A 115,343-nucleotide genomic window follows, 5' to 3' on the forward strand; every position below is an offset into this window, starting at 1 on the left:
CGAGCGCGCACCGGCTTGGCCAGCCGCCGGCGCACTGCTTTCTGTATGCTAAAGTCGCGCACCGACCGGCGAGCCGCCGGCATCCCCTAACCCGTGCGCACCTTGGTGCGGAGGACAGTATGAGCAATATACAGCTTGATATCGAATGGACCGAAGCAGCATCGCGCAAGATCGAAAAACTGATGCCGCGTGGCGGTCAGGAAGCGTACCTCGCGCTGCCGCCCGTCGAATGCCTGCCGATGGAAGGCGACGTGCTGTTTCTCGGCCCGGCTGGCAAGCAGCAGCCGTTCATCGTCGCGGAGCGCCAGTATCACCATGAAGGCGACGCCGACTGGACCATCATCCTGATTCTCGATGTCCCGCAAGCAACCCACTGATCGCTGACGGCGCGCCGGCGGCCTCAGGGCCGCCTCACCTGTCCAGCGTGTCCGCGCGCCGCTGACGCCCACGCCCGAATTCAGGCGATCTTCGACACCACGCGAATCTCCGCGTGCTCGATCCAATCCGCAGCCGCCTTCTTATAAGCCTGGATATGCGCGGATTTCGCATGCGCCGCGAGCGCATCCTGGCTTTCCCACCGCTCGATGAACACGAACCGGCGCGGCTCCTGCACGTCGCGGTGCAAGTCGTACAGCAGCACACCCGCTTCTTTGCGCGTCGGTCCGACGATGCCTTCGAGGGCCTCCCTCAACCGCTCCTCATGTCCCGCTTTCGCCACCGAAATTGCGACAACCGCGATTTCCGCCATGCCCGATCTCCTATTTTCGAAAATCAGCAGCATACCCGCCGATCGCTGAACCTGCCGGCGAGGGCGCCGGCCAGCATAGCGACGCACGAATCTCGCCTCTGCCCGCCATGCCGCACCGCCGTCACGTCGCGCCAGAATCCGCCCGGCAGAGCAGTGACAAGCCCGCCGCCCGAATGGCCACATCAGCGCCTACAGCGGCACTAGCATGTGAGCACCGTGGGCGCCTGGAGTTTGGCGGGCGACCACTGGGCGCCCTGCTACCCTCGGCGTGGTAGGGCAACTGATTGCGATTGAGAATCGGTTTCGCGCGCGGCAGGCGCGGGACGCTCCGGCGCATTACCGCAACGGATTCCCGCAGGCCGTAGGCAGCCGTTTCGCAGACAATTTTCGCGCCCATGCATTTGTGATAACCCGCACATTGTCGCGCGCTGCAAACTGCTAGACTCAATCTGACCAATTCGCCGGAGTCCAGCGTGGCTGGTACCGCCCTCCGTGTTCGCGGGACGCATTCGTTTCGTTCCGGCGGCGCTTCGGGTGTGCGAGCGCTGCGCGCCGAATGGGTTTGCGTGCCCCTTCATTCCCTTGCCGCAACGATCCCATGTCAGCTCTCGTGCCCGCTTCTATGCCATCCGTCAGCGAATTGACCGTGAGCGGCCTGCTCCCGCACCTGGTCCGCGGCGAGTCGGGCTGGACCGCGACCTGGCGCGCGTTGACATTGCACAGCGTGTTCCAGCCGGTGCTGTCGGTCACGCATCAGTGCGTGGTCGGGTACGAGGGGCTGTTGCGCTCGTTCGATCCCGTCGGTCTGCCCGTCTCGCCCGAAGTATTGTTCTCCCGCACGCGCTCGGCCGCCGAAGCGCGCGAACTCGATCGCATCGCGCGCTGCCTGCATGTGGCGAACTTCATGGAGCAAGGCATCAGCACCGGGTGGCTATTTCTGAACACGCGCCCGCAGGTGTTCGAAACCGGCTGGCCGCAGCGCGCTTTCATCGACGAGTTGTCCGCGCATTTCGGGCTGCCGCAGGAGCGCATCGTGATCGAAGTGCTCGAGCAGCCCGCCGACGATGAATCCGCCGTCGCCAGCATGCTCGCCGCCTCGCAGCCGCGCGATTTTCTGATCGCGATCGACGACTTCGGCACCGGCTTCTCGAACTTCGATCGCGTGTGGCGCTTCCGCCCCGACATCGTCAAACTCGACCGCTCGCTCGTCGCGCGCGCAGGCAAGCGCGAGGGCGACGAATCGATGATCAGCCATCTGATCGCGATGCTGCATCAGTCGGGCACGCTCGTGCTCGCCGAAGGCGTCGAAACCGATGAAGAGCTGATGATCCTGATGCAGGCCGACGTCGATTTCGTGCAGGGGTTCTGGTTCGGTCAGCCAAAGAGCAGCGTGCTGGCCGCCTGCACGAAGGTGCCTGCGCTCGTCGCGTCGATCTGGAGCAAGTTCGCCGAGTACGAGCGTGCGCACGCCGGCCACCAGCGGCTCGGGTTCGAGGGCTTCGCGGAAGCGGTGCTGGCCGCCGTCGACACCTACAAGGCGACCGGTGACCTCGAACAGGCCGCGCAAAAGATCTGGCATCTGCCCGAAGCGCGCCGCGTGTTCCTCACCGACGGCCTGGGCGAGCAGACCCAGCCTTCGGTGACGGCGGCGTCGGTCCCGCCGCCTCCGAAGCGGCTCGCGCCGCTCTATACGGAGACGCGCAGCAACTGGTCGCGTCGCGCGTATTTCCGGCACGCGCTCGCGGCGCCGGGCCGTGTCGCGATGATGGGGCCGCATTATTCGCTCGCCGATGGTCAGGACTGCTACACCGCGGCGATCGCGTTCGAGCGCGACGGCACGCACGTGCTGTGCGTCGACTTCGTGCCGGAGGCGTCGCCGCCGGATGTGCGCACCGGCAGACGCGGCGCCAGGCGTTAGCGACCCGCGCCGCTACTCCTCCACGCGGCCGCGCCCCGACTTGACCTCGCCGCGCCTGGCCTTGCTGTCGAGTCGCCGCAGGTTCGACGCGCGGGTCGGCCGCGTCGCGACCCGATGCTTGCGGGTCACGCTGACGCTTTCGATCAGTTCATCGAGCCGCGCGAGCGCCGCCGCGCGGTTCATCTCCTGGGTCCGATGCTCCTGCGCCTTGATGATCACGACGCCGTCGCGCGTGAGCCGGTGGTCGGACAGCGCGAGCAGACGCATCTTCAGCACTTCCGGCAACGACGAGGCACGCACGTCGAAACGCAGATGGATCGCGCTCGATACCTTGTTGACGTTCTGACCACCCGCCCCCTGCGCGCGCACGGCGGTCAATTCGATTTCGTTGGGCGGGATCGGATAGCGGAATGTCATTGGTGGTAGGGAAGGAAGATGCGTCAGTGTACAAGCGCTCGACGCGAGATGCCCGAGGTGGCCAGACCCGCGCCTGCGCGCCCGGTGCAGTGCCCGGCGGCAGCGGCTTGCGAACGCTACAAAAAACCATTTGCGTCGGCCCGACCGGTTCATCGATACTGGCTCTTTCGCTTACGGCGTAAATTCATATGAAAATCCGTCCCGGTTTCGTGCTCGAATTGGCCGTCAACTTTCTGCTGCCGTGGCTTGCTTACCGGCTCGCGTTGCCGCGGGTCGGCGAGACCGGCGCGCTAATCGCGTCCGCCGTGCCGCCGCTCGTGTGGAGCGTGATCGAGCTCGCGCGCTTCAGGCGCGTCGATGCGCTCAGCGTGATGGTAGTGGCGGGCATCGTGCTGTCGGTCGCGGCCATGGCGCTCGGGGGCAGTCCGCGCATGCTGCTGTTGCGCGAGTCGCTGGTGTCCGGCGCGGTCGGCGTCGTTTTCCTGCTGTCGCTGCCGATGCGTCGTCCGCTGATCTTCTACCTCGCGCGCGCGACAGTCGCGCGCGAAATGGAAGGCGGCGCCGCGCATTTCGAGGCGCTATGGCGCGAGCGCCCCGGTCTCCCCACCGCGATGCGAACCATGACGCTCGTGTGGGGCATTGGGCTGACCGCCGAAACCGCGCTACGCGCGTGGATGGCGCTGACGTGGCCGATCGAACGCTTCCTCGTAGTGTCGCCCTTTATCGGCTACGGCATCTACGCGGGACTCGCGCTGTGGACACTGTGGTATCGCAGGACGATGCGCAGCCGCGTCGAGGCCATCGAGCGGGCGAGCGGGGTTGCCGGTTGAGCGCCGCTCGCACCACAAGTCCGCCACTTCGCTTTTTCTGCCTCCCGTCGCGCGATCAACGCGATGCTTCGGCAACCCGCGCGGCCAGCCCCGAATCACGCTGCGTCGGCGTCGCGATCGCCTGCGCGAGCACGGCCCGCGCGCCGATCACCTCGACGCGTTCGCGCGCGCGAGTAATCGCCGTATACACGAGCTCACGCGACAACACCCGGCTGAACGCCGACGGCAGCACCAGCACCGCGTGCTCGAACTCCGAACCTTGCGACTTGTGGACCGTCAGCGCGAACGCGGTGTCGTGCGGCGGCAGCGCGGCCGGCGACACCGCGCGCACACCGCCGTCGCTGGTGCGGAAGTACACGCGCAACGCGCCACCCGCGCCCGGCAGCGCAATGCCAATGTCGCCATTGAACAGACCCAGCGCGTAATCGTTGCGCGTCACCATCACCGGACGTCCGGCAAACCACTGCGCGCCGACCGCAAGCGCGACGCCCGCGGCGCGGCGCACCTCAGCCGCCATCGCCGCGTTGACCTGATCGACGCCGCGAGGTCCGAGCCGCGTCGCACAGAGGATGCGGAAGCGGTTGAGCGCGTCGAAGAGCGGCACCGGATCGGGCGTATCGACGGCGAGCGCCTTGGCAAGCGCGTCGGCGTACGGCGCGAAGCCACCGGCAAGTCTTGCGGTGGTGCGCCCGGCCAGCGTCGTGTGAGCGTCCTCGTGCAGCGCCGCGGCGCAGACCTCGGTCGGGTCGATCTGCAATACGTCGAGCGCCGCGCTCGGTGAGCCGTTGCGAATCGCGACGGACAAACGGCCGATCGGCGACTCGAGGCCGAACCGGTAGTTGCGCTCGAGCCAGACGACGCAGTCCGCGAGCGGGTCGCGTTGGTTCGCCGATCGCATATCGCGGTCCGCCTGCTCGCCCGTCGCCGAGGTCACGTTGTCACCGAACAGATCGCCCGACGTGGGTAGCTCGAAGGTCTGCAGTGCCTCGGGTGGCACAAAGAAATCGTCCAACGGTGCTTCATCGGCCTCACTCGACGCCCGCGGCAAAGCCCGCGCGAGCCGCGCCTCGTCGATGTCGAGCGCCTGCGCGACCCGTCGCAATCCGCCCGCGCTCAACGCCGGCCGCGCGCTGAGTTCGGCGAACACCGCGCCGGCTTCGACCGCGGCGAGCTGGTCCTTGTCACCGAGCATCACGAGCCGCGTTTGCGGTGCGATCGCGTCGAGCAGAAGCGTTGCCATCGCGACGTCGATCATCGACGCCTCGTCGATCACGACCACGTCATATGGCAACGGATTATCGCGATGATGCCGGAAGCGCCCGCCCGGCCCCGACCCCAGCAGTCGATGCAGCGTGTACGACGTCTGCGGCAAACGCGCGGCGAGTTCGGGCGGAAGGTCGCCCGCGCGCGCAAGCAACGCTTCCTGCATCCGTTGCGCCGCCTTGCCGGTCGGCGCCGCCAGCGCGATGCGCAAATCGGCGCGCGCATCGAGCAGACACGCGAGCACGCCGACCACGGTCGTGGTCTTGCCGGTTCCCGGGCCGCCGCTGACGATCGTCAGCCGCCCCGACAGCGCCATCACGGCCGCGACGCGCTGCCAGTCGACGTCGTCGTCGTTCGGCGGGCCAAAGTAGCGCAGCAGGCGTTCGCGCAAAGTGGCGGGGGCGGGGGCGGTGTCGGCGCCGGCGTTCGCGGCGTTCGCCTCGCCCGTCGCATGCGCGACCAGGGCGTGGGCCAGGCGCCGCTCGTAGTCGTAGTAGCGCGCCAGATAAAGACGCCCCTGAGCGTCGATCACGAGCGGCCGCAACGTCGCCGCGTCCGTTCCGTCCGGTGCGTCCGCCGCGCCATCGCTTGCCATGCCGCTCGCGAGCAGCGCTGCGCGCACTTCGGCGCTCGACGCGTCGAAGCGGCGCGCGAGCGTCGCGAGCGGCACGCACACGTGCCCTTCGGCGGTCGCGCGGCTCGCGGCGAACGCGGCGCGAGCGGCCCACCTCACCACCTCGGTCGATGCGCCACCGCGCCGCGCGAGCATGCCGATACGGCGCGCGAACCCTTCGGCGAGCGCGATGCTGAAATCGGCCGGCGCGGGCAGGTTGACGCCGATGTCTTCGAGCCCGAGCGGCGCGGCCGTGCGCTCATCCAGCGTGCCGGGCGTGCTCATGCGCCACCTCCGATCATCGCCGCGTCGAGCAGCGCCACCAGTTCGAACGGCGCACGCCGCCTGTGCACACCGGCGGCGCCGTCGACATCGCGCCAGTCGGGCCGCACGCCGCGCACGAACAGATACAGGTAGCCGCCGATATGCGTGTCGTATGCATAGTCGCGCACGCGCGTCTTCAGATAGCGATGCAGCGCGACCGTATAAAGCAGCGCCTGCAGGTGGTACGCGTGACTCGTCATCGCCGCTTCGAGCGGCGCGGCCGCGTAGTCGGCGGCGGTGTCGCCGAGATGGTTCGACTTCCAGTCGACGATCCAGAAGCGGCCGTCGTGCTCGACGATCATGTCGATAAATCCTTTGACGAACCCTCGCAGCACGCCGGGCTCCAGCGCGACGTCGGGATAGTCGTATTCGATCAGCAGCTCGCGCAGCGCCGGAAAATCCAGCGACGGGGCCGCGAACAGAAACTCGAGTTCGTTCAGGCGCCGACGCGGATCGAGCCGCGCGAGCGTCATGCCCGGCACGAGTTCGGTAGAGACGACGTCGGCGATCAGCCGATGCATCATCGCGGGCAAGCGCACGGCGAGCTCGGGCGCGGCCGGCGCCGGACGCTCGCGCAGCGCGCCGCGGATCGCGTCGGGCCAGGTGCGCGCCTCGGTGAAATCGGCGAGTTCGAACATGCGATGCAGGCAATCGCCGGCCGCCGCGCCGCGCGGGAACGCGAGGATGTCGTCGTCGGCATGCGGCGGGGCGCTCGCCGCGGCGAGCGGCGTGAGCAGCGGCGCGGAGGGTAGCGCATCGGCGATTTCATCGTGGTCGGGCCGCACGTCTTCCTGCGGCACGTGCGCGTGCGCATCCCCGCTCCTGCCGCCGGCCGCGATCAGGCCGCTGAAACTCGCCATGCGCCACTGATCGCGCAACGGCCGCCGATTCGCGCGCGCGTGCAGATGCGCGCCCTGATCCCGCAGACTTTCGAGCGGCACGCGGCGCGTCACTTCGGGCAGCGCGCCTAACGTGACCGGTCCGCCCGCGAGCGCCTGCCAGCTAGCCGCGAGCGCGGCTTCGTCGGGCGGCTCGGCGAGCCATGCGTCGAACGTGTGACCGCTGCCGCCGACGAGCCAGTTCAGCACGCTGCGCCGCGACTCCTTCGTCGAGCGCGACGACAGATACGTGCCCGCGACGAGATAGCAGCGATACACCGCGCGCGTGAGCGCCACATAGACGAGCCGCGCGCGTTCCGCCGCCTGCTCGCGCACCGCGGAACGCGAGGCGCGCTCGGCTTCCTCTTCGTCGCAGCCGTAGTGCAGCACCGCGTCGCCGCTGTCGTCGTGATACTCGCGCGCGTCGGGCAAGCCCGACGATGGCGGCTCGCGCAAGCCGCCATCGTTCAGAAACGGACAGAACACGACCGCGTATTCGAGTCCCTTCGATTTATGGACCGTGACGATCTGCACGAGATTGCGATCCGACTCGAGCCGCAGTTGCGCCTCGTCACCGCCGCCCTGCTCGCGCTGCGCGGCGAGCCAGCGCAAGGTAGGCGCGATGCCGGGCTGGGTGGCCGCGCGCGCCTGTACGAGCTCGGCGAGATGGTTCAGGTTGGTCAGCCGGCGCTCGCCGTCGACACCCGCGACGAGCCGCTGCGCGACGCGCAGCTCGCGCATCAGCGTGCGCCACATCACCGCGAAGCCGCGTTCGTGCCACAGCATCCGGTAGCGCGAAAAACGCTCGACCCAGCCCATCGCGTCGGCGGAATCAAGCGCTGGCGCGGGTTCGTCAACGGCCTCGGCCGCGGGCGCATCGGCGACCTGCGTGAGACGCCACAGCGCGGCGCCATCGAGCCCGAGCCAGTCGGTGGCGAGCGCGGCGCGCAGGCGACGCAGATCGCCGGGCGTGTCGATGGCGGCCAGCACGCGCTCGATCTGCTCGGCGTCGAGCGTCGCGAACACCGACGCCTGCGCAAGCTCCACGCTGCCGACGCCCCACGCCGCGAGCACGCGTTTGACGAGGCTGCCCTGCTTGTGCGTCTGCACGAGCACGGCGATATCGCCCGGTGCGAGCGGCTTGTCGCCGATCGTCACGACACCTTGGCGCGCCCCTCGCAAAAGCCGTACGATCTCGGCCGCGCACGCTTCGCTCGCGGCGCGCTGCGCGCTGCGTTTGTCCAGCGGGGTTTCGCCGCGCGGCAACGTCCAGATGCGGAAATCGCCGCCGCTCGCGTCGGGATCGGTAAACGGCGCGCGGCGCCGCTCGCCCGCACGCACTGGCTGATAGTCGAGCCCGTCGAGCACGAACGCCTGGCGGTTCGCTTCGAAGATCCGGTTGCACGCCTCGACGATCGGTGCGGTCGAACGCTGGTTGACCGCGAGCGTGTAGCACGCGGACGCCGACTCGCGCGCCGCGAGATACGTATGCAGATCCGCCGCGCGAAAACTGTAGATCGCCTGCTTCGGATCGCCGACGAGGAACAGCGGTCCCGCCGGCGCGAAGATGCGGCTGAAGATCGCGAATTGCAGCGGATCGGTGTCCTGGAACTCGTCGATCAGCGCGGCCGGATAGCGGCTACGCAATGCATCGGCGAGCCAGGCATGCGCGGCCAGTGCGCGATACAGATTCGCGAGCAGATCGTCGAACGATACAACGCGGCGCGTGCGCTTGCGCGCAACCAACTCGGCCGGCGCGTAGTCGAGCCATGTCTGCACCAGCGCGAGCCAGCGCGCGCGCTGCGCGGCCTCGGCGGCGACCACGGCCGCGGCCAGCGCGTCGGCATGCTCGAAGAACGGATGTGCGGGCGGCTCGAACTTGACCTTGGTTGCCTTCTTCAACGCCGACGCCGTTAGCTTCAGCGCGGCGCGCGGCGGCGGCGCATGGCAGTCGCCCTGCGCGAAGTAGTCGGTCCACGCGGCGATCGCGGCGCTCACGTGATCGGGCTTGTGCGTGGTCTTGCTCAGGCGCTCCTGTGCCTCTGCCAGTAGCGCGACGATCGCGTCGCGTTCGGCCCGCCAGATCGCGCACGCGACATCGAAGCCGGCCTGCGGATCGGCGCTTGCGCCGGCCGCGTCGACGCTGCCCCAGCGCAATTGCGCGAGCGGCTTTTTCAGGCGCCGGGCCAGCTGCTCGCCGAGCGACGCGGGACCGGCGCGCCTGGCCACCAGCCACGCGGCGAACGCCGGATGCGCATGCGCGACCGGCTCGACCTGCTCGCGCCAGAAATCTGCGGCGAGTTCGAAACGCAGCGCCGCGTCGTCGGCTTCCATCTCGAACGCGAATGGCATCGCGGCCGCGAACGGCGCTTCCTGCAAGGCGCGCTGACAGAACGCGTGGATCGTGTGGATCGCAGCCTGATCGAACGTGCGCAGCGCGCGGCGCACGACCTTCAACGCGGCCTCGCGCTCGATACCGCGCTCCGGCGCGAGCGTCGTTTCGAACAGCCGGCGGATGAACGGATCGTCACCGTCGTCGTCCATCTCGATCGCGCGATGCAGTTCCGCGAGACGGCCGCGTATGCGCTCGTGCAGCTCCGCGGTCGCCGCCTTCGTGAACGTGACGACGAGAATCTGATCCGCGTTCAGGTTCTTTTCCAGCAGCAGCCGCACGTACAGCGCGCAGATGTTCCACGTCTTGCCGGTGCCCGCCGACGCTTCGATCTGGTTCACGCCGTCGAGCGGACATGCGAACACGTCGAGTTCGTCGGCGGCGAGGCTTTGATGGCGCAGCGCGTCGCTCATGAGGCGCTCCGCAAATGCTGGATCAGTGGCTTGAAGACGATCGCGGCGAGGCTGCCGAACGGTTCGTCGAGCGTGAGCGGTGTGCCGCGCAGCGCGATGCGCAACGCGGGGTCGTCGGATTCGCCGCGCACGCGGTCGTTGACCCATACGCCTTGCGCCGCCGATTCGCTTTCGCTGAGCCGCGCCCATGCGCTTTTCGGGAAAAAGCGCAGCGGCAGCCGGCGGCCGGCATGGAAGAGCGCAGCCAACGGCGCGAGTTCGTCGAGCGGAGCCGCGACGGGCGCGAGCTCGAAGCTCTCGCCGCTGCCGTGCCATACGGTGCGGCGCGGGCCGTCCGGCTGCGCCGCGCAATAGACCAGATGCGCGAGCCACGCGGACAGATAGTCGCGCGCACTGGCTTTGGCATAACGAAAGATCACTTGTCCCGTTCCGGTCAGCAGGTTCAACGTGCCGCGCAAATGCAGCGGCGTTTCGGCGGACTCGAGCAACAGCGCGTCGTAGTCGCCAAACAGGGAGACGGCTCTCTCGGTGCCATCGCCGCCTTGCGGCCAGCGCGGCGAGACGTCGAGCACGAACGGCAAACGCTCGACGCCCGCGGCCACTTCGCGCCGCACGCTTTGCGCCAACTGCCGCAGCGCGGACAATTCGCGCGCGCGCCACACCGCGCCGGTCGCGCCGCCGGGCAACTCGGGGCTCGCCTCGGCGATGCGCTGCACGCGGCTATACATCACCTCGTCGTCGGTGCCGGCGTCTAGCAGCACCGGCAGCACGCGCTCGGCGAGTGCGTCGCGGCCCGCATAGTCGAGATCGAACGGCTCGGTGTCGAGCAACTCGCCCTGCGCATCCGACAACGCGATTCCGAGCCGGTCGCGCAGCAGTGCGCGTGCCGGATGACGCCAGAAGCGCACGAAGTCGTCGAACTCCACCTCGTGCATATCTTCCGGCGGCAGCGGTTGATCGAAGAACGGCGTGGCGGCGGCATGCTGCGGTTCGGCAAGCAGCGTGGCCAGTTCGGCGCGACTGGCGTCGTAGGTGAACAGGTCGGGCTTCGCCGCGAAGTAGTCCGACGCGAACGCCTGCAATGGATGCTCGACGATGAACTCGCGCCGCGCGCTGTCGATCTCGGCCGGACTCGCGTCCTCGCCCGCCGACACCTGCGCGAGATGATCGAGCAGTTCGTCGACGAGCGCGGCCGGCGGCAGCGGCGCGTTATCGCGAATGCTGCGGCCGGTGTAGGCGATGAAGAGCCGCTCGCGCGCGGCGAGCAGCAGATCGAGGAACAGATTGCGCTCGTCGTCGCGGCGCTGACGGTCGCCGGCCTTGCCAAACGCGGCCATCAGATCGAATTCGTCGGCGCGTGCGAGCGACGGCAACACACCGTCGTCCATGCCGAGCAGGCAGACCACGCGGAACGGCAAACCGCGCAAGCTCGTCAGCGAAGAAAACGTCACGCTGCCCCACGGCACGCCGCCGCGTGCGGGGTCGTCGAGCGCTTCGGTGAGCGCGGTGCGCACCACCGACGCCGGCAGCAACACAACATGCGCGCCGGCCTGCATCGCGGCGCTCATCGCATCGAGCGCGTCGCGCACGGCCGCGAGCGAATCGGCGAACTCGACGCCGCCGTCGAAGCACTGCCCGAGCGTTTCGAGCAGCAGTTGCGACCAGTCGGACGGCGTGCGCTCGATCGCGCAGCTCGCCGCGAAGCTGTCGATGTCGTCGACGAAACGCGACAGACGGCCCAGCAGTTCAGCATCCGAACCGCCCGCGCCTTCGACCGGCAGCCACGCATCGACCGGCTCGCCGCCTGCCGGCATCGCGTAGCCGAGGTACAGGCGCGTCAGCGCATCGGCGAACGTATGACGCGCGACCGGCACGTGCTCGCCGACCGGTTCGAGCGGCGCGAGCCCGCGCCGCGCGCCGGCGGCCGCGAGCCATTCCTGCGCGGCTTCGAGCGAATTCGCATCGATGCCGTAGCGCACCGCGACCGCATCGACGCGCAGCCATTCGATCAGATCCGGCGCGCCGACGCTGCGCTCGGGCAGCGCGAGCCAGTCGAGCAATAGACGCGCGGCGGGATTGGCCTGCGACGGCGGCAAGCCGGTAATGCGGTACGGAATGCGGCGCGTATCGCCGGCGGGCGTGGTGCCGAACACCGCATCGATCAGCGGACCGGCCGCCGCGAGATCGGACACGGCGACCAGCACGTCGGACGGCTGCAGATCGTCGAATTCGTCGAACCAGCCGAGCAGGCGATCGTGCAGCACTTCGAGCTGCCGGGACAGGCTATGACAGACGTGCACCTCGATACCGCGCTCGATAGGCAACTCGTCGGCATCGGCTTCATTGCGCAAAGCGAGGATGCCGTTCTGCACGGCGGCGAGCCAGCTCGGCTCCGGGTTTTCGGTGAAGTCGCCGGTCTCGGCCGATGCGGCGCTTTCGGTCAGCTCGTGCAGCATATGCAGCTGCGCCTGAGTCTGGCGGCCCCATTCGGCGAGCAGCGGATGTCCGACTTCCTGATAGTCGAGTTGCCCCGCCGCGTCGAGTGCCTGCACGCGCCCTTCGCTGACCACGTCGAACCAGAACTCGCGGCACGGGTTCATCACGTACAGACGCACGTCGATCCAGCGCGACAGCGCGCGCAGCAACGCGATATGCAGCGGCGGCATGGTCGGCAGCGCGAACACGCTGACCGCCTCGGGCCATTGCGCGTTCGAGATCGCCTCGAGATCGAGCGCGGCGATTTCATCGAGAAACCGATACGCGGGCGGCAGCGCGGCCGCGGATGTTTGCGCATGACCGCCGGCTTGCGCGAGCTCGGCGAGCACCGCGCGCCACAGCGCCGCCTGCCAGCGCTCGTCCTCGCGCGCCGCGTCGCTCGCGCCGGTCAGACGCGGACCGGTGTCGTCAGCCGCGCCGCTCGCGAAGATCGAGCCGCCCTTATGCCATTGCAGCAGCCATTCGGGGCGATAGGTCAGATAGTGATCGAGCACGGTCGCGACGCGCCGCGCGAGTTCGTAGCGCATCGACGCGTCGGCCGCATCGAGATAGGTGCGCAGGCGCGGCGAGGCGTTCCACGGCAGCGCTTCGTCTGAGTCGTCGAGCAGCCGGTAGCAGCGCCACACGAGCCGGTCCGGCGCGAACGGCGAATGCTTCGGTACCTCGATCACGCCGCCGATCTGCGCCCACAGCCATTGCGCGAGATAACCAAAATTAACGTTCGCGCAGATGCCCTGGCGCGCGGCGATATCGAGCTCGAGCCGCCGGCGCACGGCCGCGCTCGGCACGATCACGGGCCGCGCGGTCCACGGGTCGGACGGCGCTTGCGCGAGGTCGCCGAGCAGCGCGCCCACCAGCGTTTCGTAGCGGTTCGAGTAGAAGAGCTGAAGCATGTATTCCAGATCACATTTGGCACGCTGATGGCCCGCGAACGATGCGCGCGAGCCACGGCGGACATTGAAGCGACAGCATAACAAACCCATCCCCAGGGCATCACCTGGCCGAATGGACGAGGTCAGAACGCGCGCAAAATCAGTTAGACTCGACGGCAGTTTCGCGCTGTCTTTCCAACTGCGGTTTTCTCGGTGAATGGATTCAGGTAGTCGATGCGCTATTCGGTCGAAATAAGAAAATTCCTTTATAGCCAGTATTTTTATGGCGGCCTGCGCATCGCGGTCGGCGTGTCGTTACCGGCCATCCTGTGCCTGATCGTGTTCCACGATCGCGAGCTCGGCTTCACGATCGCGACCGGCGCGCTCGGCGCCTGCGTCGTCGACATGCCGGGCCCGCTCAAGTACAAGCACAACGAGATGCTGGCCTGCTCGGTGATCGGCTTTCTGTCCGCGCTCGCCACCGGCCTCGCCACCGTCAATCCAATCGCGCTGTGGTGCACGGTCGTGCCGCTCACGTTCGTGCTGTCGCTAATCGTCGTTTACGGCAATCGCTGGCCGCAGATCAGCTTCGCGACGCTGTTCATGATGATCATGACGCTGGAGGAGCACTTCACGCCCTTGCAGGCGCTCGTCAACGCGTCGTGGATCCTGCTCGGCGGCCTCTGGTACACGTACTGGTCGACCTTCGTGAGCCGCTGGATGATGCATCGGATCGAGCAGCAGGCGCTCGCCGAAAGCGTGTTCGCGTGCGCGGACTATCTGCTCGCGCGCGCCGCCTTCTACGATCTCGACAGCGATCTCGACGAGTGCTATCGCAACCTCGTCGACAAGCAGATCTCCGCAGTCGATCGCCAGGACGCCGCGCGCGACATCGTGCTGCGCAATCTGCCCAAGTTGAAGCGCGGCAAGCTCGAACCACGCCGCGCCATGCTGTACAACCTGTTCATCAATACCGTCGATTTGCACGAGCTGTTCGTCGGCGCGCAAACCGATTACACGCTCGTGCGCAGCACGTTCGGCGGCTCCGATCTGCTGATGTTCTATCGCGATCTGATCCGCAAGGCGGCCGAAGATCTCGAGGAGATCGGCCTCGCGGTGCTGCAGAATCAGGCGCCGCGAAAGCGCGTGAACGTGAAGGCGGAATTGCGCGCGATCGAGTATGAAATCGAACTGATGCGCAAGCAGGAGCTGCCGACGCAGAACCCGGAGGCGTATTCGGCCGTGTCGTCGAATTTCCGCCGCATCTGGAGCGCCACGCGGCTGATCGACAAGATGCGCCGAAGCCTCGCCACCGAGCCGAGCCCGACCGAAACCGAACTGCGCATCGACCAGGCGCTGGGCCGCTTCGTGTCGAGCCGGCGCGTGCCATTCGGGCAGATCCTGTCGAATCTGACGATGGCCTCGCCGAGCTTTCGCCACGCGTTGCGCGTGACGATCGCGGTCGCCGTGGGCTTCTGGCTCGGCCGCCTGCTGCCGCTCACGAACGCGTACTGGATCGTGATGACCACCGTGATCATTCTGAAGCCCGGCTACTCGCTGACCAAGCAGCGCAACGGGCAGCGGATCATCGGCACGCTGATCGGCTGCGCGGCGAGCATCGCGCTGATCATCTTCGTGAAGGAGCCGCACATCCTGATGGTCGTGATGTTCGCGTCGATGGTGATGAGCTACAGCCTGCTGCTGTTCAACTACGCGGCCAGCGTCGTGTTCACGTCATCGTATGTGCTGCTGCTGTTCCATCTGCTCGCGCCGGGCAGCATGCGCATCATCGGCGAGCGCGCGATCGACACCGTAGTCGGCTGCGCGATCGCGATCGCGGCGAGCCACCTGTTCCCGTACTGGGAGTACCGCTTGATGGGCAAGCTCGTCAACAACATGATCAGCGCGACGCGGCAGTATCTCGAAGCGAGCTGGTGGTGGAGCGGCAAACCGGCCGCGGCGGTGGTCGCGGTCGTGACCGAAGCGGGCGCGCGCGCGCCGGCGGCGGCGATGGCGGATCCGGCGACTGGCTTTGGCGGCCCGGCGCTCGCCGTCGCCGGAGCCGGAGCCGGAGCCGAAGTGGCGAGTGGCGTCCGTGCGCGCGGCGCTGGGCGCGCCAGCTTGGCACGGCCGGTCGCCGACGCCGATGCCGAGGCGAACGCGGGCGAGGCCGGTCATGACACCACCACGATCCGCAACGCGACCGCGCGCCCGGCAAGCGGTGCATCGGCCGCCGCTGCCGCCGCGGCGACCGCGCTCGACCGCGATTACCGCTATCGGCTCGCGCGCAAGAACGTTCACATTGCGTTCGCGAATCTCGGTCAGGCGTTCCAGCGGATGATGCTCGAACCGAAGTCCGCGCAGAAGTTCGTGCCGGAGTTGAACGGTCTGCTGGTGCGCAGCCATGTGCTCGCGTCGCAGATCACGGCCGCCGCGCCGCTGTTGCGCACTTCCGCGCAACAGCAGCAACGGGTCGAGGATATCTCGCTACAGCCGCTGCAGCGCGCTTTGAGCCTCGTGCGCGACAACCTGAGCGCCGCCGAAGCCGGCACCGCGTTGCCCGCCGAGCAGGGCGAGCAGATCAAACTGATGACTCGCGAGCTCGATGCGATGGTCGTCGAAACGGAGAAATCGCCGGACTATACGGCCGATGCCGTGCATGACACGAAGCTGCTCGCGCATCAATGCAAGCAGATGCTCGCGGCGTCCGCGCAGATTCGCAAGGACGCGAGCATGATCCGGCTGCCGGAGGAGTGAAGCAGGAAGCGCGCGGGCGTTATTGCGCGGCGCCGCTCGCCGGTTTCATCGCGGCGGCCGCCGCGGCAGCCTCCGAAGCCACCGGCGGCACCTGCGTGGGCTGGCTGTCGAACTCGTGCTTTTCGCGGATCGCGTTATAGAACAGCGTGGCGATCACCAGCAGGATCGCCGCCACGATAAAGACGGAGATGCCAAAGGTCGGATTCTTCTTGCGCGGCGGTCGGGTCATGAAGCGGGCTCGGTTCGCGAAGCAGTCGCGGATGGGTCGGAGAAGGCGGCATTCTACGCCCAGTGGGCTTGCACGCGGCTTGCACCCGAGGGGAGCGGTATGGATGCGTTGTGGCGCGTTTACTGTCGAGGCAGCAAGCGGCGCTCCTGGCGGCACCCGGTCTGCCTCGGGTTGCTGCTGGTGATTTGGTCTGTGCTCTCCCGCCGCCTTAAATGCATCGACCACGTCGCCATCGTAGCGAAGCGTGTTCCGTTCGTTCGTCACCGCCCCATCACATGCCGCGCGTTAGCCGTTATTTGTGACAGTCACAAACGGCCGCACCGGCAACGCCGTCGAATACTTGATCTGCTCCATCGCAAAGCTGGAACTCACGTCGTACAGCGGCACGGCCGTGATCAACTGCTTGTAGATCCGGTCGTAGTCGTCGATATCGGAGACCACCACGCGCAGCAGATAGTCGGTCTCGCCGCTCATCCGGTAGACCTCGACCACTTCTGGAATATCGCGCACCGCTTGCGTAAATGCGGCGGCCCATGTCTCCGTGTGCTGATTCGTCCGCACCGCCACGAACACGGTGGTCCCGACACCGAGCTTGCGCGCGTCGCACAGCGCCACCTGCGCGCGAATCACGCCCGCCTCCTTCAGGCGCTGCAGCCGCTTCCAGCAAGGCGTCTGTGACAGGTTCACGCGCTGCGCGAGTTCGGCGATCGGCATTGTCGCGTCTGCCTGCAGCAATTCGAGCAGCTTCCGATCGATGATATCCATACTCATACCACCACCTCTAATAGGAAATTATTCTACTTTTCTGACGGTCGAGGAAATTATATGGAAACTCTTTCTCCGGGCAAACCGGTATAAATATCGATACCGAAAATTGCCGAACAGCAGCGCCCGCGCTGCAATAAAACCATGAGCGACGACCTTCGCGCCACCGCTTTCGAGCACCTTCCCGACTACCTGAAGTCGCTGCCGGACCCGGCCCGACTCGACGCGGCCGCGTTACCGCTACAAACGCTGGGCGAGATCGGGCGCACACCGCTCGAGCGCCTGTGCGACACGCTCGACGCGATGTTCGAAGCCTGCGCGAAATTTCCGGAACCGTCGCATTCGACGTTCTTCGCGCGCACCATGCGGCTCGCGCTCGCCGAGGCGGCCGCCGACCCGGCGCTGCTCGCACCGATGCAACGCGAAGGTTCCGCCCACACCTATCGGCGCCATCTGCTCATCGCCGATCCGCAAGGCCGCTATGCGATTGCCGCGCTGGTCTGGCAGCCCGGCCAGGCGAGCCCCGTGCACGCGCATCACACTTGGTGCGGTTACGCGGTGGTCGAGGGCAAGCTGAGCGAAACGGTCTTCGAATGGCACGACGCGCATCAATGCGCGAGCGCGCTGCGCGCTCAGACGCGCAAACGCGGCGCGGTGTCGTTCGTGCGCGGCGGCCGTGCTGCGATTCATCGGCTTGGCAACAGCAGTGATGCGCCGGCGGTGTCGCTGCATATCTATGGCGTCGAAGGCGCGCGGATCGGCACGCACGTGAACGACATCGTCCGCATGGCCGACACGGCGGAACTGGTTTGACGGTTGCACGGCCCCCAAACACACCCCCGCCTCAATTCTTCCCACCCACATCACCCGCCGTCGGAATCTGCGGCGGAATCGGCGCGGTCTGTCCGGTCGTCGGCGGCGCAGGACGCGGTTCGTGCGACACGTCACGCGCGGGCGCAAGCGGCACCTGTGTCGACGCGCGCGCCGACGGGCCAACGACGCCCACTTCATACTCCGCTTCGCGCGGATATTCGTACGCCGCTTGGCGGTCTCTTTCGCGAGTGGGTTCATGCGCCCTTTGATGGGTTGTGCCGCGCTCGCCGTCCCGCGCCCGCTGCTGCGCCTCGCCATGCGCATGCCGGCTGTCATCGGCACCGGCATTCACAGGCGCGACGAACCCGGTCATCTCATCGTCGCGCAGCGGCTCGCCCTCGCTATCCTTCGACGACGTGTACACCCGCATCTGCGCGACCGGAATCTCGATGCCCGCCTCGTCCATCTTGCGCTTGAGCCGCAAATTGAACGCGCGCGCGACGCTCCATTGCTGCAGCGGCCGCGTCTTGATCTGCCCTTTGACGACCATCCAGTTCGGATCGAAGCGGTCGAGGCCCCACACCTCGATCGGCCCGAGCATCTCGCGCCGGTAGCGGAAGTCGGCCATCAGCTCCGCGCCGACTTCGCGAATCAGCTGCGTGATCTCGTCGACATCGGTCGAGAACGACATGCGCACCTCGAACACCGCGTACGCGAAATCGCGCGACAGGTTCTTCACGATCTTGATCTGCGAGAACGGAATCGCGTGGATCGCGCCCTGCCCGTCGCGCAGCCGCACGGTGCGGATCGACAGATGCTCGACCGTGCCCGCATGCCCGCCATCGACGTCGATCCAGTCGCCGACCGAGATCGTGTCCTCGATGATGATGAAGAGCCCGGTGATCAGGTCGGTCACCAGCGACTGCGCGCCGAAACCGATCGCCAGACCGATCACGCCCGCGCCCGCGAGCAGCGGCGTCACGTTGATGCCGAGGTTCGCGGCGGTGACGATCCCACCGATCGTCATGATCGTGACGAGCAACACGTTGCGCACCAGCGGCAACATCGTGCGGGCGCGCATGCTCGGGCTGCGCGCCTTGTTGCGCGGGCTGCCCGGATTGAGCGTCTCGGTGATCGCGGTGTCGACCAGAATCCACAGCAGCCACGCGATGAACACGGTGGCGACGATCGCCGTCATCGCATGCGCGACGCCGCGCGCCGCCACGTTCCTCTCGATCACCGCGGCCAGCGACACCCCCCACAGACGCGCCGCGAATTCGAAGAAAAACAGCCAGATGAACAATGTCAGCAACGTGCCGCAAAAGCGCAGCAGCCGCGTCAGATACGGCGAGCGGCGCCGCGCGCGGGCGCTGCGCGGCCGCGTCATGCGCAGCACGATCGCCGACAGGAAGAACGCCAGCACCAGCAGCAGCGCGGTGACGATCGAGATCTGCAGCACGTTTTCGCTGGAGCCGGAGCCGCCGAGCGTCGCGACCACCGACGCGGCCGAGAGCAGCAGCACCGGCACGTGCCACAGCGCGGCGAGCACCTCGAACGCATCGGTCGCGGCCTTGTGGTCGTTGCGCTGTTCGTACGGCCGGTTGCGGATCAGATGCGCGACCGGCCGGCGAAACGCGAGCGCGAAATAGCCGGTCAGCACGGCGGCCGTCATGTTGGCCGCGGTCGAAATCAGCGCGGCGAGGTTGGTGCCGAGCTGATGCTCGACGTCGTAATTGACGGCTGCGTCGCCGAGCGCGCCGCACACGCCGATCACGAACAGCACGCGGCGCGCGTGATCGATCAGCAGGCGCACCGCGACGCGCCGGTGGCCCGAGCCGAACAGCGAAAACATGATCAGACAGATCGCGGAAAACACCGCGCCCGCGACGATCGCATACGCGACCACCATGCCGAGCGTGCGGCCGAGCGCATCGGGCATCGCGCGCATGAACAGCAGCGCGGCGATGAACGCGATGATCCACGGACCGACGCGGCGCAACGCGAAGATCAGCAGCTCGCGTGTGGTGGGATTGGGCCGCAGCACCAGCTCCACACCGAAGCGCCGGTGCAGCCGTTGCTGCAGGTAGATCAGCGCGCCGGCACAGGCGCCCCAGCCGGCCAGCATCCCCAGCATCGCCAACAGGATCGTGCCGACACCCTCGCGTCCCTGGCCCGAGACGATCGTGTACAGCTCGTTGCCGGCCGCGGTTACGCGCCCGCTCCAGTAGCGCACCGGCGTGCGGCCCTGATGCACGTCGGATTCGAACGACGCGATGCCCGAGGCGATCGCGCCGAGCAGGCCCGGGCTAGGTTGCGCGGACGCGGGCGCAGGTGGCCCGACGGTTTGCGCGGCGCTTTGCGATACGTCGCGCAGCTTTTTCAGCTGGGCAACGAGCGCGCTGCGCTGGCGGTCGTTGTCGAGCGTGGCGATCACGCTGTCGAGCGAGCGGGCCAGTTCCGCCTGGCTCGCGGGCGACGGCGCCGACGCCGCCTCGGGCACCGACGCCCCCGATGCCGCGGACGCAGGCATCGCGTTCACCGTCGCGCTGTTGATCAGGCTCTGCAATGCCGGGATCACCGGCGTGCCGCCGCCGACCGCGGGGCCCGCGGCTTGCGCCATGCGAGGCAGCGCGCCGAGGCACAGAATCAGCGCGGCGCACAGCAGCGCGGCAAACCAACCGCCGGCATCTGTGCTCGCGCGCGGGCGGGCGTCGCCGCTGGCAGTGCCGCGAGCGGTGTGAGCGGAGGAGAGATGGGGGGCGCTGAGAATCGCCGGCTGCTGCCCGCCGCCAGACGGCGCAGCCTCGGACTCACGCCGCGAGGGGCATGGCTGCATGGCAATCCGTGAGAAAACGGCAGACGCCAGTGTAGCCGCAGTTTCGCCCGGCGCGGCCGAACATGCGTAACCGAATGTTAGTACGCTTGCGCGGCCGGCGAATTCGAACCGCCGGTCGTCAGTACGCGACCGTCGCGATCTGGCGGATGAAGCGACCCTGCTCCACTTCGTCGACGAACGCGATCGCGTAGTCTTCGGCCGAAATGCGGCTGTTGCCGTCCGCGTCCGCAATCAGCGTGTTTGCGCCCGTGCGGAACTTGCCGGTGCGCTCGCCCGGCGCGATCAGCGCGGCGGGCGCGAAGAACGTCCAGTCGAGATCGGTCACGCCGCGGTAGTACTCGAAGGCGTCGCGGTGCGCAAGTGCAATGTCCTTGTACGCATCCGGAAAGCCGTCGGTATCGACCAGTTGTTTGCCCGGTGCGACTTCGAGCGAGCCCGCGCCGCCTACCACGACGACGCGCTTCAGCCCCGCCGCGCGCGCACCCTCGACCAGCGCGCGTGTCGCTTGCGTCAGCGTGGCGAGATCGCCCTGCGGCGGCGCATACGCGCTTGCGACCACGTCCTGACCGCGCACCGCCGCGCCGACGCTCGCGGCGTCGAGCAGATCGGCTTGCGCCGCATGCAGATTCGCGACGCCGGTCGGCACCCGCGCCGGATCGCGCACCAGCGCCGTCACCTGATGCCCGCGACGCGCGGCTTCCGCGGCAATCCGCGAACCGATCATGCCAGTCGCGCCAAACAGGGCGATCTTCAGTTGCTTGCTCATATCAGCGTACTCCTCAGGTTGTCTTATATGTAACTTTTATAGTTACATATAACGTGAAAAAAAGCGGGGCGCTCACCCCGTTCCCTGGTTTGGCATGCATGCCGGAATAGTTCGACCCGCGCCCTACGACACTGCGCTTCTATCGTTCACCGCCGACGCGTCTTGCGCGCGAAGGCACGCTCAAGCACGGCGCTTGCGCTCGCGCTGCTTCTCCGAGCGGACCACGTCGGCGGTCGCGTCGGCGAGCGTGCGCGCGGCCAGCGTCGCTTCCATTGCCTGCTGCGCTTCGTCGATGATCCCGCTCAACACGCTCTGGATATTGCGTCCCACCATGCACGCTGGATTTGGCTCCTCGCGATGCAACGCGAACAACTGCGCGTCTTCCACCGCGCGATAGACGTCGAGCAACGTGATCCGTTCCGGCCGCCGCGCAAGCAACGCGCCGCCACCGGCGCCCATCTGCGAGGTGGTGAGGCCGGCGTCGGAGAGCATGATCAGAAGCCGGCGAATGAGCGCGGGATTGGTATTCACGCTTCCCGCGATCATCTCCGACGACAACGGCACGCCGCCCTGTAACGACAACAGCGCGAGCACATGCACGGCAAAGGCAAACCGGCTACTCGTGTTCACGGCAGATCCGTCCCGAAACGACAATGTGTAACCATCGTAATTACATATAACGCTAAAGTCAAACGGCGGAACCGGATCGAACGGCGCGGGTCATTTATCCATCTGCTTCTGCGCGTCGGCGGAATCGGTCGATGCAGTCGACGAAGCCGACGCGCCCGCATTCTGCGCCGACCACGCCTGCAGCTTGCGCCCCGCCGTTTCGAGGCCCTGGCCCGTGATCGACGCGGCCTTGCCGAGCTGCGCGTTGGCCGCGCTCGCCGCGTTCTGCACGTTGGCCTGCGCGCTCGACGCGAGCGCGGCCGGGTCGATCTTGAGCGACGGCGCGGAGGCCGAGTCGAGGTTCTGTTGCGCGGCATCCTTGGTCGCGTTGACCTGTTGACCGACGTAGCTCGCGGCCTGATCGAGCTTCTGACCGGCAAGCTGCGCGGCGTCGTTCAGCTTGCCCGCGACCTGGCCGGCCGACGCGTCGTTCTTCTGGCACGCGGCCAGCGCGCCGAACACGAGGACCACGACCGCCGCGCGGCGCAATAACGATGAGGAAAGAGATGAAATCATGATCTGGAAGGAGCCGCGTCGGGCGGCTCGCACATGCGAAGACGTGCCCATGATACCGCCGTTGCGCCGCGCGGCCGCTTCGGATCGCCCCGGCGAGTTCGTCGCGGTTCTGTCGAACCTGATGGAACTGGAGTCGGCTGCGTTGCTGCCGGTGGAGCTGGACGTGACCAACGAGGCCCAGACAAAGGTGGCGGTGCAGGCCGCGATTGAAAAATTCGGCCGCGTCGACGTGTTGGTCAACAACGCCGGGTTCGGTCTCCTTGGTCCCACAATTCAGAAACTTCCGACAGTTGCAGGCGAAACACCTCCCTATAGTCGCGGCTGCTTTTGGGGAGTGCTGTTTCGATGAAACTGATCGACTGGATCGTCACCCTCGTCATCGTGCTGATGGCGATCGTTTTTCTCTGCGCGCGCCGGCTGCCCACCTGGTCGCACGACACCCGCGCTCGGCATATGAAAGGGACCCGTTTGCTGATGCAGGCCGCGTGTGCACTGTGGGCGGCGCTGCTCGGTGTCGCGCACGGCCTGTTTGCCGTCGAGGGTCTTGCCGGCATTCGGCCAACACCGGCCGAAACGTTCGCCGTCATCGCGGTGCTGCTGGCATGCGGTTGCCACTGGTCGGTGCGCGGCAGAAGACTGCTGAAGCCGCGGCGGATTTTCGCCGGTTAATGCACGGGCGAGCGCCATCCGCACCGCACGATCGAGCGCCCCCTACCGCGCGCTGATTCCTCGCACCGCGTCGATCGAACGCGCGGACGACCCGCTGCCTGCGCCCAAGCCTGGCCCCGCAGCGCCCGGCACGCTCTCACGCGCACCGCGCGCCGCCGGAGCCGGCTCCGCCGCGGCGAGCACAGCCGCGCCAGCGGCGGCCGGTTTCGCGCCTGCGGCACCCGCCTCTGGCAGCGACAGATAGAACGTCGTGCCCACCCCCTCCTTCGATTCCGCCCACACGCGGCCGCCATGTCGCTCGACCATCCGCCGCACGAACGCGAGGCCGATGCCCTCGCCTGCCGTGGCATTGCCGTGCAGGCGCTGGAACGCGGCGAACAGGCGCGGCAATGCGATCGCCGGGATACCGAGGCCGTTGTCGCGCACGTAGAAGATCCGCAGCGAATGCACGCCCGGCGGCGCAGGCGTCGTGCCGATTTCGACGCGGCCCTCGCGCGCCGGGTCCAGATAGTTGACCGCGTTGCCAATCAGGTTTGCAAAGATCTGTTCGAGCGCGGTCGGATCGCCCCATACCGCTGGCAGTTCGCCGACAGTCACGCGCGCGCGCCGCGCACGGATCGAGCCCTGCATCGCATCGACGACACGTTGCACGATGTCGCGCACATCGACATTCTGGCGCCGGTACTCGACACGCCCGACGCGCGACAGCCGCAGCAGCGCGTCGATGATGTGCGACGCGCGCAGCACCGCGGTCTGCAGATAATGCAGCGCCTCGCCGATGTCCTCGTCGACGAGGCGCTCGATCCGTTCGCGCGTGCCGATCGCGAGCGACGAACCGCGCACCGCGTCGCGCAACTCGTCGCTTGCGCGAATCAGCTCCCGGGAAAATCCCTGCAGGTTCACGAGCGGCGCGCGCAGGTCGTGCGACACGCTGTGGATGAACGTTTCGTTTTCCTGGGTCTGCTGGCGCAGCGTCTCGTTGCTGCGCGCGAGCTCGGCGGCGCGCCGCTCGAGGTCCGCGCGAAAACGAGCTTCGATGCGCTCGGCTTCGAGCAGTCGGCGGCTCGTCTCGTGCAAGGTCAGATCGAGCCGCGCGATTTCATCGCTACCCGCGCCGAGCGGCGCGAGCGGCTCGTTGCCGGCGAGCCGGCCTGCGTTGTCGGACAGCAGCGCGAGCCGGCCGCGCACACCGCGCGTGAACATCCAGACGGCGAGCGCGACGAACAGCAGCGAGCCCAATGCGGCCGCGACGATCAGCGTCTGTTCCCGTTCGCGCACGGCGGCGACGGCATTCGAGCGCGAGCTATCGAGACGGCGCTCCTCGGCCTGGAACGCGGTCACCTCCAAACGGAAATGATCGAGCACGTCCGCCTGGGCGAGATCGTGGAAGCGCGCGAGAATCTCGCCGGTCCGCCCGGCGTGCAGCATGTCCTGGATCCGGTCGGACCACTGGCGGTACGCCTGCACCGCCTGGCGCACGTCGACCACGCGCGCGACCTGCGCCGGATTGTCCGCGACGAGTTCGGCGAGCTCGTCGATGCGCCGGTCGACATCTATCCATACGGCGATCGGGGTGGTGAAATGCGCGTCGTTGGCGAGCACCGCGCCCCGCAGCGCGACCGATTCGGACAGCACCGGATCGAGAATCTCCGTGGTCTGGCGCAACACCGCTTCGCTATGCATCGCCGAGCGTTCCGCCATCGTCGCATCGGCCTGCGCCTTCACGACACCGGTGAGCAGCGCGAGTTCGAAAACGGCCGGGATCGCGATCAGAAGCAGGCCTTTAGTGGTCAGTCTCATGCGTGCCCATGGGAGGGGGTTGGCCGTCGGATCGTGCACGTAGTCGGCACATTATGTCGGGGTTTGCGCGGGAAAAGAAACAGGGGCACGTACGCGTCGACGGCAGCTTCTGCGGTTCGCGCACAGTGCGCCAGAAATGGGCATCGATGCGCCCGGCCGGCATCTCGCTCCGTCGGGATTCCGAATGAAAATGTAATTTAAATCGAGTATTCCGCCCTCGTCTGGGTCAATCTGTGCAAGGGCGTCGCTTTATGCACTTTATTTGTGCCTTTCTTCTCTATTCAGGTGCATGGTGCGCTCAGGCGACCCATGGCTCAAAATCCATCAGATGCCCATCCCGGTGCCAGTTCGCACCGTGTCGACGCGATAAGCACAACTTTGGCCCGCTTCTTGCTCACATAGCGCACTTTTTTGGCATAAGCGGGACATATCGATGGAAAGTCTGAAATACGGCGCCGATACCGAGTTTCTTTTGATCGGCGCCGCGATGGTACTGGCAATGCACGCGGGATTCGCCTTCCTCGAACTTGGCACCGTGCGCAAGAAGAATCAGGTGAATGCGCTGGTCAAGATTCTGGTGGACTTCGCGGTCTCGACGATCGCGTACTTCTTCATCGGCTACACGATCGCGTACGGCGTGCAGTTTTTCGACAGCGCGGCGACGCTCGCCCAGCACAACGGCTATGCGCTCGTGCGCTTTTTCTTCCTGCTGACGTTTGCCGCCGCGATTCCTGCGATCGTGTCAGGTGGCATCGCCGAACGCTCCAAGTTCAATCCGCAGCTGTTCGCGACGTTCGTGCTGGTCGGGTTCATCTATCCGTTCTTCGAAGGCATCGCGTGGAATGACCGCTTCGGCATACAGGACTGGCTCACGCAGACTTTCGGCGCGCCGTTCCATGACTTCGCGGGCTCGGTGGTGGTGCACGCGTTCGGCGGCTGGGTCGCGCTGCCGGCCGTGCTGCTGCTCGGCGCGCGCCACGGTCGCTATCACCGCGACGGCGGTATCGCCGCGCATCCGCCGTCGAACATTCCGTTTCTCGCGCTCGGCGCATGGGTGCTGACGGTCGGCTGGTTCGGCTTCAACGTGATGAGCTCGCAGACGCTCGACAAGATCAGCGGCCTCGTCGCGGTCAATTCGCTGATGGCGATGGTCGGCGGCACGCTGAGCGCGTGGTTCGCGGGCCGCAACGACCCGGGCTTCACGTACAACGGCCCGCTCGCCGGGCTCGTCGCGGTGTGCGCGGGCTCGGACATCATGCATCCGCTCGGCGCGCTGGTCACGGGCGGTATCGCCGGCGGGCTGTTCGTCTATATGTTCACTTGCGTGCAGAACCGCTGGCGCATCGACGACGTGCTCGGCGTGTGGCCGCTGCACGGTCTGTGCGGCGCATGGGGCGGCATCGCGGCCGGGATCTTCGGCATCCATTCGCTCGGCGGGCTGGGCGGCGTGTCGTTCGCCTCGCAGGTCATCGGCACGCTCGGCGGAATCGTCGTGTCGGGGCTCGGCGGCACGGTCGTGTACGGCGTGATCCGCAAGACGGTCGGTCTGCGCCTCGACCAGGAAGAGGAATACAACGGCGCCGATCTGTCGATTCACAAGATTTCGGCAACGCCGGAGTGAGCGAAGGCGGCGCTCACAGGAAACGGGAGAGGCGCCAATCACGCGCCTGTCCCCAAATGCGCGCGCCGATGCTAGACTTCGCGGCTGGAGATGGCATTCTCCATTAACCGCCCTTGGGGCTGATGATGCCTGCTACGCCCGGTTATGCGGACGCGGCATCAACTCGCCCGCATCAACCGGTCTGTCGACATTCCGGTTTCGATCCTCTTCCATGTATTGGTCTCTTCTCGCTGTCGCGATTGGCGGCGCACTCGGCTCGCTGTTTCGCTGGTTCCTCGGCTTTCGACTTAACCCGGTCTTTAGCGACCTGCCGCTCGGCACGCTCGCCGCCAACGTGATCGCCGGCTACATCATCGGCGTGGCGGTCGCGGGCTTCGCGCGTGTGCCCCATCTCACACCGGAATGGCGGCTATTCGTCATCACCGGTCTGATGGGCGGGCTGTCGACGTTCTCGACGTTCTCCGTGGAGGTCGTGCAGCGTCTGCAGGACGGCCGGTTCGGCTGGGCGGCGGGAGAAGTGGCGATTCACGTGAGCACTTCGCTGATCATGACGATTCTCGGCATCGCGACGGTTTCGTTGCTGGCGCGCTGAGGCGCACACGTAGACGAGGATGATGGGCGCGGGCTCGAGCCGTCGGCAATCGGGCTCGCGACCGTTTGCATCTGAGCTCGGTGCGAGCCAGCTCGACGATCTCGTCGCCGCATCCGTTCAATATCGCACGCAGCATATAAAGGCCGAATCCCTTTGCATGGGATAGTTCGACCTTCGGAGGCATCGCAAGCTCATGCTTCGATGTGACCACATCGACGAGTGCGGGACCGGGATGCGCAAACGCATGCAGCTGGCCGGCAGCGCGTCTCACCGTGTCCTCGGCATCGGCGTCGCAGGCAGCGGCGCGGACCGCGCTGCGTCCCAGCGACCCTTCAGCACGCGGCGCAGCCTGGTCCTGAGCGGCAACACGACCCGCTCCTGAAACAGCACCGACGCCACCAGCACCAGGATCAGATAGACCGGATAGGCGGAAAAATGCACGGGCACCTGGCTTGCCGCCTCCCGGCAAACATGCGGTCGATGCACGCATGACAACAGCGAATACGGAATGCCAAGCAGCTTCTGCACTTTAAGAAAGCCGATAAATAGCGGGTATTGCAGCGCGAAGATCGACAACGAAGCGTTGCCGAGCCGTCTCGTCCAGGCGGCCACGCGCGGCGACGCGTTTTGCAGTGCGCTCGCGCAAACAAAAATCACCGCGACTTGCGCGGGCAAGAGCGCGCCGTTGTGAAGAAGTACTTCCCACGAACGCATTCCCGCCGTAAACAGAAAAGTGGCGCCTATGAAAAGTGCCCCTAGAGCAGCGAATATGATCCACCGGCAACCCGCGATCATGCCGGTAACGCTTTCGACGTTCGCCTCGAATATCCCGTAAGCGAGAATGCCCGCCAGAAACTCCGGGAGCCGCACCAGCGGATTGGTATGCAGCACACCGATCGGCCACACCTGATACCAGCCGCCTGCAACGACGATCACGGCCGGCAACAGGCTGGCGCCCCACATCGCCATCAGCATCGCGGACTTCAAGCGCATCGACAGCAGGCGTGGCGCGAGCGCAGGAAACAATAAATAGAAGAAAAACAGCGTCGACAACGACCACGACGGAATGTTGAATGACAGATAAAATGGATTCCAAGCCTGCAATAACAGGATCTGTAAAACCGCATTGACCGCCACTTCTACACCGCTCATGGTGTGCGCAATCGGCGGTGCTGAATCGAGGTTGCTCAGTTCGGTGTCGAAGGGATGGGAATTCACAGCCATTAATGCAATGCTCAGCGCCAACGTAATAATGTGAATCGGATAAATATTGCTAAAGCGGTTGATAAAAAACTTCGATGCCGAAACCTTCATCGTTTCGCTAGTTTCCTTTTCCACCGAAACGTGCGATAGAATGAATCCTGACAGAATAAAGAAGATACTCGTCGCGCAGCCGCCGAATTTGAAGAAGTCGGCCATTGGCATCGCCCTCGCCTCGGGGTAAATGAGAGCGTGTGGAAGACGACCAAATAGCAGGCCAGCAGGAACCGCAGGATGTCCAGCCCCGGGAGCACCGCCTTCATTTTGCCTTCCATCTTTTTACGTGCGAATATCGCTTCATTGCGCTTCCTTTCATTTTTATATTCTTTAGTTTTTAAATTGAAAGAATTTACGCGACTCAATATGCGGAGCATGATTCATGGAGGTGCGGCAACTGGTATGTGCGCTTGCGCACGTATTGCGGCTGCAAAAAACCACTGTGTGCGAAGATCGCCTGAAACCAGCGCGCGCGTTTCTCCGCCCGCCATCCCGGTAATGAGAAAACAGTGACCAAATAAATGCGCCGAATTGCGATGTAAAAAACGCAATCAATAAGCGACCAGCAGTTCTCGCGTGACGTCTTTTGCGCCGAGGTGGCGGTTTCTTAAAGGTTTTACCTGGGCGCTGCTTAATGCTTCAGATTTTCTTTCGGGCGCCGCGCTTCTGAAACTTCACGGACTTATCCGTGTGGAGATTTGCCGTCACGTCCACCGGATCTATGCGTGTTCTGATAGTGTCGTTCGAATGAATCCGGGCGGATACGAACAAATGGCTGTGTGAGAACGACTATGGGTAGACATCAAAGTTTGCAGGGAAAAGCAGCTCCAAGGCCGTGGCCACCGTTGCTGTCAACGTTCCAACAAATTACAAACTCTGCCCGAACCCTCGGCAGGCATGGGTTACGCGTCGAGTTGCGCATACACAAAGTTTGCGGCAAACGCAGCACACGGGCGCGCCAGCGGGACAAAATAAAAGTGCACGATCCGAGAGTGTGTGCACTGCACAATCACATGTCTCTCGTCAAATCCTTGCCGCTGGGGACTGAACTTTAGAGGCGCTAATCGCGATTCTGGCCGAACCGTGGCATCGAATAAATCGGCGAACCGGGTAATTCAAGGGAGGTCTGTTTTGCTGACAGATCGAACAGTTTCGCTGGCGCAAAAAACCGCCCTCACCCCAGATTCCCCGCAAGCAAGGGCTGTGAATCCTGTTGCACCGGTATTGCGTGTCCGCGCGAAAAGGTGCGGGCAATTGTTATCTTGAACTGCCTGCGATCCAGTTGCCGATGCGGGCCCTTTGTGCCGCGGTCAATCGCTTTAAAGCCAATCCCGAGCAAGCCGAAAACTGCGATATGCTCGCAACGCGCTCCCCGGTCAGAGTTTCAAACCAGTAACCGATCAGTCGGTCAACGAACATGCTTCGCCCCTCGACCAATGCCGACATGTGTTGCTTTGCTGCAACATTGAGTAAGCCAAGCGATCGGCCGTTCAGTCCGGCTCGCCCCACTGCAGCCAGCGCCTTTCTCGTAATTCGCTCAGGCGGAACTCTTGCACCAATACCGACCTAAGGTCCTGCTCCATAGAACCGGCAATCAGTTGATCTCGGGACCGACCGACGAAGAACTGTTCACGCGCTACGATGCCTGTGAGGATCTCGCCGGACAACTCGCAACCTACGTCCGCCGGGAACGGACCAAGAACCCGTCGCAGTCACTGTACGATACGCTTCGCAAGGTCGAAATCGACGTAGTCAAGAAAGTATCGCTGGGCCAGTGGGTTATATCCTCGGCCGAGATCGCCTGGATCATGAAGCGCGTTCGCGAGCTGTTCGCTGAACAACGCGAGGATGACACCCCTGACCGAAATAGCCAAGGAAGTGTGTAATCAAATGAGGCAACCATGATCCGAGCCCGTGACCAACAGGCTAGGCGCGTCCCTACTACAGATCCTGTAACCAGCTTACGCCTGCCTGACGGCACTGATCCGGCGATCGTATCGTCCCTGAAACGAGGCTTGGAGGAGCTGTTGGCCACCGTTTTGACAAAAACGCCTTTCGAGGAATTGGTTATAAAGCGGGCGGACGAGCTTGCCGCCGCGATCACGGGGCTCTCGGCGCCGGTCGCGCCGCTGATCGACGAGCGCATCCGGCGTCAGGAGACCATGCGCGCGGTCTTTGCGCGAGGTGACTGGCTCACAGCCGAACAGATCAATGCTCTTCAGATCGCACCACCCGCCAACAGGGCGCAGCCGGCCAGTGACTGGAAGCGCCGTGGTCGTATCTTCGGCGTGCCCTTCGGCGGCAAGGAATACTTTGCGGGGTACCAATTCGATGCCATGTGCCAACCGCTACCGGTCATCAAGGAAATTCTGGATGCACTCGGACCGATAGCCGACTCCTGGAAAATCGCCGCTTGGTTCCATTTCCAGAATGGATGGATCCCGGGCAGCGGGGAGCGTGAGGGCCAGCCCCTCGCTCCGATGGATGCACTCGACCGACGTGAGACCTTAATTGACGCGGCCAGTCATATGCACGGAACGTATATCGCCTAATTGGGACCGAACTCTCCTTAGTGAAGAAAAATGGATTCTGGACGTCTGGGGGACTGTTGACAAGATAAGGCGCGGGTTATCACCGCTACGCGCGGGCAACTCCGGCGGCGTCTCCCCCGTGCTGACTCGGATGGTTCGGATGGGACTCCCGTTTGGAAAACATCCGCACCTATGCCAAGCATTCCTACAAGAAAAACCGATGGCAATTTCTTTTATGTCTACATGAACGCCCCCGTTTGCGCCAGATGTTCGAGCTCTTGACGAATAGAATGGGCTGCAGCTCTACATCCGGCCTCTTTGCAGCTTCCGCTTCGCTGCCGGCCCCTATGAGATCCGCTGACTCACGCCTCATTCAAATCGCGAGCTTGTGAAGCTCAGACATAAAAGCAGGTTTGGTGAATCCCGGGTCCCGCCCGATTTGTCATTACACTCGACTGCCGCCGCAACTTTTGACGTTCCATCCGTTGAAACAAGAAACTTTCCTGCAGACCGATGAAATCAGGCTAACCTCGTACTGACGTAATCCTTCCGATAGGGCTGTTGATGCGCCAGCACCGCCCAGATTATTCGCGCAAGCTTGTTGGCCATTGCGACGATGACGACATTCAACGGGCGCCGCTGTTTCAGCTGTTCGACCCAGAGACCTGGCTCTTTCGCGCGATAGATGATGCTCCGCGCGCCGTGAACCAGCAGAGTTCGGAGATACGTGTCACCTCGCTTACTAATTCCCTGTAACTTGATGGTACCGCCGGAACCCGTCTGTCCCGGCACAAGTCCTAGCCAGGCCGCAAACTCACGCCCAGACTTGAAGGCTTTGGCATGTCCCATCGTTGCCACGGCAGCTGTTGCGGTAATCAGTCCCACGCCGGGGATCGCCGCGATTGCCTTGGCCGCCTGATCATTTTTCATCCACTCCTGCATCCGTCGCTCGATCTGGCGGATCTGGCGGTCCACCTCATCCAGCCCTTTCCATTGCTCTCGCAGCGTATCGATCAGTATGGCAGGCAAGCGTCCTGACAATCTTTCCAGAACTCCGACCGTTGCCTTGTCCAGCGCCGCCCTCCCTACTCCCATTACCTCGCCGTATTCGCTGAGCAATCCGCGAAAACTATTGGTTTGCATCGTGCGAAACTTCACCAGTTGTTGACGCATACGATGCAGTGCAAGGATGGCCTGCTGCGCTTCGCTTTTTACGGCAACTTCCTTGCAATCCATCTGGGTGGCCATCTAGATTGCCCGCGCGTCGGCCGCATCATTCTTATTGCGGATGTTGAACGCCTTGACGAACTTCGCCGGCATCAGCTTTACCCGATGCCCCATTTCGATCAACCGTCGGGCCCAATGCTGTGATCCGCTGCACGACTCCATGCCGACAAGGCAGGGTTTGCGATTGGCAAAGTATTCGAGAAATGCCGCTCGCTTAACGGGCCGGTTCACGATTTCGCCGCTCTCGGGATCCACCCAGTGAACCTGCATTACATTCTTTGCGATGTCCACACCCGCGATCGTATATGCCATGACGGATCCCCTCGGTTCGGCCGCTACATCGACGTGTGGGAGTATCCGGACGGGCGCCTTGAGATCCGCGCGGACGGCGTCGTGCTGCCCTGTGTGCCGTACGATAAGCTCGCGGAGATTGATCAGGGTGCCGTGATCGAGCACAAGCGCCTCGGTCATGCGCTGCAGGTCGCGCAAGCCGTGCAGGCGCAGCGCGACAACCGCCGGATCTCGGGCTCGCCATCACGTACGATTCGTGGTGCGGCGGTACGCAAGCCCAAACCCTCACCCGGCACGAAGAAGCAACGCGCATTCACCCGAGCCGACCTGAACCAGGCAATCGTGCAGATCGCACAGCAGTCGAAGACGCCTTCAACACCTAGCCAACGGTCTGCACGCACTCGCTGAACGGACTGACACGCCCTGCCCGTTCAAGGCTGTCCTTCGACACTACGTGGATTCAAACCGTTAAAGACAGACTCAAACCCGACATCAAGACTACGACATCTGTATTTAGCCAGCCCTGCGACATTTCAATCTGGCCTCGACAAACACTAGCAACAAGTTGAAAGCCGAGTAAAGGCTCAATACATATCCGGGCGCCGGTCCCGCAATACGTGATTGAACGCGTTCAATTGCCGGTGCCGGCGCGCGTCAGTCAGATTCACCGTCGCCAGCAGAATCTCTTCGTCGGTTGCACTGGCCGGACCGGCCACCGGCCATCCTTGCGAGTCGACAATCAGGCTGCGTCCAAGAAACGGCTGGTTGCGTTCGACGCCGACCCGGTCCGCCGCCGCCACGAACAGTCCGTTCGAATGCGCGCCGCCCATCGCCAGCAGATTCGCCATCGCGGGCAGTTCGGCCGGCTGCGCAGGCATAGGCACCCAGTTGGTCGGCACGCACAGGATGTCGGCACCCCGGGCAGCCGCCATCCGGAAAACTTCCGGAAACCAGATGTCGTAGCAGATCGCGCAAGCCACCCGGCCAAATGGCGTATGAAACACCGGCATGCCGACGTTGCCCGGTTCGAAAAAGAGCTGCTCGTCACCCCACAAATGCATCTTTCGATAACCGCCCAGCACACCTCCCGGACCGATCACGGCCGCCGAGTTGTAAAGCGCATCGCCGTTGCGTTCGGCGTACCCGACCACCAGCGTGACGCGCAGACGCGCTGCGAGCGCACTCCACTGCCCAATCGTCTCGCCATCCACCAAGGCTTCGGACAGCGCGAACGCTTCTTCACGCGACTCGAATACATAACCCGAATTGCATAACTCCGGCAGCACGATCAGATTCGCGCCGCGCGCATACGCCTGCTTGATCAGCTCGATCGAGTGCGCCACGTTGCGCGCCTTGGCGCCCACTTCCGGGCACATCTGCACGCACGCGACGGTCACCTTGCTCTCGTTGCCTGGCATCATGGCTGCACACTCCTCGCAATTGGCGAGCGCATCGCGTTCCAGTGGTACACGCTCTCATAGGACGCGGCTACGCGCAGAATCGTAGCTTCGTCGAACGGTTTGCCGGCGATCTGCAGACCGATTGGCAAGCCGCCCGAATCGAAGCCGCATGGCACGGACAGGGCCGGCAATCCAGTCAGGTTGAATGGGTAGGTGAGACGCCATGACGCCGCGAGCGGGCTCTCTTCCATGCCCCCAGTCACCACCGTTGCCTGTCCGCGCTGCCATGCGGTAACTGGGGACGCAGGCGTCACCACGACATCGACGCGCTCGAATACCGCGTTGAAATCAGCGATCAGACACGCGCGCAACTGCTCTGCCTTCAGGTAGTCCGACGCCGACACCATGCGGCCGATCTCGACGAGCGTGCGGACGTCGTCAGCCATCGCGGCGGTCGCACCGCGCTGCAGGCCGCGATCGTGATATGCGCTCGACGACGCGAGTTCGATTGCGAAGATCGCGCCCAGGCCGTATTTCAGGTTGGGTACTTCGAAGTCGATCACCTGCGCGCCGAGCGCGGCGAGCGTCGCAATGGCGCGCTCGACTTGCGCCTCGACTTGCGCCTCGTTGGCGCCAAAGAAGTGATTGCGGCACACGCCGATGCGCATGCCCGCGATGCCGCCGTCCAGCGACGCGATGTAATCCGGCACCGGTACGTCGGCGCTGCCGGGGTCCCGCGTATCGTGGCCGGCGAGCACGTTGAGCAGCAGCGCCGCGTCGCGCACCGACAGCGTCAACGGGCCCGCGTGATCGAGCGACCAGCTATGCGGCACGATCCCCGCCCGGCTGACGCGACCGAACGTCGGCTTCAAGCCCACTACGCCACACAGACTCGCCGGAATGCGAATCGAGCCGCCCGTGTCCGATCCGAGCGCGCCGTAGGCCATGCGCGCGGCCAGCGCCGCGCCCGAGCCGCCGCTCGATCCGCCGGGAATGCGCGAGAGATCCCAGGGATTGCGAGTGGGCGGCGTCTCCGTGCCCCAAGCAAACTCGTGCGTGCGGGTCTTGCCGATCACGATCGCGCCGGCCGCCCGCAGGCGCGCCACCGCAGCTGCGTCTTCGTTTGCGAACGTATAACCCGGCGCGCGGCTGCCTGCCGTGGTCGGCATACCGGCCGTCAGATAGTTGTCCTTGATCGCAATCGGCACGCCATGCAGCGGCCCGCGCCGCATGCCGCGCTTCAGTTCCTCCGTGCATTGCCCGGCTTCGGCGCGCGCGGCCGGATTAAGACATTCATACGCCAGCACTTGCGGGTCGAGCGCGGCGATGCGCGTGAGCAGCGCGTCCATGAGATCGGTGGGCGTTACCTCGCCCGATGCAATGTCCGCGGCGATGGCGGTGAGATCGTCGTTCATGCTCCACCCTTGGTGGAAGGTCCGGTATAAGCACGCGCCAGATCGAACACGACCACCGGGTGCACGTCTGACAGATCGAGTTCGCGTAACTTGCTGATCTCCGCGAGGATCGATACGTAGGCGGCCAGGTTGTGCGCCACGCGCTCGGCGTCGAACTCGACGCCGAGCCACCTGCCTAGCACCCGCATATCGGCGTTCAACGGGTCGGTTGCGCCCGGCCTCGATTGCGACGGCGTCAACAGCAACTCAGTCACGGCGGCCGGCGGCGCACGGCCGGGATAGCTGCGGGTGGGCATCCCTTCGACGAACGGGACGAACTGCCGCTGTGCCACTTCGAACACACGCCGCAATTCGGCAACCGGTTCATGGTGTTCGTCGACCCGCAAATCGAGGTGGGCATATGCCTCGTTGCGCACCACCTTCAGCGCCGCCGATTGGCGGCCGCGCTTGTCGCCGCCGGCGGCTTGTCCCGCTTCGAGCGCGCGCATCAGGCGCTCCTCCAGCGCGAGTTCAGCGCTCGCCTCATACGCGGCGAGCATCGCATCGAGCGTCCCGGCGCCGGTCAGCATGTTGCCCTGAATCGTGCAGGACGTGCCGCAGCGCTGCCCCGCCCAACCCGTACATTGCGGGCCGGTCCAGCACGCGCTTTGACCGTTGCGATCGACAATGCCGAGCTGCCGCAGATCCGCGGCGGCATCGTCATGCAGTACCCTCGCGAGCGCCTGTTCGGCGCTCAGGCCCTGATCGAGCAGGTCGAGCGCATCGAGCGCGAGATACGGATTGACCCACGATTGCGTCGACACCGCCCCCACGCCGGTGCGCAGATACACGCACATCGCGCCGACGGCCGGCACCGCCGTGCTGACCGCCACGCCCAACGCACCGGTCCGTGCACAGCGCGCGACGATGGAAAACGTCATGGCAAACTTTCTCCCTAGCGTTACAGCGACAGGAAACGCGAAACCGTAGCTTGCGCCGACGTATCCGCCGTATCACCGGCCGCCGGAATTTCACCGAGTTCGAGCACCGCGTAGCGATTCGCGACAGCAAAAGCGAACTGCACGTGCTGCTCGACCAGCAGCATCGTCGTGCCGGCACTGTCACGCTCGCGGCTGAGAACGCCGACCAGCCGTTCGATCACCGACGGCTGCATGCCCTCGGTGATTTCGTCGACGAGGATCAGCTTTGGCTGGCGAATCAACGCCCGCGCGACCAACAGCATCTTCTGCTCGCCGCCGGACAGCGTACCGGCTTTCTGTCTGAGGCGGTCCTTGAGAAACGGGAAAAGGTCCTCGATACGCTCGAAAAGCGGTTTGAAATCGCGATCGCGCATGAGGGCGAGCTTCAGGTTCTCTTCGACGGACAGGTCCTGAAACAAGGCCTTTTCCTGTGGGATGTAAGCGACGTCGCGTCGCGCGATGCGGTTCGGCGGCACGCCCGTGGTCCGTGCGCCGAACAGCGCGATGTCGCCGCTCTTCGGGCGGATGAAACCCATCAGCGTTTTCAGCAAGGTCGACTTACCCATGCCGTTCTTGCCGAGAATCGCCACCACTTCACCGCGCGCGAGCGTGAGGTTCAGGCCCTTGAGCACCATCGCCTCGCCGTAGCCGCTATGCAGTGCGTCGACCTGAACAATCGATGTTGCATTCATGCGTCCGCCTCCGGCTGGCTGGCGGCTGGATGCGCACCGCCCGCATATACCGCGGCCACGATTTCCGAGTGCACGACTTCTTCTACACCGCCGTCCATCGCAATGCGCCCCTGGTGCAGAACGACGATGCGTGAGCTGATCTGCTGCACGAAATCGAGGTCATGCTCGACCAGCAGCAGACACATCCGATAGCGCGAGGACAGTTCGACGAAAATCTCGCCGATCTGCGTACGCTCCTGTTTCGTCAGGCCCGCCGTGGGTTCGTCCAGCAGCACCGTGCGCGGTTCGAGCGCAAGCACCATCGCCAGTTCAAGTGCCTGCTTCTGGCCGTGCGAAAGAAAGCGGCACTCGCGATCGAGAATCCGGTCGAGTCCTGTGAGCCGCAGCACGTCGAGGGTCGGCTGCGGCAGCGTGAGAACCGGGTCGCGCTGCCATTTCGACGGCGGCGCCACCCGATAGCGCGCAACGCGCAACGCCTCGCCGACGCTGAGCGATTCGAATACCGTCGCGGTCTGGAATTTCCGGCCGACGCCAAGCGCCACGCAGTCGTATGGCGCAAGCGAGCGGATGTCCGCGCCGCCGATCTCGACTGTGCCGCCCGAGCGTTCCGCGCCGTCCGCAATGCAGCGCATCAGCGTGCTCTTGCCCGCGCCGTTCGGGCCGATCAGACTGAGCAGTTCTCCGGCGTGCGCGTCGAAGCTGATGTCGTCGAGCACCTTGAGGCTGCCGAAATGCTTTCGCACGTGCTTGATCGAAAGCGCCGCTCGCGCGTCGTCCACCATGTCGCCGCCGCGCGGTGGCACGGCGACGAGCGTCACCGGCGCGGGTGCCGCACGGCGGCGGCGCGGCAATGCCTGGCGCGCCGCGCCGGACACGAGCGGTGCAAGCCCGCGCGGCATCGCCACAATTACGACGACGAACGCCACGCCCACCAGCAGCGTCCAGACATAAGGCAGATTGCCGCTGAGATAGGCGCTGCCGACGTCGATCAGCATCGCGCCGACAATGGGCCCGATAAGCGATCCCCGGCCGCCGAGCGCGACCCAAATGACCAGTTCGGTGCCGAACACAAAACCGGCGTATTCCGGCGCCACCACCATCTGCACGCAGGCAAACAGAAAACCAGCGAACGCGGCGATGACCGCGCATACGTCCATCAGCCGCGACTTGTAGCGCGACACGTCGATGCCGAGATACTCGCAACGTGCCTCGTTTTCACGGATGGCCACCAGCAGTTGGCCCGCGTCGCTGCGCACGAACATCCACGCCACCACGGCCAGGACAATCAGCAATGCGCCCGCGATGACGAACCAGGCTTCGAGTGGAATATCGAAACTGTCGAAGCCGGACAGACCGCTGCTCGATCCGGTGAACTCACCGCCCGAATAGATGCACTGAACCAGCACGATCGGCAAGACAAGGGTGACGACCGAAGCGTAAAGCGGTGATGCCCCGTGATAAAACGCCAGCCAGCCAATCGCGCGCGACACGATCCAGGCGGCGGCGATGCCGGCAGCGAGCGCTGCCGCGGCAAGCGGGACCGAAAAACCGGCATGGGTAAAAACCAGACCAGCCGCGTAAGCGCCGATGCCAAAAAATGCCGACTGTCCGAATGTGAGGATGCCGGTATAGCCCCACAGCAGATCGACGGTCAACGCGACCGCCGCATACAGGAAAGCGCGAATCAGGTTGTTGACGAGGAAGGTCGGCAGCGTGACGCTGCACACGGCGAGAACGACGAGCGCAGCAACACCGATCGCGGCCGGTCTCTTCCACGGCGAAGCGATCGCGGTGCGAAACGACAAGGTGGAAGCGGGATCAGCCACGTGCGAAGCCCTCCGGTCGAACGCGCAGTAACAAGGCCGCCAGTACCGCGATTGTCAGACCGCCGAGCACGGGATTGACGAAGGTGCTAACCAGCACCTGCGCGCCGCCGAGCACCACGCTGGCCACCGCAAGACTGACCAGCGACGAACCGGACACCAGCACCAGCATGAACGCGCCGACGATCCAGGGAACGCCCATGTTCGGATCGACGCTCGCAAGCGGCGTAATCAGACAGCCCGCAGCCGACGCGAGCGCCGCGCCGGTGCAGAAGGTCATGAAACGCACTCGCGAACTGCTGATGCCGAGCCCGCGTGCGAGCGCTTCGTTCATTATCACCGCCCGCGTCTGCAAGCCGAGCCGCGTGCCGTTGAGCAGCCAGCCGAGCGCGAGCGCAACCAGCATGGCCACCCCGACCAGAATCAGCCGGTAGGCCGAGTACTGAATACCGGCGAACGAGATCGCACCGTTCACCGGACTGGCGACCATCTGCACGCCGCGGCCGAACGCCAGCGTGATCAGTTGCCCGACGATGATGCCCAGACCCCAGGTCGCCAGAATCGCGTCGAGCGGGCGCGCGTACAAGGGACGAACGATGAACCGCTCGACCGCCATCCCCGCCACGAAGCCGACCGCGAGCGCGCACGGCACACTCCACCACCAGTTCAGACCGGCGTGCCCGACGAGCACGCTCGCATAGCCGCCCGCCGTCAGAAACGCTCCATGCGAGAAGTTGATGATCTTCATCACACCGAAGACCATCAGCAACCCCGCCGAAACGATGAACAGGATGGCCGCCGTAGTGACGACATCAAGCCCGAGGTTCAGCATGACCAGCACTCCATAGTGCGTTTTACTTCAAGGCAGGACACTGCGCGCCCGGATCGACGTTGCGGAACGATTCGATCACCTTCACCGAGCCGTCCGCCTGCACCTGGCCCAGATACATCGTGAGCGGCGTATGACGTTGTTTGTCCATCTGGATATGGCCACGCGGGCCGTCGAACGAAACCTGAGCGAGCGCCGGAATCACCTTCGCCGTGTCGACCGAACCGGCTTTCTCCACGGCGGCCTTGTACAGGTAGATCGCCTCGTACTCCGGCACCGATAGATCGTTCGGCGTCTTCAGATCCGCACCGAAGCGTTTTTGCATCGCGGCGAGAAACGCGTGGTTCGCCGGGGTATCGATGTTGGTCACATACGAACCGGAGATGTAGATGCCCTGTGCATCCGCGCCCATGCTCTTAGCGGTGCCCTCGTCGACGGCGAGGTTGCCGTAGGGAACCCTCACGCCCGCCGCGCGCAGTTGCTTGGTCAGAGTGACGTTCGGCGCGCCGCCGGCTGTCGACGTGATGATCGCGTCAGGCTTGGCCGCCTGCAGCTTGCTGATGATGGAAGTCCAGTCAGAACCGTCCATCGGCAGATACTCATTGCCGACCACCTTGCCGCCGTGCTTCTCGATGTAGGTCTTCGTGAAGTCGAGCATGCCGCGGCCGAACGCGTAGTCGCTGCCAATCAGGAAGAACGTTTTCGCCTTTTGCTGCTTCATGAAGTAATCGACGATCGGCGCAACCTGCTGGTCAGGCACCCACGCATCGACGTACATATAACGGTTGCAGGAGCGCCCTTCATAAAACGACGTGTAAATGAACGGGACTTTGCCGCGCGTGACGATCGGCAAGCCTGCGTTGCGCGCGGCACTCGTTTCCATCGAGATGAGCGCGTTGACCTTCTTTTCGAAGATCAGCGAATCGAACGCCTTTTGCGCACCCGCTGCGCCGCTACCGTCATCGGCCACTTCGAGGGCGACCTGACGCCCCAGAATGCCGCCTTTCGCATTGATCTCGTCAACAGCCAGTTGCGCCGCCTGAACCACCGACGGGGCAACCACGCTATTCGCGCCGCTCAGACCCACGGGCACGCCGATCCTGATCGGATCGGCAGCGATGGCGGCATGGCTTGCCATCGCGAGAGAAACCAGCAGAACGGATGCCAGGCAGCGTGAGCGGCCGGCAGTCAGAAGGGAAGAGATTCTTTTCATTATCGGCAAGGCTCCTTGGTGTTTTATCGAATCGACTTACGTGACGCAGCGTCTCGGCAGTTAGAGCTGCACCCCGCGCGTGAGCGCGCCATCCACTACGAGATTCGCCCCGCTCACGAAGCTCGCTGCGGGACTCGCGACGAACGCGACCGCATTCGCGATCTCCTGTGGGCGGGCCATGCGTCCGCTCGGATTCAACGCGAGTGCTTCCGCGAACAGCTTCGGATCGTTGTGTTCGATGTGATCCCACACACCGCCTTCGAAATAGACGTTGCCAGGCGACACGGCGTTTGCCCGGATGCCCTTCGGCGCGAGCTGGTAAGCGAGGCCCTGCATGTAGTGGATCAGCGCCGCCTTGAAGGTCCCGTAAGGGCCGGCGGCAAAGTCGATCTCACGACCGGACACGCTCGATATCGCGATGATCGAGGCGGACTTGCTGGTTTCGAGAAACGGCAGCGCGGCGTCGACCAGGTTGACCGTACCCATCAAGTCGGTTTCGAACTCCTTGCGCCACGATTCACGATCGTTGCCGATCGACAGCGCGCTCACATTGGCGACCACGATGTCGATGCCGCCCAGTTGCGCGGCGGCGTCGCGTGTCCAGGCTTGTAACGCTGGACCATTCGAAACGTCGACGGGCGCGCCCCATACCTTGACCGCGCCACCCGTGGCCTGCACGATGTCGGCCACCGTTTGCTCGACGGTGACACGATCACGCGCGCACAGTGCGACGTCCGCGCCTTCGGCTGCCAGCGTGTGCGCGATGGCGCGGCCGATACCCTTGGTGCCGCCGGTTACAAGTGCCTTCAAACCCTTGAGTTTCAAATCCATGATGGCGTCTCCTCAGGCAGCCGGTGCGAGATATTTCTTGCTGATCGCCGCGCCGACCGAATACTTGGGATCGACGAAATTGCCGAGCCGCACCTTGCCGCACTGGCTGAGCATCATGTAGGCATCCCAGCGGTCGAAGCCGTATTCTTTTTCCATCCACAGCACCAGTTCGTGGTATGCGATACGCGTTGCGTCCTCAAGCGGGCGCGCACTGCCGATCGCCATCAGCAGCTCATCGGTTTCGAGGCGCGGCCATTCGATATGCCAGCCCTTGATCAGATCGACGTGAATCGTGGTCGTGCTGGAGAATTCGACGGCGGTGCCGCACACTTCGCCGTCGCCCTGGCAGGCGTGCGCGTCGCCGATAAAGAGCCGCGCACCGGTGGAGCGCACCGGCAGATAGGTGATGCTGCCCGGCCCCATGTCGGGCACGTCCATATTGCCGCCGTGGTTGTCCGGCGTGAGCGAATTGATCGAGTCGATTTCTGGCGACAGGCTCAGCGTGCCAATATGCGGCTTGTACGGCAGCGTAACGCGCTTGCTCCAGTAGACGCCTTCTTCGTCCACATCGATCTTGCGGGTAATCTCGGGCAGCGGCTCATTAAGCGTTGCGGTGTATTCCGTACCGGTCAGCGCGCCGAAGCGCGGAATCAGGCAGCAGGTGCCGCGGGGATTGTCGCCGCGCGGCAGCATCGACTCGATATACACCGCAACCACGTCGCCCTTCTCCGCGCCTTCGATCATGATCGGGCCGCTTTGCGGATTCAGGAATGGCACCCGCAGCTTCTGGCTGGGCAGATCCTGTTCCGTGAGGATCTTGCCGTCAAAGGCATCGCGCGTCTGAACCACCACCCGGTCGCCCGGCGCAATGCTCATCACTGGCGCAGAGTACGGTCCGATGGTGTAGTGAAATGTGCCTTGACGGGATTCACTGAGTTCGTGCGTTTCGCGAACCTGGCCGCGTGCGACGCCGCGCGTATGCATGATCGATTGTTCTAGCCATTTCATCATGGGGTTCCTGCTCAAATGTGGGTTGTCGACGTGAACCGGCGCCTGACTGGGCGCCGCATCACACTGAAACTAGCGCTCTGACGTTATTGGCTTCCATCTGGTCTCCAGGCCCTGCCGACACGACCTGGCCTCGCACCAGCACGACATAGTCGTCGGCTACCGCCTGCGCGAAATCGAAAAATTGCTCTACCAGCAGGATCGACAGCGATCCTTTCAGCGAACGGATCACCGCCTCGATCTCCATCACGATCGACGGCTGGATGCCCTCGGTCGGCTCGTCGAGAATCAGCAGCTTCGGATTCGTCAGAAGCGCCCGGCCAATCGCAAGCTGTTGCTGCTGTCCGCCGGACAGATTTCCTGCGATGCGCCGGCGCATCGTCCTCAGCACAGGAAAGGTGTGAAAGACATCGTCGAAAGAAAATTGCTTGCCCTTGGCGGTCTGATTGCGTTCGCCCGCGTAGGCACCGATACGCAGGTTTTCTTCGACGCTGAGCTGCGGAAAAATCTCGCGTCCTTGCGGTACGTAGCCGAGACCCGCCAGCGCGCGCCGGTGCGACGGCGTGCGCGCGAGCGGCTGACCCGCCAGTTCGATTTCGCCGCCTTTGACCGGCAGCAACCCGACGAGACACTTCAGCAGGGTCGTCTTGCCCACGCCATTCCGGCCGAGTACGACGGTGCAGGCACCGTCGGCCACATTCAGCGACACATCGCGCAACGTGTGGCTGCTGCCGTAAAACTGGTTGAGTGCGGAAATCTTGAGCATGTCTACCGTCCCAGATAAACCTGAATCACGCGTGGATCATTGCGCACGCTCTCCATCGATCCCTCGCCCAGCAGCTTTCCTTCATGCAACACGCTGACGAGGTCCGCGATCTCGCCGACAAAATCCATGTCGTGTTCGATCACCACCACCGCCCGATCGGGCGACCTGAGCCGCGCGATCAGTTCGGCGGTGCGTGCGGTTTCGTGGTCGGTCATGCCGGCAACCGGTTCGTCGAGCAGGATCACCTGCGGATCGGCGACAAGCAGCATGCCGATTTCGAGCCACTGCTTCTGGCCGTGCGACAGCGTGCCGGCCAACCGGGGCCCTTCATGCTCGAGACCGATCGTCTCGAGCACTTCGTCGATGCGCCGGTTCTGCTGGGCGCCGAGGCGCGAGCGAACCATCGCCGCATAGCCGCGACCGTTGCGAATCGCCAGTTCGAGGTTTTCGCGAACCCGCAGCGCTTCAAACACGCTTGGCTTCTGGAACTTGCGGCCAATGCCCAGGCGCGCGATGGACGCTTCGTCGAGCGTCGCGAGATTCGTGACCTTGTTGAGAAAAACTTCACCGGATGCCGGCCGGGTCTTTCCCGTGATGACGTCCATCAAGGTCGTCTTGCCCGCACCGTTCGGGCCGATGATGGCACGAATCTCGCCGTATCGAAATTCCATCGACAGATTCGTGATGGCCGCGAATCCGGAGAACGTGACAGACAGGCCGCTGATGTAGACGGCGGTGGCCCGTTGTGGCAGGTTCATTGCCGGCCCCCCTTACTTTCGGGGCCGGCAGCCTTCAGCGCCCCCCACAGACCATTGCTGAGGTACACGACAATCACCAGCGTCACGCCGGCAAGAATGAACGGCCACAGCGCCGGCAGTTGCGCCGTCAGCCAGAACTTGAGTCCGTTGACCACGATAGCGCCGACGATCGCGCCGATCAGCGTGCCGCGCCCACCGATGGCCACCCACACGGCGATCTCGACGGACAGTTGCGGCGACACGATAGTCGGGTTGACGATGCCGACCTGCGGCACATACAGCATCCCGGCAAACGCCGCGAGCACCGCCGAGAGACACCACGCGAAGAGCTTCAGCGTATGCGTGCGGTAACCGAGAAAGCGCATCCTCGCTTCGTCGTCGCGCACCGCGATTAGCGCCCTGCCGAAACTGGAGCGGGCGAGAAAGCGCACGCCGACATAGGCCGCCACCAGCAGCAGGCATGAACACACAGCGAGGCCGATCTGCGTGGAGGTATCGGCAAGCTTATGGCCCGCGAGGCTCGTGAAACCGGTCATGCCGTTGTTACCGCCGAGGCCCACGTCGTTGATGAACAACAGCAGCATCAGCGCATAAGTGAGCGCCTGAGTGATGATCGACAAATACACGCCATTGATGCGCGAGCGAAACGTGACGAAGCCGAACGCGCCCCCGACCAGCACGGTGACGATGATCGTGACGATGATCGTCACATCGAGCCGCGAGAGGATCTTCCATACCGGAGGAAAGTCGCTCGCCCCCATGTATTGCAGGAAGTCCGGCAATACGTTCGTATCGGCATAGGCGCCGTTCAGCAGATAGATGGACATCATATAGCCGCCTATTCCGAAGAAGATGCCGTGCCCGAGGCTCAGGATGCCCGCATAACCCCATACCAGATCGAGCGCCAGCGCGAGCAGCGCGAAGCACATGACCTGTCCGATCAGGTTGATGCCGAACAGCGACAGATGCAGCGCGTTTGACTCCGGAATCACAAAATAGGCAAAGGGCAGATAGAGCGCCAGCAGGACCAGCACCGGCACGATGCCGACCTCCACTGACTGGCCCATCCATTTCGTTGCGAACGCCGACAAGGTCAATCTCCTGCTGGTACGCGGATCGGAAAACGTATTCATACGCGGGTCTTCAATGCAAAGAGTCCTTGCGGGCGCTTCTGGATAATCAGCACGATGAGCAGAAGCACGGCCACCTTGGCGGCAACCGCTCCGTAAAATGGTTCGATGAACTGGTTAATTTCGCCGAGCGCGAGCGACGACACGACTGTCCCCGCGAGACTGCCCGCGCCGCCGAGCACCACCACCATGAACGAGTCGACGACGAAACCCGTACCCATTGACGGATTGACGCTCGCAATCTGCGTCAACACCACTCCGGCCAGCCCCGCGAGACCGGCGCCCAGCCCGAACGCAATACGGTCGACGCGCTCGGCGGGCACGCCCAGGCAGCGCGCCATGTCCCGCAGCTGCGTAGTGGCGCGCATCAGCAAACCAAGTTTCGTGAAGCGAACCACGGCGAAGGTCGCGCCGAAGATCAACACGGCGAGCACGATGGCAAACACGCGGTTGTAGGTCACGAAAAAGCCCGGCGCAACCTGCATGCCGCCGTTGAGAAAGCCGGGTGTGATGAACTCGACGTTCTGCGAGCCGAACAGCACCTGAATCAGCTTGATCAACGCGATACTGACCGCCCAGGTAGCGAGCAGCGTCTCGAGCGGCCGGCGATACAGAAAGCGGATGACGAAGAATTCGAGCAACATGCCGCACGCGGCGCAGATCACGAATGCCGCGGGAATCGCAATGAAGATGTACGCATCGAACCAGCCGGGCAGATGCGCCTGCATGAAACGCTCGACCAGATACGTTGCGTAAGCGCCGATCATGATGAATTCACCATGCGCGAGATTGATCACGCCCATCAGGCCGAACACGATCGACAGGCCGAGCGCCGTCAGCAACAACACGCCGGCATAGCTCAAGCCGCTAAACAGAATCGACAAGCCCTTGCCGAGCGACAGCCACGTGTCCATGTGGCGAATCGCGCCCTCCACCGCGGCAAGCACGTCCGGATCCGAGCGCACGGAATCCTCCGCTGCGAAGTTCGCCAGCGCGGTCCGCGCGGTTTCGCTCGGCACCTCGGCCACAGCCTTGATCGCCGCCAGGCGGTCGGCCTTCACATTGCTGTTCAGACCGCGTTTAGCCAACGCCAGCGTGAGAGTGGCCGCGATATCCGGATCATGCTGCGCCTTGACCGCGCGGGCAACGACAGCGGGATCGAGCAAGGCAAAGAACTTGTCGACTTGCCGCGCAGCCGTCGCGCGGGTGTCCTGCTGCGACGAGAACAGGTCCATTTCCGCCGATGCCACCGCGAGCTTGCGCATCATCACGATGCTCGGCACATAGGGCGAATCCGCTGACGCGTTAGCGCGCGGCTGGAGGGTCGCGGCGTCGAGTAAAGGGTGTCCCTGCAGCGTCACCTGACCGTCTGCACCGCACACCAGCGCACCGTTACGAATCGCATCAACGATCTGACGTGCCCACGCACGCTCGTGCGTATCATCCGACACGCCGGTCCCGACAAGTTGCTCCAGTGCAGCGGCCTTATCGCCGTTCGTCGCGCAGAACGACGCGAGCATCGCCGCGCGGCCCGGCGCGGCGCTCGCGGTAGCGGTCCAAACAAGCGCCAGACAAGCGATCGCGTAAAAGATCTGCCTGAAATTGATCATGGGTGTTTCCATTCGATCCTGCTAGGAGGACCGGCATGCTTGCGTATGCCGATCCCGCAACTGCCAAACTGTGCGACAGGGACTGTCAAGCCTTGCCGATGAACGGGCTGAACGGCACCGGCTTCTCGATGTCTTTCGACTTCCACAAAATGTCGAAGCCCTGTTTGGCGTTGATCGAGCCGATCATGTCGCCACGCCACAGATACTGCGTGGATGCATCCATCTTCACCGTGTAACCCGCCGGATCGACCATCGACTGGCCCGCGAGCGCTTTGCGCACCGCATCCGTGCTGGTGGAGTGCGCTTTCGTGACGGCCTGCGCCCACAGATTGATGCCGAGGTAGGTCGACACCATCGGGTCGATCACCATGTCCGGTCGATGCTTCAGGTCGTGCGCGCCGACATAGTTCTTCCAGTCGCTCTTGAACTGGCGGTTCTGCGGCGTATCGACGTTCTGGAAGTAGCACCAGCAACTGAGGTGGCCAACCAGCGGCTTCGTATCGAGACCTTCCAGATCGCTGTCCACCACGTCCAGGCCGAGGATCGGAATATCGGTCGCGCGCACGCCCTGATTGATCGCTTCCTTGAACATCGCCGGAATCGAATCGCCCACCACGGTCATCACAACGATGGCCTGGCCGCCCGGTTGCGCGGCGAAGTCCTTGATATCGCGCACGATGGTCTGGAAATTGGACTGCCCGAATGGAACGTAATGTTCGCGCCATGCCGAATCCGGAATGTTCTTCGTCTTCAGATAGCCCTTGAGCATCTTGTTGATCGTGCGCGGCCACACGTAGTCGCTGCCGATCATGTAGAAGCGCTTGGCACCGCCGCCCTGCTCGCTCATCAGGTAATCGACCGCCGGGAGCACCGAGCTGCTCGGCGGCGAGTTCAGATAGACAACGTTCTTCGACTGCTCTTCGCCTTCGAAGTGAAGCGGATAAAACAGCAGACTGTCCTGCGACTCGACCACCGGCAATACCGACTTGCGCGACACCGACGTCCAGCAGCCGAACAGCGCCGCGCATTGGTCGCGCAGGATCAGTTGCTTGGAGAGCTGTGCATACATGGGCCAATCCGACGCCGGATCGACAACGACGCCCTGCAGCTTGCGCCCGAGCACGCCACCCTTAGCGTTGACCTGATCGATCGTCATCAGTGCCGTATCTTTTAATAGCGACTCGCCGTTGGCCATCGTGCCCGACTGCGAGAACAGCAAGCCGAGCTTGATCGGATCGCTGGCACCCGCGGCAAACGCAGCCTTAGGTAGCGCAGTGCCTGCAGCGCTCACCAATCCGGAGCCGACTGCCGACAGGAAAGTACGTCTTTTCATTTGCTTCACTCCGACATGGATTAAAAATCGCAAACGCAAAAAGCCCGAGACCAGACAAGCTGGTTTCGGGCTTTTTTGGCCGGTGCCGTTCAAGACGCCTTTGTCTCCAACAGCGAAATGAATGCTGTAAGTCCCCGTTATGCACGTCGGGTCAGCATGCTTCTATAAGCAACGACTATGCCAGGATTTACTGCCTGTGGGGAGGTTTACCGCAAATCCCTTTTGTGCAGCGGACTCGAATTGATCAGTTGCATTGTGGACAAACCGGAAGGCATCATAAATAAGGCGGTTTGCGCGGCTGACCCGCTCAGCGCCGCACTACGACAGTGCTGTGGGCACCAGCCGCGTGCTACACGCACAAACAGCGTACTTCCCGAACGTAGCGACCATCGGTTTTGACGAATGACCCATCTTGATGCCGGCCTTACCTCGGAGCCAATCAGAATTGGCGTCCTGTATTCACGCTCAGGTGTAACCTCAGCCGCGGAGCTCACGCAACTGCAAGCCACCACGCTTGCGGTGGAGGAGATCAATCTCGCAGGCGGCGTGTCAGGACGCGAGATCGAACTCGTCTGTCTGGATCCGCGATGCCAACCTCGCCGTTATGCCGAGCTCGCCGAACAACTCATTCTCGAACATCGGGTCCGGGTGATCGTCGGCTGCTATATGTCCAGCACGCGCAAGGCGGTCATTCCGATTGTCGAGCGGCACAATGCGCTGCTCCTCTATGCGACGCCTTATGAAGGCTTCGAATACAGCCGCAATGTGATTTACACTGGCGCGGCGCCCAATCAGAACACCCTGCCGCTTGCCGGTTTCATGCTCACGCAGTTCGGCTCACGCGTGAGCATGATCGGTTCGGACTACGTGTGCCCCTACGAGTCGAATCGCGTGATGAGCGATCTGATCCTCGAACGCGGCGGCGAAAAGGTGGATGAAACCTATCTGTCGCTCGACGCGCCGTGGGAGAGTTATCTGGATGCCGCCAAGCGGATCAAGCAACTCGCACCCGACTTTATTTTCTCCACGGTTGTGGGCGAAGGCATTTCGCATCTGTACCGTGCGTTTGCGCAGGTTGGGCTCGACCCGTACCGCACGCCTATCGCCAGCCACATGACCAGTGAAGCCGACATTGCGATAATGGGAAACGACCTCGCACAAGGACACATCACCTCCGCCGCGTACTTCCAGAGTGTGGATACAGCCGCGAACCTCGGCGCCGTTGCCCGCTATCAGGCCCGCTTCGGCGACGATCAGCCGACCAACATGTGCTGGGAAGCCTCCTATTTCCAGATGCATCTGCTCGCGGATGCGATCCGCCGCGTCGGCTCCGACGACCCGACGTTGTTGCTGCGCGTGTTGCCCGGACTCGAATTCGACGCACCGCAAGGCCGCGTGCGTATTGACGAGCATAATAACCACACCTACCTGCATCCGCTGATCGGCCGGGTCGACGCGCGTGGCCGCTTCGATATCATCGGGCGCGCCCCTGAACGCGTGAAGGCGGATCCTTACGTCGTGTCTCACAGCACGCCAGCGTGGACCACGCACGCGCATCCTGAACTCGCACGCACGGGAGCGGATCGATGAAGCGGACCGCGCAGACGCCGGCGATCCTGCGCGACCTGCGTTCGCTAAAAGTCGTGGTGATTCATCCGCGGGATCAGGATTGCGAAGAATTGCTCGCCCAGCTTCAGCGCATCGGCTGCGACGTGGAAGTATGCTGGCCGCGCCTCGACAGCCTGCCGTGCAACACCGGCCTCGTCCTCATGGCGATTCGTCCTGAGGCGCTCTCGGTCGACTATCCGTGGCTCGGAACCAGCACGTCCCCGCCGGTGATTCCGGTCGTGACCTACGAAAATCCGATCACCATCGAAGCGGTGCTGCGCTTGAATGCGTTCGCAACGATTCCCTCGCCGGTCCGCTCGTTCGGGTTGTTGACCGCCATTGCCGTTGCGCTCACGCAATTTAAGGCATCCCGCGCACGTGAGCGATACATCGAACGGCTCGAGCAGAAGCAGGCAAAGGTTCTGGTGATCCGACAGGCAACGCGGATCGTCATGGACTCGCGCGGCATGTCCGAGGAGGATGCGTATCAGCTGCTGCGCTCACAGGCCATGCTCAAACGCGAACAGATCGAGACGGTGGCTGGCGACATCGTGAAGGCATACGAGACCCTCAGTTTCTAATACTCGCCGTGCCTGCATTGTGTTGAGAAATGATGGCTGAACGCGGGACTTTGACCGATCATTTTGATTGTAGCCCTATGCGGACCGAGATCGGTCCACCGCTTGCCTTAGCCTTTGGATCGGCGTTGTCACGTTCGCGCGCTGGTCAGCTAAGATGACGTGATATGGAAGACGAAATCGCTGTACCATGGCCATCGATTTCCGGCGTCAGTCATCAGCCGCGCGGTTCGGTGGTATTTCCGCTTTCAACTCAGCCTTCGACATTGAGGAGCTATTGTTCGAGCGCGGCATGGTGGTCAGCCATGAATCGATCCGGCGGTGGACGGACAAGTTCGGGGCCACTTTTGCGCATCAATTCGCTGACGGCGTCACGAAAGACGCTGTCGTTCCCGTAACCGGCGTCCGCCAGCACAAACCGTCAGGCGCGCCGCTTTCGCGCGCCTGACGCAGCTGTGCTGCCGCCATTTGCGGTTTGGTCGAGAACGCTACCTCATCGGGTACGCCAGCGCGCTGACATCGTGCCGTGTCTTCGCTCCATTCGCGGGGCAAATAGAGTTGATATGCGACGGGCAAACTGGCGTCCTCGGTGGCAACCGACAAGCTCACGGCGACCTGACAGTTGTCCTGCTTGCCTAACTGCCCGCAGTATTGCCGCGCCACACCCACCGAATGTTTCCCCTGCTTCGGAAAGCCCTTGTCGTCGACGATCCAGAACAGTCCGTTGGCAGGATTCATATGCGGCAGCACCCAGCGCCTTACCCGCTCGAGCAAGGCTGCATCTGACCATTCTGACTTCGAAACGAAGTGATGCGTGCCCGTGCCCCAACTCTTGCGAAACAGCCAGGCCTGACTGTCCGTGCTGGATTCATGCGTGTCGTTGCTGCGCTTCTCGGCATGCCAATTCTCCTGAGAGCCGGCATCGCCGTCAGGGGACGAGTCGTCATCCGACTTCGTCCTTGGCACAAAGCTCTTGTGCCCGGCCCACGCCTGAATGAGCGTGCCGTCGACGCTGAAATCTCACCCGACAGGTGGCCACGCACGCGTGCCGTCTCGACCGTTTCATTGAACACACTGACCATGACATCATGGACCATCAGTCGGTCGCGGTTCTTACTGAAAGTGGAGTGGTCCCAAACCACATCGTCCATCGCCTGCGCACCCGCGCGAGCGGCGTACAGCCGAGCGCATCGAGCACGCTGTGCTTTAGACGGACCAAGGTCCTTTTGGCAGATCGGCGAAGCGGATCCGTTGAACGAACGCCGCTATCTGTTCCACGGTCGAGCGCTGCTGTGCGATTTCGGCCATGGCGGCGACGCTGCCGTTCATGGAGCGGTCGCGATCATGGTCGTGACGCGCACCGGAATCGACTTCGCGCCCGGCACCTTGCTCTCCTTCGCGTAGTGCCACTGCGGCAGTAACGGATTGCATTCCGGGTAATAGCTGCCTATGCAGCCTTCGGGCACGTTGAAGGGCAGCACGCTGAATCCGTCGAGACGACGCTCCACGCCATCGTCCGCAATGGTCTCGAGGCCGATCCGGTCACCTTGCGCGAGCCCGCGCTTTACCATGTCGGCGGGATTCATCAGCACGACCATTCGCGAGCCTTTCACGCCTCGGAAGCGGTCGTCGAGGCCATAGATGGTCGTGTTGAACTGGCTGTCCCTGCGCAGCGTCATCAGCCGGAGCGAATCCGGCTCGCGCTGGGGCATGTCAGGGTCTTCGCCGATCGCCTCGGGCACCATGAACTCGGCCTTGCCGCTTTTGGTTTTCCACGTGCGTTCTCGCGCAGGCAGCGGCCACACCACACCGCCCGGCGTCCACATACGCTTCTCGAAGTCGTCGAACATCTTCGGCCAGGTCTTCGCCATTTCGACGCGCACGCGCGCATAGTCGTCGCGCCATGCGTCCCAATCGACGGTCGAGCGTTCGCCGAGCGTCGCTTTGGCAATCCCCGCGACGATGAAAGGCTCCGAGCGGATGGTCGGCGCGGCCGGCTCGACCACCCCGTGCGAGCCATGAAAGCATGCGGTGCTGTCTTCCATCGACACCGCCTGCTCGCCGCTCGCCTGCCGGTCGATCTCGATGGGGCTCAGGCACGGCAGCACATAAGAGCGTTTGCCGGGCAGCAGATGGCTACGGTTGAGCTTGGTCGCGACGTTGACGGTCAGCGGCAACGCCGACCATGCCGGCTCGATGCGGAAGCGGTCAGGCACCGAGCGCACGAGGTTGCCGCCAAGGTTGATCATCGCCTTGACCTTGCCTTCGAGCAGCGCCTCGAAGGCTTCGATCGTGTTCATCCCCTTTTCGCGCGGCGGCTCGAACGAGAACTGTTTGGCGAGCTGATCGAGCGGCGCGAGTTCGGGCTTTTCGGTGATGCCCACGGTGCGCTGCCCCTGCACGTTCGAATGTCCACGGATCGGCGACGGGCCCGCGCCGGGCTTGCCGACGTTGCCTCGCAGCAGCAGCATATTGACCAGCATGCGCACGTTCTGCACGCCCATCCGATGCTGCGTAAGCCCCATCCCGTAGTGCGCGATGACCGCTTTGGCCGCCATGTATTCGTTGGCGGCCGCTTCCAGCGCGTCTCGCGGCAAGCCGCTGACCCGCTCGATGTCGTCCCAGTTCGCGTCGCGCGCGAACTGCGCGAACGTCTCATAACCGTTCGTATGCTCGCGGATGAAATCGATGTCGACGACACGCGGCTTGTCAAATTCTAGATGGAAATCGACGACGCATCGCGTTCCTAGACCGCCATGAAGCCACGCCCGCCTCTGACGCCTTTCCCGTAGTATCCGAATCGATTGCTGCTCGTGCGGTGAATGGCCCGCGCCTGTAAAGCGTCGACTCTCACCTGAGCCTCCGACTGAACCCATCGTAGCGACCGGCGTCGCGTGGGCGCGGCAAAGTGAGCGGCTCGAGGATCAAGGAGAACCGACCAAGAAGCCCACCTCGCGGGAGCCGATGCGATGATCTCGGGCGAAGGGGAATTGACAGAATTACTGCGCACTAATGCGAATTGACAACTTTGCTTCGCAGCGTAACGAAGCAAAGTCGTCAATTCAAGGGCGCACGCCCTGTCCTGGCGGGCATTGGCCAGTGACGACATTACTTCGCTCTACGAGTGTCGACGTTGCGGTATTACGCGCAACGTCTTCGTCAGAATGGACTTGCCGTTGTGCACCGTGTCTCTGGTCTGCTCAATGCGCGATGCAGACTGACTTCACTTCCGTGCAACTCTCGACCGCGTGGCGCCCAAACTCGCGACCGACGCCGGACTGCTTGTGCCCGCCGAACGGCAGGTTCGGGTCGAGCGGCACATGGCTGTTGACCCAGACAGTGCCCGCCTGAATCTGCGGGACGAGGTTCATCACTGCACCCAGATTGTTGCTCCATAGACTCGCGGCAAGACCATAAGGGCTGTCGTTCGCGAGACGGATCGCGTCGTCGGTATCATCGAACGGAATCGCCACGAGCACTGGGCCGAATATTTCCTCGCGCACCACCGTGCTCGCTTGATCGACGCCGATTAGCACAGTCGGCTTCACAAAGTAGCCGGGCAAATCGGGCGCGCCGCCGCCTGCGAGTACCGTCGCGCCTTCGGCCCGTCCGATGTCAATGAACCGGCACACCGATTGCTGCTGGCGTGCCGATACGAGCGGGTTAATCTGCGCGGCCGGGTCCATTCCCGGCCCGATACTCATGCTGTTCGCCACTGCAGCGACACCTTCGACGATCTGCTTGAAGCGGTCGCGGTGAATATAGAGCCGCGACGCGGCTGCGCATACCTGCCCCTGGTTCAGCAAGCCACCCATCAGTACGCCCTGGATCGCCTTGTCAACGTCGGTGTCCGCCAGCACGATCATTGGATTCTTGCCGCCCAGTTCCAGCGTGAAACGCGTCATGTTGTCGACGGCCGCGTGCCCCACCATCTTGCCGACTGCGGTCGAACCGGTAAACGTTACCTTGCTGACCAGCGGATGACTGGCAAGCGCCTGTCCGGCGCTTGAGCCGCGTCCCGTCACCACGTTGACGACGCCCGGCGGAACACCCGCCGCCAATGCCAGCTCGCCAAGGCGCAACGCCGTCAACGACGTCTCGGTGGCCGGCTTGAGCACGATCGTGCAACCTGCCGCGAGCGCGGGAATCAACTTCCAGACCGCGATCATCAGCGGGAAATTCCATGGCACGATGCCGGCCACCACGCCGATCGGCTCACGCCGCGTATAGGCGGTGTAACGCGTGCCCGACGGCACTGGAATCGACACATCGAGTGTTTCGCCCGTGATCTTCGTCGCCCAACCGGCCATGTAGCGCGCGTACTCGACAGAAGCACCGACCTCGATCGCGCGCGACAGATGGATCGACTTGCCTTGATTCAAAGTTTCGAGCTGGGCCAACTCCTCCCCGTGTGCTTCCAACGTATCGGCAAGTCTGAGCAAGATACGTTCACGTTCAGCCGGACGAAGACCCGACCAGATACGCGATTCGAACGCGCTGTGCGCGCTGCGGACTGCGGTGTCCACGTCTTCAGCATCGCCATCGGCGACGCTGGCGATGACTTCCCGGTTCGCCGGGTTGTGGACGTCGAGGCGTGCACCACCACGCGCTGGCACCGTCTTGCCGTCAATGAGGAGTCCATGTTCGCGATTCAGGAACGTCTGAACTTCGGGCAGCACTTCGATCAGGTTGTCAGTCATATTAGCTGTCCAATAGAGTAGTCATGCTTCGAGAATGAATTCGGCGCAACGCTCGGCGATCATCACCGTTGGCGCATTGGTGTTACCGGAGACGATAGTCGGCATGATCGACGCGTCGCAGATGCGCAACCCGTCCACGCCGTTCACCTGCAGTCGCGGATTGACCACGGCGCGCGTATCGCCGCCCATGCGGCACGTGCCGACCGGGTGATAAACCGTCTTGGCCTGCCGGCGCACATAGTCCTGCAATTGCGCGTCGCCGATTTCGCTGGCGCCCGACGGCTCGAGCTCCTCGCTGATGAGCTTGCGCAACGAAGGCGCGCGCAAGATAGTGCGCGCAAGCTTTACGCCGCGCACCAGCACGTCGACATCAGCTTGTTCAGCCAACGCGCCGCTGTCGAAAAGAATCGGCTCAGCCGGATCGGCACCACGCAGGCGTACGGACCCGCGCGAAGCGGGACGCAACACACACGGATTGATCGAAATGCCATGCCCCCGCAACGGCTCGCGGCCGACGTCGCCGACCAGCACTGGCAACACGTGGAACTGGATGTCGGGCCGCCCGCCACCGACCGTGTCGACGAAGCCGCCTGACTCGACCACGTTCGATGTAAGAAGGCCGGTACGGAATAACTTCCATTGCAGGCCGTGCCTGAGTGCAGTCAGCCCTTTATCGTTACCGAGCAGGCTGATCGGTTCCCGCGTACGTCCATAGATCGATACTTCCAGATGGTCCTGATAGTTCAGGCCGACTTCGGGCGCATCGTGCACCACGTCGATCCCGTGCGATCGCAGTTCCGCGCCGGGCCCGATGCCGGACAGCATCAGGAGCTTCGGCGTGGTTAGCGCACCGGCCGCGAGGATGACTTCGGCTCTGGCATGAGCCGTCCTGACGTGTCCGTCCTGGGTACGCCATTCAACCCCAATCGTGCGCCTCCCGTCGAACAGCAGGCGCGTGACTGCGCTGCCGGTACGCACCTCGAGGCTGCGCTTGCCGAGTACTCCCGCGAGATAGGTCGCTGCGGTGCTGCCGCGCTGACCGTCGAACGTCGTCGTGTGATAGAAGCCGACTCCGTGCTGCTGCTCACCATTGAAATCGTCGTTGTAGCGCAGGCCGGCTTCCTGCGCTGCCTTCACGAAAGCGAGGCTCAACGGATGGCGAAAACGCGTATCGCTGACTTTCAACGGTCCGTCTGTGCCGTGCCACGGCTCGGACAGGCGCATGTGGGATTCGGCCTTCTTGAACGCGCGCAGCACATTCTGCCAATCCCAACCGGTGCAGCCGCGCGCCGACCAGTCTTCATAGTCCTGCCCACTGCCGCGGATATAGACCATAGCATTGACGGAACTGCCGCCGCCCAGCGTCCGTCCCTGCGGCACGTAGGTCACGCGGCCGGCCGCGCCGGGCTGAGGCTCACTCTTGAAGATGAAAGTGCGCTCGGTACCAATTACCCGGATAAACGTGGCTGGCATGTGAATATAAGGGCTGTCATCCTTCGGACCTTCTTCAAGCAGAAGCACGTTCTTGCCCGCCGTAACCAGGCGGTGGGTGATCGCGCACCCGCCGGAACCTCCTCCCACGACAATGTAGTCGTAAGTGTCCATACCGCATCTCCTCGCTGTTTTTTTGCAGCGAAAGGATTTCGCTGCAGCGGATAACGAGGATAGCGACGGATGATGCTTGCTTTTGACTGTGCAAGTCTTCGCTATTGACCAACCAGGACGTTGGTTCGAGGTGCCGCGATCTGGTAGGCGGGACTTCAGTCGAGCATGCCGCGCGTTGCGGTGGGCGTCTCGCCGAAGCGGCTCCTGTAGCTGCGGCTGAAATGCGCGCTATCGTTGAAGCCCCAACGGAACGCGATTTCACTGATGGCCGTATGCCGCAGGTTACGATCCAACAGGTCAGCTCTGCAGCGTTCCAGACGTTGCGCCCAGATATAACGAGTGATCGAAATCCCGTCGATTTCAAATGCACGGGCCAGTTGCCGCGCGGACAGGCCAACCGCGCGGCTGATCGACTCGCAATCGAGCGCGTCGTCTGTGAGATTGCGCTCGATATGCAGCTTAGCGCGCCACAGGCTGCTCAGGGTCGACCTGGTGGTCGACAGGTCGCCGTCATTGATTCTCAGCAGCGCACGAAGCAACTCTAGGACCTGGCTTGCAACCTGCTGACGGGGGCGGGCGTCCGCCCCCGGCATTCCGGCCAGGAGCCGATGGATCGACTGCGCACCCCAGCCGGCAGTGCCTGCACCGTTATCGAGCTTGATCAAGTCGCGGTAATGCCACGGACCGACATGCTGTTCAAAGACGGCGCGAGGCACATCGAGCACCGTCATTTCCATGTCGCCGGGGAATCCATGACCGTACGGCCTTGCTGTATCGTAGAGGACCAAGTCTCCGGGAACGTGCATCACGCAGTCGACGCCCTGGAACGTGAACCCGCGGCCCTTTTTCATCAGGCAGACGAACACGGAATCGCGGCCGTCGTCGCGGATGCTTTGTGCCGTACGGACGACCGCGTGCTGATTCGCCGCTATCTCCGAGGCTCGGAACAGCGCGAAGTCCTTGTGCACGAGTGTCGCGTCAATTCCTTCGATCGGCTTGCTGCTGCATTCGACGCGAATCAGCAACTGGCTGACTTGCTCAAGCCAAAAGTCCACTCGTTCGCTACCGCCGACCATCTTCGTCGAAATCGAAATATCGGTGCTCCCTGCCAGTCCCATGATCATCGGCTCCGCTCGGCTGCCCTCGCCCCACCATAGCCGGCGCTGCTGAGCGTCTCTGCGGACAGCGTTCGGAAGAAATCGCGGCTGGCACACGAGCGAAAACCGGTGCGGTCATATACAAGACGTCGAACGCTCAATTGGTTGGACATGGTGGTCTCCTCCATGGGCAATTGACGAAATATTTCTCAGTGCGCTCTTGGCGGCGCATCCGCTTACCGACCTCAGAACCGCGATCGACTCGGGTGACGAACCCGAGAGTCGCATCATTGGCAACGGATGGGTATCGCGACGGAACAACGAAGGTTGAACTGAACTACCATTCTTCGTCGAAAGAAATTAATGCGGCAATGCGAACAAGCACCCATTGACTTTGATCATGCGGAATCCAATCGTCTCTTCCGCGTCTAGAGCCAAATATTCGCCCCCAATCCGACACAGCGTGGCGGTACGGTCAGGCCTAGACGCCCGGCGTCGAGCCGGCTTTTTCAACTTGTCGAAGTTGAGCGGCAAGACGGTAGGAAAGTGAGGTTCCCTCGGTTTTTCGCCTTCCAGAGGCCCGGGGTTATGCGGCCGTTTCCTTCGTTCTCTGAGCCGCAAGCGCCCACCCGCCAGCACCCGCATCGCTCGTGCGTCAACTGGTTCGGCATGTCGCCGCCGAATCAGTTGAGCTCAGCCGCGAACTGGTCCAGCTCTGCGGCGGTCACGGCTATGTCGAAGGACTCCCGCCGGCTGCACGCTTCCAAACGAGCCACTGGTTTGCATTGCTGCTGACACGAATCGACGCAGCGCTCGGGCAGTTCACGGCATCCCGGCAGTCTGGGACACCGGCTGGAGTGTCAGTATGAACGATCGTGTCTCCATCTGCGACACCCTTTCAGGCACGACAACTTCTGTCAGCGCAGATGACTTTTCCTACTTGGATCACAAGCTGCCTTGTGAACATAATGAAACGTTCAGAGGTGGCCGCGCAAATTCGGACAGTCGGATAATCTTACTGTGTCACATAAATCGTTCTCGCTGAAAGTTATGTCGCGTAGCGTGGAACACCGCCCTGCAGAAAGATGAAGTCCGAGAAGAATACGCAATGTGGTAATGGAATCAGTGACGTGGCGCTGCGCGCGTTGGACTGCCGCGAGGGATGTAATCCGCGGGAATGGCAGGCATCGCGCGTTGAATGAGGTTTTTTTTAACTTCATCGACTGAACCCATGCTGAGTCGCTGGGCCATCAGAAATCCGTACGCTGCGATACTCAGTGTGGCGTGGTGGTGAAAGCCGCGCCACCCCCGGCCTTCATAATGACCGAGGCCAAATTCCTGCTTGAGGTCCTGGTAGTCGCGCTCGATGCGCCAGCGCATCTTGGTCACGAAGACCAGTTGTTCGATGGTGGCGTCCGCGGGGGCCGTGCTCAGGAAATATTTGAGCGGCTCGGCCTCCTTTTTGGGCCATTCGATGAGCAGCCATTCTTCCGGACGTTGTTCACTGCTCCAATAGTCGCGGTGCGCCGGGCGAACCCGCACGGCCGCGAAACGAGACTGCAGCGCTGCGTTGCTTCCTTCTCGCCACGTGACATTCTGATAAGCATCGTCGGTTTTGATAATCATATAGCCGACCTCCCTCCGTTCGAATCGAACGGCCGGCGTACAGTCAGGGTGCGAACACCGACGTGACGCACAGGAGGCCAGCATGAATAAGTTTAGTGGAATCGACCTGCACTCGAACAACAGTGTGGTCGTCGTTAGCGATGACGCTGACCGGGTTGTCTACCAGCGACGGTTGCCGAACGATCCGGTGCAGATCCGGGCGGCGCTGGCGCCGCACCGCGAAGATCTGGTGGGCGTGGTCATCGAAGCGACGTATAACTGGTACTGGCTGGTGGATCAGTTGATGAACGATGGCTACCGGGTGCATCTGGCCAACCCCGCGGCAATCAGGCAGTACGAGGGACTGAAATACAGTGGTGACTTCACCGATGCCGCCCATCTCGCACAACTGCTGCGTCTTGGACTATTGCCTGAAGGCTACATTTATCCAGCAGAAGAACGTCCGGTGCGTGACCTCTCTCGCAAGCGGATCCAACTGGTGCAGTGTCGTACGGCCCAGATCCTCGCGATTGAGAATCTGTTCTCACGCCATACTGGTGGGCAGATGCAAGGTGAGCGGGTTAAGCGTCTGGATGAGATGCAGGTGAATGGATTCGGTTTTGCATCTGACGTGACGCTCGCGATGCAAGCCAATCTCGCGGTCATGCAAACCTTGCAGGAGGAAATCGGGATCATCGAGAAGCGACTCATGGAGCGGGTGAAACTGCGCCCGGATTACGCGTTGCTGAACACGGTGCCGGGCATTGGCCCGGTTCTCGCAACCACGATCATGTTGGAAACCGGGACCATCTCCCGTTTCACCAAGGTTGGCAATTTCAGTTCGTACTGCCGCTGCGTAGACAGCCGGCGTGAAAGCAACAGCAGGAAGAAAGGCGAAGGTAATACGAAGAACGGCAACAAATATCTGGCGTGGGCGTTTGTCGAGGCGGCCAACTTCGCGATCCGCTCGTGCCCGGAAGCCAGACGCTTTTACGAGCGCAAGAAACGCTCGCGAAACGGGATTGTGGCGATCAAGGCGCTGGCGCACAAACTGGCGCGCGCCTGCTATCACATGCTTCGGGAGCACAAGTCATTTGAGGTAACCCGCTGCTTTGGCTAAAAGGTGGTGCAAGGGGAACGAGCCCAGTAATGCGACTGGTGGAAAGCCATGGTTTTGATTGGGCCTTTCCTTTGCCCCACCGACTGCTTGCGGATGACCGGGTCGCCCAGGCGATGAGCCACCATTGACTGGCGTTGCGCAGGCAACAGCCACGGTTCTGCGAAACCCATTGGACCTCGTCTGGCACCAACGTTTCTCTGGGGCGGCAATGGCCGCCAGGGCAGCCGTGAGTGACATCACGGCATGCTTGATCCCGATGGGTGTCTGGTGCGATCCGGTTCGCAACCAGTTTGGAGAAAACGGATGCGGCTACGATCGGCAGACAGCATGGCAGGTAACAGAAAGAATTCCGCCCGATTGCAGTGGCGATAAAAATACCATCGCCACTGCAATCGGGCGGTGAGTAAATTTGTGCCTTGACTTTGGTCGGCTGATGGGTGTCGCAATAGCGATGCTGCGGTAAAGTGCAGGTTGCCAAAACTTTGCTTGTGCCCACGATGAAGAAGACCGCAACACCACGAATGGCCCTTGCTGCTGGCGTTGCCAAGGTGCTGCTGCGGTTGTACTATCCGCTGGACGTGATGTTGTTGTGCGTGCGGTGGTATGTGGCCTATTCGCTAAGTCTTCGGAATCTTGAGGAGATGATGGCTGAGCGCGCAATTGGCGTGGATCATTCAACAGTGCATCGTTGGGTCATCAAGTTGGTGCCTTTGTTCGAAAAGACATTTCGCAAGCACAAGCGCCCGGTGGGCAGGACTTGGCGCATGGATGAAAGTTATATCAAGGTCAAAGGCTCGTGGAAATATCTTTATCGCGCCGTGGACAAGGCGGGCAACACCATCAACTTTCTGTTTAGAGCCAAGTGGGACAAGGCTGCTGCCCGGCGGTTTTTTGAAAAGCCAATCGGTCAGAACGGCTCGCCCGAGACAGTGACCATCGACAAGAGCGGTTCCAATCTGGCAGCGCTTCATGCGGTGAATGCCGAGCGCGAGACGCCCATCAAGATTCGTCAAGTCAAGTATTGGAACAACGTGGTCGAACAGGCCCATCGGGCCATCAAACGCATCACTCGGCCGATGCAGGGGTTCAAGGACTTTGACTGCGCTCGCGTTATTCTCAGTGGCATTGAGACCATGCACATGATCAAGAAAGGGCAGATGAAATGCCGGGGTAAAATCCCGCTGTCCGCTGCGCAGCAGTTCTACTCGCTCGTTTCATAAGGCATCCTTTGGATATCGCATTTTCTCGTCCCTCCCGTCTTGCTGCGACACAACCCTTATAGATGGGTGTCTGGCGCGATCCGTCGCAGCCAGAAATGAAGAAACGGACGCGGTTGGCTGCTGCATGCGGGTGCTGGAACTGGATAACGGCTGCTCGTGCAGCCGGGGATGTGGATTGTTCACTTGACGCGGGCCCGCTAATGGGTGTCTTCCCACGCGAACACCCGCTCGATTGTCCTGAACCGTTCTTTAAAGATGGCCGGATCGAACAGCGGCTTGCGACCTCGCTTCGCGCGTTTCCTGCCGCGCGGGTTCGGACTGATCTTGGGCACCATCGTGCGGTTGAATATCGCCTTGCGGTTGGCGCGACAATCGTAGACGCCGGCCAGGCTGACCACGCTGTCACGCAGGTCCAGGTTTGCTTCACGGGCAATCTGTATCACCCGCGGCAGCGCGTCACGTAGCAGTGGCGATTCGTTGCGATTGCCTGGTGCCGACACGAACGGGGCAATCACATTGCAATTCCGGTCGCAGAAGGCAACGACCTTGTCACCCTTCATGTGCTTGTGGCCGCTGAAGCCAATGTTGTCGCCGCCTTTTTTCGCCGCCGTCGTGGTACCGTCGCCATGGATGATGCTGGTGTCCAGCAACTGGTCGTGGCTAAGCCGCACGACCGACGCGAGGAAGACAGCGTCAAAACATTCGCATGCCTGCCAGCGGCGAAAGGCCCGATAGATGCTCGTGTAGTGGATCTCCGGCCTGCCGTGCCGATCCATTGCAATCGGCAGCGCCCTTCCATTGGCAACCCAGGTAAAGCAGTTTCAGGATGTAGTTGAAGATCGCGTGCGCGGTCAGTTTGGATGCCGGTCCCCGGCTTCCTGCCGTGAGGTGCGGCAAGACAAATTGTTCGAACTGCCCGAGGCTCAATTCCGTTGGAATCCGTTGCCATTGCTGGCTTTGCGCCATTATCGACCGCCAAAGATCGGGAATTCTAGCGGATCCTGCAGAGCTCGGCGAAAGTCATACCCACAAAGGACTTCAGACAAATTCAGCAGCCTTGAGAAACCCGCAATCAGTTGATAGCCTCGACCCTTTAGCAACTGGCGAGGCGCTCCGCCGTCCGCATCGATATCGGCGAAACACGCAGGTTCTTGTGTAGAATACTCGGCGCCAACGCGGCTTCCCGACGACATAAGAAAAAAGAGGGCCGCTACCGAATCTTCGATGCAAGTATTCAGGAGACAACTATGTGGTTTGTCGGAAAAAGCGAGTTGCTGTCGCTAGTCGAAGGCCATTGCCTCGATGAGGTCATGCCCGCCTTCAGCGATCACCGGAATCTGCGCAAGAACACCGTCATCTATAAGCCCCAAGATTTGAGCGAACACGTCTACTTGCTGAAAACCGGGAGCGTGCGTCTCTACAAGCTGACCGAGGATGGTCAGGAAATCACGCTATCGTTCATCAAAGCCGGCATGATCTTCGGCGACGGCGACGTGCTCAACGAAGCGAAATACTCACATCACGCGCAAACGATGGCGCCCTGCATGATCTGCTACATCCGCAAAGCGGATTTCAAGCAGCTGCTGCTGCGATATGACGTGATCAATCAGTTCGTCCTGACAAGCCACTATCGGCGCTGGAAGGAAGCGCAGCAACTCATCGAGAACCTTTCGCTGCATGACGTGCGCAAGCGGCTCACGAACATTCTGGTCATGTTCGCGGGCCAGATCGGTTGCCAGTTCACATACGGCGAAAAGGAAGACGCCGTGCTGATCGACCTGTCGATTCCTCAGGACAAGCTCGCAGAATTCATCGGCACGTCGCGAGAGTCGGTCAACCGCCACTTCAGTGACCTCAAGGCCGAGGGCCTTGCCGACATGCACGAGAGGAAGATCGTGCTGACGCCTGCCTTTGTTGCGCAGTTTTTGCCGGCGTGGGATGCAACGTCCACAGGGAAGCCGTCTGCGCTGGCCCCCTTGCGGATGAGAAGCATCGATGCGCTCAATGCTGAGCCAAAGCACGCCTGACCGCCTCCACGCCGCTGCGCGGACTCGATAGCACGGGCACGCGCAGTTCGCCAAGCGCAGGTACGAGACGGGCCATCGAGACCTGCGCGAGCACCACGACATCGACTTCGGCAGCCAGTTCGACGATGGTGCGTCGGAGGATGTCGTCGTGCCGCGCGGCGTTACCGGCCAGCAGCGCATCGAAAGCGCCCTCTGCAATGCGCTCCACGACGTCGGCCTGCCTGCCGTGCTCGAGTGCTTTCTTCCTGATGAGCCGCACCGTGGGTTCAAGTGTGGTCAATACAGTGGCCACCACGCCGATGCGCGGACCTATGGCACTTGCCTGTTCGGCCATTGATTCGTCGACCTTGACGATCGGCGTGCGGATCATGCCGCGCAGCACATCGGTCGCTTCGCCGACAGAAGAACAGGCATTGAGAATAATGTCGGCACCCATCGACTGCGCGTTCTGCATATAGCTGTAAATCCGGCTCGTCACCTCAGGCGTCAGATGACCCGCGGTTCTGACGTCGTTGAGCAGACTGTCATCGACGATGTTGATCACACGTGCATCGGGCAATAACTGCTGAAACTGCTCCTTGATGGGTTGAACCGTCACCGGCCCGGTGTGAACTACGACTATGGTGGTCATGGGGTTGAGACTCCGTTGCGGGTAAGGTGTTGTTCAAGCAGTAGCGGCCGCGATCACGCGCTCCGCGGTTGCTTCTTCGCGACTCAGTTCGCCGTTTAGGCGTCCCTCGCGCACCACGAGGATCCGGTCGCTGACCGCCAGGACTTCGAGCAGATCCGACGAGATCACAATGATGCCGATGCCCCTTGCGGCCAGCCGTGTCAGCAGCGCATGCACTTCCGCCTTCGCGCCGATATCGATCCCGCGTGTGGGTTCGTCGACGATCAGGACTTTCGGATTGAGCGCCACCCATTTCGCAATGACGATCTTCTGCTGATTGCCGCCGCTGAGATTCACGACTTTCTGTTCGATGGTCGTCGTCTTGACGCCAAGTGTGCGAACGAATTGCCGACAACTTTCGTCTTCCTTTGCCCGCTGCAAAAACTGGAACGGCGAATAGCGGGCGAGGTGCGTGAGGCTAAAGTTCTCGCGCACGCTCATGCCGAGCACCAGGCCTTGCGCTTTACGGTCCTCGGTCACGAAGCCGATGCCGTGCTCGATTGCATCGTGCGGATTGCGGATGGAGACAGGCTTGCCGTCGACGGCGATCTGGCCAGTACACGGGCGCATTCCGAAGATCATCTCCATGATCTCGGTGCGCCCCGAGCCCACCAGGCCGGCGATTCCCAGCACCTCGCCGCGATGCAAGGTGAAGCTGACGTCGCGGATCCGGGCGTCGGCCGACCTGGTAGCGCGCAGCGTGAGGTTGCGGACTTGCAGCACAGGTTCGGTGGTTGCATGCGATATCGGCGGAGCGTAGAGCTCGCTCAGTTCTCGGTCGACCATCTTGCGGACCAGCGATTCGCGGGTGACGCTTGCAGCCGGTGACGTATCCACGGTGCTCCCGTCGCGCAACACGGTGATGCGATCGGCGAGTTCGAACACCTCTTCCAGACGGTGTGAAATATAGATGATCGAAATGCCTTTCTGGCGCAGCTTCTTGATGAGTTCCATCAGCGTGCGCGTTTCGTGATGGCTAAGCGAAGCTGTCGGTTCATCCATGATGATGACCTGTGACTGGTCGGAAATCGCCTTTGCAATCTCGATCATCTGCTGTTGCCCGACGCTCAATTCGCTCACGCGGGTCGCGGGGTCGAGGTCTAGGTCGATGGTCTTCAGGATCTCGCGCGCACCGTTGTGCATGCGGGCGCGATCGATCAAACCCAAGCCGTCCGAGCGGCTCTTTCGCAAGAAAGATATTCTCTGCGACGCTCAGATTTTCTACGACGGACAGTTCCTGATAGATGATCCCGATGCCGAGCGCGCGCGCGTGGTTGTTATCGCGCAGCGCGGTCTCCTTGCCGTGGATCAGGATGCTGCCGCCCGGATCGGGCGCATACACGCCCGTCAGGATCTTCATCAGAGTGCTCTTGCCCGCGCCGTTTTCTCCGGCGAGCGCGAGTACCTCGCCTCGCCGGACTTCGAGGTTCACGCGATCCAGCGCCTTGACGCCGGGAAACGTCTTGGAAATGTTGCACACCTCTAGAAATGGCGTCATGGACCTCCTCCCTGGCAGCATGCGAAGGCTACTTCGTGTAACTGCCGATGTTGTCTTTCGTCACAACCGTCACGCCGGTATCGATGTCTTTCGGCTGCGCATCCTTGCCATCGATCTGTGCGACGAGGTGTTCGACGGCGAGCTTACCCATCGTGACCGGGCGCTGAACCATGATGCCCTGAATGGCACCATCGCGAAGACCCTTCAGGGTGTCGGGAAGATCGTCGAATGCGAGCACCTCGAGCTTGCCCTTCATCGCGCCGAACTCCTTCGTGTTGAGCACTTTGGCTGTGGCGGGGCCGCCCACCTGACTCACGCCGAAGATGCCGTTCAACTGGGGATGCGCCCGCAACGTCGTCTCGACCACTAAGACGCCCTTCGCGAGGTCGTCATCCGTGCCTTGCGTCTCGACGATCTTGATTCCCGGATAGCGTGCGAGCCCTTTCTTGATGCCGCTGATTCGTTCATTCAGGTTCACTGCGCCCAGTTGCCCAGTCACGATCGCCACTTCACCGTTACCGCCAAGCGCCTTTGCCATGGTTTCGGCCATCGTCGCACCGGCGGATTCATTGTTGGTGCCGATATACATCGTGCGCCCGCTCTTAGGCGAATCCGAGTCGTACGTGAGCACCTTGATGCCGCTTTGCGCTGCGCGCTTCATCACGCTTTCGACCGACTTGGGCTCGTTGACCGAAATTGCAATGCCGTCGACGTGCTTTGAAATCAGATTCTCGATAATCTGCACCTGCGTCGCGCCCTGGGTGTTTTGCGGCACAACCCATTGATATTTGACGCCCAGTTTGTCGGCTGCTCCCTTTGCGCCGTTGTTGCAGTCGTCGAAGAAAGGCACAGCTACTTTGGGAACCACTGCGACGGAAATGTCCCTCGCGTCCTTGGCGTATGCGAGCGTCATCGACATTGCCACAATGCCGCCCGCCAGTGCGAGGTTCGATTTTTTCAACATGTTGTCTCCTTGAATGAATGATTTGTAGTTGGTGAAATGGAGCGGCCTAGCGGCCTTTGCCGCGAACGCGCCAGATGTCGATGCTGACCGCGATCAGGATCACGCAGCCAGTGATGGTCTGTTGCGCGTAGGTGTCGATGTTGAGGAGCACCACGCCATTGGTGATGATGCCGGCGAGCGCGGCCCCGATGATCGCGCCTTCGACACTGCCCGCGCCTCCCGACAGGCTAGCTCCGCCGATCGCTGCCGCGGCGATTACGTCGAGCTCAGCACCGAAGCCGGATGCGGGCTCGGCCGACACAAAGCGGGAGAAGCTAATGACGCCTGCTATCGAGGCGATCAGCCCTGACAGGGCATACACAGAAAACTTCACACGATTGGTTCGCACACCGCTCAGCCGTGCCGCCATTTCGTTGCCGCCCGTTGCGTAGACGTGCCGTCCGAAACGCGTGCCGCGCATGAGCACGGAAAAGCAGCTCGTCAGAAGCAGCATGATGATCACGGGGGACGGAGCGAAGCCAATATAGCCCTGGCCAATGAACGTGAAGCTGTCCGGCACTTCCGGCGTGACAGGGACGCCTTTCGTGATGATGTACATCAGGCCGCGTCCGATGCTCAGTGTCCCGAGCGTGGCGATGAACGGCGGCAACTGAATCCGCGTGATCAGAAAGCCGTTGAAGCTTCCGACGACGAGTCCCACGCCCAGGCCGGCGAGAATCGCAGCCCACGCGCCGAAGCCATGCTGGAAAGCCAGGGCGGTAACCAGGGACGAAAGGCCCATCACCGAACCCACCGACAGGTCGATGCCGCCCGTGATGATCACGAGCATCATCCCGATCGACATGATGGCGATCAACGAGAACGACCGGAACACGCCCATCAGATTGTTGGTGGTCAGGAAATACGGCGAAAAAATGCTGATCAGGATCCCGACCAGAAGCAGTACGGACAGGATGTTAAGTTCACGAATTTTCAGCCACGCACGGACCGTGCGCAGAGGCCGTACTTTACCTTGCTGTGGTTCTCGTTTGGACAGAAAGGCGGTCACGGATGTCTCCCGGTGTCGTTTTCGCTCAGAGCCAATCATAGATTTAGCGAGAGCGTAAAATCTGTGACGGAAGTCATAGAAACGTATAGGGGATATCACGGGGACGAGTGTGAAGCCGACTATGACGCGCGTCACAGAAACCGTTAGGCGAAGGGCAGTAGGATGTATCCGCAACTGGAAACCTAATCCCTCATCTGGAGTAACACGCATGACGAAGCGAGTGATAGTGACGGGCGGCAGCGGGCTGGCCGGCAAGTGGGTCGTCGAGGAATTGGTGCAGCATGGCTATGAAGTGCTCAACCTCGACCGGGTGCCGATGGCGAAGCCCGTTGCCCGCACGCTGATTACGGATCTGACCGACGCCGGCCAGGTATTCAATGCGTTGGCGTCGACCACTACGCCCAAGGAATTCGACGCCGATCTGGAGCCGAAGCCCATCGATGCAATCGTGCACTTTGCAGCCATCCCGCGCATTCTCGTCACGACCGACAACGAAGTGTTCCGCATCAACGTGATGGCGACGTACAACGTGCTCGATGCTGCGTCGAAGCTAGGTATCAAGAAGGTGATCGTGGCGTCGAGCGAGACGACGTATGGTGTGGTGTTCGCGCATCGTCACCGAAACCCTGAGTATTTCCCGCTCGACGAGGTGTATCCGGTCGATCCGATGGATAGCTACGCGATGTCGAAGGTCATCAACGAGGTGACGGCAAAGGCGTTCCACGCGCGCACGAATGCGGACATCTACTGTTTCCGCATCGGCAATGTGCTGGATCCCGTTGACTACGAGAAATTCCCGGCCTACTTCAAGGATCCGGGGCTGCGCAAACGGATTGCGTGGAGCTACATCGATGGACGCGATCTCGCCGTTGCGTGCCGACTGGGCATCGAAAAGGACGGCTTGGGCTTTGAAGTGATGAACGTGGCGGCCGACGACGTTTCATCGAATCTGCCGACGGCGGAGCTGCTGCAACGCTTTTATCCGGAAGTGCCCGTCAGAAAACAGTTGGGTGAGTTCGAGACCTTGCTGAGCAATGAGAAGCTGAAGCGTCTGCTCGGCTGGCAGCAGCAATATCGATGGAGGGACCAGGTTCCGAAGTAAAGGGCTCGGCGCAGGGCGCAGCATGCGTGCCGCGAGCGGCGGCTGCGTGTTGTCGCGCGCCAATTCGGGCGCGTCGGTGGCGCCAGAAACCGGGCACCGCACCGGGCCAGGAATTAGCCACTCGTCGGTAAGCGAACCTTTGGCGCCGCGCTCGTACTCTAACGGCGCATCCGGGTTGATTCATCTGCGTATGTCGCTGATCTTCATCGGCGTGGGCCTTTCTTCGACTGGAGCGGTTGATTTCTCTCCATGGAACTGAAGTGGTTTGAAGATTTCCTGACGCTGGCGGCCACGCGCAATTTCTCGCGCACTGCTGAGCTACGTTTTATGACGCAGCCGGCGTTCCGTCGGTGCGTCAAGATGCTGGAAGAGTGGGTCGGTGTCACGTTGCTCGATCGCAATGCGCAACCGATTGCGCTGACGCCTGCGGGTGAGCGGTTCCGTGATATAGCCGAGGCGGTGGGCCGGCAGCTCTACCAGGGGCTCGACGAGTTGCGGGCGGCAGCGGAGGGGCTCGCCAGTACGGTCAAGTTTGTTGCGACACACAGCCTCTCGTTGACATTTTCCCTCGCTGGATAAGTGCTTCAGAAAAGGCGGGGAAGTGCTTAAGTTTCGGCTCGATACCGGCCATGCGAACGCGTGCGTGCAGATGATGCTGCAGGGCACCAGCCACTTCATGCTGTGCCACACGCATCCTTCAGTCGATATTGGCCTCGACCGAAACAGTTTCGGATCTATCGCGTTGGCTTTGATTGCTTGCTGCCGTTGTCGCGCCCCGGGGCCGACAGTGGGCCGCTCGATTCGCTGGACGGCGCGGCGCCGCATCGCTGCCGGTATCTGGCGTACGCCGAAACGTCCGCCATTGGTCGCGCGGTCGAAAACGTGCTGCGTACCTCGCCGGTAGCCGATCGGCTCGAGCGCGTATTCGTTTCGCCGCTTGCGGGCGTGTTGAACTCGATGGTGCGCGATGGGCGCGGGCTTGCGTGGCTGCCGCAGAGTCAGGTCGGTCGGGAACTCGAGTCCGGCGAATTGGTGCGCGCGGGCTCGGTCGAAATGGGATATCGACGTTGACATCACGCTGTTCCGTACGCGCGCTCGCTTGCCCAGCAGCGCCGAAGCATTCTGGGAAACGCTGACGACCAATTCCGCAACGAATATAGTTCAGCCGGCTGCTGCCTGAGTCGCTGAAAGCGCGAGCCCGCAATTTCACCACTACCGCACACGGTTCGCGATGAGCTAGAAGCGATCAAAGAAATGGTACTTTGCATCCGTTCGCTCGATCCTGCTCGACGCGTCGATATACACGTCGACGCGGCTATAAGGCGGCCTGATATCCACACCGTCACGACTCGCGAAAGGCATGCCGACCTCGATCCACCGGTCTCGCCCAGGGAACATGGGCGTATAGAATCGCTGTGTCTCGCCGGGCAACAACCGGCCGCGCGTTACCTGATCGTTCTCGTTGAGGAAATACGCGACCGGCCTCCGGCGTCCGCCGAGGAATGCAGCACGATCACCTATCCTGCTCGTTCAGAGTGCCGTTGGATAGACGTCGATAATGGACCGCTTACGTTCGAAGGGCGGGCCCCACCTGGCGGATATACCGAGCCGTTGTTGCACAGGTTCCGGCTCGGCGCGAAATCGTAGGTGCAGATCGTAATCGAAACGGCCCTGGTGCGGCCGCGCGATGCATCTGGCTCGTTATCGCGACAGAGCCTTTCGACGTACCAAAATAGCCCGCTGAAATCGCGTCGGTAGGCGCGCCGTGCGTGAACCTCCCGAAAGCCCGAACATCGCCTCCCTCCAGAATTTCGCCGCCGAGGCCGGTGAGACTACCCCATGCGTCCAGTTCCAAAAGTGCGATGCCACGCTCGATTGCTGTGAGACTCATAACTCTGAACTCCATTGAAATTGATGTGACTGCGGTGGATGTGTTGATCTCAGCGGCGACCGTGCCAGTAACCCCACGTCTGATGCATGCCCTTGCCTAGCGTGACAAGCAGCGCGCGGTATTTGTCCTTGCCCGCGATGCTCGCGCGCGGGATCGAACTCACGAGCCGGTACCGCTCGGAGCCGCCCAGAATGCCTTCCGCGAGAATCTTGCAGATGATCTGGCTAGGCGCGACGCCGAAGCCCGAATAGCCTTGGACGAAGAAGACGTTGGGCCGATCCTGCAACGTGCCGATCTGCGGGAAAAGATTGCGCGTGGACGCCATCGGGCCGCCCCATGCCAGATCGATCTGCACGTCCTTCAGATATGGAAACACTTCGAGCATCAGCTTGCGGTTCCATTCCTTCAGGTCCGAGGGAATATGCTCGACGAGCGCCGTCGACGAGCCGAACAGCAAGCGGTTCTCGTTGGTCACACGGTAGTAGTTGATGACGGGACGAATGTCGCTATAGGCGCCGTGGATCGGGCTGATCTGCCGGATCATGTCCGCGCTCAGCGGCTCTGTCATCGAGTTGTAAGCATAGACGTTGATCGTGCTTCGATGCAGTTCCGGCTCGATGCCGTTGTTGAAGCCGTCGCAGGCCCAGACCAGCTTTCTGACTGTCACGGTGCCCTTGGCGGTGCGCACGCGAACGCGATCGCCATACGTGATTTCAAGCGCAGGGCTGTATTCGAAAATGCGCGTGCCGTAGATTTCGGACGCCGCCTTCGCCTCGCCGAGCAGCAGGTTCAGCGAATGCACGTGACCGCCGCCCATGTGAAGCAATCCGGCCTGATACACGTCGGAGCCTATAATTTTCCGCACGTCGGTGCCTTCGACGTATTGGATCTCGTAGTGCGAACCCAGCGACCTGAAGTCCTTCTCCCAACCGCGCAGGGTTTTGGCCTGACGCGCGTTGTAGGCCATATAGCCATAGCCACTCCGAAAATCCGCGTCGATGTTGTACTTCAGGATGCGCTCGCGCATGATCTGCGGGCCGAGATCGCTGAGCGCGAGAATCGCTTTTACGCCGTCATCGCCTACGTCGTGACGGATCGCATCGAGGTCGTGACCGATGCCGGCCATCACCTGTCCGCCATTGCGGCCTGTGCCGCCATAGCCGAGATATCGCGCTTCGAGTACGACGACATCCGTCACGCCCTGTTCCGCGAGTTCGAGCGCAGTATGAATCCCTGAAAAGCCGCCGCCGATAATGACGACCTCGGCCTGAACGTCGTCTTCGAGAGACGGAAAGCTTAGCTGATACTTCTTCGTGGCCGTGTAGTAGGTGGCCGTTTCGTCTACGTGCATCGTGAAGTCCCTTTGACGTCGCATCCCGTGCTTTGCAAAGCATCGCCACGGCCAGTAGCGGGTGCGGCGTCGCCCTGTTTGCGGAAAACTGATTCTCCTGGCGCACATTTTTGACGGTGAGCACAAATTGGCAATGCGATGAGTCACCGGCGTAAAGCAGGGTTTCCGCGGATTCCACTAACACTCAGCCGAGCAGCGTCTCGACCAATCTGCGCTTCGTACCGCCCGGTTCCATAGGATTACGACCGGATGCGTCAAGCCGCGATTGCCGATTTCGGTCTCGACCAACTCGACATTCGTCCGTCATGTGCACGCGAACGCGTCGGAAGAAACGCCCGGCCATATCCCTCAGTCAGCGCGTAACGCAGCATTTCCAGTTCATTCGCGATCTGCAGCGTGTCCGAGATGTGCAGACGCGCGGCGAGCGCCGCCGACTCACCCGTGAGCAGCATGAGCTGCGGATACTCAGCCAGCAACCGGAGGACGCCGCTTACTCCAATGAAAAGAAAGCCGGCGCGGCAGAGAGTTCCGATGGAACCAACGCCCGCCACTTCAGATCGGAGCCGACACTGCGGTTCACCGTCTGACAGAACGCGAAATCGGCGCGACGCATGCAATGCCACTTCCGCTTCCTCGGGCGCCGCATCGCTCGGCCGTCGTTTATCAACGCATGCACGGAACCAAAGCCGCCATGATTCGCTTGTGACGGCGCGACCGGGTGTTGCCGCAGGCGTTTGCGCGACGGTCGCCGCCCCCTGCCGGACTCGCAACGCGTAGACCCGGCAGGTCTGCCGTCGATCGGCCAAGTCTGCAGAAAATGGCCGGCCTGTGTGTCAGAACCGCGTACTGAACCCGATCCGCGCGATCGACTGCAGCGCGCCGCTCGATGCGCCATTCGGGTCCGTCACGCCGTTGATCTGCGCATAGCTGCCCCGGCTCGCGCGCTGGTGGACGCCCTCGACGTACACCATCGTGCGCTTGGACAGCGAGTACTGGACGGCGGCCACGAGCTGGTGCGCGTGCGCATTGTCCAGCGCGTCGTTACCCTTCATGTACATGTAGACCGCGCCGATTACCCAAGCGGGCGACGGTTGCCACGACGCGCCGGCTTCCGCCGACCAGACGCCCGCCCCGTTCTGCGCATTGCGCACGGTCGTCACTATCGCTCTCCCCGTGACCGCGCCGACCTTGTAGTGTAGGCCCGCGCCCCAGTTGCTGATGCTGGTGGCGGGGCTGCCGTTCGCGGAGCCATATTTCTGGTTGGTATACGCCGCGCCCGCACCGAATGGCCCATTCTCGTAGCTCGCGCCGACGCTGACCGTGTTGTTCGCGCCGACCGAGCCTGCGACATTCCCGAAACCGTAAAGCGCGCCGACGGTCAGGCCCGACAGCAACGAGCTCGCGTACTTGATGGAATTGGCGACGCGGTTGCTGCCCGCGACGCGATCCCAGTCGAATGCGCCGGTCGGGTTGTTCGGCAGCGCGAGCTTGCCAAACGGGCCGTTGCGGAAACCGTACAGGCCGGCGACGTCCTGTGCGATTTCGTTGCCGCTCGCGGCCAGCGCGTCGACCATGAACTCGTACTGGTTGCCGAGCGTCAGCGTGCCGTACCGGTCGTTCTGCAGCCCGACGTAAGCCGTGCGCGCGAACAGGCCGCCGCCCATAATGGAGCCGTTAGCGAGCGAATACTGGTTCACGAGCCTGAAGATCGCCCGCGTGCCACCGCCAAGATCTTCCTTGCCTTCAAAGCCGAGAAGATTCGGAAAAAAGACGTTGTCGTCGAACTTGGCGTTGCCGTGGCCGCCTTGATTGCTCACATAACTCAGCCCGACGTCCATTAGCCCGAACATCGTCACGCTGCTCTGGGCGAACGATGCGACCGGGATCGCGTACACCGCAATTGCCAGAAAGGTCTTTTTCGTCATCTCTAATGTGCTCCTCACATGTTTCCGATCGGATCGGATATTTTGATTGGACTACTGATTTTCTTTATTGAAATCCGGATGAGCCTGTTTCGATCCAGCCCAAACCGATGAAAGTCGCGGGCGCGCCGGGGCATCCGCGTACCGCATATCCGCCGACACTGAGACCCCTCGACCCTCTCCCGCCTGGGTGCCAGACCGTCGAATGTGTGCCGTCCGCCGGCACGACTGCCCTGCCCGGCCATGACCGAAGCGCCGTTCAGCAGCCGCCCGTGCGCTGCACCGGAGCTGCGTGCGATCGAGGATCTGCCGCGACGCCTGCGCGTCGGCCATCAGGCCGCTGCTGAACGGCGTGTCGATCGAGCAGGCCGCGACGGTGCTCACGCAGACGCCGGGGTCGGCCTACGTATGCGCGAGCTAGCGCGCGAACTGCGCGATCTTGCCGTTACTCGCGCCGCACGCGGGCCGGTCCCTGCTGCCGATGCACGTCGACGCCACATTGACGATACGGCTGCCTTGTGGGCCGACGCCGATTTCGTTGACCAGGATGTCGAGCTTCGTCGGCGGGGCCATCGCGCGCTTCAGTGTGTCGCTGCCGGCAAACGTCGAGCCTCAGCGCGACGACCGATGCACCCGCTTTCCGCCAAGCGCGGGTCGGGCGCGCGCAGATGCCAGACGCGCCGCGTCACGACGACCGTTCTTCCTTCAGACGTCCACCGACGACTCATGCTTGATACTCGCGCTGATCTGTGCGCGATGGACAGTCAGGTGCGCGGGGGAAATCAGAATCTTGATCTGCGTGCGATCCGCGAGCAGTGCGTCGAAACCGTCGGCCACCGCAGCCTCGAGCGACACGATGCGTGTGACGATCGACGTGAGATCGAGCGCGCCCGACGCGACGATGCGCAGCAGGTCTTCGTACGCGTGCCGATAACCGACGCTTGCCGTCAAGGTCAGCTCATCGTTGACCGCGCGGAATGCGTCGAAGCCGGCGTGCGGCATGAGACCGACCATCACGAGGCGACCGCCCTTGCGCAGCGCCTGCATGGCCGCTTCGAACGTGGCCGGCAGGCCAGCCGCTTCGAAACTCGCATCGACGCCGAGCCCCCCTGTAGCGGCGCGAATCGCGGCGCGCAGTGCTGGCCCGTCGAGCGTGCGTGTATCGAAGGTGTGCGTCGCGCCGAAGCGCGCGGCCGCGGCGAGCCGCTCAGGCGACACGTCGATCGCCACGATCGTCGTCGCGCCCTGCAGCTTCGCGAGCATGATCAGCAACAAGCCGATCGGCCCGAGCCCGAACACCGCGCAGGTCTCGCCGAGCCGGAGTTCACCGCGCCGCAGCGCATGCAGCGCTACAGCGGCCGGCTCGGTCACTGCTGCCTGTTCGAGACTCACGCCGTCGGGCAGGCGGTGCAACATGTACGCTGGCACGACCGCGAAGTCGGCCATCCCGCCGTCGCCCATCAGCCCGGCGAACCCCATCGACACGCACAGGTTGTACGATCCGGAGCGGCAGTACGCGCACTGGCGACAGCGATACTCCGGCTCGACCGCGACGCGGTCGCCCGTGGTCAGCGTCGTGACGCCCGCGCCAACCTCAACGACGGTGCCGCAGAACTCGTGACCGAGCGTCAGCGGCGCGTTGCGGCCGGACAGGGGATGCGGCGTGTCTACGGGAATCGCATGCGGGCCGTCCGCATATTCGTGCAGGTCGCTGCCGCAGATCCCGCAATAGGCGACCGCGATGCGAACGTCACCCGGGCCGACGAGCGGCGTGTCGATTTGCACGAGACGGACATCGCGCGGGCCGTGCCATTGAAGTGCACGCATGTCATCGTCCTCCGACTTTCTGCGTATTGAGATGGCTCGCGGCGGCGCCGACGAGCGCGCGCTTGCGCAGCACAGCGGGCGCGGTTTCGACGACACCGAACGACAGTACGCACGCGAGGATCGCGCCGGCCGCCGATGTCCACATCGCGAACTGCAGGCCGTACTGGTCGGCCGCGAAGCCCGCGACGGTCGGTGCGACGAAGCCGCCGATCAGTTCGCCTGCGCCCATGATCAGCCCGAGCGCGCTGGCGATCGCGCGAGGCGGGACGGTCTCGGCCGGGATCGTGGCCATGAACAGCGTGAAGCAGCCGAGGCCCGTGTACGTGGCGAACACCAGCGCGCCGAGCGCCCACACCGAATCGACATGGATCATCACGATCGGACAGACGGCGGCGATCAGCGCGAACACGATCATCGTCGGTTTGCGGCCAATGCGGTCGGAGATCGCCGGCACCGCAAAGCCCCAGAACACCCACGCGGCACCGAGGCAGGTCATCACAAAGCCCATGTCGGACGCGGACAGATGGCGGTTGCTGACCAGGAAGGTCGGCGCGAACGAGATGACCACGACGAACCACGTTAGGAAGCAGCAGCTGATCAGCATGCAGAGCAGGATGTTGCGTTCCTTCAGCAGCGCCCAGCGGCTGATGGCCGCGCCGCCTGCCGGATGCTCCGTAGCGCCGTCGGCGTGCGCGTGCCGCACGCCGACGGTCGGTACTTCGCGCACCCAGCGCCAGAGGCAGAACGCGATCAGGAAGCCCGGGATGCACGATACATAGAACGCCTCGCGCCAGCCGTACGCGGTCGCGATGCCGATCACGACCGGCGGGCCGATCATCGCGCCGAGCAGGCCGGCGGCCGAGCCTTGCAGCAGCCCCATGTTCAGCCCGCGGCGAGTCGGCGTCGAACTCTCGACCATCAGCGATTGTGACAGCGGCAGCACCGGGCCTTCGGCGATGCCCATCAGCGCACGAAACGCGATCAGGCTCGCGAATCCGCCGACGAGCCCCGACAGCGCCGAGCATACGGAAAAACCGAGCACGGCCGCGATCAGCAGCGGTTTGCGCGTGCCGCGCGCGTCGGACCACGCGCCTGCCGCGGCGCCCGACAGCGCCCACGTGAGCGCGAGCGCGGACGACACCATGCCGAGCTGCGTGTTCGTCAGGTGCAGTTCGGCCGACATGAACGGGAACAGGAACGACAGCGCGAGGCGGTCGAAGAAGACAAAGCCGAACGTCATGAACAGGATCAGCAGCAGCCTGTTCTCGTACGACCATGCGTGTTTGGGGGAAGAGTGGGATGTCATGGCCGGCCTCCTCGCGCGTCAGCGGAACAGCTTCTCGATCGCTTGCGCGCCGAGGCCGACCTTCTCGTAATGCGCCTTGCACATCGCGATGTACGAATGCACGTCGAAGTAGCCGTCGGGGTTGCCTTCGTCGTCGAGCCAGATCAGCGGCCCCGTGACGATGAAGAACGCGCGCATCGGTTCCGGGTGGTCGAACGCAACGAGCGTGTGGCCTTCGCCCGGCGTCTCGTACACGAAATCGCCGCGCGTCGCCGTCCATTCGTGCTCCAGGTAGCCCCATTTGCCGGACAGCGTGTATGCGAACACCTCGTGCGGGTGATAGTGCCGGTTCACGAGCCCGGCCTCCTTCGCCACCAGAATGTCGCACCACTTGTTCTGGGACGGCGAGATCCACAGCGGACGCGACGAAACCGTTTCGGTAAACGGAACGTAATAGCGCTCGTCTTCGGTGGCTGCGTTCTGGATGTAGGCTTCCGGCAGTGCATCGGGCTTGAACGGATTGGCAATCGCCGGGATGTTTTGCCAGAATTCGGATATGGCTTTGTCGACCACGGTATGTCTCCTTATAGATTGGTGTCGTGGGGTCGACTTTATCCAGGTCGTGCTCGCCGCTCTTGACCGCGATGGACGAATTGCTTGCTCGAGCGAGACATTGCGGCGCACAAATCGCTGCGTGAACCATTCCTAAATCATGCCGCTCGGTGCGACAGGCGCCAGCAGGAGGCAACATGGTCAGTTCCACCGTTTTTTTGTGTACGCAAGGCTCGACGTCCGACGTACCGGCGTGCGAGCGGATGGCGTACTGGGAGGCACTATGCTCAACGACACTGGTCGGCCTGCGCTGCTCCTCTTTGTCGCCTGGCGGTTTAGAGGTCGAAAAGACCGGCATCGCAATGCCGGGCCTCGGCATCGCCGATATCAGGGGACAGGACCACGTGATCGAGCGCAACCCGGCGCTGGTGCGCCAGATGCCGAAGGAATCGGTGTTTGCTTGCCAGCTTCTTCAGGGTCGCGCGTATTTCATCCAGCGCGACCGGTGCCTGCTCGCGGAGGCTGGCGACATCGTCGTCTACGACACGCGTATTCCGTACCTGTTCGGATTCCTAACGCCAATGCGGCAGTTGCTGATCGACGTGCCAATCGCGACGCTCGACAACCGGTTGGAGTCGGGCCTGGACCAACTGCCGCTGAAGATCGCACCGCGTGCTGGCAGCGGCGCGATGCTCGGCAAGACACTGCATGCAACCGTCGAGCGTTTTATGGGTAATCCGGTGGACTCCGAAGTCGCGCGGTTCTGCCAGTACGCGCGCACACTGCTCGCATCAATCATCGAAGTGGAACTGCATGGCGCGAGTACGTCGCGCGCCTCACTGTCGTACCTGCTGACGGCAAAGCAGTACATCGCGACCCGTCTGGCTGAACCCGGGCTCACACCGCAGGCCGTGGCCGATGCGGTCGGATTGTCGCTGCGGCATCTGGGCCGGCTCTTCGCTGCCGACGGGGAATCGATCATGCAGCATATCTGGGAGGAGCGCGTTTCGCGGGCGTACCGGGAGCTCGTGGACCCACGCCTGAGCAAGGCAACCGTCGGCGAAATCGCGTTCCGCTGGGGGTTTTCGAGCCAGGCGCATTTCAGCCGCGCGATCCGCGAACGATACGGCGCGGCGCCGGTCGTGCTGCGTGAGGCGGCACGCTTCTGACCATCGGTCGCCGTACTGCACCGACTCGTCAAGTGTTCAGAGTGGTACGTCAGCGCTTCGCAATCCAGCTGAACTCGTACTTAGACCAAGGCGCGCAACGAACAGCGACGGCCCTCGCCCGCGACCGGTGAAGCAGGTAACAGGCGGTCGACGCGCAGTTCGCGCGGCTAAAGGAAACGCGCTCCGGATATGTCCAGCGTTGTCATCCTTCCGGTTGATACCGCCGTGAGGCGACGCTCGATATTGTCTTCGAATGGCCGCATCGGAGCGCGCAACGCAAGGATGCATTCGTTAGACGATAAGAGGAGTTCATTTGATGTCTTCCCAACCTCCGTTCATTCAGGTGGGCGCGCTTGCCGAGGGTTTCGCGCCCAACAGTCACAGCCTTGCCCCACGGGCGGACCTCGAAGGCCGTACGCTGGCTCTGGGGTTCGACGACGGCACCTACGAAACGCTGATTTTCGATGCGGACGGCCGTGTCCGCTCGAGATCCGGTGCGCACGCTTGCCGCGTGACTTCGCTGCGCGACGGCATCTTTCTGATTGACTACGTTGGGGGCGGGGACGGCGGGTGCCCTTCGACGACTAGCGTCGTCGCCGATCTGCGACTGGGGCTTTGCACCGTCGTCACCGGGCGTCTGCCCGACGAAGACCAAACGCGCGTCGCTGCATTCACGCGCGTCGAACGAGGCTTGCCGCTCACCGGCGTGGATGTGCGGATTCGACACGGCCGAATCGAGGTCAAAGGCGCGAACCGGGACGCACCGCTGCATCGGCCGACCGTTGAACTCGTCGGCATGCGTAACCTGTACACGTACAGCAAGACCGAGCGCTACGAGCATATCTATCTGAACGCGGATTTCTATGCATGGCACTGCCTGTCCGGAGCGGAGTCCGGTCTGGCGGATGTCGATCGCTGCCATACGGTCGGCATAGCCGACAAGCTATATCTGTTCGTCTGGTGCGAAAAAATCATTCCAACACTCGGCGTTCTGCTGATCGATCTGGAACAGATGAAGACCGACGGCAAGGTCTTTGGTTACGAGAGCGGTCATTTCGATTCCCTGTCGAATTTTCCCGTCGGTGCATTCGCCCAGGTGCTCAACGTAACGACGCATCCTGAATAAGCGGGGCCGCGCGATCGCAAAGCGTCGCGTCCCGACATCTTTCCCGCTCGCCATACGTTCGACCAGCCGCCGCATTGCCGATCCGTGCTAACGCGTTTCTGCTCGCGCCGCTAGGATTGTCGGCGGAGCACGAACTGGGGGGGCCGGCATGTCGACCATACTTCGCGATGTCACAGGTAGCGCTGGAAATCCCGCGGGCGCAGACGTAGGAACCGCGCCTGCCGCCTTCGTGCATGCGCTGGAGGCGAGCGTCACGGCGCTCGCGCGCCTGAGTCGGCCAACCGCGACGGCTTTCTACTGGATCGGCGCGGACCAGGAGCCGTCAGGGTTCGAACTGTTTGGCGTGGCAGAGTCGATGCACCGGACCTACCTGCAGCGCTACAGCCGGCTCGATCCGCTGCATCCTTCGCGTATCGCGGCTGAGCCATGCAACGTAGTGTCGCTCGCCAGCGAGCTGCCGCTGCCATTGCGCGAGCGCTCGGTCTATTGGCAGCGCTTCCTGAATCCGCACAGGGTGGTCGACGTGATCGAGGTGCTGGTGCGCGACGGCAGCCAGCCCGTGGCCGCGTTTTCGTTGCTGCGCATGATGCCCGCCGGTCCTTTCTCCAATGAGGAATTCACCCGCGTGCAGGCCGTCCAGCCCCTGCTCGAAGTTGGATTGTTGCCGTCGGTGAAAGACCGACGACCGTTGCGCGCGCGTGCCGCCGATGGCGCTGGACTCACACATCGGGAACAGCAGATCGCCCGACTCGTCCGGGATGGCCTGTCGAACAAGGCGATAGCACGCACCCTCGCGCTGGGCCAGCCGACTGTTAAAACGCATCTGTTACGCATGTTCCGCAAGCTCGACGTGTCGAGCCGGACGGAGCTCGTTGGCGCGCTGTTCTTTTAATGAGAAAGCTGAATGTAATTTCGAACCGCCATCATTGAGACGACAGTCCGAGTTCGCCAGGTCAGTCAGAACGCGTCGGGTTTCGCAGGAGAGGACAATGGAATTTCGCAGCACCACCCTTGCCGATGCCCACGACTTGTCGCACGCGGTCCCCGGTTGGGAGCAGGCTTACCGCCAGATCACCCCCGGTCGCTTCGAGGGCACGCTATTTCAGGCGAATGGTCCCGGCTTCCAGTTCTACTGCGAGGCCACCAACCGGCGCGTCGCGCAGACGGGCGTCTCGCCGACGGGCCTCTGGTCGATAGGCGTTCCGCTCTATGCGCCGATGCACGGCACGTTTCAGGGACAGGCAGTCGACGGCTATGCGATCATGGCGCTCGGCGAGAGGGAGGAGTTTCAGCTCTATACTCCGGAGTCGATGCATTACGTCGTCGTCAGCCTGCCGGCCGGGATCATGGAGGAACTCGTCGGCATCACGGCTGGCGACGCGGCCGTGCGCCAGCTCAGGAAGCATGTGCTGCCGGTGTCGGGTGAAAGCGTGGCCGTTCTGCGCGCGGGCCTCGCGCGCTATTTCGAAGCCGGCGAGAGCAACCCGGCCGGCCTCGTCGAACCATCGGTGACGCAGTTCTTTCAGGACGAAGTCGTGAGCCTGATGCTGGGCCTTCTCGACTCTGCGGCGGACGCGACGCGCGATTTCACGCATAGCACTTACAGCGACATCGTGCGGCGCTGCGAGCGGCTCGTGCACGACCAGGCCGACCGGCCGCTCACGGTGCTAGACCTGTGCCGTCGCCTGCGCTGCTGCCGCCGCACGCTCCAGACGAGCTTCCATCGGGTCGCAAACGTCACCCCCGTCGAGTACTTACGGTCGATCCGCCTCAACGCGGTACGACAACTTCTGCGCTCGACCGCTTCAGCTGAACTGCTGATCGGTGACGCGGCCGCCCGCTGGGGATTTACGCACCTGAGCTATTTCGCACGCGAATACCGAGAACTCTTCGGCGAGTTGCCGTCGCAAACGCCCAGGAAATGCTGAAGCGAGGGCGCCGCGCATGCCGGTGACGCAAGCGCATTTGTTGCAGTTCGTAGTTGACGCACATGCTGTTCATAGAATCGCTAGCGTCCCCATTAACTCTGCTAACGCAGGCGCGTCGATGGAAAAGCCGTGAGAACCGAGCGGCGGCAGACCATCGGGCGCATCTCAGCAAAGCAGGCGGAGTTCGGAGGTATAGGTTGCGACGTGGCATAGGTGGATGCTTGTCCCCAACGTCGAAAACTGCGTTTTGTCCTGAAAACAGGGCTAAGGTTTGACTAGTCCAGCACAGCGAAAGGATCCCCCGCCGCGTGCACAACATATGTTGGAGATCGCTAATTCTGCTAGCGGTGCCCGTCAGGGCGCTAATGCTGTGCGTTAATTATGCTAGCGTGGCTCTCTGATCGAAGGCGGACACTCCGCCCGGAACGACTAACTGGGCGCAGCATGACACTTCGGTTGTCGAGGTCCACATACCACCTTGGTTAGGTATCCGATGTAAATCACAAAGTCCAACACATGACGGCGTTTTCGTTCGCCTCAGTAGATCGGCATTCCCTAGCATCGAAATACATTACCTTCCGTAGTCTCGTTGCTGTCGCCTGTAACTCGCGTATCTGTCGCCTCGATCGGCAGCCACATTAGCCGAATTAGAGGACACTCTGGTCAACGGCTATGCGTCCATCTTGCCGGCGGGTATCGCGACGTTGGCCAAGGCGCCGAAGCAGCAACTGATGGTCGCGCATGACGCGATAGACGCGCTTGGCGTTCACGCACGGATCACCAGTCATTTCGTGACTACGTCGCAGCAGTGTCCAGACTTTCCGATACCCATACGTCAGCAACACTGCCACATGCTCGTGGATTGCAGCGACCGTTCCGAATCGTCGGTATGCCGGGCGCGGCACCCATCCTGCCAGTCCGGAGAGCGCGTTTTTTTGACTGCGAGAGCAGAGCGCGCCACGCCGAGAACATCACAGACCGTTTTCATTGGTCGTCCCCCGGCCAGTCGTCTCATCTTCACCCCGGTTTCCTTTTGATACATCAGAAAAAACGGTGATGTTCGCTGGTGCTCGGACCGCTTTGAATTCTGTCGTGGATGACGGCTCGCCGTTGTGCGTGACGTTTGCGCTGGACTGCCACGACCGGGAAGCCATCAGCTGAGCAGCGACTACTGGCGGCCATAGCGGCGATGTCGTGCGTGATGTGATGCTCGCAGCGGTGGAGCAACGCTTCGGCACGACCGGGACAGGTGCGCGCATCGAATTACTCTCGGACAACGGCTCCGCTTACATCGACCACGCACGCGCAGCTTTGCTCGTGAGCTGGGTCTGGAGCGTTGACTACACCCGTTCGATCGCTGCAGAGTAACGGCATGGTCGAGTCGTTCGTGAAGACCATCAAGCACGATTACATTGTTCATGCACAAGCCTGATGTGCCAACAGCGCTCTCGAATCTGGCATCTGGAAAGAGGCATTCCGTTTTCCATCGAGAAGCCGTGCGGAACTTCTAGCGACGACGTACGGCGCGTCGCGGCAGCAGCGCGCAGCGCAAGTGCATTCGTATAGGGCTTTTCACTTTAGGCTCAATTGCATGCGCGTATCACTCGAAGCGCTAACTGCGCTGCCACTGTCGGATTTTGAAAGTGTTCAGTTTCGCATCATCGCGGGAAGCCCGCTCCGATTCCTCGATTCGTCACCTTGGCTGATCGACCCTGTCGCAGCTGGCGGAGGCTGCATGATGAACCTAGCACATCATGCGATTGATTTTGTCCTCAGCATTAACGGGTCCGCTGTTGTCGAAGTCGAGGCGGCCGTGTCGAATGCGGCACTAAGTCTTTTGGTCGAAGATACCGCAACGCTGAACTTGCGAACGGAGGACGGTTCGCTCAGCGTGATTGAAACGGGATACACCCGTCCGGCCGAGGCGGATTTTCGTAAATGTTTCCGTGTTGGAGACCGTGCGCCGCGCCCGTGATGCCGAAGGATCGTGTCGCATATCTGCGCGACAGCCACGAATCAATCCTCTTACCAAGACCAACGGCGTCACCGGTTCTGGACTTTTACTTACCTTAACGCTGTCGAACGGCGTTGAACCCAAGGCGCGGCTAAGATTCCTGTTAGTCGCAACGGACAACGACCGAAATCAGTTCTTCACTATCGATCAGTTGCAGATTGATCGCCCGCACCGGTCTGCCCCATCGACCAACCAGGAACTTCTAGATGCCTCTCTCGCCTGAACAGACAGACCCTGTCGCCATCGCCAACGAGTTGGAGCGACGGAAGAGGCTTGCCTTGTCCACAAGGCTTCAGATTGTCGGGAAGATGTCCGCCGTGCTGGCGATATCGTCGTTGCTCCTGTCCGCCTGCGTGCCGCTTGCACCTTTCCCGCCGCCTCCGCCCCCGCCTCCACCGGTCGTGCCTCTCCTGGTCCCCTTGGCGCCGGGGCCCGGTCCTGCGCACTTCTGAGTCAATGGCCAGCGAGCGTCGACGCTAGGTGGTCTGCGCCGCATAACGAGGTGGCGTGTGCATAACCTGCCCGTGTCGTTGACGCAGACCTGCGACGTGTGCATTTGTCACCGGCACATGACCTTCGGCCGGACGAGGACAGCAGAGGGAATGGATGGAAGGTACTGACGACGTACATCTTTCGCACGCGCTACGTCGGTCGGCCTTCGCCCGCCGGTAGAGAATTCGCCCTGTTCCGGGGCAGTCGTGCGGCATCAGCGATCATACTGTTTCATGTGCATCGGCTACGTCCACAGGCAGGGCGCCGGACTGCGGAATGTTGATTTCCACGGAATGCTGACCCAAGGGTGGTGCTGCGACGGTCCGCACGACCGCCAGGGAGCCGATGCGCGAGAGAAAGTCGACGATGAAATTCCAGCGGTTGTGGCCTCGCTCTTTTATCGCGACGCAGGCTTGCTTGGCGCCGCCATGCTCGGCAAACGTGCTATCACAAGGAGACCACCACCCGGTCGCGGCGTGGCTCGGATATCGCCACCGTGCAGCGCTAGTGCTCGCCGGGCGATGGCCAGCCCCAGACCGGTGCCGGGCACTGACCGCATCGCAGCATCGCGCGGGTACGACTCGAGGCGCCGGAACGGTTCAAAGATCTCTTCGCACGATTCCACAGGTACGCCCGGGCCTCTGTCGCCCACGCTGATTTCGAGCCACCCGGCTCCGTCGCCTGCCCCTTGAGACGATTTAAATGTGCGCGCGCGAACCTCCACGGTTGTATGAGGGGCGGTGTACTTGATGGCATTGCGCACGACGTTCTCGAAAGCGCGGTAAAGCGGTTCTCCGACGACCTCCGCCACAAAAGTGTCTGGCGCGTCAAATTTCACCGCGCAGCTGCGCGCCTGCGCCTCGAACGCTGCGTCCTGCACGATGTCGGCCAGCAGTTCGATGATATCCAAGCGTTCGCGCGCCGGGTTCATGGCGCCCGCCTCCAGTTTATGCAGAGTCAGAAGCTCTTCAATGCACTGGTCCAGCAGCTCCGCTTCCCGCGCAATGCGCTCGCCCATCGCCGCTGCTGATTCGGGGTCTTGTTGCATGAGCCCGATCGCAGCCTGGATGCGCGCTAACGGTGACCGTAGCTCGTGCGACACGTCATGAAAGAGCTGACGCTGCTGCATCGCGGCCTGCTGGAGACGCGCGGCCATGTCGTCAAACTCGCGTGCCAGATCGGCGAACTCATCGCGGCGGGAGCCGAGTGCGGGCGAGACACGGACTTCGAAGCGCGCCCCCGCCGCGTCGCGCAGCGCCAGGCTCAGATGACGCAACGGTTTGGACAGATACCAGGCGAGCGCGAAGGCCACTGGCAGCGCCACCGCGGCCCCCGACAGCACGGGGATGCGCAGATCCAAGGGCATCGCACTGGGCGGGGGCAGGTTATGTCCAGTCGCGTACAGATAGAAACCGGCGCACGCGAATGCCGCCGCCATGGCGAGCCAAAGCAGGAAGAAACATCTCCAGAATAGGCGTCCGAGCGGCAGTTGCATGGTTCAATCCGTCAGAAGCTGGTAGCCCATGCCGCGCACGCTGACGATCCACGGCTGCCCGTCGGGGCGTTGGCCCAGCTTCTGGCGGATGCTGCTGAGGTGTACGTCGATGCGCCGGTCGAAGCGTGCCAGCGGCCGGTCGAACGCCTGCAGCGAGATATCCTCCTTGCTGACCAGCCTCCCGGCGTGACGGACCAGAATTTCGAGCAGGCTGAACTCCGTGCCGGTCAATTCGAGCGGATTTCCTTGCCAGGTGGCGCGCCGGCTGGAAGGCCACAGCATGAGCGGTCCGGCGTGGACCGGGTTGCTGGAGCCCGCCGTACTCGTGCCGGACGCACGGCGCAGGATGGCCCGCAGCCGCGCGACGAGTTCGCCGGGCGTACAAGGCTTCGGGACATAGTCGTCGGCGCCAAGATTGAGGCCGGAGATGCGGTCTATCTCGTCGCCGCGGGCCGTCAGCATCAGCACCGGCACGCGGCTGGCCGAGCGAATGCGGCGCAGCGCCTCGATGCCCGATAGGCGCGGCATCATGACGTCGAGCACCACGATGGCGAAGCCCCCGGACAGCGCGCGTGCCACACCGGCCTCCCCGTCGTGCGCGACTTCGGCGGCAAAGCCTTCGTGGGCAAGATACTGCACCAGCATGCCGGTCAGTTCGACGTCGTCGTCGATCAGCAGCACCGACGTCATGGAGGTTCGATCGAGGTTCATCATGAAGCCAGTATGGCGCAGCCGGTATTGCACGAGAAAGCCTTTCCCGCCGAATTTTACGCAACTTAACCTAGCCATACCGCGCCAGATCATGCGCCCTGGACAATAGCGCTCGTCGGCCCGAAGCGGGCAAGGGAGCGTGCATTGAATGAAATGGATCAAAACCGGCGCCGCCGCGCATGGGTGGCCGCCGTCACGGGCAGCCTTGTGTTGTGCGCCTGCGCATTGCAGCCGCCTTACCAGGCGCCACGGGTGGCCGCAGCCATCGGCTGGCAGGCCGAACTGCCGCATGGCGCAAGCGTCGAGAACCTGGTTGATTGGTGGCGCCGCTTCGATGACCCGGCGGTTGCAGAACTGATCCGCACGGCCGAGGCCGACAGCCCGACGCTCGCGAAGGCCGTGGCCCAGATCAACGAAGCGCGCGCCACGCTGGCTTCCAGCAGCGCTGATGCGTGGCCCGCATTGACCGGCAGCGGGTCGGTCATGCGGGATAAGTCCGTCATGGCTTTGGGCAATACCAGCCTCACGAGCCTGACGACCACGCGCAGCGGCACGCTCGACGCCTCCTGGGAAATCGACCTGTTCGGCAAGGTGCGCTCAGGCCGTGAATCGTCGCAAGCGCAACTGGAAGCGCGCGTCGACGACTGGCATGACGCGCGCGTTTCGCTGGCTGCCGAGGTTGCCGACGATTACGTGCAGTACCGGGCATGCCGCCAGCTTGCGCGCGCGTATGACCAGTCCGCGGCGTCGTACGCGCAGACCGAGAAATCAACGCTTGCGGCGGTCCACGCCGGCATGACGCCCTCCTCGGACGGCTATCTCGCGCAAGCCAGCACGGCCAGCGCCAACGCAACAGCCACGCAGCAGCACGTCGCGTGCGAAGAACTGATCAAGTCGCTGGTGGAGCTCACAGGTGACGGCGAGCAGGCACTGCGCGACATCGTCGACCGGCCGGAAGCGCCGGATCTGCCCCGGCCGGCCGCATTCCGTGTGCAGACCGCCCCCGCCGACCTCATCCGCCAACGGCCCGATCTGGCATCGTCCGAGCGCGCGCTGGCCGCCGCCTATGCCGCCATCGGGCAAGCCCGCGCCGATCGTTTCCCAAGTCTCTCGTTGTCCGGCTCGGTTGGGCTCTCGGCCACCAGTCTGACTGCCCCCATGTCCACCTGGTCGTTCGGGCCAAGCCTGTCGGTTCCGTTGTTCGATGCGGGCAAGCGCAAGGCTGCCGTGGATTCGGCGCAGGCCAGCTATGACACGCAACTCGCGGCCTATCGCCGTGCGGTACGTACGGCGATCAAGGAGGTCGAGGTGGCACTCGCCGACCTGGATGGAGCCGCACGCCGTAGCGACGATGCGCGCCGCGCTGCCGAACAATACCGTCGCTATGAGAGCGCCGTGGAAACCAGCTGGCGCGCCGGCTTCGACACGCTGCTGACGCTGGAACAGGCGCGCCGCTCCCTGACCGGCGCAGACATCACGAACATCGAACTGCAGCGCGACCGCATCCGCAGCTGGATCGCGCTCTACAAGGCCCTGGGCGGTGGCTGGCAGGGCAATGATGCGGTGATCTCGGCTGGCCATCCCGCGCCCACTACACCTGCCACCTTGCAAGGAATCACACAGTGAAGCTGAGTCCCCCTAAGGCCGCATTGGCAGCCTTCATCATCGTTGCCGGAGCAGCCGCCTGGCGGCTGACACCTGGATTGCGAGCCCACGCCGAGACGCAAACGCCACCCGCCGCACTCACCGTCAGCCTGGTCGAACCGCAGTACCTGCCATGGCCTGACACCATTGAGGCCAATGGCAGCACGGCGGCCTGGCAGGAAGCGGTGATCGGTGCCGAGACAGGCAGCTTGCGCATTACCGAATTGCTCGTCGATGTAGGTAGTGAGGTCAAGCGCGGCCAGATGCTCGCGCGGCTCGCCGATGCAACGGCGACAGCGGACGTGCGCAAGCAGGAGGCCGCAGTTACGCAGGCACGCGCCAATCTGGAGCAGGCCGAGGCCGACGTGAAGCGTTCCAGGCTGGCCGCCGACAGCGGTGCCCTATCGACGCAGAAGCTGGATGAATACCGCATCACAGAAACCGTCGACCGCGCCACGTTGGCTTCGGCCGAAGCCGACTTGCAAAACAGGCGTATCGCCCTGTCGCAAACGCGCATCGTCGCGGTAGACGATGGCATCATTTCGTCGCGCGCGGCGCTGCTTGGCAACGTGGTAGGGGCCGGCACCGAGCTGTTCCGACTCATTCGCGAAGGGCGAATCGAATGGCAGGCTGAGGTCGATGCACAGCAGTTGGCGCGTATTCGCGCAGGGCAGTCAGCGCGCGTGACGTTGCCGGACGGAAAAGTGGTCGACGGCAAGGTCCGGCTAGTCTCACCCACGCTGTCGACCAACACCGGCCGGGCCATCGTCTACGTTGCACTGAACGGACACGGCGCCCAACCCGGCATGTTCGCCAGCGGCACCATCGAACTGGATACGGCACAGGTATGGACGCTGCCGGAATCGGCGCTGGTGCCGCGCGACGGCCGCACCGATGTGTACGTGCTGAATCCCGACGGCGCGACTGTCGCTCGGCGCACCGTGGTAGCGGGACGCCATCGCGACGGCCGCTGCGAAATTATCTCGGGGCTCGAATTCGGTACGCGCGTGGTAGCCAGCGGCGGCGGCTTCCTGTCTGAAGGCGCGCTGGTGAAGGTGGTGCAGCACAAGGGGCTCGCCGGCATCGCTGCAGCAGCTGGCATGGCACAAGGAGGAGTTCTATGAACATCTCTTCCTGGTCGATCCGCAATCCCGTGCCAGCGGTGCTGTGCTTTATTCTGCTGACTGTCTTCGGCCTGGTCGGCTTTCACAAGCTGCAGGTGCAGGATTTTCCTGAGATGGATCTGCCGACCATCAACGTCTCCGCATTGCTGGAAGGCGCGGCCCCGTCGCAACTGGAAAACGAGGTGGCCCGCAAGATTGAGGACAAACTAACCTCGCTGTCGCAACTCGACCACATCACGACGAAGATTACCGACGGGGCCGTGAGCATCAGCGTCACGTTCAAGCTGGAAAAAGATCCGCAGGCCGCGCTCAGCGAGGTGCGCAATGCTGTGGACAGCGCGCGTGCCGAACTGCCAGGCGAAATGGCCGCCCCTACCGTGTCGAAAGTCGACACCGCGGGCGCCGCTCTGCTCACTTACACGGCCCGTTCCGCGGTGCTCGATGAGCAGGACCTGTCCTGGCTCGTCGACGACGATCTGGCCAAGGCACTGCTCTCCGTTAAAGGGGTTTCCAAGGTTGAGCGCATCGGCGGCGTCGACCGAGAGGTGCGTATAGACCTCAATCCTGCGCTGATGTCAGGTCTTGGCCTGACGGCGGAAACGGTCTCGGACCAGCTCACGTCGATGCAGCGCGAACGCTCGGGCGGCCAAGGCGACATCGGCGGCCAGCGGCAAGCGGCGCGCACGCTGACGGGCGTCGGCACTGTCCAGGACCTGGCCGCGCTGACCATCGCCGCTGGCGACGGTCGGCGCGTGCGCCTCGATCAGATCGCTCGTGTCAGCGATGGCGCCGCGGACCGCACGACATACGCGTACCTGAACGGCGTGCCGGTCATCGGCGTGCAGATCACCCGCTCGAAGGGCAACTCCGACGTAACCGTTCTGCACGACGTGCGGCGCGCCGCAGCGGCGTTCGCCGCCGCGCACCCGCAAGTACGCCTCGCCGAGGCGAGCAATACGGTGACGCCAGTCGAAGAGAACTATGAAGGCTCCATGAGCATGCTGATCGAGGGAGCGCTGCTTGCCATCGCGGTCGTCTGGTGGTTCCTGCGCAATGGCCGGGCCACGGTGGTTTCTGCGGCGGCACTGCCCCTCTCGATCGTCCCGACGTTCGGCTTCATGTACCTGGCCGGCTATTCGCTGAATACGGTGACGCTGCTCGCGCTCTCGCTCGTGGTCGGCGTTCTTGTCGACGACGCGATCGTCGAAATCGAGAACATCGAGCGCCATCTCCGCATGGGGAAATCCCCGTTCAGAGCCGCGATGGAAGCCGCCGACGAGATTGGCCTCGCCGTCGTCGCGACGACGCTGAGCCTCGTGGCCGTGTTCCTGCCGACCGCGTTCATGACCGGAATCCCTGGGCTGATCTTTCGGCAGTTCGGCGTGACGGCATCGGTGGCCGTGGTGATCTCGCTGCTAGTCGCGCGCCTGCTCACCCCCATGATGGCCGCCTATCTGATGAAGGCAGCTAGTCATACCGGGCACGACGGCCCGCTGATGACACGCTATCTGCGCTGGGTTCGCACGTGTCTCGACAAGCGAAGCCGCACGATGACGGCCGTCGGCGCTTTCCTGCTGCTCTCCTTTGCGATGGTTGCCGCGTTGAAGACGGGCTTCTTTCCGCTGCAGGATAAGTCGCAGACACAGGTGAAGCTCGAACTGGCGCCTGGCAGCACGCTGGAATCGAGTCGTGCCACCGTCCTTCGGGCCGAAGCGCTCACCCGCAAACTGCCCGAGGTACAAGGCGTCTTTGCCTCCGTGGGTCGCGCCAGCGGCAGCGGTGATCCTATCGAGGGCGCCAGCAGCACGCCCGACGCGCGCAGCTCGACACTGATCGTCGACCTGGTCCCGCGCAGCGAACGGAGCCGAAAGCAGCCAGCGGTGGAGGACGCGATTCGCGCGCAGTTGCGCGAGTTACCGGGTGTGCGGGTATCGGTGAACAACGGCGGCAACGGTGAAATGCTGCAAATCACGCTGGCTGGCAGCTATCCGGCTTCGCTGGAGGCAGCGGCGGCCGAACTGGAAAAGCAACTGCGAACGCTGCATGGCATTGGCAACGTCACGTCCAGTGCAGCACTACAACGACCTGAAGTGCAATTTCGGATAGACGCGGCACGTGCCGCCGCCCTGGGCGTGACTGCCGAGTCCGCGGCGAACGCCCTACGCATCGGTACCTACGGCGACTACTCCACGACGCTGCCCAAGCTGAATCTCCCCGCACGGCAGATTGCCATACGTGCCCGTCTCGATCCAGCGTTGCGGCAGAATCTGGACGCCATTGGTCAGTTGCGAGTGGCAGGCAGCCATGGGAGCGTGACGTTGGCCTCGGTCGGCTCGCTGTCTATCGGCAGCGGTCCGTCGCAGATCGACCGGATAGACCGGGATCGCAACATCACATTGTCCGTCGAACTCAATGGGCGCACGCTCGGCGAAGTCAGCGACGAAGCACAGCATTTGCCGGCGCTTCAACATATGCCACCCAACGTCCACCAGGTGCAAGGAGGTGAAACCGAGCACATGGGCGAGCTGTTCGGCAGCTTTGGCCTTGCCATGGCAATCGGCATCTTCTGCGTCTACGCGGTACTCGTGCTCCTGTTTCACGATTTCCTGCAGCCGGTCACCATCCTGTGCGCGTTGCCGCTCTCGATCGGCGGAGCGATGCTCTCGCTGCTGACTACCCGCATGAGTTTTTCCATGCCGGCGCTGATCGGACTGCTGATGCTGATGGGCATCGTGACCAAGAACTCGATCCTGCTGGTCGAGTACGCCGTGATTGCACGGCGCGAGCGCGGCATGAGCCGGCTGCAGGCGTTGACGGACGCCTGCCACAAGCGCGCCCGACCCATTGTGATGACGACCATCGCGATGGGCGCCGGCATGCTGCCCAACGCGCTTGGACTAGGGGCGGAGCCCAGCTTCCGCCAGCCGATGGCAATCGTTGTGATCGGAGGCTTGCTCGCTTCCACCTTTCTGAGCCTGATCGTGATTCCGGTCGGATATACGTTTGTGGACGATTTCGAACAGTGGCTGCGCTGCCGGTTCAGGCGCATCGCAAGAACGGAAGATGCCAGCTTCGCCGAAGATACAGCATCCTGATGAAAACTTATCCTCACCTGGTCGTTTGCAGCGAATGCGATACAGTCTACCGCCGTCCCTCGCTGACACGGGGCGAGACGGCGCGCTGCAACGAATGTCACGCGACGTTAGATCGCGCAAGCCATCTGAACGTCGATCACTGGCTGGCCCTGACGGTAGCCGCGGCCATCGTGTACGTGATCGCCAATGCTTGTCCGGTGATTCGAATCGGGCTGCGCAGCCAGCATAACGAAGCGACGATCTGGCAGTCCGTGGCGGCGCTGGAGCACGGTGCGGCTGCGCCCATCGCAGTACCGGCCGCGATGTCGGTGATCGGGGTGCCGTTTTTGCAGATCGCGCTGCTCGCATGGGTGCTGGCCTACGCGCGGTCCGGCCGCCGCGCCCCGGGGTTCGCCGCGGCGATGAGGCTGCTTGTCGCGTTACGGCCGTGGAGCATGGTCGAGGTTGCGTTGGTTGGCATTCTCGTAGCCCTCGTCAAGCTCTCGGGCTTTATGGAGGTCACGCCAGGTGCCGGCGCATGGGCCATGGCGGCATTGATGACGTTGATCACGCTGGTCACTCATCGCGACATCGAGCAGCTGTGGGATCTGACAGAAGGCGGTGCGCGAGCATGAGTCCACACCCTCGCGCACAAGAACTAGGCGTGCTCGGTTGCCATGCATGTGGCCTGGTCTGCGAAGCACCGGCCGATGGCAACGAACCGGCACGGTGTTCGCGCTGCTGCGCCTGGCTGCATCGCCGGCGACCCGACAGCATCGCGCGCTCCTTCGCGTTCCTGCTGGCGGGAATCATTTTCTACCTCCCCGCCAACGCCATGCCGGTGATGTACACAACCAGGCTGGGCCGTGGTAGCGACAGCACCATACTGCAAGGCGTCTTCGCGTTCTGGACGTCCGGCTCCTACGGGATCGCACTGGTGATCTTCATCGCCAGCGTGGCCGTGCCCTGCGCGAAGTTCCTGAGCCTCGGCCTGCTGCTTCTCACTGCCCGGCAAGGCAGCCACTGGGCACGCCACGAGCGCGCCAGGCTTTATCGCATGATCGAGCTGATCGGCTACTGGTCGATGCTCGACGTGCTCGTGGTGGCGATCGTCGCCGCACTGGTCAAGTTTCATGCGCTGGCCGACGTCGAGCCGCGCGCAGGCATTCTCTTTTTTGGCGGCATGGTGATCCTGACCATGCTTTCAGCCATGCAATTCGATCCCCGCTTGATCTGGGACGGTAAGAAGCCATGAACGACATCCGTGAGCAAAAGCCCGAGCCGAGCCTGCCCGTGGTAATCCGGCGTCGCCGACGCGTTTCCCTCGTCTGGCTTGTGCCGATCATCGCCACGCTGATCGGTTTTTCGCTACTGCTCCATACGTGGTTGTCGACGGGACCGACGATCTCCATCTCCTTCCAGACCGCGACCGGGCTGGACGCCGGCAAGACGCCGGTGAAATACAAAGACGTGACGGTCGGGACAGTGACCTCCATCTCCTTGAGCCAGGACGGCTCGCACGTGATCGCAGCCGTCTCGCTGAACAAGAGCGCTGAAAGCTTGGTACGCGCCGATACGCGCTTCTGGGTGGTACGCCCTCGCATCGGACTCGGCGGCGTATCAGGCATCGATACGCTGCTGTCTGGCGCCTACATTGGCATGGACAAGGGTACCTCACAGCAGTCCGGCCGGATTTTCACGGGACTCGAGACCCCACCGACCGTCATTAACAGCATGCCCGGCAAAAGCTTCATGATCCATGCCGACGACCTCGGCTCCCTCGATATTGGCTCCCCGGTCTATTTTCGCCGTATCCAGGTAGGCCGCGTCGCGTCCTACCGGCTGGGAGCCGATGGTCGCGGTGTCAACCTCCACGTTTTCGTCAATTCGCCCTACGACCGCTTCGTCACGACAGGCACGCGCTTCTGGAACGCGAGCGGTGTCGACGTTTCGCTAGGCGCCGACGGCCTGAAGCTCAACACCCAGTCGATGGCTACCGTCATGGCGGGCGGCATCGCCTTTGCCACACCGCCCGACGGCAGGCAGGATCCAGCTCCGGCCACGCCCCCCTTCGAGCTGGCCAAGGACGAACAGACCGCGATGGCGCCGCCAGACGGTCCGGGCCAGACCATACAGTTGCGCTTCGAACAGTCCCTGCGTGGTCTCGCAGTGGGCGCGCCCGTGGAATTCTCGGGACTGAACATCGGTCAGGTGGTGTCGATGCGGCTCGATTACGACGCCGCCAAACATCGTTTCCCTTCGGTCGTCGGCATCGTCGTGTATCCGAGCCGCGTCGGGAGCGTGCTCGAGCAACTGCCGACGTACAGCGGCGATTCCGAGCAGCAGGCGGCCCAGTTTCTCGCCGGCATGGTCCAACACGGCTTGCGCGCCCAGGCCCGCTCCGGAAACCTGCTCACCGGCCAGCTCTATATCTCGCTTGAATTTGTGCCCAACGCGTCAGCGGCCGCCTTTGACATTCACGCTCGCCCGCTGACGCTTCCCACCGTAAGCGGAAGCTTCGACCACATGCAGGAACAAATCGCCGGCATCGTCACCAAGATCGACAAGATTCCGCTGGATTCCATCGGCCGCCGCCTCGACGCTTCACTGGCAGGGTTGCAGGAGACGCTACAACACGTCAATGGACAGATTTTGCCAGCCGCAGCGCAGACCTTGCAGCAAACGAATCAGGCGCTCGGATCGGTGCAAAGCACGTTCGCTGCCGACGCGCCATTGCAGCAGAGCCTTCTACAGTCATTGCAGGATCTGCAGCGTACCGCCGGTTCACTGCGCACTCTCGCCGACATGCTTGGCCGTCATCCCGAAGCGCTACTGCGCGGAATGCCGGGCGATTCGCGACCCACCTCGAACGCCAATCCGGCATCAACGGGAAACTGACAATGAATGCTCTTTTCCGCCTGGGCTCGGTTGCACTGCTGCTCGGTCTCGCTGCCTGCGCTTCCGAACCGGTCCACTTCCACACGCTACTTGCGCCGTCGGCTGATACGTCACCGCAGCAGCCTGTCGACTTTCTGATCGATGTCCTGTCAGTGGGCATTCCGTCCAACCTCGATCAGGTGCAACTGGTCGTGCGGCAAGGCACGAACGGCGTGACGGTGCTTGACGGCGAACGCTGGGCAAGTCCACTCGGTGACGAGGTGCATGGTGCGCTATCTGCCGAACTCACTCAGCGGCTCGGAACACAGAACATAGCGGGCCTCCCCCAATCTTCCGGCAAGCCCGTTATGAGCATCAAGGTCCAGATTCGCCGGTTCGATGCGTGGCCCGGACAGCGAGTACAGCTGGACGCCAACTGGAGTCTGGGTTTGGCAGGCGACGCCGCAAACAGCCGCTTAGTGTGCTCGGGTCATTTCGACGAGCCCGCTGACGTCAGCTACTCCAGGATGGTTACAGCGCAACAGCGCTTGATCGCAGCGCTGGCCGCCCGGATCGATACCGACGCACGACGTTGGGAGCGTTCGCGGAGCCCGGGTTGCGCCCTGGAGAGCAGCGTGTAGTCAAGCTATTTGACAGCTGCCTGGAAGGTCCGCTCGCCGAGCTTCTGTGCAACGGTCTCGATACCAAAGAACGGAATGCGGTAGTCGTATTCCAGCGACACCTGTTTTCCATCGACCAATGCGTCGGCCTTTATCTCATCCTTCACATCCGTCAGCGCATACGCGAGCGGTGGGAAGAGGAGGGAAACGACGAAGGAAGCGGATCGAACCGCAACACCACGTTCCGTGTAGTCCTTGATCGTCAGCGTCGTTTGCGAGTCCCCCACGACCTGTACACCGGCCTTGGCCGCTGCCTCCACATAGCCCCTACGGATCAGCTCCGGAACGGTGGAGCGCACCTGACAGCTCCCGCAGTCGACCAGAACGGAAATATCGGGCACGCTCTTCGGTAGAGCCGTTGAGGCCGTTGGCCCTGCGGTCGTGCACGCAGCCAGGAGCGACGCGATTGAAATCGAACCCAGTGCCGAAAGTCGAATGAGGTAATTCATGAAGGTACCGTTGGTATAGGAGGTTGCTCGGCATGGATGCGCCGACGAAGGTGTGCCACGAGCCCACACTGTGATCTCGCCGCCGTCGCTATGCCACTTGCGTGAGAGACGCCATGTGACATCAACCGTGCATTTATCACATGCCGTCACGTTTCGTGCATGGTCAGCAGCGCGTTGAAGCCTAAACTCGCTACTTCTGCAACCACGGAGGAACGTCATGGCGTTGCCCAGAGCGCGATCACTCGTCTGGCTGGCAATAGCGGTACAGGCGAGCGCATTCGCCCAGGTAGCAGTGAAACCCGGGAAGTGGGAACTGACGGGCGCCTTCCAAGGCCTGCCCTTCGGCGGCTCGGACGAGCGCGTTCGAACGGCCTGCATTTCGGAGTCAGCACTTGACTCGATCCCGGAGAAAGCGCTGATGGATGCTGCGCCCCAGCCGACTGACGATGTGTCGAAGCCGCGCCCCAAGTGCGAGTACTCCAACGTTCGTCGTGATGGTGCGCAGTCTTCATGGATACTGGCCTGCGAAGGTCCGACGATGTCCGGATCCGGCAAGGCGACGGCTACGCCTGAGCAGTTGACTCTGTCGGAGTCGTTCGAACTGAAAATGCCTTTGGGTTCCCGCTCCATTCAGCACACCGTGCGAGCACGACGTCTGGGAGACTGTTCTTGAGGACGCGACGATTATTTCATTGCTCTCGGTAATCATCATGTTTAGCGGGTCGGCTTGCGCCAGTCAGACTTTTCTTTCAGGCGTGGTTGTGGGCACAGCGATTGGTGCTGGTGGGGTCGTCTGCATGTCGATCCGCCACTAGCTTCCCCTCATGCTTTTGATGTGTTCCGATGCAGGAACGTCACTTCATTTCACGTGATTGGGTATCTGTCATGTTCTCGTTCGGAATCGTCCACCAAGGCACCGACGTAGCTTGCCGTGTCGTGCGAGAGGCAGGCGTGACTGCCGCCGCGTTCACCCTGTTCGCCGCCGCTGGACACGCACAAGCCGCCAGTTTGCCGTGTCGCCATAGCCTGTCCAGCTCGGAAAGGTTGGTCTGCGAAGACCCGGAACTGTCTTCGCTGGACGGACAAGCTCGCGACGCTCCACAGCCGCGCCAAAGATCTCGCACCGGACAGCGACGCGCTCGAGGCCGACCGGATGCATCTGGGGAGATCTTGCCCTGTAGCCGCGCTCCTCGCGATTGTGGCTATGGACGAACTGTCGCGGGAAGACGACGATGGCGGTTGCGTCGCGGGCCAGCGTCAGGCCGCGCCCGATTTGACGAGATCGAGCACGGACGGCTCGCCGAACCGTGTCGAATCGCTGCCCGCGCCGAACCGGCTCGGCTTCGACCTCGAACGCGCAATGCAGACGCGCTACCGGATCCACACGTTCCAGCCAACGGACGTGGCGACAGCACAACTGCACGGACAAGGCATGCGTGAACAATTGGTACGTCCACCGCATTGGCGAGCTCAATGCCGATATCCAGCGGCGTCAGCAAACGCAGATCATCTCCCTCAAGGCGAATCTGACCGAGCAGAAAGTCCCGTCCGACGCTCAGGAAGCCGTGCTGGAAGTCACGGGATTGCGTCTGCCTTCGACGGTGAGCACGCAGTAAGCGGGCCGCGATCGAGTAAGTACGAATTGGAGGCCGTTCGCCTCAACCACCGAATATAGGTAGTCTCGTGTTGATCGCTTTCTTTGTCTTTGTGCCGGTCGCCATTTTCGGCCTGTTCTGGATCGCGTCGCAGATAGATCCGAAGACTGGCCGCTGGCGAACGCACCGTGCCGCTCGCTATCTGGTCATCCCAGAGGGTGTTAGGAACTTGAATAGTCGGTGCGACATGTACAAGCATGAGCATGGCGAAGACAACGAAGTGTAGGCCTGCCAATGTTTCGGGCAGGCGCTCGTAATCTCGCCAGTCGCCGGAATCGGTTGAACCAACCGAAACGACCCATCGTCGCGGCAACAGCACGAAGCCCTTCTTTGCCTCTCGCAACTTGATGATCTGCAGTTCGATACCTTCGTCATGCGCAACCTGTCTAGCCGTGTCAGCGGTATAGCCCTGGGCAGCGAATGCAAGCTTTACCGTCTGGCCGGTTGCTTGCTGAACCTGACGCCCAAGCTCGGCTACCTGTGCACGCTCCTGGTCGTTGGCCGGCGTGATGTGCACCGCCAGTAGCAGACCTAACGTGTCGACAGCCATATAAATTTTGCTGCCCCTTTTGCGCTTAAGGCTAGGCCACAACAATGCAATGAAGTAGAGCGGATTTCGCCGTTTCTTTAGTTGTGCAATGATCGCGGAAAATTCAGGCACCGGCAATGCGCTTGGCGCGTCCTTGGATTCCACGGTGCCGAAATGATAAAAACGAGACGGGCCAATAGATGCAACAACTTAATCTGATCGTCGCGTTCTTAGGAACGCTTCCACAGTTTGCGGCTTCCAGGCAGCACCAACATGTGCTTGACCTCAGATCGGGGTGTGTCGTCGATTCGTTGCCGTCGACACACAGTTCGGATGTGCATATGTTCACTCTACGTCTACGCTGGCCCGGGGGGGAGGAGACGTAGAACATTTCGTCGAGGCTAACAAGTTCGTCGAATATCACATTCTCAAGGCTCATCAGATGGGAATGCAACTGGTTGCGGTTTTCGACGGCTATGGAGTTTGTCTGCACGCCGCGCCCGGACTGGATTTCAGGTCCGAGTAGCCAGATCGGCTAAAGTCCAGATTTCTGGACTCAGCGAATGACCCGAAGCCCATGCTGGCAAAAGATTCCAACAAGATTGCGCCTGGAGCAGTTCGAGCAATTTGTCTGGCCGCATCTGAGCCTGGGCCGTCGCGGACCTCGCCCCACGCTGGCCTTGCACAAGATCTTCAACTACATCCTGCAGGCGCTGTACATGGGTTGTCAATGGAAGATGCTGCCGATCGACAGGAATGCAGAAGGTCGCCCTGAAATCCACTATACGCGCATCTACCGCACGTTTCGTCGCTCGCAGGCCGATGGTTGTATCGATGCCATCTTTTCGGGCTCGGTGCAGCAGCTTCATCAGGACCAGCTGCTTGACCTTTCGGTCATCCACGGCGACGGTACCACGACGGCGGCGAAGAAAGGCGGCGACAATCTCGGGTATAGCGGGCACAAGCATCTGAAGGGCGACAAGGTGGTAGCCTTGTGCGATCGCAACTGCAACCTCATTGCACCATTCATCAGCGCTCCCGGCAACCGCAACGAATCACCGCTGTTGCGCGACGCGCTGCCAAGCCTCACCGCCATGGCCCGCGCCATTGGCGCGGGCCTGCACGGTTCAATCGTCAGCCTGGATGGCGTCTACGACTGCAGGGCCAACCGCAAGGCGATCTTCAATCGCGGCATGACCCCGAACATCCCCGAGAATCCGCGCGGACGCAAAACACCGAAGCGAGGCCAAGCAGCGCTATGATCCGGCCATCTTCGAGGAGCGTTTCAGGACCATTGAGCGGGTATTCGCCTGGGAGGACACCCATTAGCGGGCCCGTGTCAAGTGAGTAATCGATATCCCCGGCTGCCTGGGTAGCCGTTTTTGGCGACCTGTTCGACATGTTCAATTTCGATTCGGATCATGGTCACGGCGGCAACAACCAGCATGGCAGCAACGCGGATGCCGAGGAGCAGAGCGGCGCGAAAGGCGCGATGCCATTCTGATCGGTTTGAGCCGTGCGCGGCGGGTTAGGCCACGCAACGTCGCGCACGGCAGTGCCGAACCGAGGAGCCCGTTCCAGTGGACACGCTGCGAACGGGTTTGCCTCGACGGCAAATACCGTGTGGCGATCGCGCGACTTGGGCCGTTCACCAGTACTGCGATCCCCGACAAATCAACTATGGCCAGCGCGTACGGAATCGTAAGCCATTTCTGCGAGGCCGGCATGGACACATCCATTTTTCAGCTCGCCCCTTGGGCCGGCCCCGCGTACCTGGCGCTGGCCGATGCAATCGAACTTGCCATCCAGGCGGGGTCGGTTCAAGCCCGCGACAGACTTCCTTCACAGCGAATGCTGGCTGACTTCCTCGGGCTACATGTAAATACGGTCAATCGGGTGCTCCGGGAAGCGAGGCGACGCGGGCTCACGATCGGCAACAGACGCCACCGGAACCGCGGTGCATGCCACATCGATGGAAGACATCTCCGATACGTTGCATACCGGGACCGCAAAAGCGCATATAGCGGCCGGTCCCCTGGGAACACCGGACGGCTCGTGATCTTGGGGGTTCTTCGACGCTTGCCCGCATAGATGGTCTGTCCCGCCTTCGGTGACACTAGTCGCATTGACAGGTAGCTGCCACGAAGGCGGGACATACACCCGCGGACTTCCAATATTGAGGACTACATATGTCCCCGCTAATCAGTAGAATTGATCAGCGGGGAAGGACTCGCGCCGAAGCACGTGCTGCCGATCATGTGCATGCACTCGATACTGACGAGCAGAATGCGCGCACAGCGGCTCCTGCTTATGGCACGCTTTTGGCTCCTGCAACTCGTTGGTCTATATCTGCTGAATGTGGTATCGCGACCGCGTCGTTTCACAAAATGGTGCTCGCGAGCCCCGATACGAAGGCCGCCGAGGCCGATTCTCGCCGTTGAGGCGTTCGTGTCCAGCATTATCAGCTCGACGTGATTCTGACGTGCGTGCGCTGGTCAAGCCGATCCAGCGCGACTGCTATGTTGACGAGTTCGTTTTCCGTTTCAATTGCCGCACGGCGCGCTAGCGCCGACTGCATCTCTATCGCCTGCTTGAACAGGCTGAGTCGCGGCTGGCGCCGGAGCGAACTATGCACGCTCCATGCCAGAGAACGATGAGACCACAGTGCCCACCTTTGTCGCCGTTTCGCCTCAATGCCGTCAAATGGACAGACCCGTCGCACAAACCCCCGATGTTCTGCCGCTCTAAAGGTTCAATTAAACGGGCTTTCTCCCGGGTTTATTGCGTAGCGCCGACGCGGCGCAATGCATCGGCCGCAGACGTATTACCTTGTGTGATCGCGATTTGCAATGCGGTCCCGCCTCGCGCATCGACATGATTGACGTTGGCGCCATGTGCGATGAGCACCGGGAGCATATCGAGACGGCCGAATAGCGCAGCAAACGACAATGCCGTTTCCCCCGCGTTGTTGGTCTGATCGATGTCGCAATGCGTATCGAGCAGTATCGTCGCAATGTCCTTCTCGCCTTTGAAAAGCGCCCCCATCAAAGCCGTATTGCCGTGCCGGTCGGCAGCGCAAGCGTTGGCGCCTGCAGAAAGAAGGGCCTTCAGTGTCTTGGGGTGATCGTCATACGCGCTGAGAATCAACGCGGTATAGCCTTCGGGCGTCTTTGTCTCGAGCGGGAAACGGGCGTCGACCAGCGCCTGTATGATATCGGTGCGCCCGGCACGCGCCGCCGCGAACCAGTCATCCGCAAAGTTCGGGGTAACGGCCGCGGCCGAATACCCTCCTGACCGATAAACGTGCTCCGCACAACCCGCCGCCAACAGTGCGGCAATTGCCGTGACCGTGGCGGTCCGGACAATGCGCCGCACAGTCGATAATCCTCGCATTACGTTCTCCGTGAGCAACCCTATTCAACCAATCTGGAGCCTACTTGCGCAGGCCCCTTGGCACTTTAGTTGTCGCTGAGGTGTGCCGCCGCATCCCGCACACGCGCGACATCTGCCTTTGTCGCTTGCGTCAGGCGCGTACCGTAGTCGGCATCGGCCTTGTAGAAGTACGAAAGCATCGTGTACTTGTTCGCGTCGTTGGTCACGTGCGACAGGTCGCCCGCAAGCGCCGTGATCAGGTCCGCCTTTTGGTCTTCCGGCAGCGTCCGGTAGTACTCACCGGCCTGACGGAAATCGAGTGTCTTGTGGATCGCCCTTTGCTGGGTCGTCCCGCTGAGCGGCGTCTGCACGGACTTGTACTTGTTCTGCTGGGCAATCTCCGCGATGGTGGACGGTTCGTAGTTCACTTCGCCCTTCCGATCGCCGCCGTTCATCAAGCCATCCTGATTGTTATTGCTAACCGAGACGAGCGGGTGGTTGATCGGCAACTGGTTGTAGTTCGCACCGAGGCGATACATCTGAGTGTCGGCATACGAGAACAACCGGCCTTGCAGCATCCGGTCCTCGGACGGCTCGATACCCGGCACAAGTCTGGACGGCGCAAACGCCGATTCTTCCGTCGACTCGAAATAGTTGTCGGGAATGCGGTTGAGCGTCATCGTGCCCACTTTCTGCTCCGCAATCGAAGACGGCCACACCTTCGTGTCGTCGAGCGGATCGAAATCGAACTTGTCCAGATCCTTCGGCGACATTACCTGGACATAGAGGTCCCACCGGGGATACTGATGCGCCTTGATCGAGTTGTACAGGTCATTGGTCGTCAGGTTCCAGTCCTTGCCGATCGAAGCCGCGATCTCTTGCGGGCGCAGTCCGTGGATGCCCTGTTGGCTCTTCCAGTGGAACTTCACGTAGTTAACTTCGCCTTGCGCATTGACGAACTTGAATGCGTGCACCGCGAAACCGTCCATATTGCGGTACGAATCCGGCATGCCCGCGTCCGTGTAGAGGTGCGTCAGCATGTTCGTTGCTTCAGGCGTATGCGCAAAGAAGTCGAATGCCAGGTTGGCGTCCTGCACGCCGGTCACGGCCGACGGCTTGTTCGCGTGCACGAAGTCAGGGAACTTGATGGCGTCGCGAATGAAGAAGATCGGCCAGTTGATGCCGACCATGTCCCAGTTGCCTTGCTGCGTGTAGAACTTGATGGCGAAACCGCGCGGATCCCGTGCCTGCTCGGGCGAGCCGCGATACCCCATCACCGTCGAGAATCGCACGAAGACAGGGGTTTTCGTGCCGGGCGTGAATACCTTGGCGTTGGTCAGCGAACCGATGTCGGCGCTCGGTACGAATTCGCCGAAGGCGCCTGTGCCGCGCGCATGCACGACGCGCTCGGGGATGCGCTCCCGATCGAAACGCTGCAGCTTCTCGATGAGATAGGAGTCCTGCAACAGAACCGGGCCTTCGGCACCCGCGGTCTGCGAATTCTGGTTGTCGCCGACAGGCGGTCCGCTGTCTCGGGTCAGGTCCGCCGCATGTACGAGCGGAGCCACGGCGATTGCCGAGACGATCGAGAAAATGCCAGCTGCTATCTTTGTCTTCCGTACATTCATGTCGTGATCCTGATTCGAGAGAGGTGCGACGGGCATGCTATGGGCCAGCCATTCATCTGGCCAATCTTTTTTTTCGATCGAAGCGATAGCAATAGCGCCCCTTCTCTGTCGCTCAGTCGGTAAGAAGGGGAACGGCCGCTGTTGTGGCCTTAACGGACCCTCACGCGGGCAGTTCGATCACATCGGTTGCGCAAGTTCACGAGAATCTCGTCTCGCGCTAGTGTGGCTGTACATGTATAAGCATTTGATTCTACTGCCCGTCGCCCGCTAGCAATGGCAGGCGGAAGAAACCACGAACACGAACCGTGGGCATCGATACCATGTGCCGTGCGAAACGCCGCTGAGGTTCGGCCCTTCTTTTTGCTGCAGTCTTGGTAGCAGCACCTTATCTAACAAACGGCAATCAAGATCAGTCCGCGCAGCGCGCAAGCGCCGCTGGTATGACCACGACGCAGCATGCGTGCGTCATTCTGCAGCACAGAGCTTCGGGTCTTGATACCCGGTCTTTTCTCGTCGAACGCATCTCCAGTCACGAAAAAAACTGGTATTACCAGTCGATGCGAGATGGACAGTTGCAGCGGGTTGCTGCAAGAATTCGCGACGTTCAGACGTTGGATGCCGCGCTTTGCATCCGCTAAGCGGTGAGCGTTGGAAACGGCGACCGCCCTAACGAACACAAATCGAGACCCGGTTCGCGAAATCACGGTCCAAAAATAGGAGACACGATGACATCCGCAGTACCCGCAATTCCAGCTCCAGTCTTTTCGCAGCCGCTCACGCCAGTTGGGCACTCCCTGCTGCTTTCGTTCCTCGTCGCGGCCGTGCCGATCGCCGTGGCCCTTGTCATGCTTGGTCTGTTGCGCCGTCCAGCATGGCAGGCTTCGTTGGCCGGCTTGATTGCCGGGCTTGCAATTGCTATAGGCGTATGGAAGATGCCCGTCGGCATCGCGTTCGATTCTGTCGCCGCAGGCATGGCGCTCGCGCTGGTGCCCGTGATGTGGATCGTGGTCAATGCCCTCCTGCTCTATAACATCGCGGTGAAATCCGGGCGCTTCGACCAGTTTCGGCAGTGGATGCTCGATCATTTGCCTAACGACCGACGTCTCGTGCTGCTCGTCGTCGCCTTTTCGTTCGGCTGCCTGCTGGAAGGGATTTCGGGCTTCGGCACGCCTATCGCGATCACCAGCGCGCTTCTCGTCGCACTGGGCTTTCCGGCATTGGAGGCCCTCACCTACACGCTGATCTTTAACACCGCTCCTGTCGCATTCGGGGCGCTCGGTGTGCCAATCACCGTGCTGGGTGCCGTCACGTCGCTCCCGGCGCCGACGCTCGCCGCAATGGTCGGCAGGCAGCTACCCTTCTTCGCGTTGCTGCTGCCTTTCTACGTCGTCGGTGTCTACGGCGGATTTCGCTCCATCCGCAAACTCTGGCCAGCCCTCCTTGCGTCGGGTGGGAGCTTCGCGGCCGCTCAGTTCGTCACGTCCAATTTCCTCGGTTATCAGCTAACGGACGTACTTTCGTCCCTTACGTCGCTCGTGGTCACAATCGGGTTCTTGAAACTGTGGCGGCCTGAACCTGACCCCGAGTTCGCAGTCGTGCGCAGCGCGGGCGTGGAAAAGCCGGGCGCGCCCGTCGGTTATGGCGGCTGGTTGCCCTGGATCGTGGTCTCGGTCGTCGTGATCTTTTGGGTCCATGCCGACATTGCGGCCATCGGCGACGTCAAAGTGCAGTGGCCCGGCTTGCATAACGCGGTTTTCGTGACGCTGTACAACAAGCCTTACGCTGCAGTCTGGGACTTCCAGCCGCTGGGAACGGGCACGGCCATTCTCGTTGCCGCGCTGATCACGGCTGTGTGGACGCGTACCGGTGTCGCCGCCTTCTTCGACTGCGTCGTCAAGACCTGGCGTCAGACGCGAATCGCCATTCTGACAGTCATGATGATCGTGGGACTCGCCTACCTGTTGAACTATTCGGGCATGAGCTACACCCTTGGCATGGGCGTGGCGTCGACGGGAGCACTGTTCCCGCTGGTCTCGGCATCGCTGGGATGGATCGCTGTGTTTCTGTCGGGCAGCGACACCTCGGGAAATGCGCTCTTCGGCAACCTGCAGGTCGTTGCGGCTCGCCAAGTCGGTCTCGATCCGGTGCTGATGGCAGCAACCAACTCGTCAGGCGGCGTGATGGGAAAGATGATCTCGCCGCAGAACATCGCGACCGGTGTGTCGACGACCGAGCTCAAGGGCAAGGAAGGCCTCGTATTCGCCCGCACGTTCTGGCATAGCGTGTTTCTCACTCTTCTGCTCGGCGTGCTGGTCTTCCTTCAGCAGCACGTCCTGAGCTGGATGATTCCCACGCTGCCACATTGACCGCGTGGCCGTCGGTGTGTATCAAGTTGTAAGCCTTTCCTTGCATGTTCCGAGTGCAGTTTCGCGCGTCGAGGGCTCTCTGTATTCAGAGAGCCTTCGACGCGCGGCTATCGTAGTTATCGAAAAAGAGATTCCTTATGCAAACGAAACCTGTGATTTCCATCGACGACGTGACCCGTGTGCTTTCCGCTGCGCAGGCCGAGGCAAACAAGCAGAACTGGCCTGTCGCGATCGCAGTGGTCGACGACGGAGGCCATTTGCTCGGCATGTTGCGTCTGGACGGCTGCGCACCGATCGGCGCCGATATCTCGATCGGCAAGGCCCGTACGGCAGCCGTGGGGCGCCGTGAATCGAAGGCTTACGAAGACATGGTCAACGGCGGACGTACCGCCTTTACCACCGCACCGATCGTCACCGCACTCGAAGGCGGCGTTCCTTTGATTGCAGACGGTCACGTCGTTGGCGCCATCGGCGTCTCCGGAATGAAGCCCGCTGAAGATTCACAGATCGCAAAAGCCGGCGCGGCATCACTCGCCTGAGCGCGTATATCCTCCCCGAGCATCAAGTCCCTGCCGAGCGTACGCGCTCGCAGCGACCAGCCCTGAATCGCAAGTCACCTTGGAGCAGTACATGACGGAAATGACTCGGCGCGACCGTCTCCGTGTCGCTGAGAAGCTCGCCCATTTCATCGAAACCGAGGCATTGCCCGGCACCGGTGTCGACCTGGGGCAATTCTGGCGCGGATTCGCCGCCATCGTTCACGACCTGGCGCCGAAGAATCGCGCGCTGCTTGCCGAGCGCGACCGGCTGCAAGCCGAACTCGACACATGGCACCGCGAGCACTCGGGCCCCGTGCGCGATCTGAACGCCTATCGCAGTTTCCTGGAGAGCATCGGCTACATCGTGCCGACGCCGGCGAGTGTTCATGCGACCACGACCGGCGTGGATCGGGAAATTGCCGAACAAGCCGGCCCGCAGCTGGTCGTGCCGCTGTCCAACCAGCGCTACGCGCTCAACGCCGCGAACGCTCGCTGGGGCAGCCTCTACGACGCACTGTATGGCACCGACGCGATCGATGAGACCGACGGCGCTGCCCGGTCGGCGGAGTACAACCCGAAGCGTGGCGCACGCGTCATTGCGTTCGCGCGCCGCTTTCTGGATCAGGCGGCACCGCTCGCTGACGGCTCGCATGCAGAAGCGACGGGCTATAAGGTCGAGAACGGAGAGCTGGTCGTGTCGGTGAATGGACGTACGAAGGGTCTGAAGGATCCGGCTGCGTTCATTGGCTTCGTGGGCGAAGCGAACGCGCCGTCCGCAGTGCTTCTCGAACACAACGGCCTGCATTTCGAGATTCAGTTCGACGCGAACGATGTCATCGGAAAGACGGACGCCGCGCATGTGAAGGATGTGCTCATGGAGGCAGCCGTGAGCACGATCATCGACTGCGAAGATTCGGTCGCCGCCGTCGATGCCGACGACAAGGTGCAGTTGTATCGCAACTGGCTCGGCCTGATGACCGGCGAGCTCACCGAAGAAGTGACGAAGGGCGGCAAGACCTTCACGCGTCGTCTGAACGCCGACCGTGAATACACCGGCGCTGACGGCAAGCCGGTCACGTTGCATGGCCGCTCGCTGCTGTTCATCCGTAACGTCGGTCACTTGATGACGAACCCTTCGGTGCTCGACGTCGAAGGCCGCGAGATCCCTGAAGGCATTCTCGATGGCGTCGTCACGACCCTCTGCGCCTTGCACGACCGCACGCACAAGCTGAACTCGCGCACCGGCTCCATCTATATCGTGAAGCCGAAGATGCACGGCCCCGCGGAAGTCGCATTCGCGAGCGAGCTGTTCGGGCGGATCGAGGACTTGCTTGGTCTTCCCCGCAACACCATCAAGATGGGCATCATGGATGAGGAGCGCCGCACGAGCGTGAACCTCGCCGCTTGCATTAACGCCGCCGCCGCACGCGTCGCGTTCATCAACACGGGTTTCCTCGACCGGACCGGCGACGAGATGCATACGTCGATGGAAGCGGGCCCGATGATGCGCAAGGGCGACATGAAGTCGAGCAAGTGGATCGCCGCGTATGAGCGCAGCAATGTGCTGACCGGTCTTGCGGCCGGCCTGCGCGGACGCGCGCAGATTGGCAAGGGTATGTGGGCGATGCCCGACCTCATGCACGCGATGCTCGAGCAGAAGATCGCTCACCCGAAAGCGGGCGCCAATACCGCGTGGGTCCCGTCGCCAACCGCCGCGACGCTGCACGCCCTTCACTATCATCAGATCGATGTGCAGGAAGTGCAGAAGGCGCTAGAGACCACTGATCTCTCCAGCGTGCGCGACGAACTGCTCGATGGCCTGCTGACGATTCCCGTCGTCGAGCGCGCAGAGTGGACTCACGGTGAGATTCGCAGCGAAGTCGAGAACAACGCTCAAGGCATTCTCGGTTACGTGGTTCGCTGGATCGACCAGGGCGTGGGCTGCTCGAAGGTGCCCGATATCCACAACGTCGGTCTCATGGAAGACCGTGCCACCCTGCGCATTTCCAGCCAGCACATTGCGAACTGGCTGCATCATGGGGTCGTGACGACGGAAATGGTTCGGGAAACTTTCGAGCGCATGGCCGATGTCGTGGACAAGCAGAACGCGGGCGATCCCAGCTATCAGCCGATGGTGCCCGCCTACGACAAGTCTCTAGCGTTCAAGGCTGCGTTGGCACTGGTGCTTGATGGGCGAGCTCAACCGAGCGGCTATACCGAGCCCCTGCTGCATGCGTTTAGAACGCAGCGAAAGCACTAAGCGAATCGCTTCGGGGAAGTCTGACCTCGAAGGCTGGATGCAAGCCAGCCTTCGAGGCGCATTGCCGATGGCGCCGTCGACTAGGACCATCCCTCGAGCCGCAGTGTCGAGCGCACCAGTCGCTGTTCTTCCTGCTCGATCTCCGAAAAGCTGTCGCGCACGCTACGGATATGCTGGCTCGCCGCGCGCCGCGCCTGCTCCGGCAACTGGCCCGTGACCGCGTTGTAGAGCCGGGCGTGCTGCCGGTCAATCATACGTTTGTGTGGCTCGCGGTGATAGAGGTTGTTCACGGACGCGAACACAGAACTCAACATCAGGTCGTTGAGAAAGGACAGCGTATGAACGAGCACCGGGTTATGCGATGCCTCGCAAATCGCCAGATGAAAGGCGTGATCGAGCCGCGCATGGGTTGGGGCATCGGTGTCTTCGGATTCCGCTGCCAACATTGCTTCGTAGCGGCGGTTGATCAGGACATGATCGGCTGCCGTGCCGCGCAATGCAGCCAGCCGGGCGGACTCCGCTTCGATCATCTCGCGCACCTCGAGCAGGTCATACAGCGTGCGCGGCTGCGAACTCAGTAGATGCATCATCGGCGTCTGTGCGGGCTCGACAGTCAGATTAGCCACGACCGACCCCTTTCCTTGCGATGTTTCTATCAGTCCGCGCGCACGCAGGACTTTCAGGCCTTCACGCAACGCCGTACGCGAGACACCGAGCTTTTCCGTGAGACGACGTTCGGACGGAAGCGCCTGCCCCTCTTTAAGCACACCGTCAACAATCAATCGCTCAATGCGTTCGACCACGACATCGGCAAGATTACGCTTCGTGTCTTCCATATCGCCTCGACTTTCTGATTGGTATTACCAGTCACAATCGTACCACGCTCTATTGCACGAGACGGTCATGTAAGCCTCGAAAGAACGCGAAGGCAGTGAATCCACCGCGAGCGCATCGCCAATAAACTGGTATTACCAGCTTGAAAAGCGTCGACAAACGGGCAGGGACCCGCAAAAATCTTCGCCAATATGCGCTTTGGACAGGGATTGCCAAGCTGTCCGCAAGGAGACACCGCATGACCTATGCTTACGATGAACGAATCGACGGCCCACTCGTCGATCAAGATAAAGCCAAGATCGTCCGCGAGCTGCGATCGCTGTCGCCCGGTCTTCAGCTTTTGCACGAGAAAGAAGACCTCCGTCCGTTCGAATGCGACGGACTGTCTGCGTATCGCATTACGCCGATGCTCGTTGCCTTACCCGGCACGGTCGACGAAGTGCAGACGCTGCTCGCCTATGCGTCGGCGAATCGCATCCCGGTCGTGGCGCGCGGCGCGGGCACCGGCCTCTCAGGTGGCGCCCTGCCGCTCGAGAAAGGCATTCTGCTCGTGATGGCGCGCTTCAACCGCATTCTCGAACTCGAGCCGGAAGCGTCCATCGCGCGGGTGGAGCCCGGCGTGCGCAACCTCGCGATATCGCAGGCGGCGGCACCGCACGGCCTTTACTACGCACCCGATCCATCGTCGCAGATCGCCTGCTCGATTGGCGGCAACGTCGCGGAGAACGCAGGCGGCATCCACTGCCTCAAATACGGGCTCACGGTCCACAACATCCTGAAAGTGGATATCCTGACGATCGATGGTGAACGCGTGACGCTCGGGTCCGAAGCGCTCGATTCGCCGGGATTCGACCTGCTCGCGCTCATTACCGGATCAGAAGGCATGCTCGGTGTGGTCGTCGAAGTCACGGTCAAGCTGCTTGCGAAGCCTCAGAGCGCCAAGGTGCTGCTCGGCAGTTTCGACGACGTCGAGCGCGCCGGCGACGCAGTTGCGCAGATCATCGGAGCGGGTGTGATTCCAGGCGGCCTCGAGATGATGGACAACCTCGCCATCCGGGCGGCCGAGGACTTCATCCACGCTGGCTATCCGGTCGATGCCGAAGCGCTCTTGCTTTGCGAATTAGATGGTGCGGAGTCGGACGTGCAGGAAGACTGCGAGCGCGTTGAAACGCTCCTGCGAGCCGCGGGTGCGACCGATATTCGCCTCGCCGCGAACGAAGCGGAACGGCAGCGGTTGTGGGCGGGCCGCAAGAACGCGTTTCCGGCTGTGGGCCGCATTTCTCCGGACTATTACTGCATGGACGGCACGATTCCGCGCCGGGAATTGTCGCGTGTACTGCGCGGCATCGCGGCGCTCTCGCAAGAGTACGGTCTGCGCGTGGCGAATGTATTCCACGCGGGCGACGGCAACATGCATCCGCTGATTCTGTTCGATGCTAACGCGCCCGGCGAAACGGAACGCGCGGAAGCCGTCGGCGCGCGCATCCTTGAGCTCTGTGTTGAAGTGGGCGGCAGCATCACGGGCGAGCATGGCGTCGGACGCGAAAAGATCAATCAAATGTGCGCGCAGTTCAACGCCGACGAACTGAGCTTCTTCCACGCGGTCAAGGCGGCATTCGATCCCGCCGGCCTGCTCAATCCCGGCAAGAACGTGCCAACACTACATCGCTGCGCCGAATTCGGTTCGATGCACGTCCATCACGGCGCACTGCCCTTTCCCGAACTGGAGCGTTTCTGATGCGGCGCGATTCAACCACCCACGACGATAGCGTGCGTCTCGTCGAAGAAGTGCAGGCCGCAATCGCGTCCAGACAACCGCTTCTCATTCGTGGCGCGTCGAGCAAGGCGTTTCTGGGCCGGCCGGCCGCGCCAGGCTCGCGAGAGATCGACACGCGTTCGCACCGCGGCATCGTCAGCTATGACCCGAGCGAGCTCGTGATCACCGCGCGTGCGGGAACGCCGCTCGCCGAACTCAACGCCGTACTGGACGACGCCAATCAGATGTTGCCCTGTGAGCCGGCGAGTTATGGCGGCCAGGCGACGGCAGGCGGCGCGGTTGCCGCCGGCCTCGCGGGACCGCGTCGTCCGTGGTGCGGTTCCGTGCGCGACTTCGTCCTGGGCTGCCGGGTCATTACGGGCGAAGGCAAGCATCTGCGTTTCGGCGGTCAAGTCATGAAGAATGTCGCGGGCTTCGATGTTTCGCGGCTGATGAGCAGCAGCTTCGGCTGTCTTGGACTCATCACGGAGATTTCATTGAAGGTGCTGCCGAAGGCGCGCGCATCCGCGAGTCTTGCGATCGCGATGGAAGCAAGCGACGCGATGCGCGAACTGTCGGCGTGGCGCCGCGCCGCGCTGCCCTTGAGCGGGGCGTGCTTCATCGACGGTGCGCTGCATGTGCGGCTCGAAGGCGGCACGGGACTGGTTCGATCCGCCGTGGATCGCATTGGCGGCAAGGAACTCGATCCGCGCTTCTGGGACGACCTGCGCGATCAGCGGCTTGCGTTCTTCGACGATCCTCGCCCGCTATGGCGTCTGTCGTTGCCTAACGCGGCGCCGCTGGTCGAACTGCCGGGTGCCGTGCTGCTCGACTGGGCCGGCGCTCAACGCTGGCTCAAGAGCGATGCGAGCGCAGCCGACATCCGCGCGATCGCAACCGCGGCCGGCGGTCATGCCACCTGCTTCACTCCGCGCAGCGATGTCGAGCCGTTTCATCCGATTCCTTCGCCATTGATGCGCCTGCATCAACAACTGAAAGTGCGCCTCGATCCACACGGCATCTTCAATCCGGGCCGGATGTACGCAGACTATTGAACATCGAGCGCCGGAGACTTCCACACCATGCAAACGAAACTCAGCAATCAGGCTCTCTCACTTCCGCGCGCGAAAGAAGCGGAGGACATTCTTCGCACGTGTGTGCACTGCGGCTTCTGCAACGCGACTTGTCCGACGTATCAACTGCTGGGCAATGAACTGGATGGCCCGCGCGGACGCATCTATCTGATCAAGCAGATGCTCGAAGGCGAGCTTGTCAGCGACAAAACGCAACTGCACCTCGATCGCTGCCTCACCTGCCGCAACTGCGAGACGACGTGTCCGTCGGGGGTGAAGTATCACTCGTTGCTCGATATCGGCCGCGATATGCTAGACCGGAGCGTCGAGCGTCCCTTCGCGCAACGCGTGATGCGTACCGGGCTGCGTAAGGTCATTCCGCGCCCGCGCACGTTCGGCGCCATGCTCAAAGCGGGTCAACTCCTGCGCGGCGCATTGCCGTCGAACATCGCCGACAAGATTCCGCACAAGGTCATCAGCGCGGGGACGCGCCCGCCGGTACGGCACAAGCGCCGCATGCTGATGCTCGAAGGCTGCGCACAACGCTCGCTCTCGCCGAATACCAATGCCGCGACCGCGCGCGTGCTCGATCGTCTGGGCGTCAGCATCGACGCAGTGTCGGAGGTGGGTTGCTGCGGCGCCGTCGACTATCACCTCGATGCGCAGAACGCGGGCCTCGACCGCGCCCGGCGCAACATCGACGCGTGGTGGCCGAAGGTCGAAGCTGGCGCGGAAGCCATCATTCAAACGGCGAGCGGCTGCGGCGCGTTCGTCAAGGAGTATGGTCATCTTCTGCGCGACAACCCCGCCTATGCCGAGAAGGCCCGGCACGTGAGCGAACTGGCGTGTGACATTGGCGAAGCGCTCGCGCGCCTGCCCATCGAACGTCTGCCGGTCAAACCGGACCAGCGGGTCGCCTTCCACTGCCCTTGCACGCTTCAGCATGCGCAGAAACTCGGCGGGTCCATCGAAGGCCTGCTTACCCGACTCGGATTTACCCTCACGGGCGTGCCCGACGCGCATCTGTGCTGCGGATCAGCGGGAACGTATGCATTCACGCAGCCCGAGCTTTCCCGCAAGCTTCGCGACAACAAGCTCGATGCGCTCGAAAGCGGCAAGCCCGATGTCATCGCGACCGCGAACATCGGGTGTCAGACCCATCTCGGCGGTGCGGGCCGGACCGCGGTACGTCACTGGATCGAGATTGTCGACGAGGCCATCGCGTGAACGCCGAATCACCTTATTGACCAACATAGCGAGAGACTGGAGACAATCAACTGGTTGCGGGTTTTCGACGGCTATGGAGTTTGTCTGCACGCCGCGCCCGGACTGGATTTCAGGTCCGAGTAGCCAGATCGGCTAAAGTCCAGATTTCTGGACTCAGCGAATGACCCGAAGCCCATGCTGGCAAAAGATTCCAACAAGATTGCGCCTGGAGCAGTTCGAGCAATTTGTCTGGCCGCATCTGAGCCTGGGCCGTCGCGGACCTCGCCCCACGCTGGCCTTGCACAAGATCTTCAACTACATCCTGCAGGCGCTGTACATGGGTTGTCAATGGAAGATGCTGCCGATCGACAGGAATGCAGAAGGTCGCCCTGAAATCCACTATACGCGCATCTACCGCACGTTTCGTCGCTCGCAGGCCGATGGTTGTATCGATGCCATCTTTTCGGGCTCGGTGCAGCAGCTTCATCAGGACCAGCTGCTTGACCTTTCGGTCATCCACGGCGACGGTACCACGACGGCGGCGAAGAAAGGCGGCGACAATCTCGGGTATAGCGGGCACAAGCATCTGAAGGGCGACAAGGTGGTGGCCTTGTGCGATCGCAACTGCAACCTCATTGCACCATTCATCAGCGCTCCGGCAACCGCAACGAATCACCGCTGTTGCGCGACGCGCTGCCAAGCCTCACCGCCATGGCCCGCGCCATTGGCGCGGGCCTGCACGGTTCAATCGTCAGCCTGGATGGCGTCTACGACTGCAGGGCCAACCGCAAGGCGATCTTCAATCGCGGCATGACCCCGAACATCCCCGAGAATCCGCGCGGACGCAAAACACCGAAGCGAGGCCAAGCAGCGCTATGATCCGGCCATCTTCGAGGAGCGTTTCAGGACCATTGAGCGGGTATTCGCCTGGGAGGACACCCATTAGCGGGCCCGTGTCAAGTGAGTAATCGATATCCCCGGCTGCCTGGGTAGCCGTTTTTCGGATTCAATACCCGAATACAGGTGGCCGAACGCGCCCGTGACTTCAATGCTGGCTGCGACGAATCGCGCCAGACACCCATCTGGATCAAGCAATCGGCGGTACAACCGGTGCCTTTCGCCCTGGCGGCCATGCCGCCCCGGAAGAACATTGGTACCGCAACGCGTCCAGGGAATCCGTACAAATTCGAGGGCTGCCCCATCAGGGCGCCAATCCGTCGATGCTCGCGTCGCAGGCGATCCGCCTTGACTGCATTCGGGGACGGCGGCACGGCATCCCATTCAAATTCCTGGGCTGGAACCCAATCCTCCCACGGGGCTTGCCGGTCGCCGTCGAAAGCATCACGTGAAGCAGCGCGTCACATCAAACGGTTTGTTCTCCTTCAGAATATGGAAGCATGCA

At 62.6% G+C, this 115,343-nt stretch carries 95 protein-coding genes, 13 pseudogenes and 1 riboswitch (1 of these 109 only partly in view); of the genes and pseudogenes, 48 read left to right on the forward strand and 60 right to left on the reverse strand.

Annotated elements, in window-relative coordinates; all coding sequences use genetic code 11:
• Positions 1–119 precede the first annotated feature (119 nt).
• Positions 120–377: a hypothetical protein gene (locus tag OKW44_RS27980; protein WP_018418371.1), complete on the forward strand. Its 258-nt coding sequence runs from the start codon at positions 120–122 to the stop codon at positions 375–377.
• Positions 378–457: 80 nt separating this feature from the next.
• Here the strand turns inward: OKW44_RS27980 and OKW44_RS27985 are convergent, their stop codons facing one another.
• Positions 458–748 carry a putative quinol monooxygenase gene (locus OKW44_RS27985; protein WP_018418372.1) on the reverse strand — a complete coding sequence of 97 codons (291 nt, stop codon included), beginning with the start codon at positions 746–748 and terminating at the stop codon, positions 458–460.
• Between the two features lie 622 nt (positions 749–1,370).
• Here OKW44_RS27985 and OKW44_RS27990 point away from each other — a divergent pair.
• Positions 1,371–2,666, forward strand: coding sequence for an EAL domain-containing protein (locus OKW44_RS27990; protein WP_018418373.1), 1,296 nt, complete (start codon positions 1,371–1,373; stop codon positions 2,664–2,666).
• A gap of 12 nt (positions 2,667–2,678) precedes the next feature.
• Here OKW44_RS27990 and arfB read toward each other — a convergent pair whose 3' ends face one another.
• A complete protein-coding gene (gene arfB, locus OKW44_RS27995) occupies positions 2,679–3,083 on the reverse strand; it encodes an alternative ribosome rescue aminoacyl-tRNA hydrolase ArfB (RefSeq protein ID WP_018418374.1) in 405 nt (134 codons plus the stop codon).
• A gap of 188 nt (positions 3,084–3,271) precedes the next feature.
• On the opposite strand from arfB, the gene OKW44_RS28000 reads away from it, so the two are divergent.
• Positions 3,272–3,913 (forward strand): VC0807 family protein, encoded by a 642-nt coding sequence (locus OKW44_RS28000; RefSeq protein WP_018418375.1) that lies wholly within the window; start codon positions 3,272–3,274, stop codon positions 3,911–3,913.
• Positions 3,914–3,968: 55 nt separating this feature from the next.
• Here OKW44_RS28000 and OKW44_RS28005 read toward each other — a convergent pair whose 3' ends face one another.
• Genes OKW44_RS28005 through recC form a run of 3 tightly spaced genes read right to left on the reverse strand, consistent with a single transcriptional unit; the run spans position 3,969 to position 13,185 of the window.
• A complete protein-coding gene (locus OKW44_RS28005; protein ID WP_018418376.1) occupies positions 3,969–6,074 on the reverse strand; it encodes an AAA family ATPase in 2,106 nt (701 codons plus the stop codon).
• Positions 6,071–9,796 (reverse strand): exodeoxyribonuclease V subunit beta, encoded by a 3,726-nt coding sequence (recB, locus tag OKW44_RS28010; RefSeq protein WP_018418377.1) that lies wholly within the window; start codon positions 9,794–9,796, stop codon positions 6,071–6,073. Before recB ends, OKW44_RS28005 begins: the two co-directional genes overlap by 4 nt.
• Positions 9,793–13,185 (reverse strand): exodeoxyribonuclease V subunit gamma, encoded by a 3,393-nt coding sequence (recC, locus tag OKW44_RS28015; protein WP_018418378.1) that lies wholly within the window; start codon positions 13,183–13,185, stop codon positions 9,793–9,795. The genes recB and recC overlap by 4 nt, the downstream gene beginning before the upstream one ends.
• A 213-nt stretch (positions 13,186–13,398) precedes the next feature.
• Here recC and OKW44_RS28020 point away from each other — a divergent pair, with 213 nt between their 5' ends.
• The gene (locus OKW44_RS28020) at positions 13,399–15,921 is read left to right on the forward strand and encodes an FUSC family protein (RefSeq protein WP_018418379.1); all 2,523 of its coding nucleotides are present in this window, start codon (positions 13,399–13,401) and stop codon (positions 15,919–15,921) included.
• Positions 15,922–15,940: 19 nt separating this feature from the next.
• Here the strand turns inward: OKW44_RS28020 and OKW44_RS28025 are convergent, their stop codons facing one another.
• Complete coding sequence (locus OKW44_RS28025) at positions 15,941–16,150, reverse strand: hypothetical protein (RefSeq protein ID WP_018418380.1); 210 nt, start codon at positions 16,148–16,150, stop codon at positions 15,941–15,943.
• Positions 16,151–16,435: 285 nt separating this feature from the next.
• Positions 16,436–16,921, reverse strand: coding sequence for an Lrp/AsnC family transcriptional regulator (locus tag OKW44_RS28030; RefSeq protein ID WP_035470107.1), 486 nt, complete (start codon positions 16,919–16,921; stop codon positions 16,436–16,438).
• Positions 16,922–17,059: 138 nt separating this feature from the next.
• On the opposite strand from OKW44_RS28030, the gene OKW44_RS28035 reads away from it, so the two are divergent.
• Complete coding sequence (locus OKW44_RS28035; protein WP_018418382.1) at positions 17,060–17,728, forward strand: cysteine dioxygenase family protein; 669 nt, start codon at positions 17,060–17,062, stop codon at positions 17,726–17,728.
• A 31-nt stretch (positions 17,729–17,759) separates the two neighbouring features.
• Here OKW44_RS28035 and OKW44_RS28040 read toward each other — a convergent pair whose 3' ends face one another.
• The 4 genes from OKW44_RS28040 to OKW44_RS28055 form a co-directional block, all read right to left on the reverse strand.
• The gene (locus OKW44_RS28040; protein WP_018418383.1) at positions 17,760–20,564 is read right to left on the reverse strand and encodes a mechanosensitive ion channel family protein; all 2,805 of its coding nucleotides are present in this window, start codon (positions 20,562–20,564) and stop codon (positions 17,760–17,762) included.
• Positions 20,565–20,682: 118 nt separating this feature from the next.
• Positions 20,683–21,330, reverse strand: a complete 648-nt coding sequence (locus OKW44_RS28045) for an NAD(P)-dependent oxidoreductase (RefSeq protein ID WP_018418384.1) — start codon at positions 21,328–21,330, stop codon at positions 20,683–20,685.
• Between the two features lie 180 nt (positions 21,331–21,510).
• A complete protein-coding gene (locus tag OKW44_RS28050; protein ID WP_018418385.1) occupies positions 21,511–21,960 on the reverse strand; it encodes an Rrf2 family transcriptional regulator in 450 nt (149 codons plus the stop codon).
• Between the two features lie 90 nt (positions 21,961–22,050).
• Positions 22,051–22,515 carry a BCAL1086 family glycoprotein gene (locus OKW44_RS28055; RefSeq protein WP_026225451.1) on the reverse strand — a complete coding sequence of 155 codons (465 nt, stop codon included), beginning with the start codon at positions 22,513–22,515 and terminating at the stop codon, positions 22,051–22,053.
• 49 nt (positions 22,516–22,564) lie between these two features.
• On the opposite strand from OKW44_RS28055, the pseudogene OKW44_RS37035 reads away from it, so the two are divergent.
• A pseudogene (locus OKW44_RS37035) lies at positions 22,565–22,780 on the forward strand (SDR family NAD(P)-dependent oxidoreductase); the annotation flags it as partial.
• Between the two features lie 80 nt (positions 22,781–22,860).
• Entirely contained in the window at positions 22,861–23,184 is a 324-nt protein-coding gene (locus OKW44_RS28065; RefSeq protein WP_018418388.1) for a hypothetical protein, read from the forward strand.
• A 42-nt stretch (positions 23,185–23,226) separates the two neighbouring features.
• Here the strand turns inward: OKW44_RS28065 and OKW44_RS28070 are convergent, their stop codons facing one another.
• On the reverse strand, positions 23,227–24,984 hold the full coding sequence (locus OKW44_RS28070) for a sensor histidine kinase (RefSeq protein ID WP_018418389.1): 1,758 nt from the start codon (positions 24,982–24,984) through the stop codon (positions 23,227–23,229).
• Between the two features lie 433 nt (positions 24,985–25,417).
• Here OKW44_RS28070 and OKW44_RS28075 point away from each other — a divergent pair, with 433 nt between their 5' ends.
• Both OKW44_RS28075 and crcB read left to right on the forward strand, forming a co-directional pair.
• Positions 25,418–26,605, forward strand: coding sequence for an ammonium transporter (locus OKW44_RS28075; RefSeq protein WP_018418390.1), 1,188 nt, complete (start codon positions 25,418–25,420; stop codon positions 26,603–26,605).
• 77 nt (positions 26,606–26,682) lie between these two features.
• A riboswitch (Fluoride riboswitch) is annotated at positions 26,683–26,744 on the forward strand.
• A 72-nt stretch (positions 26,745–26,816) separates the two neighbouring features.
• Complete coding sequence (gene crcB, locus OKW44_RS28080) at positions 26,817–27,197, forward strand: fluoride efflux transporter CrcB (protein WP_018418391.1); 381 nt, start codon at positions 26,817–26,819, stop codon at positions 27,195–27,197.
• 70 nt (positions 27,198–27,267) lie between these two features.
• On the opposite strand, the pseudogene OKW44_RS28085 reads toward crcB, so the two are convergent.
• Both OKW44_RS28085 and OKW44_RS28090 read right to left on the reverse strand, forming a co-directional pair.
• Positions 27,268–27,441 (reverse strand): annotated as a pseudogene (locus OKW44_RS28085) (ubiquinone-dependent pyruvate dehydrogenase); the annotation flags it as partial.
• Between the two features lie 23 nt (positions 27,442–27,464).
• Positions 27,465–28,673, reverse strand: coding sequence for an acyltransferase family protein (locus OKW44_RS28090; protein ID WP_343219765.1), 1,209 nt, complete (start codon positions 28,671–28,673; stop codon positions 27,465–27,467).
• Between the two features lie 18 nt (positions 28,674–28,691).
• On the opposite strand from OKW44_RS28090, the gene OKW44_RS28095 reads away from it, so the two are divergent.
• The 3 genes from OKW44_RS28095 to OKW44_RS28105 all read left to right on the forward strand — a co-directional run bounded on the left by OKW44_RS28095 (position 28,692) and on the right by OKW44_RS28105 (position 31,006).
• Entirely contained in the window at positions 28,692–28,967 is a 276-nt protein-coding gene (locus tag OKW44_RS28095) for a hypothetical protein (protein ID WP_162633896.1), read from the forward strand.
• A gap of 1,037 nt (positions 28,968–30,004) precedes the next feature.
• A complete protein-coding gene (locus tag OKW44_RS28100) occupies positions 30,005–30,340 on the forward strand; it encodes a hypothetical protein (RefSeq protein WP_018418394.1) in 336 nt (111 codons plus the stop codon).
• 141 nt (positions 30,341–30,481) lie between these two features.
• Positions 30,482–31,006 carry a hypothetical protein gene (locus OKW44_RS28105; RefSeq protein WP_162633897.1) on the forward strand — a complete coding sequence of 175 codons (525 nt, stop codon included), beginning with the start codon at positions 30,482–30,484 and terminating at the stop codon, positions 31,004–31,006.
• Positions 31,007–31,504: 498 nt separating this feature from the next.
• On the opposite strand, the pseudogene OKW44_RS28110 reads toward OKW44_RS28105, so the two are convergent.
• Positions 31,505–32,524: pseudogene (locus OKW44_RS28110) on the reverse strand (IS110 family RNA-guided transposase).
• A gap of 18 nt (positions 32,525–32,542) precedes the next feature.
• Here OKW44_RS28110 and OKW44_RS28115 point away from each other — a divergent pair.
• Positions 32,543–32,911, forward strand: a pseudogene (locus OKW44_RS28115) (ISNCY family transposase); the annotation flags it as partial.
• Positions 32,912–33,087: 176 nt separating this feature from the next.
• On the opposite strand, the gene OKW44_RS28120 reads toward OKW44_RS28115, so the two are convergent.
• The 14 genes from OKW44_RS28120 to OKW44_RS28185 all read right to left on the reverse strand — a co-directional run bounded on the left by OKW44_RS28120 (position 33,088) and on the right by OKW44_RS28185 (position 48,270).
• Positions 33,088–33,924: a nitrilase family protein gene (locus OKW44_RS28120; RefSeq protein ID WP_018418399.1), complete on the reverse strand. Its 837-nt coding sequence runs from the start codon at positions 33,922–33,924 to the stop codon at positions 33,088–33,090.
• Positions 33,921–35,318: an amidase gene (locus tag OKW44_RS28125; protein ID WP_018418400.1), complete on the reverse strand. Its 1,398-nt coding sequence runs from the start codon at positions 35,316–35,318 to the stop codon at positions 33,921–33,923. The genes OKW44_RS28120 and OKW44_RS28125 overlap by 4 nt, the downstream gene beginning before the upstream one ends.
• Complete coding sequence (locus OKW44_RS28130) at positions 35,315–36,238, reverse strand: DUF1028 domain-containing protein (RefSeq protein ID WP_018418401.1); 924 nt, start codon at positions 36,236–36,238, stop codon at positions 35,315–35,317. Before OKW44_RS28130 ends, OKW44_RS28125 begins: the two co-directional genes overlap by 4 nt.
• 20 nt (positions 36,239–36,258) lie before the next feature.
• On the reverse strand, positions 36,259–36,969 hold the full coding sequence (locus tag OKW44_RS28135) for an ABC transporter ATP-binding protein (RefSeq protein ID WP_018418402.1): 711 nt from the start codon (positions 36,967–36,969) through the stop codon (positions 36,259–36,261).
• Positions 36,966–38,795, reverse strand: coding sequence for a branched-chain amino acid ABC transporter ATP-binding protein/permease (locus tag OKW44_RS28140; RefSeq protein ID WP_239498995.1), 1,830 nt, complete (start codon positions 38,793–38,795; stop codon positions 36,966–36,968). The genes OKW44_RS28135 and OKW44_RS28140 overlap by 4 nt, the downstream gene beginning before the upstream one ends.
• Positions 38,788–39,621 carry a branched-chain amino acid ABC transporter permease gene (locus OKW44_RS28145; protein WP_026225452.1) on the reverse strand — a complete coding sequence of 278 codons (834 nt, stop codon included), beginning with the start codon at positions 39,619–39,621 and terminating at the stop codon, positions 38,788–38,790. Before OKW44_RS28145 ends, OKW44_RS28140 begins: the two co-directional genes overlap by 8 nt.
• 25 nt (positions 39,622–39,646) lie before the next feature.
• Entirely contained in the window at positions 39,647–40,759 is a 1,113-nt protein-coding gene (locus OKW44_RS28150; RefSeq protein ID WP_018418405.1) for a substrate-binding protein, read from the reverse strand.
• Between the two features lie 135 nt (positions 40,760–40,894).
• Positions 40,895–41,665 carry an SDR family NAD(P)-dependent oxidoreductase gene (locus OKW44_RS28155; RefSeq protein ID WP_018418406.1) on the reverse strand — a complete coding sequence of 257 codons (771 nt, stop codon included), beginning with the start codon at positions 41,663–41,665 and terminating at the stop codon, positions 40,895–40,897.
• A gap of 12 nt (positions 41,666–41,677) precedes the next feature.
• The gene (locus OKW44_RS28160; RefSeq protein WP_018418407.1) at positions 41,678–42,673 is read right to left on the reverse strand and encodes an acetamidase/formamidase family protein; all 996 of its coding nucleotides are present in this window, start codon (positions 42,671–42,673) and stop codon (positions 41,678–41,680) included.
• A 61-nt stretch (positions 42,674–42,734) separates the two neighbouring features.
• On the reverse strand, positions 42,735–43,439 hold the full coding sequence (gene urtE / locus OKW44_RS28165) for an urea ABC transporter ATP-binding subunit UrtE (protein WP_018418408.1): 705 nt from the start codon (positions 43,437–43,439) through the stop codon (positions 42,735–42,737).
• Between the two features lie 2 nt (positions 43,440–43,441).
• Positions 43,442–44,197 (reverse strand): urea ABC transporter ATP-binding protein UrtD, encoded by a 756-nt coding sequence (gene urtD / locus OKW44_RS28170; protein WP_018418409.1) that lies wholly within the window; start codon positions 44,195–44,197, stop codon positions 43,442–43,444.
• Positions 44,194–45,330: an urea ABC transporter permease subunit UrtC gene (gene urtC, locus OKW44_RS28175; protein ID WP_026225454.1), complete on the reverse strand. Its 1,137-nt coding sequence runs from the start codon at positions 45,328–45,330 to the stop codon at positions 44,194–44,196. Before urtC ends, urtD begins: the two co-directional genes overlap by 4 nt.
• On the reverse strand, positions 45,327–46,937 hold the full coding sequence (gene urtB, locus OKW44_RS28180) for an urea ABC transporter permease subunit UrtB (protein WP_018418411.1): 1,611 nt from the start codon (positions 46,935–46,937) through the stop codon (positions 45,327–45,329). Before urtB ends, urtC begins: the two co-directional genes overlap by 4 nt.
• A gap of 85 nt (positions 46,938–47,022) precedes the next feature.
• Positions 47,023–48,270 carry an urea ABC transporter substrate-binding protein gene (locus tag OKW44_RS28185; protein WP_051103734.1) on the reverse strand — a complete coding sequence of 416 codons (1,248 nt, stop codon included), beginning with the start codon at positions 48,268–48,270 and terminating at the stop codon, positions 47,023–47,025.
• 402 nt (positions 48,271–48,672) lie between these two features.
• Here OKW44_RS28185 and OKW44_RS28190 point away from each other — a divergent pair, with 402 nt between their 5' ends.
• The 3 genes and pseudogenes from OKW44_RS28190 to OKW44_RS28200 all read left to right on the forward strand — a co-directional run.
• On the forward strand, positions 48,673–49,860 hold the full coding sequence (locus OKW44_RS28190; protein WP_051103735.1) for a transporter substrate-binding domain-containing protein: 1,188 nt from the start codon (positions 48,673–48,675) through the stop codon (positions 49,858–49,860).
• Positions 49,857–50,459 (forward strand): ANTAR domain-containing response regulator, encoded by a 603-nt coding sequence (locus tag OKW44_RS28195; protein ID WP_018418414.1) that lies wholly within the window; start codon positions 49,857–49,859, stop codon positions 50,457–50,459. The genes OKW44_RS28190 and OKW44_RS28195 overlap by 4 nt, the downstream gene beginning before the upstream one ends.
• Before the next feature lie 162 nt (positions 50,460–50,621).
• Positions 50,622–50,814 (forward strand): annotated as a pseudogene (locus tag OKW44_RS28200) (IS6 family transposase); the annotation flags it as partial.
• Here the strand turns inward: OKW44_RS28200 and OKW44_RS28205 are convergent.
• The 8 genes and pseudogenes from OKW44_RS28205 to OKW44_RS28240 form a co-directional block, all read right to left on the reverse strand.
• Positions 50,812–51,269 (reverse strand): annotated as a pseudogene (locus tag OKW44_RS28205) (IS701 family transposase); the annotation flags it as partial. The pseudogenes OKW44_RS28200 and OKW44_RS28205 overlap by 3 nt on opposite strands.
• A 3-nt stretch (positions 51,270–51,272) precedes the next feature.
• Positions 51,273–51,610, reverse strand: a pseudogene (locus tag OKW44_RS28210) (transposase); the annotation flags it as partial.
• 52 nt (positions 51,611–51,662) lie between these two features.
• On the reverse strand, positions 51,663–51,785 hold the full coding sequence (locus OKW44_RS28215) for a hypothetical protein (protein WP_018418415.1): 123 nt from the start codon (positions 51,783–51,785) through the stop codon (positions 51,663–51,665).
• A pseudogene (locus tag OKW44_RS28220) lies at positions 51,782–53,164 on the reverse strand (molybdopterin-dependent oxidoreductase); the annotation flags it as partial. The pseudogene OKW44_RS28220 and the gene OKW44_RS28215, both read right to left, overlap by 4 nt.
• 492 nt (positions 53,165–53,656) lie before the next feature.
• On the reverse strand, positions 53,657–55,156 hold the full coding sequence (locus OKW44_RS28225; RefSeq protein ID WP_018418417.1) for an aldehyde dehydrogenase family protein: 1,500 nt from the start codon (positions 55,154–55,156) through the stop codon (positions 53,657–53,659).
• Positions 55,157–55,177: 21 nt separating this feature from the next.
• Positions 55,178–56,761, reverse strand: coding sequence for a GMC family oxidoreductase (locus OKW44_RS28230; protein WP_018418418.1), 1,584 nt, complete (start codon positions 56,759–56,761; stop codon positions 55,178–55,180).
• A gap of 155 nt (positions 56,762–56,916) precedes the next feature.
• Positions 56,917–57,885, reverse strand: a complete 969-nt coding sequence (locus OKW44_RS28235; protein WP_018418419.1) for a helix-turn-helix domain-containing protein — start codon at positions 57,883–57,885, stop codon at positions 56,917–56,919.
• Positions 57,886–58,980: 1,095 nt separating this feature from the next.
• Positions 58,981–59,460: pseudogene (locus OKW44_RS28240) on the reverse strand (transposase); the annotation flags it as partial.
• Between the two features lie 106 nt (positions 59,461–59,566).
• Between OKW44_RS28240 and OKW44_RS28245 the strand changes: the two are divergent.
• Positions 59,567–60,583 (forward strand): IS110 family RNA-guided transposase, encoded by a 1,017-nt coding sequence (locus tag OKW44_RS28245; protein ID WP_018418421.1) that lies wholly within the window; start codon positions 59,567–59,569, stop codon positions 60,581–60,583.
• Positions 60,584–61,104: 521 nt separating this feature from the next.
• Entirely contained in the window at positions 61,105–61,803 is a 699-nt protein-coding gene (locus tag OKW44_RS28250) for an IS6 family transposase (protein ID WP_018418423.1), read from the forward strand.
• Positions 61,804–62,000: 197 nt separating this feature from the next.
• Here the strand turns inward: OKW44_RS28250 and OKW44_RS28255 are convergent, their stop codons facing one another.
• On the reverse strand, positions 62,001–62,579 hold the full coding sequence (locus OKW44_RS28255; protein WP_018418424.1) for a hypothetical protein: 579 nt from the start codon (positions 62,577–62,579) through the stop codon (positions 62,001–62,003).
• A 471-nt stretch (positions 62,580–63,050) separates the two neighbouring features.
• Between OKW44_RS28255 and OKW44_RS28260 the strand changes: the two genes are divergently transcribed.
• Positions 63,051–63,830, forward strand: a complete 780-nt coding sequence (locus OKW44_RS28260; protein WP_018418425.1) for a Crp/Fnr family transcriptional regulator — start codon at positions 63,051–63,053, stop codon at positions 63,828–63,830.
• Here OKW44_RS28260 and OKW44_RS28265 read toward each other — a convergent pair.
• The 5 genes and pseudogenes from OKW44_RS28265 to OKW44_RS28285 all read right to left on the reverse strand — a co-directional run bounded on the left by OKW44_RS28265 (position 63,805) and on the right by OKW44_RS28285 (position 68,010).
• The gene (locus OKW44_RS28265; protein ID WP_018418426.1) at positions 63,805–64,461 is read right to left on the reverse strand and encodes an aspartate/glutamate racemase family protein; all 657 of its coding nucleotides are present in this window, start codon (positions 64,459–64,461) and stop codon (positions 63,805–63,807) included. The genes OKW44_RS28260 and OKW44_RS28265 overlap by 26 nt on opposite strands.
• Before the next feature lie 33 nt (positions 64,462–64,494).
• A complete protein-coding gene (locus tag OKW44_RS28270; protein WP_429412503.1) occupies positions 64,495–65,550 on the reverse strand; it encodes a sugar ABC transporter ATP-binding protein in 1,056 nt (351 codons plus the stop codon).
• Positions 65,545–66,019: pseudogene (locus OKW44_RS28275) on the reverse strand (ATP-binding cassette domain-containing protein); the annotation flags it as partial. The pseudogene OKW44_RS28275 and the gene OKW44_RS28270, both read right to left, overlap by 6 nt.
• A 7-nt stretch (positions 66,020–66,026) precedes the next feature.
• Positions 66,027–66,962, reverse strand: coding sequence for a sugar-binding protein (locus tag OKW44_RS28280; protein ID WP_018418428.1), 936 nt, complete (start codon positions 66,960–66,962; stop codon positions 66,027–66,029).
• A 46-nt stretch (positions 66,963–67,008) separates the two neighbouring features.
• Positions 67,009–68,010, reverse strand: coding sequence for an ABC transporter permease (locus tag OKW44_RS28285; protein ID WP_018418429.1), 1,002 nt, complete (start codon positions 68,008–68,010; stop codon positions 67,009–67,011).
• 208 nt (positions 68,011–68,218) lie between these two features.
• On the opposite strand from OKW44_RS28285, the gene OKW44_RS28290 reads away from it, so the two are divergent.
• The 3 genes from OKW44_RS28290 to OKW44_RS28300 all read left to right on the forward strand — a co-directional run bounded on the left by OKW44_RS28290 (position 68,219) and on the right by OKW44_RS28300 (position 70,183).
• Positions 68,219–69,112 (forward strand): NAD-dependent epimerase/dehydratase family protein, encoded by an 894-nt coding sequence (locus OKW44_RS28290; RefSeq protein ID WP_018418430.1) that lies wholly within the window; start codon positions 68,219–68,221, stop codon positions 69,110–69,112.
• Positions 69,113–69,361: 249 nt separating this feature from the next.
• Positions 69,362–69,691 (forward strand): LysR family transcriptional regulator, encoded by a 330-nt coding sequence (locus OKW44_RS28295; RefSeq protein WP_026225459.1) that lies wholly within the window; start codon positions 69,362–69,364, stop codon positions 69,689–69,691.
• A 177-nt stretch (positions 69,692–69,868) separates the two neighbouring features.
• Positions 69,869–70,183 carry a LysR family protein gene (locus tag OKW44_RS28300; RefSeq protein WP_018418431.1) on the forward strand — a complete coding sequence of 105 codons (315 nt, stop codon included), beginning with the start codon at positions 69,869–69,871 and terminating at the stop codon, positions 70,181–70,183.
• Between the two features lie 869 nt (positions 70,184–71,052).
• On the opposite strand, the gene OKW44_RS28305 is transcribed toward OKW44_RS28300, so the two are convergent.
• The 3 genes from OKW44_RS28305 to OKW44_RS28315 all read right to left on the reverse strand — a co-directional run bounded on the left by OKW44_RS28305 (position 71,053) and on the right by OKW44_RS28315 (position 74,279).
• Complete coding sequence (locus OKW44_RS28305) at positions 71,053–72,354, reverse strand: NAD(P)/FAD-dependent oxidoreductase (protein WP_018418433.1); 1,302 nt, start codon at positions 72,352–72,354, stop codon at positions 71,053–71,055.
• A gap of 254 nt (positions 72,355–72,608) precedes the next feature.
• Positions 72,609–72,977, reverse strand: a complete 369-nt coding sequence (locus OKW44_RS28310) for a hypothetical protein (protein ID WP_162633898.1) — start codon at positions 72,975–72,977, stop codon at positions 72,609–72,611.
• Positions 72,978–73,187: 210 nt separating this feature from the next.
• Positions 73,188–74,279 (reverse strand): porin, encoded by a 1,092-nt coding sequence (locus OKW44_RS28315; RefSeq protein WP_018418436.1) that lies wholly within the window; start codon positions 74,277–74,279, stop codon positions 73,188–73,190.
• 289 nt (positions 74,280–74,568) lie between these two features.
• Here OKW44_RS28315 and OKW44_RS28320 point away from each other — a divergent pair, with 289 nt between their 5' ends.
• Entirely contained in the window at positions 74,569–74,697 is a 129-nt protein-coding gene (locus OKW44_RS28320) for a hypothetical protein (RefSeq protein ID WP_018418437.1), read from the forward strand.
• Here OKW44_RS28320 and OKW44_RS28325 read toward each other — a convergent pair.
• The 4 genes from OKW44_RS28325 to OKW44_RS28340 form a co-directional block, all read right to left on the reverse strand.
• Positions 74,694–74,849: a hypothetical protein gene (locus tag OKW44_RS28325; protein WP_018418438.1), complete on the reverse strand. Its 156-nt coding sequence runs from the start codon at positions 74,847–74,849 to the stop codon at positions 74,694–74,696. The genes OKW44_RS28320 and OKW44_RS28325 overlap by 4 nt on opposite strands.
• Before the next feature lie 132 nt (positions 74,850–74,981).
• Positions 74,982–76,103 (reverse strand): 2,3-butanediol dehydrogenase, encoded by a 1,122-nt coding sequence (locus OKW44_RS28330; RefSeq protein ID WP_018418439.1) that lies wholly within the window; start codon positions 76,101–76,103, stop codon positions 74,982–74,984.
• Position 76,104: 1 nt separating this feature from the next.
• On the reverse strand, positions 76,105–77,409 hold the full coding sequence (locus OKW44_RS28335) for an MFS transporter (RefSeq protein ID WP_018418440.1): 1,305 nt from the start codon (positions 77,407–77,409) through the stop codon (positions 76,105–76,107).
• Between the two features lie 18 nt (positions 77,410–77,427).
• Positions 77,428–77,961: a 2,4'-dihydroxyacetophenone dioxygenase family protein gene (locus tag OKW44_RS28340; RefSeq protein ID WP_018418441.1), complete on the reverse strand. Its 534-nt coding sequence runs from the start codon at positions 77,959–77,961 to the stop codon at positions 77,428–77,430.
• Between the two features lie 176 nt (positions 77,962–78,137).
• On the opposite strand from OKW44_RS28340, the gene OKW44_RS28345 reads away from it, so the two are divergent.
• The 4 genes from OKW44_RS28345 (at position 78,138) to OKW44_RS28360 (ending at position 82,163) form a co-directional block, all read left to right on the forward strand.
• Positions 78,138–79,109: a helix-turn-helix domain-containing protein gene (locus tag OKW44_RS28345; protein ID WP_026225460.1), complete on the forward strand. Its 972-nt coding sequence runs from the start codon at positions 78,138–78,140 to the stop codon at positions 79,107–79,109.
• Between the two features lie 316 nt (positions 79,110–79,425).
• Positions 79,426–80,235: a MoaF C-terminal domain-containing protein gene (locus OKW44_RS28350; RefSeq protein ID WP_018418443.1), complete on the forward strand. Its 810-nt coding sequence runs from the start codon at positions 79,426–79,428 to the stop codon at positions 80,233–80,235.
• 148 nt (positions 80,236–80,383) lie between these two features.
• Complete coding sequence (locus OKW44_RS28355; RefSeq protein ID WP_018418444.1) at positions 80,384–81,127, forward strand: helix-turn-helix transcriptional regulator; 744 nt, start codon at positions 80,384–80,386, stop codon at positions 81,125–81,127.
• 97 nt (positions 81,128–81,224) lie between these two features.
• The gene (locus OKW44_RS28360; protein WP_018418445.1) at positions 81,225–82,163 is read left to right on the forward strand and encodes a helix-turn-helix domain-containing protein; all 939 of its coding nucleotides are present in this window, start codon (positions 81,225–81,227) and stop codon (positions 82,161–82,163) included.
• Between the two features lie 656 nt (positions 82,164–82,819).
• Here OKW44_RS28360 and OKW44_RS28365 read toward each other — a convergent pair.
• Positions 82,820–83,166: pseudogene (locus OKW44_RS28365) on the reverse strand (IS3 family transposase); the annotation flags it as partial.
• A 58-nt stretch (positions 83,167–83,224) separates the two neighbouring features.
• On the opposite strand from OKW44_RS28365, the pseudogene OKW44_RS28370 reads away from it, so the two are divergent.
• Both OKW44_RS28370 and OKW44_RS28375 read left to right on the forward strand, forming a co-directional pair.
• Positions 83,225–83,638 (forward strand): annotated as a pseudogene (locus tag OKW44_RS28370) (DDE-type integrase/transposase/recombinase); the annotation flags it as partial.
• A gap of 116 nt (positions 83,639–83,754) precedes the next feature.
• Positions 83,755–84,138: a Gfo/Idh/MocA family protein gene (locus OKW44_RS28375; RefSeq protein ID WP_162633899.1), complete on the forward strand. Its 384-nt coding sequence runs from the start codon at positions 83,755–83,757 to the stop codon at positions 84,136–84,138.
• A 928-nt stretch (positions 84,139–85,066) separates the two neighbouring features.
• Here OKW44_RS28375 and OKW44_RS28380 read toward each other — a convergent pair.
• Complete coding sequence (locus OKW44_RS28380; protein WP_018418446.1) at positions 85,067–86,164, reverse strand: sensor histidine kinase; 1,098 nt, start codon at positions 86,162–86,164, stop codon at positions 85,067–85,069.
• 3 nt (positions 86,165–86,167) lie between these two features.
• Positions 86,168–86,854: a response regulator transcription factor gene (locus OKW44_RS28385; RefSeq protein WP_018418447.1), complete on the reverse strand. Its 687-nt coding sequence runs from the start codon at positions 86,852–86,854 to the stop codon at positions 86,168–86,170.
• Between the two features lie 174 nt (positions 86,855–87,028).
• Here OKW44_RS28385 and OKW44_RS28390 point away from each other — a divergent pair, with 174 nt between their 5' ends.
• From OKW44_RS28390 to OKW44_RS28420, 7 genes are read left to right on the forward strand one after another with little or no spacing between them, the layout of a single operon-like run.
• On the forward strand, positions 87,029–88,501 hold the full coding sequence (locus tag OKW44_RS28390; RefSeq protein ID WP_018418448.1) for an efflux transporter outer membrane subunit: 1,473 nt from the start codon (positions 87,029–87,031) through the stop codon (positions 88,499–88,501).
• Positions 88,498–89,643, forward strand: coding sequence for an efflux RND transporter periplasmic adaptor subunit (locus tag OKW44_RS28395; RefSeq protein ID WP_051103737.1), 1,146 nt, complete (start codon positions 88,498–88,500; stop codon positions 89,641–89,643). The genes OKW44_RS28390 and OKW44_RS28395 overlap by 4 nt, the downstream gene beginning before the upstream one ends.
• Complete coding sequence (locus OKW44_RS28400; RefSeq protein ID WP_018418450.1) at positions 89,640–92,738, forward strand: efflux RND transporter permease subunit; 3,099 nt, start codon at positions 89,640–89,642, stop codon at positions 92,736–92,738. The genes OKW44_RS28395 and OKW44_RS28400 overlap by 4 nt, the downstream gene beginning before the upstream one ends.
• Positions 92,666–93,352 carry a paraquat-inducible protein A gene (locus OKW44_RS28405; protein WP_239498996.1) on the forward strand — a complete coding sequence of 229 codons (687 nt, stop codon included), beginning with the start codon at positions 92,666–92,668 and terminating at the stop codon, positions 93,350–93,352. The genes OKW44_RS28400 and OKW44_RS28405 overlap by 73 nt, the downstream gene beginning before the upstream one ends.
• Positions 93,349–93,972 (forward strand): paraquat-inducible protein A, encoded by a 624-nt coding sequence (locus OKW44_RS28410; RefSeq protein WP_026225463.1) that lies wholly within the window; start codon positions 93,349–93,351, stop codon positions 93,970–93,972. The genes OKW44_RS28405 and OKW44_RS28410 overlap by 4 nt, the downstream gene beginning before the upstream one ends.
• Positions 93,969–95,615, forward strand: a complete 1,647-nt coding sequence (locus OKW44_RS28415) for a PqiB family protein (protein ID WP_018418453.1) — start codon at positions 93,969–93,971, stop codon at positions 95,613–95,615. The genes OKW44_RS28410 and OKW44_RS28415 overlap by 4 nt, the downstream gene beginning before the upstream one ends.
• A gap of 2 nt (positions 95,616–95,617) precedes the next feature.
• On the forward strand, positions 95,618–96,235 hold the full coding sequence (locus OKW44_RS28420; RefSeq protein WP_018418454.1) for a PqiC family protein: 618 nt from the start codon (positions 95,618–95,620) through the stop codon (positions 96,233–96,235).
• Positions 96,236–96,240: 5 nt separating this feature from the next.
• Here the strand turns inward: OKW44_RS28420 and OKW44_RS28425 are convergent, their stop codons facing one another.
• The gene (locus tag OKW44_RS28425) at positions 96,241–96,723 is read right to left on the reverse strand and encodes a hypothetical protein (protein WP_239498997.1); all 483 of its coding nucleotides are present in this window, start codon (positions 96,721–96,723) and stop codon (positions 96,241–96,243) included.
• Between the two features lie 217 nt (positions 96,724–96,940).
• On the opposite strand from OKW44_RS28425, the gene OKW44_RS28430 reads away from it, so the two are divergent.
• Both OKW44_RS28430 and OKW44_RS28435 read left to right on the forward strand, forming a co-directional pair.
• On the forward strand, positions 96,941–97,396 hold the full coding sequence (locus tag OKW44_RS28430; protein WP_018418456.1) for a DUF3617 domain-containing protein: 456 nt from the start codon (positions 96,941–96,943) through the stop codon (positions 97,394–97,396).
• A gap of 763 nt (positions 97,397–98,159) precedes the next feature.
• On the forward strand, positions 98,160–98,339 hold the full coding sequence (locus OKW44_RS28435) for a hypothetical protein (RefSeq protein WP_018418457.1): 180 nt from the start codon (positions 98,160–98,162) through the stop codon (positions 98,337–98,339).
• A gap of 220 nt (positions 98,340–98,559) precedes the next feature.
• On the opposite strand, the pseudogene OKW44_RS28440 reads toward OKW44_RS28435, so the two are convergent.
• Positions 98,560–98,955 (reverse strand): annotated as a pseudogene (locus tag OKW44_RS28440) (transposase); the annotation flags it as partial.
• 515 nt (positions 98,956–99,470) lie between these two features.
• On the opposite strand from OKW44_RS28440, the gene OKW44_RS28445 reads away from it, so the two are divergent.
• Both OKW44_RS28445 and OKW44_RS28450 read left to right on the forward strand, forming a co-directional pair.
• Positions 99,471–100,169, forward strand: a complete 699-nt coding sequence (locus OKW44_RS28445) for a transposase (RefSeq protein ID WP_051103738.1) — start codon at positions 99,471–99,473, stop codon at positions 100,167–100,169.
• A 463-nt stretch (positions 100,170–100,632) separates the two neighbouring features.
• Entirely contained in the window at positions 100,633–100,998 is a 366-nt protein-coding gene (locus tag OKW44_RS28450; protein ID WP_084753992.1) for a GntR family transcriptional regulator, read from the forward strand.
• Between the two features lie 370 nt (positions 100,999–101,368).
• On the opposite strand, the gene OKW44_RS28455 is transcribed toward OKW44_RS28450, so the two are convergent.
• From OKW44_RS28455 to OKW44_RS28465, 3 genes are all read right to left on the reverse strand, one after another.
• Positions 101,369–101,542: a hypothetical protein gene (locus OKW44_RS28455; protein WP_018418461.1), complete on the reverse strand. Its 174-nt coding sequence runs from the start codon at positions 101,540–101,542 to the stop codon at positions 101,369–101,371.
• Positions 101,543–101,685: 143 nt separating this feature from the next.
• On the reverse strand, positions 101,686–102,300 hold the full coding sequence (locus OKW44_RS28460; protein WP_051103739.1) for an ankyrin repeat domain-containing protein: 615 nt from the start codon (positions 102,298–102,300) through the stop codon (positions 101,686–101,688).
• Positions 102,301–102,365: 65 nt separating this feature from the next.
• Positions 102,366–103,907: a catalase gene (locus tag OKW44_RS28465; protein WP_018418463.1), complete on the reverse strand. Its 1,542-nt coding sequence runs from the start codon at positions 103,905–103,907 to the stop codon at positions 102,366–102,368.
• A 440-nt stretch (positions 103,908–104,347) separates the two neighbouring features.
• Here OKW44_RS28465 and OKW44_RS28470 point away from each other — a divergent pair, with 440 nt between their 5' ends.
• From OKW44_RS28470 to OKW44_RS28485, 4 genes are all read left to right on the forward strand, one after another.
• The gene (locus tag OKW44_RS28470; protein ID WP_162633900.1) at positions 104,348–104,545 is read left to right on the forward strand and encodes a hypothetical protein; all 198 of its coding nucleotides are present in this window, start codon (positions 104,348–104,350) and stop codon (positions 104,543–104,545) included.
• An 87-nt stretch (positions 104,546–104,632) separates the two neighbouring features.
• Positions 104,633–106,273: an L-lactate permease gene (locus OKW44_RS28475; protein ID WP_026225464.1), complete on the forward strand. Its 1,641-nt coding sequence runs from the start codon at positions 104,633–104,635 to the stop codon at positions 106,271–106,273.
• A 137-nt stretch (positions 106,274–106,410) separates the two neighbouring features.
• Positions 106,411–106,812, forward strand: a complete 402-nt coding sequence (locus tag OKW44_RS28480) for a heme-binding protein (RefSeq protein ID WP_018418465.1) — start codon at positions 106,411–106,413, stop codon at positions 106,810–106,812.
• A gap of 91 nt (positions 106,813–106,903) precedes the next feature.
• On the forward strand, positions 106,904–109,072 hold the full coding sequence (locus OKW44_RS28485) for a malate synthase G (RefSeq protein WP_018418466.1): 2,169 nt from the start codon (positions 106,904–106,906) through the stop codon (positions 109,070–109,072).
• A gap of 80 nt (positions 109,073–109,152) precedes the next feature.
• Here the strand turns inward: OKW44_RS28485 and glcC are convergent, their stop codons facing one another.
• The gene (glcC, locus tag OKW44_RS28490) at positions 109,153–109,908 is read right to left on the reverse strand and encodes a transcriptional regulator GlcC (protein WP_018418467.1); all 756 of its coding nucleotides are present in this window, start codon (positions 109,906–109,908) and stop codon (positions 109,153–109,155) included.
• 236 nt (positions 109,909–110,144) lie between these two features.
• Here glcC and glcD point away from each other — a divergent pair, with 236 nt between their 5' ends.
• The 4 genes from glcD to OKW44_RS28510 all read left to right on the forward strand — a co-directional run bounded on the left by glcD (position 110,145) and on the right by OKW44_RS28510 (position 114,755).
• The gene (gene glcD / locus OKW44_RS28495; RefSeq protein ID WP_018418468.1) at positions 110,145–111,644 is read left to right on the forward strand and encodes a glycolate oxidase subunit GlcD; all 1,500 of its coding nucleotides are present in this window, start codon (positions 110,145–110,147) and stop codon (positions 111,642–111,644) included.
• Positions 111,644–112,717, forward strand: a complete 1,074-nt coding sequence (glcE, locus tag OKW44_RS28500) for a glycolate oxidase subunit GlcE (RefSeq protein ID WP_018418469.1) — start codon at positions 111,644–111,646, stop codon at positions 112,715–112,717. The genes glcD and glcE overlap by 1 nt, the downstream gene beginning before the upstream one ends.
• Positions 112,718–112,744: 27 nt before the next feature.
• A complete protein-coding gene (glcF, locus tag OKW44_RS28505; protein ID WP_018418470.1) occupies positions 112,745–113,962 on the forward strand; it encodes a glycolate oxidase subunit GlcF in 1,218 nt (405 codons plus the stop codon).
• 160 nt (positions 113,963–114,122) lie between these two features.
• Positions 114,123–114,755 (forward strand): transposase, encoded by a 633-nt coding sequence (locus OKW44_RS28510; RefSeq protein ID WP_239498998.1) that lies wholly within the window; start codon positions 114,123–114,125, stop codon positions 114,753–114,755.
• A 527-nt stretch (positions 114,756–115,282) separates the two neighbouring features.
• On the opposite strand, the gene OKW44_RS28515 is transcribed toward OKW44_RS28510, so the two are convergent.
• Positions 115,283–115,343, reverse strand: the 3' end of a protein-coding gene (locus tag OKW44_RS28515) for an IS110 family RNA-guided transposase (protein ID WP_018418471.1). Its footprint extends 953 nt past the window's final position; the window shows 61 of its 1,014 coding nt (coding positions 954–1,014); its start codon lies off the right edge, out of view; it ends in the stop codon at positions 115,283–115,285.

The sequence above is a fragment of the Paraburkholderia lebeckiae genome (genome assembly GCF_050436325.1).
Lineage (GTDB): Bacteria > Pseudomonadota > Gammaproteobacteria > Burkholderiales > Burkholderiaceae > Paraburkholderia > Paraburkholderia tuberum.

Bases quoted from the DNA above. Each gene is read 5' to 3' on its own strand.
- OKW44_RS27980 (WP_018418371.1), top strand. From the start codon at position 120: ATGAGCAATATACAGCTTGATATCGAATGGACCGAAGCAGCATCGCGC.
- OKW44_RS27985 (WP_018418372.1), bottom strand. From the start codon at position 748: ATGGCGGAAATCGCGGTTGTCGCAATTTCGGTGGCGAAAGCGGGACAT.
- OKW44_RS27990 (WP_018418373.1), top strand. From the start codon at position 1,371: ATGCCATCCGTCAGCGAATTGACCGTGAGCGGCCTGCTCCCGCACCTG.
- arfB (WP_018418374.1), bottom strand. From the start codon at position 3,083: ATGACATTCCGCTATCCGATCCCGCCCAACGAAATCGAATTGACCGCC.
- OKW44_RS28000 (WP_018418375.1), top strand. From the start codon at position 3,272: ATGAAAATCCGTCCCGGTTTCGTGCTCGAATTGGCCGTCAACTTTCTG.
- OKW44_RS28005 (WP_018418376.1), bottom strand. From the start codon at position 6,074: ATGAGCACGCCCGGCACGCTGGATGAGCGCACGGCCGCGCCGCTCGGG.
- recB (WP_018418377.1), bottom strand. From the start codon at position 9,796: ATGAGCGACGCGCTGCGCCATCAAAGCCTCGCCGCCGACGAACTCGAC.
- recC (WP_018418378.1), bottom strand. From the start codon at position 13,185: ATGCTTCAGCTCTTCTACTCGAACCGCTACGAAACGCTGGTGGGCGCG.
- OKW44_RS28020 (WP_018418379.1), top strand. From the start codon at position 13,399: ATGCGCTATTCGGTCGAAATAAGAAAATTCCTTTATAGCCAGTATTTT.
- OKW44_RS28025 (WP_018418380.1), bottom strand. From the start codon at position 16,150: ATGACCCGACCGCCGCGCAAGAAGAATCCGACCTTTGGCATCTCCGTC.
- OKW44_RS28030 (WP_035470107.1), bottom strand. From the start codon at position 16,921: ATGAGTATGGATATCATCGATCGGAAGCTGCTCGAATTGCTGCAGGCA.
- OKW44_RS28035 (WP_018418382.1), top strand. From the start codon at position 17,060: ATGAGCGACGACCTTCGCGCCACCGCTTTCGAGCACCTTCCCGACTAC.
- OKW44_RS28040 (WP_018418383.1), bottom strand. From the start codon at position 20,564: ATGCAGCCATGCCCCTCGCGGCGTGAGTCCGAGGCTGCGCCGTCTGGC.
- OKW44_RS28045 (WP_018418384.1), bottom strand. From the start codon at position 21,330: ATGAGCAAGCAACTGAAGATCGCCCTGTTTGGCGCGACTGGCATGATC.
- OKW44_RS28055 (WP_026225451.1), bottom strand. From the start codon at position 22,515: ATGATTTCATCTCTTTCCTCATCGTTATTGCGCCGCGCGGCGGTCGTG.
- OKW44_RS28065 (WP_018418388.1), top strand. From the start codon at position 22,861: ATGAAACTGATCGACTGGATCGTCACCCTCGTCATCGTGCTGATGGCG.
- OKW44_RS28070 (WP_018418389.1), bottom strand. From the start codon at position 24,984: ATGAGACTGACCACTAAAGGCCTGCTTCTGATCGCGATCCCGGCCGTT.
- OKW44_RS28075 (WP_018418390.1), top strand. From the start codon at position 25,418: ATGGAAAGTCTGAAATACGGCGCCGATACCGAGTTTCTTTTGATCGGC.
- crcB (WP_018418391.1), top strand. From the start codon at position 26,817: ATGTATTGGTCTCTTCTCGCTGTCGCGATTGGCGGCGCACTCGGCTCG.
- OKW44_RS28095 (WP_162633896.1), top strand. From the start codon at position 28,692: ATGTCCAGCCCCGGGAGCACCGCCTTCATTTTGCCTTCCATCTTTTTA.
- OKW44_RS28120 (WP_018418399.1), bottom strand. From the start codon at position 33,924: ATGATGCCAGGCAACGAGAGCAAGGTGACCGTCGCGTGCGTGCAGATG.
- OKW44_RS28125 (WP_018418400.1), bottom strand. From the start codon at position 35,318: ATGAACGACGATCTCACCGCCATCGCCGCGGACATTGCATCGGGCGAG.
- OKW44_RS28130 (WP_018418401.1), bottom strand. From the start codon at position 36,238: ATGACGTTTTCCATCGTCGCGCGCTGTGCACGGACCGGTGCGTTGGGC.
- OKW44_RS28135 (WP_018418402.1), bottom strand. From the start codon at position 36,969: ATGAATGCAACATCGATTGTTCAGGTCGACGCACTGCATAGCGGCTAC.
- OKW44_RS28150 (WP_018418405.1), bottom strand. From the start codon at position 40,759: ATGGCAAGCCATGCCGCCATCGCTGCCGATCCGATCAGGATCGGCGTG.
- OKW44_RS28155 (WP_018418406.1), bottom strand. From the start codon at position 41,665: ATGGATTTGAAACTCAAGGGTTTGAAGGCACTTGTAACCGGCGGCACC.
- OKW44_RS28160 (WP_018418407.1), bottom strand. From the start codon at position 42,673: ATGAAATGGCTAGAACAATCGATCATGCATACGCGCGGCGTCGCACGC.
- urtE (WP_018418408.1), bottom strand. From the start codon at position 43,439: ATGCTCAAGATTTCCGCACTCAACCAGTTTTACGGCAGCAGCCACACG.
- urtD (WP_018418409.1), bottom strand. From the start codon at position 44,197: ATGAACCTGCCACAACGGGCCACCGCCGTCTACATCAGCGGCCTGTCT.
- urtC (WP_026225454.1), bottom strand. From the start codon at position 45,330: ATGAATACGTTTTCCGATCCGCGTACCAGCAGGAGATTGACCTTGTCG.
- urtB (WP_018418411.1), bottom strand. From the start codon at position 46,937: ATGATCAATTTCAGGCAGATCTTTTACGCGATCGCTTGTCTGGCGCTT.
- OKW44_RS28185 (WP_051103734.1), bottom strand. From the start codon at position 48,270: ATGAAAAGACGTACTTTCCTGTCGGCAGTCGGCTCCGGATTGGTGAGC.
- OKW44_RS28190 (WP_051103735.1), top strand. From the start codon at position 48,673: ATGACCCATCTTGATGCCGGCCTTACCTCGGAGCCAATCAGAATTGGC.
- OKW44_RS28195 (WP_018418414.1), top strand. From the start codon at position 49,857: ATGAAGCGGACCGCGCAGACGCCGGCGATCCTGCGCGACCTGCGTTCG.
- OKW44_RS28215 (WP_018418415.1), bottom strand. From the start codon at position 51,785: ATGAACGGCAGCGTCGCCGCCATGGCCGAAATCGCACAGCAGCGCTCG.
- OKW44_RS28225 (WP_018418417.1), bottom strand. From the start codon at position 55,156: ATGACTGACAACCTGATCGAAGTGCTGCCCGAAGTTCAGACGTTCCTG.
- OKW44_RS28230 (WP_018418418.1), bottom strand. From the start codon at position 56,761: ATGGACACTTACGACTACATTGTCGTGGGAGGAGGTTCCGGCGGGTGC.
- OKW44_RS28235 (WP_018418419.1), bottom strand. From the start codon at position 57,885: ATGATCATGGGACTGGCAGGGAGCACCGATATTTCGATTTCGACGAAG.
- OKW44_RS28245 (WP_018418421.1), top strand. From the start codon at position 59,567: ATGAATAAGTTTAGTGGAATCGACCTGCACTCGAACAACAGTGTGGTC.
- OKW44_RS28250 (WP_018418423.1), top strand. From the start codon at position 61,105: ATGGCCCTTGCTGCTGGCGTTGCCAAGGTGCTGCTGCGGTTGTACTAT.
- OKW44_RS28255 (WP_018418424.1), bottom strand. From the start codon at position 62,579: ATGGATCGGCACGGCAGGCCGGAGATCCACTACACGAGCATCTATCGG.
- OKW44_RS28260 (WP_018418425.1), top strand. From the start codon at position 63,051: ATGTGGTTTGTCGGAAAAAGCGAGTTGCTGTCGCTAGTCGAAGGCCAT.
- OKW44_RS28265 (WP_018418426.1), bottom strand. From the start codon at position 64,461: ATGACCACCATAGTCGTAGTTCACACCGGGCCGGTGACGGTTCAACCC.
- OKW44_RS28270 (WP_429412503.1), bottom strand. From the start codon at position 65,550: ATGATCGAGATTGCAAAGGCGATTTCCGACCAGTCACAGGTCATCATC.
- OKW44_RS28280 (WP_018418428.1), bottom strand. From the start codon at position 66,962: ATGTTGAAAAAATCGAACCTCGCACTGGCGGGCGGCATTGTGGCAATG.
- OKW44_RS28290 (WP_018418430.1), top strand. From the start codon at position 68,219: ATGACGAAGCGAGTGATAGTGACGGGCGGCAGCGGGCTGGCCGGCAAG.
- OKW44_RS28295 (WP_026225459.1), top strand. From the start codon at position 69,362: ATGGAACTGAAGTGGTTTGAAGATTTCCTGACGCTGGCGGCCACGCGC.
- OKW44_RS28305 (WP_018418433.1), bottom strand. From the start codon at position 72,354: ATGCACGTAGACGAAACGGCCACCTACTACACGGCCACGAAGAAGTAT.
- OKW44_RS28315 (WP_018418436.1), bottom strand. From the start codon at position 74,279: ATGACGAAAAAGACCTTTCTGGCAATTGCGGTGTACGCGATCCCGGTC.
- OKW44_RS28325 (WP_018418438.1), bottom strand. From the start codon at position 74,849: ATGGCCCCGCCGACGAAGCTCGACATCCTGGTCAACGAAATCGGCGTC.
- OKW44_RS28330 (WP_018418439.1), bottom strand. From the start codon at position 76,103: ATGCGTGCACTTCAATGGCACGGCCCGCGCGATGTCCGTCTCGTGCAA.
- OKW44_RS28335 (WP_018418440.1), bottom strand. From the start codon at position 77,409: ATGACATCCCACTCTTCCCCCAAACACGCATGGTCGTACGAGAACAGG.
- OKW44_RS28345 (WP_026225460.1), top strand. From the start codon at position 78,138: ATGGTCAGTTCCACCGTTTTTTTGTGTACGCAAGGCTCGACGTCCGAC.
- OKW44_RS28350 (WP_018418443.1), top strand. From the start codon at position 79,426: ATGTCTTCCCAACCTCCGTTCATTCAGGTGGGCGCGCTTGCCGAGGGT.
- OKW44_RS28355 (WP_018418444.1), top strand. From the start codon at position 80,384: ATGTCGACCATACTTCGCGATGTCACAGGTAGCGCTGGAAATCCCGCG.
- OKW44_RS28360 (WP_018418445.1), top strand. From the start codon at position 81,225: ATGGAATTTCGCAGCACCACCCTTGCCGATGCCCACGACTTGTCGCAC.
- OKW44_RS28375 (WP_162633899.1), top strand. From the start codon at position 83,755: ATGCGCGTATCACTCGAAGCGCTAACTGCGCTGCCACTGTCGGATTTT.
- OKW44_RS28380 (WP_018418446.1), bottom strand. From the start codon at position 86,164: ATGCAACTGCCGCTCGGACGCCTATTCTGGAGATGTTTCTTCCTGCTT.
- OKW44_RS28385 (WP_018418447.1), bottom strand. From the start codon at position 86,854: ATGACGTCGGTGCTGCTGATCGACGACGACGTCGAACTGACCGGCATG.
- OKW44_RS28390 (WP_018418448.1), top strand. From the start codon at position 87,029: ATGGATCAAAACCGGCGCCGCCGCGCATGGGTGGCCGCCGTCACGGGC.
- OKW44_RS28400 (WP_018418450.1), top strand. From the start codon at position 89,640: ATGAACATCTCTTCCTGGTCGATCCGCAATCCCGTGCCAGCGGTGCTG.
- OKW44_RS28410 (WP_026225463.1), top strand. From the start codon at position 93,349: ATGAGTCCACACCCTCGCGCACAAGAACTAGGCGTGCTCGGTTGCCAT.
- OKW44_RS28415 (WP_018418453.1), top strand. From the start codon at position 93,969: ATGAACGACATCCGTGAGCAAAAGCCCGAGCCGAGCCTGCCCGTGGTA.
- OKW44_RS28420 (WP_018418454.1), top strand. From the start codon at position 95,618: ATGAATGCTCTTTTCCGCCTGGGCTCGGTTGCACTGCTGCTCGGTCTC.
- OKW44_RS28425 (WP_239498997.1), bottom strand. From the start codon at position 96,723: ATGAATTACCTCATTCGACTTTCGGCACTGGGTTCGATTTCAATCGCG.
- OKW44_RS28430 (WP_018418456.1), top strand. From the start codon at position 96,941: ATGGCGTTGCCCAGAGCGCGATCACTCGTCTGGCTGGCAATAGCGGTA.
- OKW44_RS28445 (WP_051103738.1), top strand. From the start codon at position 99,471: ATGACCCGAAGCCCATGCTGGCAAAAGATTCCAACAAGATTGCGCCTG.
- OKW44_RS28450 (WP_084753992.1), top strand. From the start codon at position 100,633: ATGGACACATCCATTTTTCAGCTCGCCCCTTGGGCCGGCCCCGCGTAC.
- OKW44_RS28460 (WP_051103739.1), bottom strand. From the start codon at position 102,300: ATGCGAGGATTATCGACTGTGCGGCGCATTGTCCGGACCGCCACGGTC.
- OKW44_RS28465 (WP_018418463.1), bottom strand. From the start codon at position 103,907: ATGAATGTACGGAAGACAAAGATAGCAGCTGGCATTTTCTCGATCGTC.
- OKW44_RS28470 (WP_162633900.1), top strand. From the start codon at position 104,348: ATGACCACGACGCAGCATGCGTGCGTCATTCTGCAGCACAGAGCTTCG.
- OKW44_RS28475 (WP_026225464.1), top strand. From the start codon at position 104,633: ATGACATCCGCAGTACCCGCAATTCCAGCTCCAGTCTTTTCGCAGCCG.
- OKW44_RS28480 (WP_018418465.1), top strand. From the start codon at position 106,411: ATGCAAACGAAACCTGTGATTTCCATCGACGACGTGACCCGTGTGCTT.
- OKW44_RS28485 (WP_018418466.1), top strand. From the start codon at position 106,904: ATGACGGAAATGACTCGGCGCGACCGTCTCCGTGTCGCTGAGAAGCTC.
- glcC (WP_018418467.1), bottom strand. From the start codon at position 109,908: ATGGAAGACACGAAGCGTAATCTTGCCGATGTCGTGGTCGAACGCATT.
- glcD (WP_018418468.1), top strand. From the start codon at position 110,145: ATGACCTATGCTTACGATGAACGAATCGACGGCCCACTCGTCGATCAA.
- glcE (WP_018418469.1), top strand. From the start codon at position 111,644: ATGCGGCGCGATTCAACCACCCACGACGATAGCGTGCGTCTCGTCGAA.
- glcF (WP_018418470.1), top strand. From the start codon at position 112,745: ATGCAAACGAAACTCAGCAATCAGGCTCTCTCACTTCCGCGCGCGAAA.
- OKW44_RS28510 (WP_239498998.1), top strand. From the start codon at position 114,123: ATGACCCGAAGCCCATGCTGGCAAAAGATTCCAACAAGATTGCGCCTG.